This window comes from Novacetimonas sp. GS1, from assembly GCF_036686925.1.
GTDB classification, from domain to species: domain Bacteria; phylum Pseudomonadota; class Alphaproteobacteria; order Acetobacterales; family Acetobacteraceae; genus Novacetimonas; species Novacetimonas hansenii.
This window is the reverse complement of sequence record NZ_VSZP01000001.1, coordinates 994860-1110202: the sequence shown is the minus strand read 5'-3', so window position 1 is coordinate 1110202 and position 115343 is coordinate 994860. Positions and strand designations below refer to the sequence as shown.

General features: G+C 60.5%; 105 protein-coding genes, 4 tRNA genes, 3 pseudogenes and 1 riboswitch (2 of these 113 cut by a window edge). Of the genes and pseudogenes, 51 read left to right on the top strand and 61 right to left on the bottom strand.

The window, feature by feature from the left end:
* The 4 genes from FYB92_RS05145 to FYB92_RS05130 form a co-directional block, all read left to right on the top strand.
* Positions 1 to 535: the end of an ABC transporter permease gene (locus FYB92_RS05145; protein ID WP_080545543.1), read on the top strand. It extends 602 nt beyond the left edge of the window; the window shows 535 of its 1137 coding nt (coding positions 603–1137); the start codon falls outside the window, past its left edge; the stop codon is at positions 533 to 535.
* 91 nt (positions 536 to 626) lie between these two features.
* On the top strand, positions 627 to 1388 hold the full coding sequence (locus FYB92_RS05140) for an ABC transporter ATP-binding protein (RefSeq protein ID WP_040512927.1): 762 nt from the start codon (positions 627 to 629) through the stop codon (positions 1386 to 1388).
* Positions 1389 to 1393: 5 nt separating this feature from the next.
* Positions 1394 to 2350, top strand: coding sequence for an MlaD family protein (locus FYB92_RS05135; protein ID WP_003622074.1), 957 nt, complete (start codon positions 1394 to 1396; stop codon positions 2348 to 2350).
* The gene (locus tag FYB92_RS05130) at positions 2347 to 3018 is read left to right on the top strand and encodes a membrane integrity-associated transporter subunit PqiC (protein WP_175575131.1); all 672 of its coding nucleotides are present in this window, start codon (positions 2347 to 2349) and stop codon (positions 3016 to 3018) included. Before FYB92_RS05135 ends, FYB92_RS05130 begins: the two co-directional genes overlap by 4 nt.
* A gap of 525 nt (positions 3019 to 3543) precedes the next feature.
* On the opposite strand, the gene FYB92_RS05125 is transcribed toward FYB92_RS05130, so the two are convergent.
* A complete protein-coding gene (locus FYB92_RS05125; protein ID WP_332828312.1) occupies positions 3544 to 3786 on the bottom strand; it encodes a DUF1653 domain-containing protein in 243 nt (80 codons plus the stop codon).
* Between the two features lie 89 nt (positions 3787 to 3875).
* Here FYB92_RS05125 and FYB92_RS05120 point away from each other — a divergent pair, with 89 nt between their 5' ends.
* Entirely contained in the window at positions 3876 to 4427 is a 552-nt protein-coding gene (locus tag FYB92_RS05120; RefSeq protein ID WP_239015786.1) for a hypothetical protein, read from the top strand.
* 30 nt (positions 4428 to 4457) lie between these two features.
* Here the strand turns inward: FYB92_RS05120 and FYB92_RS05115 are convergent.
* A tRNA-Gly gene (locus FYB92_RS05115) sits at positions 4458 to 4531 on the bottom strand.
* A gap of 145 nt (positions 4532 to 4676) precedes the next feature.
* A riboswitch (SAM riboswitch) is annotated at positions 4677 to 4757 on the top strand.
* A gap of 143 nt (positions 4758 to 4900) precedes the next feature.
* On the opposite strand from FYB92_RS05115, the gene metZ reads away from it, so the two are divergent.
* The 3 genes from metZ to folE all read left to right on the top strand — a co-directional run bounded on the left by metZ (position 4901) and on the right by folE (position 7281).
* Positions 4901 to 6103, top strand: a complete 1203-nt coding sequence (gene metZ / locus FYB92_RS05110) for an O-succinylhomoserine sulfhydrylase (RefSeq protein ID WP_062809420.1) — start codon at positions 4901 to 4903, stop codon at positions 6101 to 6103.
* Between the two features lie 89 nt (positions 6104 to 6192).
* Complete coding sequence (apaG, locus tag FYB92_RS05105; RefSeq protein WP_040512924.1) at positions 6193 to 6603, top strand: Co2+/Mg2+ efflux protein ApaG; 411 nt, start codon at positions 6193 to 6195, stop codon at positions 6601 to 6603.
* Between the two features lie 63 nt (positions 6604 to 6666).
* Positions 6667 to 7281, top strand: a complete 615-nt coding sequence (gene folE, locus FYB92_RS05100; protein WP_003622062.1) for a GTP cyclohydrolase I FolE — start codon at positions 6667 to 6669, stop codon at positions 7279 to 7281.
* Between the two features lie 303 nt (positions 7282 to 7584).
* On the opposite strand, the gene FYB92_RS05095 is transcribed toward folE, so the two are convergent.
* Complete coding sequence (locus tag FYB92_RS05095) at positions 7585 to 8157, bottom strand: DJ-1/PfpI family protein (RefSeq protein ID WP_003622060.1); 573 nt, start codon at positions 8155 to 8157, stop codon at positions 7585 to 7587.
* A 218-nt stretch (positions 8158 to 8375) separates the two neighbouring features.
* Positions 8376 to 8924 carry a molybdenum cofactor biosynthesis protein B gene (gene moaB / locus FYB92_RS05090; protein WP_040512923.1) on the bottom strand — a complete coding sequence of 183 codons (549 nt, stop codon included), beginning with the start codon at positions 8922 to 8924 and terminating at the stop codon, positions 8376 to 8378.
* A 357-nt stretch (positions 8925 to 9281) separates the two neighbouring features.
* Between moaB and FYB92_RS05085 the strand changes: the two genes are divergently transcribed.
* Genes FYB92_RS05085 through FYB92_RS05075 form a run of 3 tightly spaced genes read left to right on the top strand, consistent with a single transcriptional unit; the run spans position 9282 to position 11824 of the window.
* On the top strand, positions 9282 to 10763 hold the full coding sequence (locus tag FYB92_RS05085) for a carbohydrate porin (RefSeq protein ID WP_062809423.1): 1482 nt from the start codon (positions 9282 to 9284) through the stop codon (positions 10761 to 10763).
* Between the two features lie 49 nt (positions 10764 to 10812).
* Positions 10813 to 11508: a phosphotransferase gene (locus tag FYB92_RS05080; protein WP_332828311.1), complete on the top strand. Its 696-nt coding sequence runs from the start codon at positions 10813 to 10815 to the stop codon at positions 11506 to 11508.
* A 28-nt stretch (positions 11509 to 11536) separates the two neighbouring features.
* A complete protein-coding gene (locus FYB92_RS05075; protein WP_332828310.1) occupies positions 11537 to 11824 on the top strand; it encodes a hypothetical protein in 288 nt (95 codons plus the stop codon).
* A gap of 221 nt (positions 11825 to 12045) precedes the next feature.
* Here FYB92_RS05075 and FYB92_RS05070 read toward each other — a convergent pair whose 3' ends face one another.
* Positions 12046 to 12219, bottom strand: a complete 174-nt coding sequence (locus FYB92_RS05070; protein ID WP_003622052.1) for a hypothetical protein — start codon at positions 12217 to 12219, stop codon at positions 12046 to 12048.
* Between the two features lie 217 nt (positions 12220 to 12436).
* Between FYB92_RS05070 and FYB92_RS05065 the strand changes: the two genes are divergently transcribed.
* Together FYB92_RS05065 and FYB92_RS05060 are read left to right on the top strand one after the other, a co-directional pair.
* Positions 12437 to 13570: a DNA repair exonuclease gene (locus FYB92_RS05065; RefSeq protein ID WP_075596328.1), complete on the top strand. Its 1134-nt coding sequence runs from the start codon at positions 12437 to 12439 to the stop codon at positions 13568 to 13570.
* Positions 13567 to 16230: a hypothetical protein gene (locus FYB92_RS05060; protein ID WP_332828309.1), complete on the top strand. Its 2664-nt coding sequence runs from the start codon at positions 13567 to 13569 to the stop codon at positions 16228 to 16230. Before FYB92_RS05065 ends, FYB92_RS05060 begins: the two co-directional genes overlap by 4 nt.
* A gap of 875 nt (positions 16231 to 17105) precedes the next feature.
* On the opposite strand, the gene FYB92_RS05055 is transcribed toward FYB92_RS05060, so the two are convergent.
* The 4 genes from FYB92_RS05055 to budA all read right to left on the bottom strand — a co-directional run bounded on the left by FYB92_RS05055 (position 17106) and on the right by budA (position 23583).
* Positions 17106 to 18800: an alpha-keto acid decarboxylase family protein gene (locus FYB92_RS05055; RefSeq protein WP_062809429.1), complete on the bottom strand. Its 1695-nt coding sequence runs from the start codon at positions 18798 to 18800 to the stop codon at positions 17106 to 17108.
* 322 nt (positions 18801 to 19122) lie between these two features.
* A complete protein-coding gene (gene dld / locus FYB92_RS05050; RefSeq protein WP_048858972.1) occupies positions 19123 to 20850 on the bottom strand; it encodes a D-lactate dehydrogenase in 1728 nt (575 codons plus the stop codon).
* A 159-nt stretch (positions 20851 to 21009) separates the two neighbouring features.
* Positions 21010 to 22701, bottom strand: a complete 1692-nt coding sequence (gene alsS, locus FYB92_RS05045; protein WP_332828308.1) for an acetolactate synthase AlsS — start codon at positions 22699 to 22701, stop codon at positions 21010 to 21012.
* Positions 22702 to 22794: 93 nt separating this feature from the next.
* Positions 22795 to 23583, bottom strand: a complete 789-nt coding sequence (gene budA, locus FYB92_RS05040) for an acetolactate decarboxylase (RefSeq protein ID WP_040511091.1) — start codon at positions 23581 to 23583, stop codon at positions 22795 to 22797.
* Positions 23584 to 23953: 370 nt separating this feature from the next.
* Here budA and FYB92_RS05035 point away from each other — a divergent pair, with 370 nt between their 5' ends.
* Complete coding sequence (locus FYB92_RS05035; RefSeq protein ID WP_040512916.1) at positions 23954 to 24385, top strand: hypothetical protein; 432 nt, start codon at positions 23954 to 23956, stop codon at positions 24383 to 24385.
* A gap of 175 nt (positions 24386 to 24560) precedes the next feature.
* Here FYB92_RS05035 and FYB92_RS05030 read toward each other — a convergent pair whose 3' ends face one another.
* Positions 24561 to 24890 (bottom strand): chaperone modulator CbpM, encoded by a 330-nt coding sequence (locus FYB92_RS05030; RefSeq protein WP_003622040.1) that lies wholly within the window; start codon positions 24888 to 24890, stop codon positions 24561 to 24563.
* Positions 24887 to 25807, bottom strand: coding sequence for a DnaJ C-terminal domain-containing protein (locus tag FYB92_RS05025; protein WP_003622039.1), 921 nt, complete (start codon positions 25805 to 25807; stop codon positions 24887 to 24889). Before FYB92_RS05025 ends, FYB92_RS05030 begins: the two co-directional genes overlap by 4 nt.
* Positions 25808 to 26110: 303 nt before the next feature.
* Here FYB92_RS05025 and FYB92_RS05020 point away from each other — a divergent pair, with 303 nt between their 5' ends.
* From FYB92_RS05020 to FYB92_RS05010, 3 genes are all read left to right on the top strand, one after another.
* Positions 26111 to 27832 carry a Na+/H+ antiporter gene (locus tag FYB92_RS05020; RefSeq protein WP_062809433.1) on the top strand — a complete coding sequence of 574 codons (1722 nt, stop codon included), beginning with the start codon at positions 26111 to 26113 and terminating at the stop codon, positions 27830 to 27832.
* Positions 27833 to 27860: 28 nt separating this feature from the next.
* Positions 27861 to 28259 (top strand): hypothetical protein, encoded by a 399-nt coding sequence (locus tag FYB92_RS05015; RefSeq protein ID WP_003622036.1) that lies wholly within the window; start codon positions 27861 to 27863, stop codon positions 28257 to 28259.
* Between the two features lie 69 nt (positions 28260 to 28328).
* Positions 28329 to 28529 carry a hypothetical protein gene (locus FYB92_RS05010; RefSeq protein ID WP_139313097.1) on the top strand — a complete coding sequence of 67 codons (201 nt, stop codon included), beginning with the start codon at positions 28329 to 28331 and terminating at the stop codon, positions 28527 to 28529.
* Here FYB92_RS05010 and FYB92_RS05005 read toward each other — a convergent pair.
* Positions 28507 to 29523 carry an aldo/keto reductase gene (locus FYB92_RS05005; protein WP_075625299.1) on the bottom strand — a complete coding sequence of 339 codons (1017 nt, stop codon included), beginning with the start codon at positions 29521 to 29523 and terminating at the stop codon, positions 28507 to 28509. The two genes, FYB92_RS05010 and FYB92_RS05005, sit on opposite strands and share 23 nt — an antisense overlap.
* Before the next feature lie 198 nt (positions 29524 to 29721).
* On the opposite strand from FYB92_RS05005, the gene FYB92_RS05000 reads away from it, so the two are divergent.
* Positions 29722 to 30663, top strand: coding sequence for a DUF2272 domain-containing protein (locus tag FYB92_RS05000; RefSeq protein ID WP_003622031.1), 942 nt, complete (start codon positions 29722 to 29724; stop codon positions 30661 to 30663).
* On the opposite strand, the gene FYB92_RS04995 is transcribed toward FYB92_RS05000, so the two are convergent.
* Positions 30627 to 31931 (bottom strand): Hint domain-containing protein, encoded by a 1305-nt coding sequence (locus tag FYB92_RS04995; protein WP_332828307.1) that lies wholly within the window; start codon positions 31929 to 31931, stop codon positions 30627 to 30629. The genes FYB92_RS05000 and FYB92_RS04995 overlap by 37 nt on opposite strands.
* Positions 31928 to 32086, bottom strand: coding sequence for a hypothetical protein (locus tag FYB92_RS04990; RefSeq protein ID WP_332828306.1), 159 nt, complete (start codon positions 32084 to 32086; stop codon positions 31928 to 31930). The genes FYB92_RS04995 and FYB92_RS04990 overlap by 4 nt, the downstream gene beginning before the upstream one ends.
* Before the next feature lie 86 nt (positions 32087 to 32172).
* Here FYB92_RS04990 and FYB92_RS04985 point away from each other — a divergent pair, with 86 nt between their 5' ends.
* From FYB92_RS04985 to FYB92_RS04965, 5 genes are all read left to right on the top strand, one after another.
* Complete coding sequence (locus tag FYB92_RS04985; protein WP_332828305.1) at positions 32173 to 33309, top strand: PAS domain-containing protein; 1137 nt, start codon at positions 32173 to 32175, stop codon at positions 33307 to 33309.
* 231 nt (positions 33310 to 33540) lie between these two features.
* Positions 33541 to 34569, top strand: coding sequence for a cysteine synthase A (locus FYB92_RS04980; protein WP_332828304.1), 1029 nt, complete (start codon positions 33541 to 33543; stop codon positions 34567 to 34569).
* 194 nt (positions 34570 to 34763) lie between these two features.
* On the top strand, positions 34764 to 35483 hold the full coding sequence (locus FYB92_RS04975) for a response regulator (protein WP_003622023.1): 720 nt from the start codon (positions 34764 to 34766) through the stop codon (positions 35481 to 35483).
* Positions 35452 to 37176, top strand: coding sequence for an ATP-binding protein (locus FYB92_RS04970; RefSeq protein ID WP_408902338.1), 1725 nt, complete (start codon positions 35452 to 35454; stop codon positions 37174 to 37176). Before FYB92_RS04975 ends, FYB92_RS04970 begins: the two co-directional genes overlap by 32 nt.
* Before the next feature lie 67 nt (positions 37177 to 37243).
* Positions 37244 to 37822 carry a YqaA family protein gene (locus FYB92_RS04965; RefSeq protein ID WP_003622021.1) on the top strand — a complete coding sequence of 193 codons (579 nt, stop codon included), beginning with the start codon at positions 37244 to 37246 and terminating at the stop codon, positions 37820 to 37822.
* On the opposite strand, the gene FYB92_RS04960 is transcribed toward FYB92_RS04965, so the two are convergent.
* A complete protein-coding gene (locus FYB92_RS04960) occupies positions 37800 to 38009 on the bottom strand; it encodes a hypothetical protein (RefSeq protein ID WP_143455987.1) in 210 nt (69 codons plus the stop codon). The genes FYB92_RS04965 and FYB92_RS04960 overlap by 23 nt on opposite strands.
* Here FYB92_RS04960 and FYB92_RS04955 point away from each other — a divergent pair.
* Positions 38008 to 39000 carry an SDR family oxidoreductase gene (locus tag FYB92_RS04955; protein ID WP_003622019.1) on the top strand — a complete coding sequence of 331 codons (993 nt, stop codon included), beginning with the start codon at positions 38008 to 38010 and terminating at the stop codon, positions 38998 to 39000. The two genes, FYB92_RS04960 and FYB92_RS04955, sit on opposite strands and share 2 nt — an antisense overlap.
* A 795-nt stretch (positions 39001 to 39795) precedes the next feature.
* Here FYB92_RS04955 and FYB92_RS04950 read toward each other — a convergent pair.
* Positions 39796 to 40695: a 4-(cytidine 5'-diphospho)-2-C-methyl-D-erythritol kinase gene (locus FYB92_RS04950; protein WP_192265646.1), complete on the bottom strand. Its 900-nt coding sequence runs from the start codon at positions 40693 to 40695 to the stop codon at positions 39796 to 39798.
* A complete protein-coding gene (locus FYB92_RS04945) occupies positions 40692 to 42854 on the bottom strand; it encodes a tetratricopeptide repeat protein (RefSeq protein WP_332828303.1) in 2163 nt (720 codons plus the stop codon). Before FYB92_RS04945 ends, FYB92_RS04950 begins: the two co-directional genes overlap by 4 nt.
* A 3-nt stretch (positions 42855 to 42857) precedes the next feature.
* Between FYB92_RS04945 and FYB92_RS15465 the strand changes: the two are divergent.
* Both FYB92_RS15465 and FYB92_RS04930 read left to right on the top strand, forming a co-directional pair.
* Positions 42858 to 43737 (top strand): annotated as a pseudogene (locus FYB92_RS15465) (uracil-DNA glycosylase).
* A 173-nt stretch (positions 43738 to 43910) separates the two neighbouring features.
* Positions 43911 to 45894: pseudogene (locus FYB92_RS04930) on the top strand (transglycosylase SLT domain-containing protein).
* 496 nt (positions 45895 to 46390) lie between these two features.
* Here FYB92_RS04930 and FYB92_RS04925 read toward each other — a convergent pair.
* The 3 genes from FYB92_RS04925 to FYB92_RS04915 all read right to left on the bottom strand — a co-directional run bounded on the left by FYB92_RS04925 (position 46391) and on the right by FYB92_RS04915 (position 49444).
* On the bottom strand, positions 46391 to 47680 hold the full coding sequence (locus tag FYB92_RS04925) for a hemolysin family protein (RefSeq protein ID WP_003622014.1): 1290 nt from the start codon (positions 47678 to 47680) through the stop codon (positions 46391 to 46393).
* Positions 47681 to 47866: 186 nt separating this feature from the next.
* Positions 47867 to 49048 (bottom strand): adenosyl-hopene transferase HpnH, encoded by a 1182-nt coding sequence (hpnH, locus tag FYB92_RS04920; protein ID WP_048858969.1) that lies wholly within the window; start codon positions 49046 to 49048, stop codon positions 47867 to 47869.
* A gap of 243 nt (positions 49049 to 49291) precedes the next feature.
* Positions 49292 to 49444, bottom strand: a complete 153-nt coding sequence (locus FYB92_RS04915) for a hypothetical protein (RefSeq protein WP_155734249.1) — start codon at positions 49442 to 49444, stop codon at positions 49292 to 49294.
* 306 nt (positions 49445 to 49750) lie between these two features.
* Between FYB92_RS04915 and dxs the strand changes: the two are divergent.
* The 5 genes and pseudogenes from dxs to hpnK all read left to right on the top strand — a co-directional run bounded on the left by dxs (position 49751) and on the right by hpnK (position 56060).
* Positions 49751 to 51692: pseudogene (dxs, locus tag FYB92_RS04910) on the top strand (1-deoxy-D-xylulose-5-phosphate synthase).
* On the top strand, positions 51689 to 52354 hold the full coding sequence (locus tag FYB92_RS04905; protein WP_003622008.1) for an ABC transporter substrate-binding protein: 666 nt from the start codon (positions 51689 to 51691) through the stop codon (positions 52352 to 52354). Before dxs ends, FYB92_RS04905 begins: the two are co-directional and overlap by 4 nt.
* A 69-nt stretch (positions 52355 to 52423) precedes the next feature.
* Complete coding sequence (hpnI, locus tag FYB92_RS04900) at positions 52424 to 53602, top strand: bacteriohopanetetrol glucosamine biosynthesis glycosyltransferase HpnI (RefSeq protein WP_040512900.1); 1179 nt, start codon at positions 52424 to 52426, stop codon at positions 53600 to 53602.
* A gap of 96 nt (positions 53603 to 53698) precedes the next feature.
* Entirely contained in the window at positions 53699 to 55123 is a 1425-nt protein-coding gene (gene hpnJ, locus FYB92_RS04895) for a hopanoid biosynthesis associated radical SAM protein HpnJ (RefSeq protein ID WP_003622006.1), read from the top strand.
* 82 nt (positions 55124 to 55205) lie between these two features.
* Positions 55206 to 56060, top strand: a complete 855-nt coding sequence (gene hpnK, locus FYB92_RS04890; protein WP_332828301.1) for a hopanoid biosynthesis-associated protein HpnK — start codon at positions 55206 to 55208, stop codon at positions 56058 to 56060.
* Between the two features lie 312 nt (positions 56061 to 56372).
* On the opposite strand, the gene trxA is transcribed toward hpnK, so the two are convergent.
* The 5 genes from trxA to FYB92_RS04865 form a co-directional block, all read right to left on the bottom strand.
* Positions 56373 to 56702: a thioredoxin TrxA gene (gene trxA / locus FYB92_RS04885; protein WP_003622004.1), complete on the bottom strand. Its 330-nt coding sequence runs from the start codon at positions 56700 to 56702 to the stop codon at positions 56373 to 56375.
* A gap of 84 nt (positions 56703 to 56786) precedes the next feature.
* Entirely contained in the window at positions 56787 to 60356 is a 3570-nt protein-coding gene (gene addA, locus FYB92_RS04880; protein WP_408902390.1) for a double-strand break repair helicase AddA, read from the bottom strand.
* A 68-nt stretch (positions 60357 to 60424) separates the two neighbouring features.
* Positions 60425 to 63526, bottom strand: coding sequence for a double-strand break repair protein AddB (gene addB, locus FYB92_RS04875; RefSeq protein ID WP_332828975.1), 3102 nt, complete (start codon positions 63524 to 63526; stop codon positions 60425 to 60427).
* 35 nt (positions 63527 to 63561) lie between these two features.
* Positions 63562 to 64332, bottom strand: a complete 771-nt coding sequence (locus tag FYB92_RS04870) for a nucleotidyltransferase family protein (protein ID WP_003622000.1) — start codon at positions 64330 to 64332, stop codon at positions 63562 to 63564.
* Positions 64329 to 64919: a tRNA (adenosine(37)-N6)-threonylcarbamoyltransferase complex ATPase subunit type 1 TsaE gene (locus FYB92_RS04865; RefSeq protein ID WP_408902389.1), complete on the bottom strand. Its 591-nt coding sequence runs from the start codon at positions 64917 to 64919 to the stop codon at positions 64329 to 64331. The genes FYB92_RS04870 and FYB92_RS04865 overlap by 4 nt, the downstream gene beginning before the upstream one ends.
* 339 nt (positions 64920 to 65258) lie before the next feature.
* Between FYB92_RS04865 and FYB92_RS04860 the strand changes: the two genes are divergently transcribed.
* Together FYB92_RS04860 and FYB92_RS04855 are read left to right on the top strand one after the other, a co-directional pair.
* Positions 65259 to 66281, top strand: coding sequence for an NAD(P)/FAD-dependent oxidoreductase (locus tag FYB92_RS04860; protein WP_332828973.1), 1023 nt, complete (start codon positions 65259 to 65261; stop codon positions 66279 to 66281).
* Between the two features lie 143 nt (positions 66282 to 66424).
* Complete coding sequence (locus FYB92_RS04855; RefSeq protein ID WP_075632740.1) at positions 66425 to 67681, top strand: D-amino acid dehydrogenase; 1257 nt, start codon at positions 66425 to 66427, stop codon at positions 67679 to 67681.
* Positions 67682 to 68181: 500 nt separating this feature from the next.
* Here FYB92_RS04855 and FYB92_RS04850 read toward each other — a convergent pair whose 3' ends face one another.
* From FYB92_RS04850 to FYB92_RS04840, 3 genes are all read right to left on the bottom strand, one after another.
* Positions 68182 to 68442: a hypothetical protein gene (locus tag FYB92_RS04850; RefSeq protein WP_003621995.1), complete on the bottom strand. Its 261-nt coding sequence runs from the start codon at positions 68440 to 68442 to the stop codon at positions 68182 to 68184.
* 230 nt (positions 68443 to 68672) lie between these two features.
* The gene (typA, locus tag FYB92_RS04845) at positions 68673 to 70496 is read right to left on the bottom strand and encodes a translational GTPase TypA (protein WP_003621994.1); all 1824 of its coding nucleotides are present in this window, start codon (positions 70494 to 70496) and stop codon (positions 68673 to 68675) included.
* Positions 70497 to 70685: 189 nt separating this feature from the next.
* Positions 70686 to 71708, bottom strand: coding sequence for an adenosine kinase (locus FYB92_RS04840; protein WP_003621993.1), 1023 nt, complete (start codon positions 71706 to 71708; stop codon positions 70686 to 70688).
* Positions 71709 to 72097: 389 nt separating this feature from the next.
* On the opposite strand from FYB92_RS04840, the gene FYB92_RS04835 reads away from it, so the two are divergent.
* Positions 72098 to 72574 carry a polymer-forming cytoskeletal protein gene (locus tag FYB92_RS04835; RefSeq protein WP_003621992.1) on the top strand — a complete coding sequence of 159 codons (477 nt, stop codon included), beginning with the start codon at positions 72098 to 72100 and terminating at the stop codon, positions 72572 to 72574.
* Positions 72575 to 72800: 226 nt separating this feature from the next.
* Here the strand turns inward: FYB92_RS04835 and FYB92_RS04830 are convergent, their stop codons facing one another.
* From FYB92_RS04830 to rnd, 4 genes are all read right to left on the bottom strand, one after another.
* Positions 72801 to 73133, bottom strand: coding sequence for a hypothetical protein (locus FYB92_RS04830; RefSeq protein ID WP_332828300.1), 333 nt, complete (start codon positions 73131 to 73133; stop codon positions 72801 to 72803).
* Positions 73134 to 73206: 73 nt separating this feature from the next.
* Positions 73207 to 73617: a GcrA family cell cycle regulator gene (locus tag FYB92_RS04825; protein ID WP_332828299.1), complete on the bottom strand. Its 411-nt coding sequence runs from the start codon at positions 73615 to 73617 to the stop codon at positions 73207 to 73209.
* Positions 73547 to 73972 (bottom strand): GcrA family cell cycle regulator, encoded by a 426-nt coding sequence (locus FYB92_RS04820; protein WP_332828298.1) that lies wholly within the window; start codon positions 73970 to 73972, stop codon positions 73547 to 73549. The genes FYB92_RS04825 and FYB92_RS04820 overlap by 71 nt, the downstream gene beginning before the upstream one ends.
* A 130-nt stretch (positions 73973 to 74102) precedes the next feature.
* Positions 74103 to 75305, bottom strand: coding sequence for a ribonuclease D (gene rnd / locus FYB92_RS04815; RefSeq protein WP_040512892.1), 1203 nt, complete (start codon positions 75303 to 75305; stop codon positions 74103 to 74105).
* 121 nt (positions 75306 to 75426) lie between these two features.
* Between rnd and queF the strand changes: the two genes are divergently transcribed.
* Entirely contained in the window at positions 75427 to 75924 is a 498-nt protein-coding gene (queF, locus tag FYB92_RS04810; RefSeq protein WP_003621988.1) for a preQ(1) synthase, read from the top strand.
* Positions 75925 to 76523: 599 nt separating this feature from the next.
* Here the strand turns inward: queF and atpC are convergent.
* The 7 genes from atpC to FYB92_RS04775 all read right to left on the bottom strand — a co-directional run bounded on the left by atpC (position 76524) and on the right by FYB92_RS04775 (position 83558).
* Positions 76524 to 76949 carry an ATP synthase F1 subunit epsilon gene (atpC, locus tag FYB92_RS04805; RefSeq protein ID WP_003621987.1) on the bottom strand — a complete coding sequence of 142 codons (426 nt, stop codon included), beginning with the start codon at positions 76947 to 76949 and terminating at the stop codon, positions 76524 to 76526.
* 31 nt (positions 76950 to 76980) lie between these two features.
* Positions 76981 to 78462, bottom strand: a complete 1482-nt coding sequence (atpD, locus tag FYB92_RS04800) for a F0F1 ATP synthase subunit beta (protein WP_003621986.1) — start codon at positions 78460 to 78462, stop codon at positions 76981 to 76983.
* 31 nt (positions 78463 to 78493) lie between these two features.
* Entirely contained in the window at positions 78494 to 79375 is an 882-nt protein-coding gene (locus FYB92_RS04795) for a F0F1 ATP synthase subunit gamma (RefSeq protein WP_003621985.1), read from the bottom strand.
* A 16-nt stretch (positions 79376 to 79391) separates the two neighbouring features.
* Positions 79392 to 80930 (bottom strand): F0F1 ATP synthase subunit alpha, encoded by a 1539-nt coding sequence (gene atpA / locus FYB92_RS04790; RefSeq protein WP_048859079.1) that lies wholly within the window; start codon positions 80928 to 80930, stop codon positions 79392 to 79394.
* Complete coding sequence (locus tag FYB92_RS04785; protein ID WP_003621980.1) at positions 80930 to 81526, bottom strand: F0F1 ATP synthase subunit delta; 597 nt, start codon at positions 81524 to 81526, stop codon at positions 80930 to 80932. The genes atpA and FYB92_RS04785 overlap by 1 nt, the downstream gene beginning before the upstream one ends.
* A gap of 310 nt (positions 81527 to 81836) precedes the next feature.
* The gene (locus tag FYB92_RS04780) at positions 81837 to 83357 is read right to left on the bottom strand and encodes an MFS transporter (RefSeq protein WP_332828297.1); all 1521 of its coding nucleotides are present in this window, start codon (positions 83355 to 83357) and stop codon (positions 81837 to 81839) included.
* Between the two features lie 127 nt (positions 83358 to 83484).
* A tRNA-Gly gene (locus FYB92_RS04775) sits at positions 83485 to 83558 on the bottom strand.
* 241 nt (positions 83559 to 83799) lie between these two features.
* Between FYB92_RS04775 and FYB92_RS04770 the strand changes: the two genes are divergently transcribed.
* The 4 genes from FYB92_RS04770 (at position 83800) to FYB92_RS04755 (ending at position 85318) form a co-directional block, all read left to right on the top strand.
* Positions 83800 to 83876, top strand: a tRNA-Trp gene (locus FYB92_RS04770).
* Positions 83877 to 84014: 138 nt separating this feature from the next.
* Complete coding sequence (secE, locus tag FYB92_RS04765) at positions 84015 to 84209, top strand: preprotein translocase subunit SecE (RefSeq protein WP_040512887.1); 195 nt, start codon at positions 84015 to 84017, stop codon at positions 84207 to 84209.
* 8 nt (positions 84210 to 84217) lie between these two features.
* Positions 84218 to 84748, top strand: coding sequence for a transcription termination/antitermination protein NusG (nusG, locus tag FYB92_RS04760; protein ID WP_003621974.1), 531 nt, complete (start codon positions 84218 to 84220; stop codon positions 84746 to 84748).
* Between the two features lie 180 nt (positions 84749 to 84928).
* A complete protein-coding gene (locus FYB92_RS04755) occupies positions 84929 to 85318 on the top strand; it encodes a cupin domain-containing protein (RefSeq protein WP_239016111.1) in 390 nt (129 codons plus the stop codon).
* Positions 85319 to 85731: 413 nt separating this feature from the next.
* On the opposite strand, the gene FYB92_RS04750 is transcribed toward FYB92_RS04755, so the two are convergent.
* Genes FYB92_RS04750 through FYB92_RS04740 form a run of 3 tightly spaced genes read right to left on the bottom strand, consistent with a single transcriptional unit; the run spans position 85732 to position 89550 of the window.
* Positions 85732 to 86367: a membrane integrity-associated transporter subunit PqiC gene (locus FYB92_RS04750; protein ID WP_062809445.1), complete on the bottom strand. Its 636-nt coding sequence runs from the start codon at positions 86365 to 86367 to the stop codon at positions 85732 to 85734.
* A gap of 4 nt (positions 86368 to 86371) precedes the next feature.
* Entirely contained in the window at positions 86372 to 87988 is a 1617-nt protein-coding gene (locus tag FYB92_RS04745; RefSeq protein WP_225578822.1) for an intermembrane transport protein PqiB, read from the bottom strand.
* 44 nt (positions 87989 to 88032) lie between these two features.
* Positions 88033 to 89550, bottom strand: a complete 1518-nt coding sequence (locus FYB92_RS04740; RefSeq protein WP_003621965.1) for a paraquat-inducible protein A — start codon at positions 89548 to 89550, stop codon at positions 88033 to 88035.
* A gap of 95 nt (positions 89551 to 89645) precedes the next feature.
* Between FYB92_RS04740 and FYB92_RS04735 the strand changes: the two genes are divergently transcribed.
* Positions 89646 to 89720, top strand: a tRNA-Thr gene (locus FYB92_RS04735).
* Between the two features lie 416 nt (positions 89721 to 90136).
* On the opposite strand, the gene FYB92_RS04730 is transcribed toward FYB92_RS04735, so the two are convergent.
* A complete protein-coding gene (locus FYB92_RS04730) occupies positions 90137 to 90592 on the bottom strand; it encodes a hypothetical protein (protein WP_040512882.1) in 456 nt (151 codons plus the stop codon).
* 202 nt (positions 90593 to 90794) lie between these two features.
* Between FYB92_RS04730 and FYB92_RS04725 the strand changes: the two genes are divergently transcribed.
* Positions 90795 to 91202 carry a hypothetical protein gene (locus FYB92_RS04725; protein ID WP_332828296.1) on the top strand — a complete coding sequence of 136 codons (408 nt, stop codon included), beginning with the start codon at positions 90795 to 90797 and terminating at the stop codon, positions 91200 to 91202.
* A 515-nt stretch (positions 91203 to 91717) separates the two neighbouring features.
* Here the strand turns inward: FYB92_RS04725 and FYB92_RS04720 are convergent.
* Complete coding sequence (locus tag FYB92_RS04720) at positions 91718 to 91909, bottom strand: hypothetical protein (protein WP_062810009.1); 192 nt, start codon at positions 91907 to 91909, stop codon at positions 91718 to 91720.
* Positions 91910 to 92751: 842 nt separating this feature from the next.
* Here FYB92_RS04720 and FYB92_RS04715 point away from each other — a divergent pair.
* The 4 genes from FYB92_RS04715 (at position 92752) to FYB92_RS04700 (ending at position 97569) form a co-directional block, all read left to right on the top strand.
* Positions 92752 to 94263, top strand: coding sequence for an aldehyde dehydrogenase family protein (locus FYB92_RS04715; RefSeq protein WP_003621955.1), 1512 nt, complete (start codon positions 92752 to 92754; stop codon positions 94261 to 94263).
* Between the two features lie 211 nt (positions 94264 to 94474).
* The gene (locus FYB92_RS04710; protein ID WP_332828295.1) at positions 94475 to 95755 is read left to right on the top strand and encodes an NAD(P)/FAD-dependent oxidoreductase; all 1281 of its coding nucleotides are present in this window, start codon (positions 94475 to 94477) and stop codon (positions 95753 to 95755) included.
* Positions 95756 to 96515: 760 nt separating this feature from the next.
* Complete coding sequence (locus FYB92_RS04705) at positions 96516 to 96914, top strand: hypothetical protein (RefSeq protein ID WP_332828294.1); 399 nt, start codon at positions 96516 to 96518, stop codon at positions 96912 to 96914.
* A gap of 295 nt (positions 96915 to 97209) precedes the next feature.
* On the top strand, positions 97210 to 97569 hold the full coding sequence (locus tag FYB92_RS04700) for a hypothetical protein (RefSeq protein WP_003621945.1): 360 nt from the start codon (positions 97210 to 97212) through the stop codon (positions 97567 to 97569).
* A 191-nt stretch (positions 97570 to 97760) separates the two neighbouring features.
* Here FYB92_RS04700 and FYB92_RS04695 read toward each other — a convergent pair whose 3' ends face one another.
* Entirely contained in the window at positions 97761 to 97922 is a 162-nt protein-coding gene (locus tag FYB92_RS04695; RefSeq protein ID WP_175575179.1) for a hypothetical protein, read from the bottom strand.
* 384 nt (positions 97923 to 98306) lie between these two features.
* On the opposite strand from FYB92_RS04695, the gene FYB92_RS04690 reads away from it, so the two are divergent.
* The 3 genes from FYB92_RS04690 to FYB92_RS04680 all read left to right on the top strand — a co-directional run bounded on the left by FYB92_RS04690 (position 98307) and on the right by FYB92_RS04680 (position 99524).
* Positions 98307 to 98516, top strand: coding sequence for a hypothetical protein (locus FYB92_RS04690; RefSeq protein ID WP_064305516.1), 210 nt, complete (start codon positions 98307 to 98309; stop codon positions 98514 to 98516).
* 149 nt (positions 98517 to 98665) lie between these two features.
* A complete protein-coding gene (locus tag FYB92_RS04685; RefSeq protein WP_175576277.1) occupies positions 98666 to 98830 on the top strand; it encodes a hypothetical protein in 165 nt (54 codons plus the stop codon).
* Positions 98831 to 99320: 490 nt separating this feature from the next.
* Positions 99321 to 99524 (top strand): hypothetical protein, encoded by a 204-nt coding sequence (locus tag FYB92_RS04680; RefSeq protein ID WP_075632731.1) that lies wholly within the window; start codon positions 99321 to 99323, stop codon positions 99522 to 99524.
* A 70-nt stretch (positions 99525 to 99594) separates the two neighbouring features.
* Here the strand turns inward: FYB92_RS04680 and FYB92_RS04675 are convergent, their stop codons facing one another.
* Positions 99595 to 100167 (bottom strand): recombinase family protein, encoded by a 573-nt coding sequence (locus FYB92_RS04675; protein WP_075632730.1) that lies wholly within the window; start codon positions 100165 to 100167, stop codon positions 99595 to 99597.
* A gap of 303 nt (positions 100168 to 100470) precedes the next feature.
* On the opposite strand from FYB92_RS04675, the gene FYB92_RS04670 reads away from it, so the two are divergent.
* Positions 100471 to 101211, top strand: a complete 741-nt coding sequence (locus tag FYB92_RS04670) for a DUF4145 domain-containing protein (RefSeq protein WP_332828293.1) — start codon at positions 100471 to 100473, stop codon at positions 101209 to 101211.
* An 86-nt stretch (positions 101212 to 101297) separates the two neighbouring features.
* Here FYB92_RS04670 and FYB92_RS04665 read toward each other — a convergent pair whose 3' ends face one another.
* The 5 genes from FYB92_RS04665 to FYB92_RS04645 form a co-directional block, all read right to left on the bottom strand.
* Positions 101298 to 103652 (bottom strand): hypothetical protein, encoded by a 2355-nt coding sequence (locus FYB92_RS04665; RefSeq protein WP_075632728.1) that lies wholly within the window; start codon positions 103650 to 103652, stop codon positions 101298 to 101300.
* A 474-nt stretch (positions 103653 to 104126) separates the two neighbouring features.
* Positions 104127 to 104372, bottom strand: a complete 246-nt coding sequence (locus FYB92_RS04660) for a hypothetical protein (RefSeq protein ID WP_143456115.1) — start codon at positions 104370 to 104372, stop codon at positions 104127 to 104129.
* 43 nt (positions 104373 to 104415) lie between these two features.
* A complete protein-coding gene (locus FYB92_RS04655; RefSeq protein WP_075632727.1) occupies positions 104416 to 105651 on the bottom strand; it encodes a site-specific integrase in 1236 nt (411 codons plus the stop codon).
* Positions 105652 to 106009: 358 nt separating this feature from the next.
* On the bottom strand, positions 106010 to 106231 hold the full coding sequence (locus FYB92_RS04650; RefSeq protein ID WP_332828292.1) for a hypothetical protein: 222 nt from the start codon (positions 106229 to 106231) through the stop codon (positions 106010 to 106012).
* A 206-nt stretch (positions 106232 to 106437) separates the two neighbouring features.
* On the bottom strand, positions 106438 to 107247 hold the full coding sequence (locus FYB92_RS04645; protein ID WP_332828291.1) for a hypothetical protein: 810 nt from the start codon (positions 107245 to 107247) through the stop codon (positions 106438 to 106440).
* A gap of 451 nt (positions 107248 to 107698) precedes the next feature.
* On the opposite strand from FYB92_RS04645, the gene FYB92_RS04640 reads away from it, so the two are divergent.
* A complete protein-coding gene (locus FYB92_RS04640) occupies positions 107699 to 109117 on the top strand; it encodes an ATP-binding protein (protein WP_332828290.1) in 1419 nt (472 codons plus the stop codon).
* Positions 109118 to 109501: 384 nt separating this feature from the next.
* Here the strand turns inward: FYB92_RS04640 and FYB92_RS04635 are convergent, their stop codons facing one another.
* A complete protein-coding gene (locus FYB92_RS04635) occupies positions 109502 to 110263 on the bottom strand; it encodes a hypothetical protein (protein WP_332828289.1) in 762 nt (253 codons plus the stop codon).
* A 259-nt stretch (positions 110264 to 110522) separates the two neighbouring features.
* Here FYB92_RS04635 and FYB92_RS04630 point away from each other — a divergent pair, with 259 nt between their 5' ends.
* Positions 110523 to 111596, top strand: coding sequence for an alkene reductase (locus FYB92_RS04630; protein WP_062247339.1), 1074 nt, complete (start codon positions 110523 to 110525; stop codon positions 111594 to 111596).
* 288 nt (positions 111597 to 111884) lie between these two features.
* Here the strand turns inward: FYB92_RS04630 and FYB92_RS04625 are convergent, their stop codons facing one another.
* From FYB92_RS04625 to FYB92_RS04585, 9 genes are all read right to left on the bottom strand, one after another.
* The gene (locus tag FYB92_RS04625; RefSeq protein ID WP_175575150.1) at positions 111885 to 112025 is read right to left on the bottom strand and encodes a hypothetical protein; all 141 of its coding nucleotides are present in this window, start codon (positions 112023 to 112025) and stop codon (positions 111885 to 111887) included.
* On the bottom strand, positions 112022 to 112222 hold the full coding sequence (locus tag FYB92_RS04620; RefSeq protein ID WP_003621791.1) for a hypothetical protein: 201 nt from the start codon (positions 112220 to 112222) through the stop codon (positions 112022 to 112024). Before FYB92_RS04620 ends, FYB92_RS04625 begins: the two co-directional genes overlap by 4 nt.
* A gap of 6 nt (positions 112223 to 112228) precedes the next feature.
* Positions 112229 to 112672: a hypothetical protein gene (locus FYB92_RS04615; protein WP_332828288.1), complete on the bottom strand. Its 444-nt coding sequence runs from the start codon at positions 112670 to 112672 to the stop codon at positions 112229 to 112231.
* 159 nt (positions 112673 to 112831) lie between these two features.
* The gene (locus FYB92_RS04610; protein WP_332828287.1) at positions 112832 to 113164 is read right to left on the bottom strand and encodes a hypothetical protein; all 333 of its coding nucleotides are present in this window, start codon (positions 113162 to 113164) and stop codon (positions 112832 to 112834) included.
* 57 nt (positions 113165 to 113221) lie between these two features.
* Positions 113222 to 113560: a hypothetical protein gene (locus FYB92_RS04605; RefSeq protein WP_075624753.1), complete on the bottom strand. Its 339-nt coding sequence runs from the start codon at positions 113558 to 113560 to the stop codon at positions 113222 to 113224.
* 2 nt (positions 113561 to 113562) lie between these two features.
* Positions 113563 to 114054 carry a hypothetical protein gene (locus tag FYB92_RS04600; protein WP_332828286.1) on the bottom strand — a complete coding sequence of 164 codons (492 nt, stop codon included), beginning with the start codon at positions 114052 to 114054 and terminating at the stop codon, positions 113563 to 113565.
* Positions 114051 to 114494, bottom strand: coding sequence for a hypothetical protein (locus FYB92_RS04595; protein WP_075624752.1), 444 nt, complete (start codon positions 114492 to 114494; stop codon positions 114051 to 114053). The genes FYB92_RS04600 and FYB92_RS04595 overlap by 4 nt, the downstream gene beginning before the upstream one ends.
* A gap of 96 nt (positions 114495 to 114590) precedes the next feature.
* Positions 114591 to 114935, bottom strand: coding sequence for a hypothetical protein (locus FYB92_RS04590; RefSeq protein ID WP_332828285.1), 345 nt, complete (start codon positions 114933 to 114935; stop codon positions 114591 to 114593).
* A gap of 186 nt (positions 114936 to 115121) precedes the next feature.
* On the bottom strand, positions 115122 to 115343 hold the end of the coding sequence (locus FYB92_RS04585; RefSeq protein ID WP_332828284.1) for a hypothetical protein. 687 nt of this gene lie beyond the right edge of the window; the window shows 222 of its 909 coding nt (coding positions 688–909); its start codon lies off the right edge, out of view; its stop codon occupies positions 115122 to 115124.

The window sequence follows — 115343 nt, the reverse complement described above, 5'->3', positions numbered from 1 at the left end:
CATCTATGTCGCAAGTCTGGTTGGAATCGCGATGGTGCGCGAAATGTCCGCCGTCATGACTGCGATCATCATGGCCGGGCGCACCGGCGGTGCCTATGCCGCGCGGATTTCAACCATGCAGGGGAACGAGGAAATCGACGCCCTGACGGTGTTCGGCATCCCGGTCGCAAGCTACCTTATCCTGCCATCCGTGCTTGCGCTCATACTGACGATGCCGCTGCTTTACCTGTATGGCTGCCTGATCGGCATGTTCGGCGGATTTTTCGTGTCGTACATCATGCTGAACGTCACGCCGTTGGGCTATTTTCACGAGACGCTTTATGCCGTCGCCCTGTCGCAGTTCGTGTTCGGTTTTATCAAAAGTATCGTATTCGGCGGGTTCATCGGCCTGACAAGCTGCCGTATCGGCCTGAAGGCCGGACGCAGCGCCGCCGACGTGGGCATCGCCGCGACGCGCGCGGTGGTCGTGGGCATCGTGGGCGTGATCGCCATCGACGCCATATTCGCCGTCATCGCCAACGTGCTGGATATCTGACCCGATGAATGCAGACACATCCCACCCCGGTACATCCCACCCCGGTACACCCCACCCTGCCGCAGCCCACGACGCCGACAGCGCGCAGGCGATGATGTCGGTGCGTGGCGTCACTCTGGCGTTCGGGCCAAAGGTGATCCAGCACGACATTTCCTTTGACGTGAAGCGCGGCAGCATTTTCGCCGTCATGGGCGGCTCTGGCTGTGGCAAGAGCACGCTGCTCAAGAGCATGATCGGCCTGCTGCGTCCCACGCAGGGGGAATATCTGGTCGGCACGGACAATTACTGGGCCGGCACGGATGAGGACAGGGTGCGCATCGGCCGCCGCTTTGGCGTCCTGTTCCAAAGCGGCGCGTTGTGGAGTTCGATGACGGTGGGGCAGAATGTGGCGCTGCCGATGCAGATGTTCACCTCGCTCAGACCCCATGTGATCCGACAGCTTGTCGAGCTCAAGCTCGGGCTGGTGGGGATGCTGCATGCCATTGACCAGTTCCCCTCCGAACTCAGTGGCGGGATGAAAAAGCGCGCGGGCCTGGCGCGCGCCATGTCGCTTGATCCTGATATCCTGTTCTTTGATGAACCCTCTGCCGGGCTGGACCCGATCACCTCCGCCCGGCTGGATGAACTGATCCTCAACCTGCGTGACGGGCTGGGGGCCACGATCGTGCTGGTCAGCCATGAACTGTCCAGCCTGTTTGCGATCGCGGATGACGGCATCTTCCTCGACCCCGAATCAAAGACGGCCATCGCCCACGGTTCGCCCACATGGATGCGCGATCATTGCGACAATCCGATGGTCCATGCCTTCATGCACCGTGAACGTACCGATTCCTCCAGCCACGGGGACAAATAGGGGCCATGCCCGCCAGACAGACAGTCATTGGCGCACTGGTGCTTGGCGCGGCCTTTGTCGGGGGGATAAGCCTGCTGGCGCGCGGGGATATCCCGTTTCTTCATCCCATGCGTGAAGCTGTGGTGGTGTTCGAGGATTCGACGGCGGGACTTGATGTCGGCTCCCCGGTCAATTTCCGTGGCATCCCCGTCGGGGCGGTGCAAAATATCGAAATCACCGTCAAACCGCAGATCAAACGTACCTATACCTTCGTAAAGATCGGATTTTCCCCCCGGCAGGTGCCCGGTGGCGCGGACCTGCCCGACATTCCCACGCTGGTGGCCGATGGCATGCGCGCGGATATGGTGCTGCACAGTTTCGTGACGGGACAGTCGGAAATCGACCTCGACTTCTCCCCCAACACGCCCGCGCGGCTGCATCAGGACATTCCCGCCTCCCTGCCTGAAATCCCGGTGGGCCAGACCACCTTGCAACAGCTCAAGGGGGAGCTGGGCGCGCCGACGATGGAAAAGCTCCAGCATGACATCCGTACGACGGTGGCAAGCATCCGGCAGCTTGCCACCGACCTGCACCGCGACGTGCCGCCAATGATCGACAGCATCCGTCAGACATCGGCACACAGCCATGTCGCGGTGGTCAGCATCCGCACGGCCCTTGCCGATGCCCAGGCGCGCGCGGCCGTCACCCTGACGGACATGGACCGGATGATGGCCACCGGTGGCCGCGAGATGGACGCCCGGCGCGAGGAACTGCGCCAGTTGATCGCACAGGCGCGACTGACGCTGACGCAGGCGCACGAGACCATGGTGGGGGTGCAGCAGTTGACATCGCCCCAATCCCCCGATCAGGTCCATCTTGCCGATATGACACGTGACGTGACCGCCGCCGCCTATGGGTTGCGCGGGTTCGCCAACGAAGTTGAAAGTAACCCGCAACTCCTGCTGATGGGACGCAGCCAATGATCTCGTGCCTGCCTGTTTTCCTTTCCCGCCATATGGCCACATGCCGCGCCATGGGCGGGCTGGTCATTTCGGCCTCGCTGCTTGCGGCGTGCTCCTCCGCCCCGGTGAAGTTCTATACGCTGGGCGCATCCGCCATCGCGACCGGCGCAACCTCGCCAAGCGGCAGCGTCTCTGCCGTGACCGACACCACCCCTGTCATTCAGGTGCAACAGGCACGTATCCCCGACTATCTTGACGGGCAGGACATTCTGGTGCGTGACGGCCATGAAATCGAACGCAGCCCGCTTGGCCGTTGGGCAAGCCGCCTGTCGGTGGGGGTGACGGACCTGGTCACAGCGCGGCTGGCGCAGAAATGGCCCGAACGTTTCGTAACCGACCAGCCACAGCCGACGCCCGCATCATGGCGTCTGGCGATCAATATCAGCCGCCTTGATGTCAGCCGTAACGGGGCCGCCGCGCTGAATGCGGACTGGGCCATCATCCCGCAGGACCTGCACCAGCCCATCACGCGCAACCGCACGCATATCGAGGTCGCAGGCGGCACCACCACCAATAACCACGTGGCCGAAATTACGGAATCACTGCTGAACCAGCTCAGTGACAGGATCGCGGCAAGCTGGCCGCAGGTCACGACGCCGGTGTCCCATGCGCCCCATACCCATCATTGATGGGGACTGTTTCAAAGGAAAGACCCGGCAACCCATTGGAATAATAATGGTTTTGGGCGAAATTATCCCAGATAAAGACAACGTCCCGAAACATGTGCCATTTCTTCCCAATGGGTTGCTTTCAAATCGCCTTCTGGAAAAGGTAAAAGTCCCGGGCGATGCTTTTCCCACTCAGCACTGCCCGTATGACGTTTCCAAAAAATCTTTGCCTGGAACACTATAATCCCGTGGGTTGTTAGAGACTGTTTGAAAAGTAAGTCTCAATAACATCCTGAAATCATAAAGGTTTTTTGTGAAGCTTTTTCCAAAAAGCTTCGAAAGACGCCGCCTTTTTAAAAAGGCGGCACCCAAAAACTTTTCGTGTTTTTTATCAGTGAGTTGTTTTCAAACGCTCTCTTAACCCTGCGTTGCAAACCGCGCCTCAGGGGGATGCGCCTTCCCCACCATGGCCTGGCGGCCATCATCGCAGGCGTTTCGAAGCAGCGCCTTTTGACGTTCTGCAGGACAGGATTTCCTGAGAAATATCTATTTCTCAATATTCTGGTGAAGATCAGCTTCCCCCAGAGGGGAAAAGCGCGGCGCGCCATCGACCTGTTCCATCCACATATCCAGCGGACGGACCCAGTAATCGCCCCGCGCCTCGCTGCGATAGGTGACGAGCCATTCTTCCGTCTCGCTGTGGCGACCGACACAGATGACGGTATAAAGCCCGCCCTTATAATGCCGGTAAGGCCCCGGCCGGGGATGGGAGGGTGCAACCATTTTCATCCTGTCTCCTTCATTGCATCATGAAACGGGCGGTCCATGCCCTTGGCCGGGCTGCCCCTTCATGACCTGAACACGGAGATATCCGCCGCATGTTCCGCCCGTCCAGCCCCTGCCTGCCCCCTTCCGCCCCACGCACCGGCCAGTGGCGTTGCGCATTGCGGGGCCTGCGGGCCGTAATGGTGGCGATGGCCGTGTGCCCATGGCCCATCATGGGCGCGCATGCCGGGCCGGATCGCGGGGCGACGGTCATACTGGCACAGCATCCGGGAACGGAACTCGACCGGCAGGCCCATCTGCTGCAGGCACAGGATCTCGGGGATGCACATGCCCGTGGCGAACATCCCGTCGTCCTGACGGCATCGGGCCCCCTGTCGGACCATCCGGGGGACATGGCCCTGTTCGTACAGTTACAATCACCCAGCCTGTGCGGGTCCGCCGGCTGTTCCACGTCCGTTTTCCTGCGCCGGGGCACGCGCTGGACGCAGGTTCTCGATTCGCTCAGCGGTCCGGTAAGGATCATGCCACAGGCACATGGCGGCATGCATGATCTGGTGGTCGATGACGGCGATCGCTGGATCTGGAACGGGACAACCTATGCCGACACGCAGGCGGCATCGGCCCCGTCCGCAACGGCGCAATAACGCATAAACAGATTTTATCGGAAGATATCATGGAGCGGGTGAAGGGAATCGAACCCTCGTATGCAGCTTGGGAAGCTGCCGTTCTACCATTGAACTACACCCGCTTGCTGCCCCTCCTATAGCGGAGGGGAAGGCCCAATGCAATCGTTCCCACGGACCCGCGTGCGACAGGGCCGCTGCCCACCCCCGACAGTTGACGAGCGTGGGTACAATCCGCAATAACCATGCCTGTTTCCGCACCCGGCCACGGGGCGGGGCCCTCGTGATTTGATTCGGCCGGCTTGCGGCGAGGTTAAACAGACGCGCTAAAGAGGCCTGATGCCGCCACAAGGCGCTGGTGTCATGGTTTCCACGGTCGGACGATTCATTGCCGAAGGAAGCTCTGTCCCGGATATTCCTGCCCTTTTCTTCCGGTCCGGGCCTTTGCCTTTCGGTGTTTCTGACGATTTTCTGGTTTGGGAATCCTGACGATCATGACTGAGAACTCCACCCCTTCAGAATGGCGCGCAGCCACCCGCCTGCTTCACGCGGGCGAGGAACGCACCCCCTATGGTGAAACGAGCGAGGCGCTGTTCCTGACGTCGGGCTTTGTCTATGACAACGCCGAACAGGCAGAGGCAACCTTTCTTGGGGATGTGGCGCATTACCAGTACAGCCGCATCACCAACCCCACCGTAACCGCGCTGGAACGCCGCCTTGCAGTGCTGGAAGGCGCAGAAGACTGCGTCACCACCTCCACCGGGATGGGGGCGGTCTCCTCCGCGCTGCTGGCACAGGTACGGGCGGGTGAACGGGTTGTCGCCTCACGCGCGCTGTTTGGGTCATGCCACTGGATCGTTGCCGAACTGCTGCCGCGTTACGGGGTGGAAACGGTATTTGTCGATGGCGCGGACCACGCCGCCTGGGCCGAAGCCCTGTCAAAGCCGACAAGTGCCGTACTGCTCGAAAGCCCGTCGAATCCGATGCTCGACATCGTGGATATCCGCGCCATCTGTGACCTTGCGCACAAGGCCGGGGCGCTGGTGGTGGTCGATAACGTCTTTGCCACCCCGCTCTATCAAAAGCCGCTGGAACTGGGTGCGGATATCGTTGTCTATTCATGCACCAAACATATCGACGGGCAGGGCCGCACCCTGGGTGGCGCGGTGCTGGGGCGCAAGGAATGGCTTGATGACGTGCTGCGCCCGTTCGTGCGCAATACCGGCAACACGCTGTCGCCGTTCAATGCGTGGGTCATGCTCAAGAGCATGGAGACATTGTCGCTGCGCGTTGACGCCATGACGGCAAATGCGGGCAAGGTCGCAGACTTCCTCGCCTCTGCCCCGCAGATCCTGCGGGTGTTCTATCCCGGTCGCACCGATCACCCGCAACACGCACTCGCCATGCAGCAGATGAGCGCGGGTTCCACCCTGGTCGCGTTCGAAGTCGCGGGCGGCAAGGAAGGCGCCTTTGCCTTCATGAACGCGCTGCGCCTGATCAGCATTTCCAACAACCTTGGCGATGCCCGTTCACTGGTGACACATCCCGCCACCACCACGCACATGAAAATCGGGCCAGAGGAACGCGCGCGTCTGGGCATTACCGATGGCGTGATCCGCTTTTCCGTCGGACTGGAAGATGCGGAGGACCTGATTGACGACCTGCGTCGCGGCCTGAGCGCCGTCGCCGCGCGCTGATCCACAGCCCGGAGCACCTTATGGCCAATAAGAACAAGCCGTACCCCCCGCCCCCTGGACATGACCCCGAATCCGCCCTTGCAAGCGCCATCGAGAACACCCCGTGTTACGAGGCACGCACCGGTGACGTGCGGGTGCTGGTGCAGACATTCTGGCTGGATGACCAGTCGGAACCGGAGGAGCGACGGTTTGTCTGGGCCTATCGCATCCGGGTGGAAAACCATGGCGACAGTGCGATCCAGCTTTTGCGGCGCAGCTGGCATATTACCGACGGGCAGGGCCGGGTGGAGCATGTGCAGGGCGACGGGGTCGTGGGGGAACAGCCCGTGATCGACGCGGATGGCTGTTTTGAGTACATGTCCGGCGCCGCGCTGGAAACGCCGACGGGGTTCATGGGGGGAACCTATCACATGGTTCAGCCCGGAACGCGGGAACATTTCGACGTCAGTATCCCTTCCTTCAGCCTCGACAGCCCGCACCACCCCGCCATCTTCCATTAATCCCGCGCCTTCCGTCGCCCGTGCGCGGACGGGCGTGGCCTGCAGAAACAAGACAGAACAGCAATGACCCCCACCGATTCCGCCCCATTGCCCCCCCCCACGCGAGAAGAGGCCGAAGACGCCGTGCGCACGCTCCTGCGCTGGGCGGGTGAAGATCCCCGGCGCGAAGGGCTGCATGACACGCCCTCACGCGTGGTGCGTTCGTATGAGGAATTCTTCTGCGGTTATGCCGAAGACCCGGTCGACCTCCTGACCCGTACTTTTTCCGAGGTCGAGGATTATGACGAGATGGTGTTGCTGCGCGACATCCGGTTCGAAAGCCATTGTGAACACCATATGGTGCCGATTATCGGGGTGGCGCATGTCGCCTACCTGCCACGCAAGCGTGTGGTCGGCATTTCAAAGCTGGCGCGCGTGGTCGATGCCTATGCCAAGCGGTTCCAGATCCAGGAACGCCTGACCGCACAGATCGCCAATACCATCAACGATGTCCTGCAACCCCGCGGCGTGGGCGTGGTGATCGAGGCCTCGCACCAGTGCATGACCACACGTGGTGTGCATCGTCCCGGTGTTTCGATGGTCACCAGCCGGATGCTGGGCACATTCCGCAGCAATTCCGATACACGGCGGGAATTCCTGTCAATCCTGAACCGTCCCGGCGTCACGGGCGGGGTATAACCCGCCCCCGGTCAAGGGGAGGTAAAAGAGATCGTTTGAAAACAAACCATTGATAAAAAACAGGAAAAGTTTTTGGGTGTCGCCTTTTTTCAAAAAGGCGACGTCTTCTGAAGCTTTTTGGAAAAAGCTTCACCAAAAAAACTTTATAATTTCAGGATGTTATTGAGCCTGACTTTTCAAACAGCCTCTAAGACGACACCGCCTTTCGCGGGAAAATGCGGTGTCCATCCTTGTTGATGTTGGCTGTCGACAGGCGACATGGGCACCGCCCTTGCCTGCCCCTGTGCCGGTGCCGGTGCCGGTTCAGACCTCGACCCGGGCGCCCAGCACGGCGATGAACTGCGCCAGCCATGCCGGATGTGCGGGCCATGCGGGGGCCGTCACCAGCAGTCCATCGGTAATGGCCGCGTCAATCGCAATATCGGCAAATATCGCATCCGCCAGTTCGACATCGGGACGACAGGCGGGATAGGCCGAAACCTTCCGGCCCGAAATGATCCGTGCCGCCGCCAGCAACTGCGCCGCATGGCAGATCGCGGCAATCGGGCGATCCGCGAATGCACGCACCAGGTCAATCACCCGCGCATCCAGACGCAAATATTCCGGCGCACGACCACCGGGAATAATCAACCCGGCATAATCGGCATGCCGCACCTCGCTGAACGTGGCGGTCAGGGCGAAACGATGGCCGGGCTTTTCGCTGTAGGTCTGCGCACCCTCAAAATCATGAATGGCGGTCAGGACATGGTCACCCTTTTCCTTGTCCGGGCAGACGGCATCGACCTGATAACCAAGCATGCCAAGCGCCTGATAGGGGACCATGACCTCATAGTCCTCTACATAATCACCAGCCAGAAGAAGGAGTTTTTTCGCCATTTCAGAAGCGTCTTTCCTTAAGAAACCGTTTCAAAACAATCTATTGGTGGCAAAGAACACAACTGTCCGGGCGCTGATTTTTCCCAAAAGGCGACACGTTATGTGCTGCGTTTTGAAAAAAGCGTCACCAAGGACGTTTGCGGGTTCGCAGCCATGCCATGGGCATCATGGGCTTCATGGTCCTGCCTGCGCCCACGCACACCATCAGCCGTGCGCCATCAATCGTGCGCAGGGGGCAGATGTTCACGCAGGCGCGGCATCAGTTCAACAAAATTGCAGGGCACATGGCGACTGTCGAGCTGCCAGACAAGGATATCGTCCCACCCGTCACGCACCGCCCCCGTGGAACCGGGCAGCGCGAACAGGTACGTCCCGCCCGCCACCCCCGCCAGGGCCCGCGACTGGATGGTGGAGGTTCCGATCTTTTGATAGGACAGCATGCGGAACAGTTCGCCAAACCCCTCGATCCGCTTGTCGATGACACGTTCGAACGCCTCTGGCGTTACGTCACGACCCGTGACACCGGTGCCGCCGGTGGAAATCACGGCATCGACCTGCGGATCGGCAATCCATTGCGACAGGCGCGCCGCGATCGCATCGGCGTCATCACGTTCGATCGCACGGTCGGCCACGTGATGGCCGGCAGCAGTGATCCGGTCGGCCAGGATCCCGCCGGAACGGTCATCCGCCAGCGTACGGGTGTCAGACACGGTCAGCACCGCAATGCGGACCGGCAGGAAGGGCTTGTTCATATCCAATCGAGACATGACGCGATCTTCGCCCCTGCGCATACCATTCGTCAACGTTGACCTGCCACCCTGACGGGGCGGACACGAAGGAATGACCACAGGAACGACCTGCAGGGAACGTCTTTCAGGGAACGACCATCAGGAGGCCTGCGTCATAACATCGCGAAAACATGAACGTGAAGGCCACCCTATAGAAAGGGTTAAAGTGGAAGTCTAAAATAACTTTATTCAATATTTGTGCATCGCACAAAAAAATTACCGCCTTTGTAACAGCGCAATATTTTTAAATTTCAGGAGTTGCGGAGAAATATGCGTCATATTATTGCATACTAAATAAATGTTCATAAAATCTATTGTCCAAGGTTCATCTTCAATATGAAATATGCTACGAATGCGCGGATGATCAGGATAATTCCACCCTTTCTTGCCCCTATCGTGCTGTCTTTTCTTGCGCTTATCGCCGTCCGGGACCCAGCCTTTGCACAGGCCATACCCGGTGACGCCATGGGTGGGATTGGCACCCAGCCGATGATGGCCGCCAACGCACGCCGCACGGACTCCGCCTGGGCGCAGGACCCGGGCCAGTTCTTCAGCGCCCCATATGGCGACCAGCACTTCTTCGGAAGCTGGCTGGGCCTGCAGCCATGGCTGGTGCGTCATGGCATCCATATCGCCGCGGACGAGCATGAAGAACTGGCCGGGAACTTTCGCGGGGGGGCAAAGCAGGGCGTGACCGACGCCGGGCAGACGGGCGTGGAAATCGACATCGACTGGAACCGGTTGGCGGGGGCAAAGAATTTCTGGACCCATACCATGATCGTCAACGGCCATGGGCAGAACCTCAGTACACAATATATCCACGATTCCCTTGGTGGCGTGCAGCAGATCTATGGCGCACGTGGTAATGTCGTGGCGCATCTTGTCTATATGTATGCGGAACAGTCATTGTTTCATAACCGCCTCGACATCAGTGCGGGGTGGATTCCGGTCGGCAGCTTCTTTGCTGCGTCACCGCTGTTCTGTAACTTCATGAACGTGTCGATCTGCGGCAATCCCGCGCCGGGCAAGTATGTTCCGGGTGGCCGCGACTGGCCTTCGGGCAACCTTGGCGTGGTGATGCGTGTCATGCCGACGGTCGATACCTATATCATGGCGTCGATGTTCGCCGTCTCGCCACATTCGTTCAATGGCGGCATCTCGGGCTGGGCCTGGGCGCAAAGCGGGCTTGGCCACTTCTCCACCCCGGTGGAAATCGGCTGGCTGCCGGAATTCGGCCGCCATCACCTCGCCGGTCATTACAAGGCGGGATATGGCTATGACAATTCGCAGTATAATGACCTGTTCGAGGACATCGACGGCAATTCGGCGGTCATCACGGGTCGCCCCTTCCGCAAGCAATCAGGGGTAAGCACCGCATGGTTCCAGGCGGACCAGATGTTCGTGCGCAATGGCAAGGGCCCGACGAATGGCCTGATCGGCATGGCGGGGTATATGTATACCTCCGGCAAGGTTTCGGCCATGAAGCAGCATGTGTGGGCGGGCATGATCGAAACCGGCGCGAAATGGGGCCGTCCGCTCGATACCGTGGGCGCGATGTTCCATTATTTCGAAATGAGCCGATCTTCGGTATTGCAGCAGGAAGCCTCCATGCTGACGGGACGGCCGCTGCTGTCGAACCAGTGGGGACAGGCCTGGGGCATCCAGACGCATGAGGATGTGTACGAACTGTTTTACAACATCCATGCGGCGCGCGGCATGAGCTTCCAGCCCGATTTCCAGTATATCAACCGTCCGGGCGGCACCACGACATATCACGATGCCGCCGTGATGGCGTTGCAGTTCAACTGCATCCTGTAAACGTCCCCCATCGCGGTTATGCGCACAAAGCTGTAGGAAAGGCGGCATCATGACCGATGCCGCCTTTCCCATATCCGACGCGGGCGATCACGACATGCTCGCCCATGCCGCCATGGCCCTGTATCCCCCGACTGAACGCGGGGTGCCACGGCTGTTGTGCCTGTCGGAAAATGCCACCTACCGCATTGACCTGCCGGACGGGGGACGACGTGTCCTGCGTATCCACCGCCCCGGCTACCACGATGCGACAGAAATCCGCAGCGAACTGGCATGGCTCGACAGTCTGCATGCCACCGGGCTGCCGGTGCCGCGTGTCGTGCAGGCGATGGATGGGGAACGGCTGCATCATATGACCCTGCCCGGCATGACGGGACGGCACGTGGTCATGTTCAACTGGATCGACGGTACGGAACCCACGCCAGATATCGCACCCGACAGCTTCGCACGCCTTGGCCGCATGACCGCGCACCTGCACCGCCACAGTCGCGCATGGCAACGACCCGCAGGTTTCCGGCGTAAATCATGGACGCATGCCACCATGGTCGGGCCACAGGCCCCATGGGGACAATGGCAGGCCGCGCACGGGCTGGATGATGCAGCGTGCGACATGATTACCCATGCGATGGGACGGGTTGGTGCTGAACTTGCGGCCTATGGCCATGGTGCGGCACGGTTTGGCCTGATCCATGCGGACCTGCGGCTGGCCAACCTGCTGATCGCGGGGGGGGAAGACACACATCATTGATTTCGATGATTGCGGCTTCAGCTGGTTCATGCAGGACCTTGCCGCGGCCCTCAGTTTTTTCGAGGACCATCCCCGCATGCCCCATTGGGTCGCGCACTGGTTGCGGGGATATAATACCATCGCCAGCGTGACGCCGGCCGACCTGTCGATCCTGCCCGCATTGATCGCGCAACGCCGGATTCAGCTTCTGGCATGGGGGGCGTCACACGCCCAGACGGCACAGGTGCAAGGCCTTGGCCCGCAATGGAACGCACGGTGCGTCACATTATGCCGCGATTACCTCGACGGGTGCCTTGCACGCCGCATCGGGGTGTAAAAACCGGCAGGGAAACGCCCCCTGCCCTGCCCCCTATGGGGGAAATGGCGCTATGCCGTATCGGAGAATGGCTGACCCGGTCATATCATGCGGGCATATCACCCGATCGTATCGTCAGGAACGCTTCGCCGGCAGTCATCACGCGCAACCATGATCCATGTCATTCCCCCGTGCCACCATGGATGATATCCACATGCCACAGGATATATGGCTGGGCGGGATCAGGCCTGTTCGGCAACACAATCCAGCGTGCGGGCATAATCAAGCAGCGCGCGGCGGTGGCTGAGGTGGATGGAGCGTACATTCTGCGAACGGGCCGTCGTGTCATCGGACGACAGGACGGGCGCTGCGGAATGGGACGCACCCTTTATAAGCGTATCAGTCACTGAAGGCATCGTTTCGTATTCCGTAAACTGTGCCGAAGCAGGGGCATCGCGACAGTGAGTCGTCGCAATCAATGAATTATTACCTAATCGTCATATATGACCAGATTGAGGCAGCAAGGCCATAGTTTGAATTTATATACAGCTTTCTGATCACTTTTTCGTTTACTCCCTCCCCCACCCTTCCCGCTACCTTGTGACATGACGAAGGTGGGTGATAATCGCGGCCATGCGCTTTGTTCACACATCCGACTGGCAGGTTGGCAAGGTCTTTCGCTTTGCCGATGACGACACGCAATCCGTCCTGCAGGACCAGCGGCTGGAGGTCATCGGCAGGATCGGCCGCCTTGCCCGCGACCAGGGCGCCAGCGCGATTGTCGTGGCAGGCGACATCTACGACCATGAAATCCCGGTGGACCGCACCCTGCGCCAGCCCATCGAACGGATGCGACAGTTCCCCGACCTGTGCTGGCATCTGATCGCGGGCAATCATGACCCCAACGTGCCCGGCGGCATCTGGGACCGGCTGCATGCCATCGGCCTGCCGGACAATGTGCGCGCCCACCTTGACGGCAGGCCCGCCGCCATGGACCCGCACGGCACGGCCTGGGTCATTCCTGGTGGCCTCAAACGCCGCCATGTCGCAACAGACCCGACGGCGGAAATGGATTCGGCCGAAACGCCGCCCGGGGTCATCCGCGTCGGTCTGGCGCATGGATCGGTGCGCGATTTCGGCGGTGACGAGGCACAGAACCGTATCGCCATCGACCGTGCCCGTCGCGCGGGGCTGTCCTACCTCGCCCTTGGGGACTGGCACGGGACGCAATGCATCGACGACCGCACATGGTATAGCGGCACCCCGGAAATCGACGGTTTCGACCGGGGGGGCGATGGCGGGGGGCATGCCCTTGTGGTGGACCTTGCCGGTCCCAACGCCCGGCCGGAGGTTACGTCCCATCGCGTGGGCCGCTTTGTCTGGCATCGCGATACGGCCACCCTGACGGGGGCGCAGGACATCACCGCACTGGAACATCGCCTGCGCAATATCGACCCGCAGGAGGCAGGTCGCGTACTTGTATGGCTGTCGGTGCGCGGTGCGCTCCCGCTGGAGGGGTTGCAGACCTATCAGGATATGCTCGACGCGCTGGGGTCGGCCCTGCGGCTGCTGCGTGTCGATGGGGAACCGACCCTGCTGGCGGATGCGGATGACCTGGACCTGTTCGGCACCGGGGCGGTACGCACTGCCGCCACCATCCTGTCGGAACGCGCGGGCCAGGGCGACCCGGCGCAACGTGACATCGCCACTGCCGCCCTGCGCCGCCTTGCGCTGATGGTGCATGGGCAGAAGGGGAACACGCCATGATCCTGCATGGGATGGAGGTCGCGCACCTGCGCAAATTCGTCACGCCGACGCGCCTGTGCGGTCTGGGGCCGGGGCTGAACGTGCTGGCCGCGCGCAATGAATTCGGCAAATCCACGCTGCTGGCGGCGCTGCGTGCGGCGTTCATGTGGCGTTATAACAGCACGAACAGGCTCATCAAGGAACTGCGCCCCTTGGCCGATCAGGGCGCGGGGCCCAGCGTGCATGTGGATTTCAGTATCAACGACATCCAGTGCCACCTTGAAAAACGCTTCCTGTCGCGCGCAGCCATGAGCCTGCGGGTCGGGGAAGCGACGTTCGCAAATGCAGATGCAGAAGAAAAGCTGCATGAAATCATGGGGCTGGAATCACAGGGGCGGGGCGAGGCCTGCGGCATCTGGAATGCGCTGTGGGTTGCACAGGGCGACAGCCTGAAACAGCCCGAACTGACGGGCCGGGCCGGCACATCCCTGACCGCCTGCCTTGAGGGGGAGCTTGGCAACATCACCGGCGGGGCGGAGGCGACGCGGTTTCTGGCGATGGTGCGTGATGAACGCGCCCTCCTGCTTGATGGGCGCGGCCATCCAAAAGGGCGGTATAAAACCGCCATCACGGAAGAAGACGCCGCCTGCGCGGAGATCACGCGCCTGCGCGAACGTCGCCGCATGCTCGAAGACGATATAGAAAGTCTGGCGGAACAGCGTCGGCTGCTGCACCATGCCGATGACGCCACCCGGCATGAACAGGAAACCACCGACCTGGCACAGGCCCGGCGCGAACGCGACCGCCTGCACCAGCACGCCGCGCGCCTGAAGGCCGCACAGGCAGAAGTACGGCTTGCGCAGGGGGGCGTGACCCTTGCGCAAGAAAATATCGCCAGCCGCGCGAAGATGGAGGCCGAACGCCAGCACCTGTGCACGGTCGTGGACGACCTGCGCACGGCGATGGACACCGCGCAGCAACGCCACGAACGCGCCGAACAGGCCACCACGGCACGTCAGCACGACCTTGAACACGCCATGGCGGCCCAACGCGCGGCACAGGATATGCACCGCCGTGTCAGCAGGCGCGAACAGGCCAGCATATGGCGACGCGAACATACCGACGCCACCACCCTTGTCACACGGCTGGAACATGCGGCGCAGCAGGTGGCGCAGGCCGAACTTCACCTTGCGACCTTGCATGTCGATGACGCCATGATGGACCGCCTGCGCCAGGCGGAGCGGGCAGCCGACCACGCCTGCGCGCGTTACAGCGAACAGGCGACCCGCATCGAATTCCACCTGCCCCCCGATACCGCACGCCAGATCAGCATCGACGGCGTCGCATTATCGGGCACGCACCTGGAAATCACGTCGGCCACCACCTTACGAATCGCGGGAATTGGCGATATCCGCATCACACCACCGGGCGATGGCGACCATGCACAGGCCCTGCATGCCCGTACACAAACGCGCGAGGCGCTGACCGCCCTGCTGACGCAGGCAGGATGCGTGGACATGGCCGGGGCGATGGACATCCATGCGGCCTGGCGGCAGGCCGGACGTGCTGTCAGCGAAGCCCGCACGATGCAGGCCCACCTGCTGCCAACCGATATGCCGGACCCGGCGGCGGCGCTGGCGGCGGCAAAGGCGCGGGTCATGGAACGCGACCGGCTGCTCGCCAGTATCGCGCAGGATCCCGATGCCGCCACACTCCCCCCCATGGCAGAGGTGCAGGAGGCCGTCAGCGCCGCCGAAACACGGGTGGAACGTGCGCGCGCCGCCCTGCTGGCCCCCGATGGCGAAGCCCGGCAGGCGCGCGACCTGCTGACGCGCCATCGCACGGAACTGGAACAGGCGCACCAGCAGCTTGAACGCCTGACGCTGGAACTGACACGCGACCGCGTGGCACGCCCTGATGCCGCCCTCGCCACCCAGCATCAGCAGGCACAGGCCACCCGTGATACCGCCGAAAGCGCCCTGCGCGCATGCGAGGCCGATCGCCCCGAAGAGGACGAAGCCATGGTGGATGCCCGCATCAGCCGCCTTGAACGCACGCTGGAGGAGCGGCGCACACGTGTGGGGGAACTGCGCCAGGCGATCGCCGCCCTGTCAAGCCGTATCGAAAGCGCAGAGGGCGACGGGCTGGACGAACGGATCGCGGGACATGAACGCCTGCGCGACGGGCATGCGCGTGAACGCGCCGAATGTGCGCGGCAGGTGGAGATCCTGACCCTGCTGGCCGATACGCTGGCAACGACGGCGCGCACTGCGACGGAACAGTACCTCGCCCCCCTGACGCGCGCGATGGAACCAGCCCTGCGCGGGCTGTTCCCCCGGGCGCAGGTAACATTGGGGGCCGATTTCTCGATCACCGGGATCACGCGTACCATGACAGAGGAATTTGCCGACCTGTCCGATGGCACCCGTGAACAGATCGCGGTGCTGGCACGTCTGGGCATGGCGGACCTGCTGCATACACGCGGGCAGCAGGCGATGGTGGTCCTGGATGATGCGCTGACATTTTCCGACAGCGGACGCATGGAACAGATGTTCGATATCCTGACCGAAATATCGCGCCGTGTGCAGATCATCATCCTGACATGCCGGTCCGAACAGTTCGCAGGGCTGGGCGCACGACGACTGAGCGTGGAAGCCGTAGAGCAGGCCTTGCCGCTGTAACCATACAGGACCATGCAGGCGTTTTTGCATTGCGAAGGTCCATGAAACGCCACCTTAGAGATTGTTTGAAAACAACCCATTGATAAAAAATAAAAGTTTTGGGTGCTGCCTTTTTGCAAAAAGGCAGCGTCTTCTGAAGCTTTTTGAAAAAAGCTTCACCAAAAACTTTTATAATTTCAGGATGTTGTTGATTCTGACTTTTCAAACAGTCCCTTGGAACCTGTTGAAAATATCCCACAGGTTCTATCGACAGGAAATGGGGAACGCTTTCAGCGTATAAACTTATTTTTGAAATTTTATTTCTGTATAAAGTTTTTTTCAAAAATCTTCATCATGCCAGCAGGTTCCTGCTCCTAACTTCTTGATGCAAGTCAGCCTGACAGATCAAACGGGACCTTGTAACCTTGTATATAAATAAGAGACTGTTTGAACAGTCAGGATCAATAACATCCTAAAATTATAAAGGTTTTTTGGTGAAGCTTTTTCCAAAAAGCTTCAAAAGACACCGCTTTTTTAAAAAAAGGCGACACCCAAAAACTTTTCTCTTTTATCAACGGCTTGTTTTCAAACAGTCTGCTAAAAGAAGAGGGGGCACATGCCCCCTCCCCCGGTTTTTTCAGCCTTGATGAACACTACTGTCCATGGACAGTGACGTTTCCAAAACGACGGCCCCTGTTAAATGGGGTGACACTATTTAGAGGCCGCCTGAACAGTCAGGATCAATAACATCCTGAAATTATAAAGGCTTTTGGGTGAAGATTTTTCCAAAAATCTTCAGAAGACGCCGCCTTTTTAAAAAAAGGCAGCACCCAAAAACTTTTCTTTTTTATCAATAATTTGTTTTCAAACACTCTCTTAACAAAAACTACCCTGAACTACCGATCTTCGGGTGGGCGGGCATTCGCGTTTGCGACGCGGCGTCCCCATGAAATCAGGTCGCTGGTGCAGTCATCACGATCAATGGTGCATTCAATCAGGGTCGGACCTTCACGATTGGCCAGCCCCTTTTCGATCGCCTGCGCAAGTTCGGCGCCTGTCGTCGCCTTCAGGCCAAGGCCCTTGCCGTCCTCGGCGTTAAAGACCTTCATCAGGCCCGCATAATCCCAGTTCTTGACGTTGTTATACGGACCATCATGGATCTGCACCTCGATGGTATAGCCACGATTATTGACCAAGAAAATCAGAACCGGCAGCTTCAGGCGCACCATCTGCGCCACTTCCTGCGCCGTTAGCTGGAACGACCCGTCACCAACCATCAGCACGATGCGACGTTCGGGCTCCGCCACGGCATAGCCGAACGTGGCGGGCACAGACCAGCCGATATGGCCCCACTGCATCTCCAGTTCCACGCGCGCACCATGCGGCAGCTTCATCTGAATGGCGTTGAACCAGGAATCCCCCGTCTCCGCGATCAGGCTGGTTTGCGGTGTCAGGACGCCGCTGATCTGGCGCGCCATTTCCGCGCGCACCAGCGGGGCGGCAGGATCGGCCGCCACAACCGGGGCTGCGGGCCTGTGGATGCGGCGGAATTCCGTGATCGTCGCATCCTTTTTCGGGCGCGTTCCCCACGCTTTCGTCACACCATCCAGCACATCGCGCAGGTGGATGTCGTCATAGGCCACGCCTTCGACACTTACATGCCGCCCATCCGCCACCACGACATTTTCGCCACGCGGCCATGCGGTCCAGCCCACGGTGGAATAATCATTAAAGACCGGGGCCAGCGCGATGATACCATCCGACCAGTCAAAGATCTGCCGCACGCCGGGGCTGCTGACATCGCCCCAGAACGTGCCGACATAGCCGGGATGATCTTCGGGGAAGAAGCTCTTGGCCGCAGCCATCGTCGCCACGGCACAGCCCAGCGCATCGGCAAGGCGGATGGCCGCGGCCTCTGCGCCAGCGGCACGCACGCGACTGCCGATCAGCAGCACGGGCTTCTTGCGGCTGTCGATGAAGCGGGTCAGTGCGTCCACCGCCTGCGCCACACTGGTGGCGTCGGACGGTACCTCGGCCAGTACCGCACTCGCCGGACCTGGCCGGGCGCAGGGCTGGGCGGCGACATTGCATGCGATTTCGATATAGGCGGGCTTCTTCTCCCGCAGGGCCGTGCGGATCGCATGGTCGATCAGGGCCGGCGCCTCCGTCGCGGAGGTGATGGACACCGCAGCACAGGTCAGGCGTTTTGCAATTTCGATCTGATAGGAATAATCCGGCGTGCCGATCGTATGGTGCAGGATATGCCCGCTGCCATGATCGTTCGAATTGGGTGCCCCCGAAATCAGGATGACCGGCAGGTTTTCGGCATATGCCCCGCCAATCGCATTCAGCGCCGACAATGCACCGACGCTGAAGGTCACGACGGCGGCACCCGCGCCATTTGCACGGGCATAGCCTTCGGCGCTGAACCCGCAATTGAGTTCGTTGCAGCAATAAACCTGCCGCAGCCCGTCAATTTCCAAAAGCTGGTCAAGCAGGACAAGGTTGTAATCCCCCGCGACCGCGAAATGATCCTTCAACCCGATCTGGGCAAGGCGCTCGCCAAGGTAATGTCCGACAGTATAGGCCATGTTCGTATCCCTCCGTATTTTTATTGCGGATGGCCCCATGATAGGTCATGCGGCCATGAGGAAGAATGTTCCAGGACAAACATTCACCAGAAAACCATAGGATTTTCTGGTGAATGCTTTTTAAAAATCCACAAAGGACATCATTTTTTTAAAAATGCAATGCCCGGAAACACCCCCCCGACATACCGCTGTGAACGAACCTCTGGCCCGGCGGGGCGCTAGGGCGGATCCTGTTTGAATGCGCGCCTTCAAACAGGTAAAAATGCCCGTAAAAACAGTAAACCGGAGCATTTTCACCGAACCGGTTTTCGGGGGAAATGCTCTAGACGCTTTCGGCGACCCAGTTCCTGCGCTTGGTCGCCTGTCCGATGCCGGGGTTGAAACAGTTGCACGGGTCAAGCTGCTGGTAATGGGCGCGCACGTCGTCGGGTGCGGCATACAGATGACCGAAATTATGTTCCGCCGGGTAACGCGCCCCACGACGGTCCAGCAACGGCAGCATGCGGTGTTCAAGGTCCATGCAGTCATTGCCTTTGCGCACCACGTAATCCTGATGCATCACGTGGCACAGGAAATGCCCGTAATACAGCTTTACGATGATTTCGCGGTCGATCTCCTCAGGCAGGACCTCGAACCATTCGCGGTCGTTACGGCGCAATGCGACGTCAAGGGCGACGATATCCTCTGTCGTGCGGGGATGGACCGCACGATACCGCACGGCCGCACCTGCCGCGGCAAAGCGGTGCAGGAACGCCTTTGCCCCTTCGTCAGGGGTGCATTCGAAAAATTCGCCCTCATGCTGCGCGAAATGACTGTTCAGGAAGTCACGGGCCTCCTGCGCGCCGGATGCACTGACCTTGAGCATCAGGTGATGGGCAAAGCGGTCGCGGTAATCACGCATCCGACGGGGCAGATGGTTGGGGAAAAAATGGCTCATGAACTGCATGAACCGGTCGGTAAAGTGCGACGGCATGAACCCCATGCGGTCAAACAGGCGATCGAACCTGGCCTTCATCGCAAACAGCGCGGGCAGCCGCCGCGTGCCCAGCATGCGAATGACAAGGAACGTGTCCTTGCCGTATTTTTCCGCGATGTTGAACGCATCACGATGCAGGTATTCCCCCGCGATCGGCAGTTCGGAAAACGCACCCAGCACATGGCGGCGCACATCCTCAAGCACGTCGGTCTGGTTCGTGCCGATATAGAAGACGACGGGATTCTTTTCCGCCTCGAACGTATCAAGGCGCACGGCGAACAGGCCCAGATGCCCGGCACAGCCCGACCCTTCGTGCAGGCGACGCAGATCGGCATTATAACGCGCGGGGGTATCGGCATCGATATCGCGCACATGACGCGCATAATCATCGTCATGCCCACGCCCGGCGTTCCAGTTGATGCTGGCGTCGGGGAATGCGCCCTGTTCGGCGCGGGCCAGGATGTCTTCCGCATCGGTGCCAAGGTCGATGCCAAGATGGTTGACCAGGTGCAGGTCCCCAGCCGCATCGACCTGCGCATACAGCGCCATGTCGGTATAGGCGGGGCCACGGCGCACCAGCGCGCCACCGGAATTGTTGCTGACCCCGCCAAAGACGGAGGCGCCGATGCATGACGAACCGATCACCGAATGCGGCTCCCGCCCCAATGGCTGGAGCATGCCTTCGAGTTGATCGAGGGTCGCACCCGGCAGGCAGACGACCTGCTTTCCCCCACCAATCAGGTGGATGGTGCGCATGCGCATGCTGTTGACGATGACGACGTCACGGTCATATTTGTCGCCATCCGGGGTCGATCCCCCCGTCAGGCCGGTATTGGCGGCCTGCATGATGACGATCACGCCCGCCTTTACACAGGCCTGCAACACGCGCCATTGTTCCACCAGCGTGCCGGGACGCACCACGGCAAGGGCGCGCCCCTGCCCAAAGCGGAACCCCCGGCGAAAGGCCAGCGTGGCGCCGGGATCGGTCAGGACATGCGCGTCGCCCACAATCGTGCGGAACGTGTCGATCAACTGCCCTGTGGGTGCGGATGTATCATGCGCCATTGTCAGCATTCTTCTTGAAATCTCCCATCCTGTACATGCGCCACGCACACGCCCCCCCGATATCGAAAGGCCGGTGCGCGAGCGCAGGCACATCATGCAGTGTGCCACGTCCGACACATGCGCGGACAGGTATAAAACACCGGTTTTCCATGTCCATGGAAACCGGCATCAGGCGGCGGCCGATGTTTCGCCCAGGCGCGCCAATGGCTGCATCAGCAGGTGGTTGTGCGAATAATCAACCGGAATGGAAATGACGACCGGCCCTTCCGCCTCCATCGCCGTGCGCAGCGCACCTGCGATTTCATCGGCACTGCGGATCGTAATGCCCCGCGCGCCGCATGAACGCGCGAACATCGCAAAATCGACCGGCCCGAAATCCACGCCCGACCCACGGCCATATTTCTTGCGTTCCTGCATTTCGACCATATTGTACTGCTGATCAACCCAGACCAGATGGACAAGGTTGCATTTCAGCCGCACCGCCGTTTCCAGTTCCATGCACGACATCATGAACCCGCCATCACCGGATACGGAAATGACCTTCTGCGCCGGGTTAAGCAGGCTTGCTGCGATCGCCCATGGCAGGCCGACGCCCATCGTCTGCTGCCCATTGCTGATCAGCATCTGACGCGCACGGAACGACAGCAGGTAACGCGCCAGCCAGATGTGGAACGTCCCCATGTCAAGGCACATCGTCACGTCCGGCGTCACGACTTTTTCAAGTTCACGCACGATCTGCAACGGATGGACCGCCGTGTTGCTGGTGCTGCGGGCTTCCAGCAGGTCGCCACGACGCTTGGCATGGTAATCGCCGAGGATTTCCTCAAGCGTGGTCGCGCGCGCCAGCCTGCCCACCTTTGCCGTCAGCGCCGCCACACTGGCTGCGACATTACCGATCAGTTCAACCGCAGGCACGTAATGGGTGTCGAGTTCGGCCGCCACCACATCAACATGGACGATACGGCGCGCGTCATCGACATTCCACAACCACGGGTCATATTCGATCGGGTTGTAACCGATGGAGATGACGACATCGGCCTCATGCAGCAACCGATCGCCCGGCTGGTTGCGAAACAGGCCGACACGACCGCCGAAACGGTCGGCAAGATCGTGCGAGACCGCGCCCGCCGCCTGATAGGTGCCGATGACCGGCACACCCGCCCGTGCGATCAGGCCCCGCACGGCCTGCGCCACATCGGGACGGCTGGCAAGCAGGCCAAGCAGGATGACCGGGCGCTGGGCCTTTTCAATCAGGGCGGCGGCCTCTGTCACGGCATCGTCGGCGGCGGCCCCCGCATCGGGCAGTGGACGCCCCGCCAGCACCGGGCCGGAAGCCGGCATCGACAGGATGTCCATGGGCGTGCTGACGAACGAGGCCCCGGGGCGCCCCTGCTCTGCAAAGCGCAGGGCGTTGGCCACCACTTCGGACACCGCGTTGGGCGATGTGATTTCCGCGCTGTATTTCGTGATCGGCTGGAACAGGGCGACGGTGTCCATGCTCTGGTGCGTCAGCTTCAGCCGATCCGCCAGCTTTACCGCGCCACCGATCGCCAGCACCGGGTCGCCTTCCGAATTGGCGGTGGCAAGGCCGGTCACGAAATTCGACGCCCCCGGCCCCGATGTCGCGATGGCGATACCCGCACGGCCCGTAATGCGCCCGATGCCCCCCGCGATGAAGGCCGCGTTCTGTTCATGGCGGGTTACAACCGTCTCGATCGGGGAATCCACCAGCGCATCAAACAGGCGGTCAACCTTTGCCCCGGGGATGCCGAATACATGGGTCACGCCATGTTCAACCAGGTTGCGCACAATCATGTCGGCCCCACACTGCGTGGTGGCCGATCCTGCCTTGTCTGTCATATGACCGTTATTCCTGTAACGGGTGCGCCCGGCCCAAGCATGGTGGGGCGCAATTTACGGGTAATACAGTAAAAGGTGGGGTAAAACCCTGCCTTAACCGCCTTCTGCCACGCGAATGGCCTCATGGATATTTTCAGGCGTCAGGTTCGCCTTTGCGAACTGTTCGGTACGCGGAAGCTGGATTTCAACGTCGGAAATGATCCCGACCTCCAGCCGCCCCTGACGGACACGGTAATCGGTCACATGGCCACCACGCTTTCCGTCCTCGGTCAGGAAATGCAGGTGATAACCCGCGACATTGACCCCCTGCATATAGGGCGGCGTGCGAAAGCCGAGCATCGTGCCGGATGATGAGCCAAGCTGCATCGTGGGCTGGCGGCTGACCACATCCAGCATCGGGGGATAGGGATGGCACTGGCAGAAGACGGTGCGTGTCTCCACCTTTTCAAACAGGCCGGTAAAGCGCACGGCGGCGAACAGGTTGGGATTGTCCACCAGGCGGTTGACGATCTCCTCGAACGCGTCCTTGTCGCACGGCGTGTCGATCACATATTCCTTTTCCGGTTGGAAAAAGGTGACGCAGGCGAACGGTGTCTTGAGCGAACCCGGCACGCGCCCGGCCTGCCCGTCGGCACGGAACTGGTGGACGACGCTGTCATTGACGATCATCTCGCCATCAAGGGCGTTGAAGGTGCCAAGGCCGAAATTGCCATGCACCAGAAGTTCATCAAGCGTGGTTTCACCGTCATAGACCGCATCAAGCAGCGCCGCCATGGTGGACGTCTGGTACAGCCTGTTGCGACGGGGGCCGAGACCGGCGCCACCACCCAGCGCGCCGGACCGGGACTCGATCTCGCCGACCGATTGGCATCTGAATTTCAAACCATGTCTCCCGCATCAGATCACGGCGGCCGCCTGCGGGCCGGACACCGGATAATTCCTTATGTGCGCAGATGGTGAGGCAGCCCGACCCAATCGTCCAATATATATTTATGCCATTTTCCATATATGAAACATATGGCACATCGCCCCCTATCTTTGCCGTCCCGGCATCGGGATATGCACGACGCGCAGGCATAACCCATGTAAAAACAAAATATTCGCGATATTTTTCCTATCATGAATGACGGCATGCGAAATATTCACGCCATGGGCCGTGCGGCCATTCCCGCCGGGGCGGACATCCCGCCTTGCCCGATGGCCGCGCGCCCGCCATTGTTGGGGCATAACGTTATTGGAAACTGGATACCTGATGACAAAGCCACTTCGCATTGCCGCCTCCGCCCTCGTACTTTCGGGCCTGCTGGCGACCGGGACGCAGGCCCTCGCTGCCCCCGCCGCCGCCACTGCCCCCGCGCCGGAGGCCACGCAGGCGGCCCATCCCGTGGCCGACTTTCTTGGGCCATGGTCATCCCTGGGGCTTGCGCCGCTGACGATCACGGCGGGCAAGGCATCCGGGGGCGTCACGCCGCTGGAACTGAAACTGCCCGCACCGCTGGAGAAACTGACAGGCCTTGTCGGGCGCACATTCATCCTGCGCCAGGTTGATGGCACGACACTGCATTCCGTCAATGACGACCCGGAAGTCAGCTTCACCCTGACCTCCCAGAACAGCGCGCTCCTCAAGATGAAGGGCAAGAAAGCTGGACAGGTCATGAACCTGCCACTCAGCCGCGCGGACTGAACATCGCGGACATTTCCGCAACCGGGTGGGGACGGCATATGGGAATGCCCCATGCCACACAGCCCGGCCCCACCATGAAAAAACCCCGGCCATGCATCGCACGGCCGGGGTTTTTTCATATATCCGCGCGGCAATATATCCACGCGACCGGGCTTTCGCCTTCAGTCTGGCATCTTCAGTCTGGCATCATGCCCATAAGGCCACGCAACTTGCTGCGCAGCTCATTTTCACGCGGGATGCTCAATGCCTCACGCAGGCGCAGCATCTGGCGGCGTGAAGCATAAAGCTGATCGAGCAGCGACAGCACGATGGGCACCCCTTCCTCGTTCACGCCAAGGTCATGGCGCAGTTCGCGGATCAGGATGGCCCGGGCCTCGTCAATCTCACGGAACAGGTAATGGCCGGGCGCACCTTCGGGACGCAGCCATTCACTGTCGATCCAGTGCTGGATCTCGTCCGCGGGAACGCCACCCACCCTGATGCACAGGGTTTCAAAATTGATCATGACGCACCATCCCCCTTCCTGTCATCCTGCCCCCCTTCGGGGTTCCATGATTTCAAGAAGGTCTCGAACGCCGTATCGACCTTGCCGATCATGACCTGCAATTTGACATACAGGTTTCCCGCTTCCTGCCCGCCATGCGCCTTTACCCCACGCCCACGCAGGCGCAGCACGCTGCCGGTATCGGAATGGGGGGGGACGTTCATCTTGACCGGGCCTGCGGGGGTGGGCACCGTGATGCTGCCGCCAAGGACGGCGGTTTTCACGTCGATCGGCAAGGTGGAACGGACATCGTTGCCATCGCGGGTATATACGGCATCGGGCATCACCGAAATGGTGATCAGCGCATCGCCCGCGGGACCGCCCTGGAACCCTTCGTCGCCCTTGCCACGCAGGCGCAGAACCTGCCCGTCATTGATACCCGGCGGGATCTTTACATCCAGCGTCGCCCCACCAGGCAACGTCACGCGCGATGTACCGCCATTGACGGAATCAATAAAACTGACGGTCAGGGCATATTGCCGGTCCTCGCCCTTCATCGGGCCTTGCGGGCGACGGCGGAAGCCACCGCGCTGACCGAACATGCCGCCGAATATGTCGCCAAGGTCGTCTTCGGAAAACTGTCCGCCGCCATAGAAATGGCCCTGCCCGCCTTCGGCATGGTTGCGGTATCCACCGCCGCCGAAACCGCGTTCCTGCCCTTCCGCGTCGATTTCACCACGGTCAAAGCGCGCACGCTTTTCCTCGTCAGACAGCAGGTCATTGGCCGCCCCCACCGCCTTGAACTGCTCTTCCGCGGCCTTGTCGCCGGGGTTGAGGTCAGGGTGGTGCTTTCTGGCCAGCTTGCGATAGGCCTTGCGGATTTCGTCCTGGCTGGCGGTACGCGCCACGCCAAGTACCTCGTATGGATCTTTACTCACGGTTGGGTGTCATTCCTCCGGGTCGGGCCGAACATGTCCATTGCGGGCCACATGGCAGGCCGACCCGCGCTGCCTGCCTGATGACCGCTTGTATCATGATAATGGGAAGCCCGCGCGCCATGGTCAATGAAGGGCACAGGCAAAAGCGCATGTCGATGGTGCAGAATATTGCGGGCTGCATATCAGGTAGATCAAAATAACACCTCAGGTCGGGTGGAAAATAAATCTTTTGTTGTTTTACTCCACACAGGTATTATTTTATTGTATCAATAAAAATATCAATACAGAAGATATCCCCCCAATATGCATGTTGTCTTCCTCACGCTGGCATTACTGACGGTCAGTGGCATCAGCAGCCTGATTTCACGCATCGGGCGCATTCCTGTCCCGCTTCCACTGATCCAGATCGCGATCGGGGCGGTTGCGGCCCTTGCGGGACTGAAGATCGGGTTCGATCCCGACATGTTCCTGCTGCTGTTCATCCCGCCGCTGCTCTATGCCGATGCCTATCGCATGCCAATGCGTGAATTCGGGGAGCTGCGGAATGTCATCATCATGCTTGCACTCGGGCTGGTGGTGTTCACGACGCTGGGATGCGGGTATTTCATCCACTGGATGATCCCCCCCATCGCCCTGCCTGCCGCCTTTGCGCTGGCGGCGGTGATGTCACCCACCGACGCGGTGTCGGTCGGCAGCATGATCGAGGGCGGGCGCGCCCCGGCGCGCGTGGTCCATATCCTGCATGGTGAGGCGCTGCTTAACGATGCCTCGGGGCTTGTATGCTTCAAATTCGCGGTGGCGGCGGCGATGACGGGCATCTTCTCGTTCCAGCAGGCACTGGGCAGTTTCATGTTCATGTCGGCGGGGGGCATCATCATGGGGGTGCTGATCGCATGGGCGGCATGCCGGGCGGAACATGTGCTGCTGGTGCGCGGATATGACGACCCGCCGACGCACATCACGCTGGCGATGATGCTGCCGTTTGCGATCTATCTGATGGCGGACGCGATGGACTGTTCAGGCATCCTCGCCGCCGTGGCGGGGGGCATGACGGTCAAGTTCACCGGCGTGATGAACGAGGCACGGACCGAAACCCGCCTGAAGGCCACGACCGTGTGGGACATGGTCAACTTCACCTTCAACGCGGTGATTTTCCTGCTGCTGGGGCTACAGCTTCCCGACCTTGTGACCGAGGGCGCGCGCATCGCACGCCAGGGCGGGGTGTCGCCATGGTTCCTGATCCTTGCCATCATTGCGATCCAGCTTTCGATGAGCATGATGCGCTTTGTATGGATCTGGGTTTCCATCACCGCGCGCCGCCTGTTCGCGCATGTGCGCCACCGCCAGACGGTCATTCCCTCTGCCCGCACGGTGTTGATCATGACGGTGGCGGGCACGCGCGGGGCGATCACGCTGGCGGCGATCCTGTCGCTGCCGATCGCGACCGCGACGTCCGCGGGCTTTCCGGGGCGCGACCTGCTTGTGACACTGGCGGCGGGGGTCATCATCTGCTCGCTTGTGCTGGCAAGTGTGACGATGCCACCGCTGATGGCGGGAATGCAGACGGACGAGGACGACCCCGCCCTGCGTGAACTGGACGCCATGCGCATCGAACTGGCGCAGACGGCGGTGCAGACGCTGCATGCCGAACAGGCGGCGCTGGCGCATCATGAAATCGACCATGACGCGGACGAGGAAACGGTGGACCTGAAGCAGGAGGCGATTTCACGCCTGCTGCATGAATATCAGGACAGCCTGAAACGGCTGGACAATACCGCCGCCGCGCAAAGCGGCATCCGCGCGACGGCCATCCGTGAAAAGCGCGCAGAACTTGCCCTGCGCTTCCATGTCATCCGTCACATGCGTGAGCGCCTGCACCTGCGTGTGATGCAACGTCGCATCAATGACGAAACGGAGGCGACCATCAACCAGGAACTTGATTTTATCGAACAGGAACTCCAGATCGAGGCACACTCCCTTCCCCGGCAGGCCGCCGGGGATCATGCGGATACCGCCGCGCACTGACGCGCCCCGATACCAAGGAGACCCGTGGATGACGACCGCCCTGTGCCTGCCCTTCCGCCACCGCGCGCGTGCGCTGGCCGCCGCCATGGCGGTGCTGGTGATGTTCCCCCTGCTTGCCGGTGCGGCGGATGCGCGCGACCACAGTTTCCATATCCCCCACCGTTCGCACGCGCCCTCCCCCTATGGCAACGTGACGGGGTATGAACCCGCGCTGGACAAGAAAAGCCCCGAATATATCAAGACCGCGCAGGTGTGCGAAACCACGTCCGCCATGGGGATGTATGCCACCACCACGGCCAAGCAGATGTCCATGAACCGCACCGATCACCGGCGTTTTTATGCACAGTGCATGGTATCGCACGGGGCGTGGCATTCACTTGCGCAATCGGCCGGGGGCGACATGGGCGGGGATGACAGCATCCGGTAGGGCCGCGCCCATCAGGTGGGGAACACCCCAAGCCCCCACCCCAGCAATAACAATCCCAGCCGATAACGCATGAAGGTTTTTGGTGAAGATTTTTCTAAAAAGCTTCAGAAGACGCCGCCTTTTTTGAAAAAAGGCGGCACCCGGAAACCCTTCACGACCCTGAAAGGGGGCGCATTCTGGAAACAGGACGCCCCCCGTGACACTTTTACTTTTTATCAGTGGGTTGGGCTCGGCCTTTGCTCCCGGCTCACCGCCCCGGCGGGGCCATGAATTCCGGTCCCACCGGATCGCGCACCGTGCGCACCAGGATCGCGTCGATATCCTTGCGGTCCTGTTCCGACAGGCTCCAGCCCAGCGCATCGCGGACACCTGCGATCTGTTCCGGCTTGCGCGCGCCCCACAGGGCGATGGTCGGTCCCTGGTCCAGCACCCAGCGGATCGCCAGCGCCAGCAGCGATTTGCCATGGCGTTCGCGCGCGAAATCACGCAACGCCGCCACCGCCGCCAGATATTGCGCAAAACGCGGGGGCTGGAATTTGGGATCGCTGCCACGCAGGTCATCACTGCCGAACTTTGTCTCTGGCGTCATGCGCCCCGACAGCAATCCCCGGCACAGCGGGCCATAGGCCAGCACCGCAAGGCGGTTTTCGATGGCATAGGGCAGGATGTCGCGTTCGATTTCACGTTCGAACAGGTTATAGGGCGGCTGAATGGCCGACAGGGGGGCGAATTTGCGGAATTCCTCGATCTGCGGGATGGAGAAATTGCTGACACCCAACGCCAGCACCTTGCCCTGCGTCACCAGTTTTTCCAGCGCGCGTGCCGTCTCCTCCATCGGTACGGCGGTATCGGGCCAGTGGACCTGATACAGGTCGATATGGTCCGTGCGCAGCCGACGCAGGGACTCTTCTATTTCCTTGTTGATGCGGGTGGCCGACGTATTGCGGAACGGTTTGTGATCGTCATGCCAGTCAAGGCCAACCTTGGTCGCGATCGCAACCTTGTCACGCCGACCGCCCGACAGGGCCTCGCCCACCACTTCCTCCGAATGACCAAAGCCATAGACGGGGGCGGTGTCGATCAGGTCGATCCCCACGTCGAGTGCTTCGTGGATTGTGGCGATGGCCTGACGGTCATCAGGGCCACCCCACATCCATCCGCCAATCGCCCATGTGCCCAGCGCGATGCGCGCCACGGGCCGTTTCAGGCCGGGAACGATAAGGGTATCCGCCGTTGTCGATGCCCCTGCTGTTGCGCCTGTCATGCGGTTTTCCTTTGCCATGTGAATGGAATGGGCTGAATGTTCCAAAATAACCCATTGATAAAGATAACAATGGACGGATCACACCAACACCCCCTGATACAGGATTGGGCCTTTTGGGCATGATCGCAAGGCAGGGGGAATGCCACCGGCCGGGGCGCTTTCCCCTTTTCGCATCGGGCGCCGCACCGTATGGATGGAATGGGACTGACGACGCCATCGCGCCGTAACCTGATGGAGGAGACCCCCCGCGTGCTGCGCAAGATTGCCTTTCTGCTGCCCCTCGCGACCCTTGGGGCGTGTGCCCACGGCACGCTGCACCATCCCGCGCGCACGCCGGTGGCGCAATATCCGGCCGGGGCGGGACCGCTGGCGGTGGATACGCATGTCCCCGATTTCGCCACACGGAATTTTGAACCCTTCACACGGCAGAACACGATCGCCATTGCCCTGCGCGAATGGCGCATGTTCGGACAGCCCGTCAGCGATGACGACCCGGAACAGCGTCCCGAACCCACCATCGCCGCCGTCAAGCCCGAACGCACCGCCGGGATGTGGCAACGCGTGGGGGAATATTGGTGGATCGGCCAGGACCCGGGGGAGAAGGAAAGCGCATGGACCGGCAAGCATGATGAAAACGGGCGGGTCACGGACTTTGTCCATGACGGGACATATGCGTGGTCGGCGGCGTTCATTTCCTATGTGATGCGGGTTGCGGGGGCGAATGACCGCTTTGCCTACTCCCCCAACCACGCCACCTATATCAATGCCGCCGCCGCACATACGGAAAAAGGCGTACGGGCCCGCAACCCCGATACCTATGCCCCGCGCCTGGGCGACCTGATCTGTGTCGGGCGCGGGGCCAGCCGGGCCGTGCGCTTTGCCAACCTGCCCACGGCCCAGCCCTTTCCCGCGCATTGCGGGCTTGTGGTGGCGATGGACGACAATGCCCCGCCCTTTGGCCATCAGATCAGCATCATCGGCGGCAATGTGGATGACGCGGTCTCCATGACCCATGTGCCAGTGGACCGGCACGGGCGACTGTCCAGCCATCGCGGCGGCAGTGTTGACCCGCGTTATCCATGGTGCGTCGTGCTACAGGTCCTTTATGACGCGGACGCAGCCGCACCCGATACGCAGTGACGCACGCCGCCACCCCCGCGCACATGGCGGGCGGCGGCGGTTTCAGGCCGGAAGATACGCAGAGGCGGCGCGGGCAGGACCCAGCACTGGCTGACGGCGGGATCATATTCAACGCACACCACGATATCGTGCCCGCGCGTAGCCCGCCGCTTTTCCCCTGCCGTGGTGGCGGTATCCTGCATGAGGATGTCGCGCCACAGGTCGCATGGCAGGGACAGCACGCCCTTTGTCCATCGCCATGAGACGCCCTCCCCCCCGGCACCTTCGCCATGCACATCAGGCAGGGGCGGGATGTGAAAGCCTGCGGCGATACGCGGGTCCGAAAGGTCCACCGCCGTCATACGCACACCATCGCCAAGCGTGATGCGCTGCACCGCAAGGCCCAGCGCACGCCGGTCATCGCAGGTGGCCCAATCCGCCGGGACGAAAGTGCGCGACACCATGCGCACATGCCGCGCGGTGGGCGCAAAAGTGAAACGCGCCACACCATCCCTGACCGCCACCCTGTGGCGGCGGCCGTCAATCATCGCATGCACGTCCATGCAGGTGGTGACACGCCACCCCATGTCCTGCGCCCGCCCCACCAGCCCCGCGCGCCGCGCCGCGACAAGCGGGCCGCGCGTCGTCAGGACCGGCGGCAGCCCCTCCGTGGGAGTCTGCGTCATGCCCACACCCACCGGTAACCCGTTGGCAAGCACCACGTCAGCATGATCCAGCACGATCCCCCAACATTCCATCACACCACCGGGAACGGTGGCGATGGTCGCACCATTGGTCAGTTCGCGTGCGGGGACCAGTACCTCGTCATGCATGCAGTATCCCACTGCCATATCCGGCAGCACGATCAGGTCGCGTGCGGGCCGTCCGCGCGCGCAGGCATGGGCGGCGATATGGACAAGGTACGCCCCCTCCCGCCCGGCAGGGGGACGATGCGCCGCGATCAGGCCGATCCAGCAGATGCGTCGCACCTGCCCTGACACCGCCAGGACGCAATCCCCCGGACCAAGGCTTTCCACCGGCACATCGCCCGATGGCGTGCGCAGCAGCGTGCCGGGAATGAACCCGCAGGCCCGCGACGCCATGCGCGCCGCGCCGCGTGGCCACGTGGCGGGGGATGGGGAGGGTACGTCCATGCCGCCGGGAATGCCGCCGGGGATACCTCTGGACACGTCATCAGGCCCACCCTCGGGCCGGTCGCGGTCCCGACATGGCATGCCGCCGGTGGCCATCTGCACGGACTGGCCCATTGCCGGAACGAAAAGCGTCATGAATTCCCCACATGCCTGCATGCCATCACGGTGGCGGAAATGGCGGCAGGCATGGCGCCCCGACCGTAACATGGCCATGACGCCCCGTACCGCAATGTGACACCGCCCGGATCGGCGCGCAGGATGCAGGCCGCCCGCCGCACAGAATAGTCCATGGATGTGGCTGGACATGAAAATCAAAAGCTGTATTACATATATGTTTATCTTTTTCGTATAAGATCACCCTGCGAAGGTTTCGCCAATGCTGTCCGATGCCGTCAACACGGTCATAGGAGACATCTACCGCTGCGCACTGGATGACAGCCTGTGGCAGCCCACCCTGCTTGCCCTGTCACGCGTAACGGGGGGCGTGGGGGCGGCAATCATGCCGCAGGAAATCCAATCCCCCCTGCGGTTCGGTTCCTCGCGCATTCCCGAGGCGGATCACATATATTACAGCCATATGTGGCAGCATGATCCCTATCGCATCCACCTGTCACGACAACCCTCACCACAGGGGGAGCTTTCGGACACGTCCTTCGTCAGTGACGCGGACATGGCCCACAGCCCGTATTATCAGGACTTCCTGAGAAAATTCGACGCCAGCCGGACCAACCGGTTCTATTTCGACACGCCCGGCCTTCCACGGTTCGCCCTGTCGATTCAACGCCCCCTTGGCCATCCGCATGAAACGCCCGACGAACGCAGGCTGCGCCTGATGCTGGGGCAACATGTCTGCCGTGCCCTTGCGATGTCCGTGGCACAGGGCCGCACCCGTGCCTTCGCCCACGGCTTTCGCGAAATCTGTCATCGCATGCCAACGGCCGCCGCCGTACTCGACCATGACGGGCGCGTCCTATTCATGAACGACGCCATGGAACGCGTGCTGGGCGACGGGGTGTCATATATCGACGGGCACATCATCTGTTCGCATCGCGCAAGCCAGCGCCAGCTTGACAGGTTGCTGCATGACACGCTGCATGCCGCCACCGGCCCCGAACATATCACCGGACACATCACCGGACATACTGCCGGGCATGCATCTGAATATTTCGTGTCCGTACACTGCCCCTCCGGCCGGCCACTCCTTGCACGAGCAATCCCGCTCATGCCGGAACATACGGGCCAGCCTGCATACCCGATGGCCCTGCTGGCGTTCCACATGCCGGGCGCTGACATCGCCGACATGACGCAGGCCCTGCGGCTGCTGGGCCTCAACAGCAGCGAGGCACGACTGGTGCAGCAGATGTCCAACGGCCTTTCGATCAAGGAAGCGGCACGCGCACTGGGCATTTCAGACCATTATGCCCGGTCCATGCTGCGCCATGTCTATGAAAAGCTGGAGGTGAACAGTCAGGGCAAGCTCGCGGCTTTTGTGCGCGACCTGCCCACACAGTAATCCCACACAGTAATATCCACGATAAATACCCTACCCCGGCATGCCGCGCGCGCCTGACGCCCATGGCGGCACACAGCGTCAGGCGGAGGAGGCCGGAAAAAACCGGGCATCTTGGTTTCAGGCGTGCATTGGGGCACATTGGGGCACTGCACGCGCGCCCCATCCCATGACAGATGGAGATGGCGGGGCGCGCACCCTGTCGCACCCAACAGATCCGAAGGTTCAGTCCCGATGACCGAAAGTCCCGCCCCCATCCACCCCACCACCAGCGCGGGCATGACCGACGCGATCGGTCACACGCCGCTGATCCGCCTGCATCGCGCGTCCGAGGCCACAGGATGCGAAATCTTTGGCAAGGCGGAGTTCATGAATCCCGGCGGATCGGTCAAGGACCGCGCGGCCCTTGCCATCATCAACGACGCGGAACGGCGCGGTGTCCTGAAACCTGGCGGCACGGTGGTCGAAGGCACGGCGGGCAATACCGGCATCGGCCTGACGCTGGTGGCGAATGCGCGCGGCTACCGCTCCATCATCGTCATGCCAGAGACGCAGAGCCAGGAGAAAATCGACTTCCTGCGCATGATCGGCGCGGACCTGCGCCTTGTCCCGGCCAAGCCGTTTCGTGATCCCGGCAACTATGTCCATGTCTCGCGTCGTCTGGCGGAAGAAACGGGCGCGGTCTGGGCCAACCAGTTCGACAACCTTGCCAACCGCGACGGCCACCGCCACACCACCGGCCCCGAAATCTGGGACCAGATGGGCGGGCATATTGACGCCTTCACCTGTTCATGCGGGACGGGCGGCACGCTGGCGGGCGTCACGCTGGGGCTGGAGGACCGGGCCCGTGCGGCAGGTGTCGCGCGCCCGCGCATCGTGCTGGCTGATCCCGAAGGTTCCGGCCTGTATGGGTGGGTCAAATCGGGGGACCTTTCGATCTCCGGCTCGTCCATCACCGAAGGGATCGGGCAGTCACGCGTGACGGGCAATCTGGAGGGGCTGCATTTCGACGACGCCGAACGCATTCCCGATGCCGAAGCCCTGGCGCAGATCTATGAACTGCTGATCCATGAGGGGCTGTCGGTTGGCGGGTCCGCGGGCATCAATGTCGCCGCCGCCATCCGCGTCGCGCGCGCCATGGGGCCGGGCCATCGCATCGCCACCATCCTGTGCGATGGGGGCGCGCGATATCAGTCCAAGCTGTTCAACCCGGAATTCCTGCGCACCAAGCAATTGCCGGTGCCGTCATGGCTTGACAAATAAAAGGCAGGACGAAAATAACATACTGATATATAACAATAAAAATACCATTCCGCCGCATTTTCGGGCTTGTCTGAAAAAACATTGGCAGACATTTCCATGGTTTCAGGCAGCCCCCGCCGGGGCTGCCTTTCTTTATTGCAACGGAGTGAAACAGCAGGTGTGAAACGGGTCGGTTTCGTCTAGGATACGGTCCCATGGACCTATTGCCGCATATCCTGATTGTCGATGATGATCGCGAGATAAGGGAACTGCTCGCCCGTTTCCTCGAACGCAATGAACTGCGCGTCACCACTGCGCGCGACGGGCAGGAAACGCGCCGCAAATGGACCGGCGGGCATTACCAGCTCGTGATCCTTGATCTTATGCTGCCGGGGGAAAGCGGGCTGGACGTCGCACGCTGGCTGCGTACGCAGGCAGATGTGCCGATCATCATGCTGACCGCGATGAGTGATGATACCGACCGGATCATCGGGCTGGAACTGGGCGCGGATGATTACGTGCCCAAACCCTTCAACCCGCGTGAACTGCTGGCGCGCGTCCGCGCGGTGTTGCGCCGGGTGAACGACAACCCAGACCCACGCAGCGTGCCCGCACGCAGGCTCATGCGCTTTGCGGGATGGGAACTTGACACCGTGCGCCGCCGCCTGCTGAACCCGACCGGGACGGAGGTGCCGTTGACGGGCGGGGAATATGACCTGCTGCTGGCCCTGCTTGAACGCGCCAACCGGGTGCTGACGCGCGACATGCTGTTCGACATGTTGCGTGGACGGCAGGCGGGGCCGTTCGACCGCGCCATCGACGTGGCCATCAGTCGCCTGCGGCGCAAGCTGGAGGATAACGGCCGTAATGCGCAACTGATCAAGACGGTACGGGGCGGCGGCTATGTCCTGGCGGCGGAAATCGAACGGACCTGACCTGTTGCATGGCGCTGCCCCACCGCCCCTGATCCATCCTGATGACATCGTGCCCGTGCCCGAAACACCACCGGGGCGCATGGGGCGTCTGCGCGCGCTGCTGGGCCGGCTGCGCCCTCCCTCCCTCGCCGCACGGACCAGCCTGCTGCTGATCTGCGGGCTGGGCGTGATCCAGGCGGGTGGCCTTGCGATCCATGCGCTGGACCGGCTGGATTTCGACCGCCGCATGCTGGAGGAGCAATACCATACCGAAGTAATCACCCTGTATCGCGGGATTGTGGAAACCGCGATGGACCATCGTGATGCGGAACTGGCGTCGCTGCACATGCCGCCCAGTTTCCATGCCGAACTGACACCGGGGCCGGAATCGGACATGATTGACGGCCTGATGCTGTCACAACATGGCGAACGCCGCATGGCCCGGATGGACAGCCCATGGGGTGGCGCCCCCCCTGAACAGGCCCCCGGCGGCGGTCCGGCACCGCCGCCGGGCGGCGCGATGGAGGAAGGGGACGACCGCCATGGGGGCGCACCCGCATCGCGATGGCGCGGACACGGTGGCGAAGGGGGGGGCGGTGGCCCACAGGCCTTTGGTGGCGGCCGCAGCCCATGGGGTGGACCGCCATGGGGGATGGGGCCGCAATGGGGCGGGGGACCACCGCTGCCACCGAACCTGCGCCCGCAACAGGTCATGGTCTCCCCCTCCAACCGGGAGGGACGGCAACGCGCGATCGCCTTTCTGCTGCCGGATGAACATCGCTGGCTGACGATCCATTACACCCTGCGCCGGCCCAGCATATTCCGCTCCCCCACATTTCCGATCGCCTTCATCCTGATGACGGTGACGGGTGACATCCTGATCCTGTGGGGGGTGCGCCGCCTGATCGCACCGGTCGGCACGCTGGCGGCGGCGGCAGAGGCGCTGGGCCGTGACGTCAATGCCCCCCCCATGGCAGAAGACGGCCCGCAGGAGGTCGCGCGCGCGGCGATGGCGTTCAACACCATGGCCCGGCGCATCCGCCGGTTCCTGTCGGATCGCACGCTGATGCTGACGGCCATCGGCCATGACCTGCGCACCCCGATCACGCGCCTGAAACTGCGTGCGGAGTTCATCGAGGACGAGGACATGCAGCACCGATTCCTGGCCGACCTTGACGAGCTGGAAGCCATGGTGTCGGCCACCCTGTCCTTTGGCCGTGATGCGGAACAGCGCGAACCGATGCATGCGCTGAACCTGACGATCCTGTTGCAGACCATCCTTGACGAAGCGGCGGAAACCCATCCCGACCTGGCCGACGGGATCGGTTTCAGCGCCGACCCGCCCGACGTGACGATCCATGCCCGCCCCGTTGCACTGAAACGTGCGCTCAACAACCTTGTGATAAATGCCATCAAATATGGCGGCAACGTGCGCGTGACCCTGTTCCCGCCCGAACCCGGCGACCGCCATGACCCGGACGAAATGGTGACGCGCCTGTGGATCGAAGATGATGGGCCCGGCCTGCCGCCAGAGGATCTTGAGCGCATGTTCGACCCCTTTGTCCGCGCGGAAGACAGCCGTAACCGCGAAACCGGCGGGACCGGACTGGGCCTGTCGATTTCACGCAACATCATCTGGGGGCTGGGCGGTGACATACGCCTTGGCAACTGCATCCCGCATGGATTGCGTGTGACCGTCACACTTGTCTGCTAGGGTGGTCGGCCACGGCGCGCCATCCCCACTCCCGTCCCGGCGGCCATAAGTTGCGGGCACCTGATCCATGCTTGACCGGCTTTACGCACGCACGCTCCACCTGTCCGCCAGCCGGCATGCGCCGCTGTGGCTGGCGCTTGTCGCCTTTGCCGAGGCCAGCGTCTTTCCCCTGCCGCCGGACCTGCTGCTGATCCCCATGGTTCTGGCACGACGCGATCAGGCATGGCGGCTGGCGGCGTTGTGTACCGCCGCCAGCATCTGTGGCGCGGTGGCGGGATGGTATATCGGGGCCTTCCTGCTGGATTATATCGCAATGCCGGTCGTGCGCTTCTATCACGCGCAGGCGACACTTGCGGGGTTGCAGGCGCGGTTTCGCGAATGGGGGGTATGGATCATCCTCATCAAGGGCCTGACCCCGATTCCCTTTAAATTCGTGACCATCGCCAGCGGCGCCTCCCACCTGGCACTTGGGCCGTTCCTTGTGGCGTGTGCGATCACGCGCGGGGTGCGGTTTTTCGCGGTTGCCGCCCTGCTGCGGCGGTTCGGCGCACCGGTGCAGGCCTTTATCGAACACCGCCTGCCGCTGGTGGCCGGTGCGTTCGCGGTGCTGGTCGTGGGGGGATTCATTGCGTTGAAATATGTATGATGCCCCCCACCGTCACGATATCGCAGCCGCCATGCCATCCGCCGGATATGCTTTGGGCGCGCACGCATGATACCATGCCCGCAACGGATACCATCAACCGGACCATCCCGCGCCGCCGCCCCGCCTGATACGGGTCCGGCCACCGGGGGCCATCCACCATCATTACCATTACGGAGCCATTTTTCATGCCGCAACAGGTTGCTGTCATTACCGGAGCCGGGGCCGGCATCGGTCGCGCCACCGCACGCACCCTTGCACGCGCCGGATGCGATATCGCCCTGATCGGGCGCAACCGGGACCGGCTGAGTGATGCGGCGGCGGAATTGCAGGCACTGAACGTGCGTACCCACATCGCCTGTGCCGACGTATCGGACGCAGCCGCACTCGACACCGCAGCGGAGGAGATCGAAAACGCCCTTGGCCCCATCACCATATGGGTCAACTGCGCCGGGGCGGGTGTGCGCGGGCAACTTGCCGAGATCACACCCGATGAAATCCGCCGCGCGACCGAGGTGACATATCTTGGCACCGTCAATGGCACACGTTCGGCCCTGCTGCGGATGCGCAGGCGTTCTTATGGCACGATCGTCAACCTTGTGGCGCTGGCGGGCCTGCGGCCGCCGCCGCTGCAATCTATCGAAAATGGCGCGCGCGCCGCGATCCGCACATTTTCCGAAAGCCTGCGCCCCGAACTTCTGCATGATGGGGACCGCATCCACATCGCGCTGGTGCATCTGCCGTCGATCAACACGCCGCATTTTTCATGGACGCGCAACCATACCGGCAAACGGCTGAAACCGATGGGCCCGGTATATGAACCCGAAATCGCGGCAGAGGCGATCTGCCGCGCCGCGTTCGGAAAATATCGCGATATCTGGGTTGGTACATCAGGCGTCAAATCGTGGGTGATTTCCACCTTCCTGCCCGGCCTGTCGGACCGGTGGCTGTCCAAGGGCGGATATGCGAAACAGATGGAAAAGGTCGCGGTGGAAGGCAACGAACCCGATGACCTGTTTGGCACCGTCGCCGGGGCCTATGCCGCGCATGGCCGGTTCGACATGATAACGCGCAAGGGCGTGCCGCCACTGCTGACATCACGCCATGCACAGGTGGGCACGGCCATTGCCGCCGCAGGCTTCGCGCTGATGCTGGCGGTGCGCTGCCGTCGCCGGGGATAAACCCGTAACAACGCCATAAGCCTCTGATAATATAGCCCATAAAATGGCCCCCTGATAAACCGGATCTGGGGCTGGGATACCCCCCAACCAGATCCGGGCAGCCGCCCCGAGCAGTACCAAGGGCCGCAGCCGCGTGCATGCTGGCACCTACAGGCCCCATCGCGCGTGTCCCCTGTGGTGGGGACCGTGACCTTCAGTCATTGCCTGATTACATCCGGCCACGCGCCCTCATGCACTCATCAAGAAGGTCTGGTGAAGCGGTTTTGGGGAACACGGCGATGGCGCAAGGGAGTGTTGGGCAACACTCCCCTTGGTAAACATGACACGATTCCGGGTGCTACCCTTTTTCAAAAAGGCAGCCCTGCCATGAAGATTGTTGAAAAAAGCCTCACCCAAACACGTTTGTTATTTGGGTTGGGCCATTTCCCCTGTTCTTTTCAGAGCCTGTTTGAAAAGTCAGGATCGATAACATCATGAAATTATAAAGGTTTTTTGGTGAAGCTTTTTCCAAAAAGCTTCACAAGACGCCGCCTTTTTCGATCAAAAGGCGGCATCCAAAAACTTTTATTTTTATCAATGAGTTATTTCCAAATACTCTTTTAGGGACTTCTTGAAAACAAACCGTTGATGAATAATAGAAAAATATTTTCGGTGTTGCCTTTCGATTAAAAAAGGCGACATCTTTCGAAGCTTTTTGGAAAAAAGCTTCACCAAAAACTTTTATTATTTCACGCTTTTATCGGACCTGGCTTTTCAAACAGTCTTTTAAATACTCCTATTGGATCGGCCTGATTTTCAGGCGGCGCGCCCGCCACGATACAGATCCCCCGCCCAGACCCACCATCCCGGGCGTTCCACCACATCGCGCGCATGTTCGGCGGCCTGTGGCGTATCGAACAGGGCAAAGCAGGTGGCGCCAGATCCGCTCATCCGGGCAAAGCGGCAACCGGGGGCGGCGCGCATGGCCGACAGGACCTCGCGAATCGTGGGACAGACCGCACACGCCGCATCCTCCAGATCATTGCTCAGTTCCGACAATGTCCCCACCATCTGCGACAATGTCTCCCACCGTGCGGGCAGGTCCGGGGCGGGACGGAATCCCCCCTGCCGCGCACGGAACACGGCCGGGGTGGAAACGCTCATCCCGCAATTGACCAGCATCATCCCGCATTGCGGCAATGCAGGCGCGGGACGCAGGATTTCACCAATCCCACTCATACGCGTGGGCACCTGGTCAAGGCAGACCGGAACATCCGCGCCCAGGGCGGTTGCAATCCGCACCAGTTCATCGCGCGGCACCGTCATCCCCCATGCCCGCATCACAGTGCGCAGCGCGGCTGCGGCATCAGCCGACCCACCACCGATTCCCGACGCCACCGGCAGATCCTTGTGCAGCACGGCGTCAAGCGATGGCAGGCCATCCGCCGCAGCCCCTGCGCGCGTGCGCAGCGCGTCGGCGGCGCGGATGACAAGGTTGGTGGCGTCATCGCCGCACAATCCCGCACCGAACATCCCGTCGATCCGCAGCCCGAGCGCACCGCCACGTGCCTGCGCGACCTCCACATCCAGCACATCCGCCGCCCCGGCAAAGACCGCCACACTGTCAAGCAGGTGATATCCGTCCGCGCGGCGTCCGGTCACATGCAGGTAGAGATTGATTTTCGCATGCGCCGATTCGCTCTGGGTTGCCGTCACTTGTGTGCTCCGTCCTTCTTGTCACCTGCTGGCCCGCTGCCATCAGGGGCCGTGGCCTTGGTATCTGGATTTGGTCTGGGATTGGGGGATGCCGCCTCTCCCACCGCCGGAACAGACCCGGAAGCCGGAGGGGACGCCACGCGCGATGTCGTGGCACTGACACCGGCACTGGCGGCGGGCGATGGCGATGGCGTGATGCGCAGGTCCGCTGGCGCCACCGCATGGGCAGGCGGGTGCGCCGCCGCCTGTGACGTGGCATAGGCAAGGGCGGCCGCAATCTTGCGCTGGTCTGGCGGGTCAGGATGGAACTGCGCCGCGTCCTGCCACGCATTCACCGCCTCCAGCCTGCGGCCCGACACCCAGTAGGCCACGCCAAGATGGTAATTGATCGCCGGGTCCTGGGGTAACTGCTCCGCCGCGCGCTCCAGCAACACCAGCCCCTCGCCCACATGGCCAAGGCGCAGTTCGACCCAGCCCACGCTGTCGCGGATCTGCCCGTCATCGGGCGACAGGGCAAGTGCGCGGCGCAGGTAATCTTGCGCCGTCGCCGGGTCGTCGCCATGTTCCACCATGGAATAGCCAAGGTCGTTAAGGAGTTCCGCCTCATTCGGGGCCATGCGCAGCGCCTGCATCAGCCCGGCCTTTGCATGTTTCCAGTCCCCAACGCGGTCATAGGCAATCGACTGTCCGAACAGGACACGCCAGTCATCCCCCTCCAGCGTGCCGGACAGCGCCAGCGCACGGGTATAGGCCGACAGGGCCTCGCGCCATTTACCCTGCCCCAGCAGGATATCCCCCATGTCGCACCACAGGGTCCGGTCAGCAGGCGCATCACGCAGCAGGCCGCGAATGATCCGTTCCGCCTCCGCCCGGTGGCCAAGCGCCATGTCGAGTTCGCCTTCCTCCGCACGGATGACAACGGCCATCGGGTCATTGGGCGAAACCTCCGCCAGGACGTCGATCGCCTGCTGGTTCTCGTCCTCCGCATGGAACAGGGCGGACAGGAGTATCCGCGCCTCCGTATTCGCGGGGTCCAGCATCAGCGACAGGCGCAGCATCATCTGCTCCGTACTGCGCAGGGTGGTGATGTCATGGTCATGGGCGGGATGGTCCTCGCCCGGTTTGGGCGGCGGGGTCTCCGCATTGTTCTGCTGGTCCATCAGCAACGCGAGGAGGCCATACGCCTGCGCCATCCCCTGCTGCGGGCTGGTAACGACCGGCCGGCCCAGTGCGGCAACCAGCGCGGGCCGCGCGGGTTCCAGCGCCGCCATGGCCGCGATCTTCGCCGCGATCATGTCACGCGCCTGCGCTGCCTTCCCCTGCCGGTAAAGCCAGTGGGTCAGTACCCGCGTGGTGAACAGATCCCCACCCGACATGTCCAGCGCGCGGCGATACAGCGTATCGGCACGCATGACCTGACCGCCCATTTCCGCAATCAGGGCGGCATGCAGCGTGTAATACCCCCCCAGCAGATGATCCGCCTGCGCAGCCGCCAACGCCACAAGCGCATCGTCCGTGCGGCCCATCCCCTGCAACGCCCATGCCCGCAACAGGGGACGGACGATGCGCATGATGGGGTCGTCGGGGGCCTTTTCATAATGCGACAGCGCCCCGGCCCAGTCCGACGCGACCGCCGCCGCGTTGCCCATCACCAGTTCGGGCACCACGCCGGACGGCTGCTGGCGTGCCAGGCGGGCGGCGTCCGGGCTGCCGGCCAGGATGGAATACAGGAACGCACGTTCGACAAAGGGGCGATAAGATGGGGCAAGCTGCGCCGCGCGGGTAAAGGTGCGCGCGGCCTCTGCATTGTCACCTTCGCTGGCCGCGACGGTGGCGACCAGTACATTTGTCGCAAGGCTCTGCGTCACGGTGGGGGTGCCTGCCGGGCCGTGGGGTATGCTCACGGGGGCGGCGGCACGCGTTTCCCGGTTGGGAATAATGCCAAGCAGCGGTACAACAGCGCCAAGCAGTGCGAGACGCCAGAAACGGGAGGACAGCATGAAACCAGAATCTAGCGTGTGTGCGGCGCGATGCCAAATCCCGCGCGGCCGCACCGTGCCTGTCACCACTCCTGCCGCCACTTCTGTCGCGATGTCTGCCGCGATGCCCGTTGCCGTGCCTGTCGCCGCGAATGCCCTGCCTGTCCGGGATGTATCCATCCGATGACCGATTCCCTGTCCCTGTTGCAACTCTATGTGGAATGGGGCGCGGACGAAGCGCTGTCCCCTGTTCCCGTGGACCGGCTGGCCCAGCCCCAGGCCAAGCCACCCCCCCCCATACAGCGTGCGCGGGATGAGGAACATCACTTTTCACGCTCCCCCCCCTCCGCCCCCGCTGTCCGGCCATCACGCCCTGCCCCGCCGCCATCGGCGGCGACCACCGCCGAACTGGCCGCAGCCGACGCGCGCGATCGCGCCGCGCGCGCCACCACGGTGGAGGAACTGCACATCGCCATGGCGACGTTCGGGCAATGCGCCCTGCGTGATACCGCAACCCATACCGTCACCCCACAGGGCAGGCCCGGCGCGCATGTCATGGTGGTGGGCGAGGCCCCCGACGCGGACGAGGACCGCGGCGGCATGGCGTTCTGTGGGGAAACGGGAAAGCTGACAGACCGGATGTTCGGCTCCATCGGGTTGTCGCGCGATGACCTGTTCCTGGCCCCGGTCATCGCATGGCGGCCACCGGGGGGGGCGTCCCCCCTCGGCCATGGAGCTGAAGTCATGCCTGCCATTCCTGCAACGCCTGATTGTGCTGGCGCGGCCACGTCGTCTGATCCTGATGGGCAACATCCCCGTCGCGCTGCTGACGGGGGAGCGCATAACGGCGGCGCGGGCACGCGGTCGATGGCGCGATATCACCGTGCCTGAAAACCTGTCCGCCACAGGCAACAATTCGGCGGTTCCCCACGTTATCCCCGCGCTTCCGATGCGCCATGCACAGCAGTTGCGCGCCAGTCCGACAGCACGTCGCGACGCATGGAAAGACATGCTGGAGTTACGCAAAACGTTACAGGAGGACGGTTACAATCATGACGCGTAATCATGATATATTAACAGAACGCAATCCATTAACAGCAGGTATATCAACCTGCATTTCATCGCATGTTTTCAAGGATATATTTCGGGTTCCATAACTGTTGTGAAATCTTATTGATAAGCACCCGACGTAATTGGGTTGCTTTCTTGGGCGCAAGGCCCTAAACCCCGCGGGCCATGCGAGGGATAAATCATACCCCCCCCACCGCGGTAACCGCTTTTCTGGCGGGTGCCGCATTCCTGGCAGGAGCAGCCTTCGCGCCGCTTCGTGCCCAATCGGTGGACCCCAGGGCGCTGGATCCGGATGGATCAGCCCATAGCGGCCACAACGAGGAAACAGCGCTTGCGCTCCCACGCTTCCCAACCAGGGGCGGGGGCAGTGTCAGCCTGCCACGCCTGCTTGCGCCTGATGATGCGGCGCGTATCCGCAAGGTTTTCGCCCTGCAGCGCGAAGGCCGCTTCGACGCCGCCATCAGCCAGACCGCCGGTATCCATGACGACCTGCTGCTTGGCGACCTGCTGGCCGCGCGTTATCTGAACCCTGCCTATCACCCCACCACGGGGCAGTTGCGCATGTGGCTGCGGACGTTTTCCTCCCTGTCGGATTCCCCGGCCATCTATGGCCTGCTGGCGGCACAGACGCCGCGCGGGGCAACACTGCCCCCCGCACCGCCCAACATCGCACTGGGCAGCATGCACACACCCGCGCATGTCCACCTGCCAGAGGAGGACGACCCCTCCTTGCGGGTATTCACGCGCAACAGCCTGCTGGACCATACGGTGCGCGAACGTGCGTCACAGGGCGTCAAGGGTGCGCGCAGCGCCCTGCACCTGATCCAGATCACGCCCGGCCTGAACGACCTGTATGCGGCCCATCTGCGGACCGAGGTCGCGATGACCCTGTTCAGCGCGGGTGAAAACCGCCTGGCGCTGAGCATCGCGCGCGAAGCGTTCGAAACCTCTTCGGGGCGGCTCGGGCTGGCCGGATATGTCGCGGGGCTTGCCGCATGGCGGCAGGGACGCCCTGACGAGGCGGAACCCCTGTTCGAGGCGGCGTCACGCGCGCCCCTGACACCGGGCAGCATCCGTGCAGGCGCAGCCTTCTGGGCCGCGCGGTCGCACCGGGCGGTGGGCGATGTCGCGGCATATGAACCGTGGCTGCACCGCGCCGCCGCCGCCCCACACACATTCTATGGCCTGCTCGCCAGTCAGGCGCTGGGCCTGCACCATGCCCCCCCCACCCGCCATGGCGGCCCGATCGGCGATGCGGCGTCCATGACACTGGCCGATGACCGGCAGGCCCTGCATGCAGGCACACCGGTTCTGGGTGAAATCGACGTGGAAGCCGTCGCCGCGACCCCCGCCGGACGCAGGGCCTTCGCCCTTGCACAGGTGGGCGAGAACGCACGCGCCGAAGCCACCCTGCGCCGCCTGTGGCCCGATGTACAGAACGACGCCGCCCTGTGCCGCTCGCTCCAGCTTGTGGCGGACGCCATGGGCATGAAGGAACTGGCCTCGCAGATGGCGCTGCTGATCCAGTCGCAGGATGGGGACCAGTCGGCCCACCAGACACGCTTTCCCCTGCCGCCGCTGCATCCAGACCACGGGTTCCGCATGGACCCGGCGCTGGTTTATGCGCTGACGCGGCTGGAATCGAATTTTGACGCCAACGCGGTTTCCGGCTCCGGGGCGCATGGGCTGATGCAGGTAATGCCGGTGACGGCGGGCTTTGTCACCCACAGCACGGGCACGGATAACGCCACACGGGCGGCCGGACTACATGATCCGGGGCATAACCTGGAGATCGGGCAGCTTTACGTCCTGTACCTGGCGCAGCTTTCGACCCAGCATCCGGGACCACATGCCCCGCCGGGGGGGGGACCTGATCCGCATGCTTGCCAGTTACAATGCAGGACCATCCGCCATCGCCCGCCGCGCCGCCAATGGCACGGACGAAGCCGATGATCCGCTGCTGTATATCGAGCAGCTTCCCAATAACGAAACCCGCGACTATGTACGTCGCGCCTTTACCTATCTGTGGATCTATGCCGACCGGCTCGGCCTGCCTTCTCCCTCCCTTGAAACGCTGGCCCGCAATGAATGGCCCGCCTTCAGCGCCGAACAGGGCCTTACCGGCCGGGGATCGCATACGATCCACTAACGCTGCCTGGAACACCCCGCTGATGGGGAATGATAAAAGCTTCTGGATGGCGCCTGCTTTCGGGTCGGCGCCATCTCTTTGCAAAGCCCTTTGAAAAAGCTGCACCAAAAGCTTTTATTATTCCGCGCCATACCAGCCTATCCAGAGTGTCCTGCCCCCGATCAGGGTGGCGGGATACTCTTTGCAGGAGCGTTCTTGAAGACAACCCATTGATAAAAAACACGAAAAGTTTCTGGGGGCCGCCTTTCGATCGAAAAAGGCGGCGTCTTCTGAAGCTTTTTGGGAAAAGCTTCACCAAAAACCTTTATGATTTCAGGGTGCTATCGCGCCTGACTTTTCAAACACTCTCTGAACGGGGCCATCGAATAATGGCATTCCCGATGCGTCGCCTTCTTTTCCAAAGGATGGCGCATTGAGTGGATGTGGTGCAGGAAAAGCATCATCCGGATTTTGCGTTGCTGTCGCGACGTTGCGGGATTGGGGTGCCGGGCCTGCCTTAATTTTCCGCCAGCACCTGACGGCTGGCGCGGACACGCACCACGCGCCGCCCCTCCATCTCCAGCACCTCGAACAGCCAGCCTGAAAACACGACCTTGTCCCCCCCGGCGGGCACACGCCGCAACAGGGCAAGGATCAGGCCGCCAAGTGTATGGTAGCTGCCCTCTGCCGGAAGGTCGGACAGGTCCAGCCTGTGCTTGACCTCATCGGCGGGCATCGACCCATCAAGCACCAGCACATTGTCATGGGCAATCCGCTGTGGCGGGGTACTGCCGGGTTCGTGCTGCTCCCCCACGATGGCGCCAAACAGGTCAGAGGATGTCACGATCCCCTCGAACGAACCATATTCATCCAGCACCAGCGCCAGCCCAAGCGGCGATGACCGCATCCGGTCCAGCATGTCGAATGCCGACAGCGTATCCGGCACGGAAATGGGACGTCGCAAGCCAGCCTCGACCGACGGGCTTTTACCATCAAGGAAGCGGTCCAGCATGTCCTTGGCAAGGATGACACCCACCGGGTTGTCCACACCACCATCACAGACAACAATGCGCGAATAGGTGGTGGAGCGCAGGATACGCAGCAGCTCTGCACGTGGGACATGCCGTTCGATCCAGCACAGTTCCGTGCGTGGCGTCATGATCGCACGGACCGGCCGGTCCGCCATGCGCAACAGGCGCTCGATCATGTCGCGCTCCTCCTGCTCCAGCACACCGGCCTGCGCACCTTCGGCGATATAGGCGCGCAGTTCCTCTTCCGTCAGGGCCGTGCCAGCGTTCGCACTGACACGCATCAGACGCAGCACCAGCCCCGATGCCCGCCCCAGCAGCCAGACCACCGGCCGCGATATCCATGCCAGCCCTTCCAGCGGCAGCGCAAGGCGGGTGGCGATCTGTTCCGGCTGGCGCAGGGCGATCTGCTTTGGCACCAGTTCCCCGCCCACCAACATGATGGCGGTGATGCTGCTGACGACCACGGTCATTGAAATTTCGCTGGCGAATGGGGCAAGCCGCGGGAAATGCAGCAGCCAGTGCGTCATCCGTGCCTCGATACTGGTGCCGCCGAACGTGCCCTCCAGAATCGAGACAAGGGTCATCCCGACCTGCACCGTCGGCAGGAACCCCTGCGGGTCATTCGCCAGCTTCAGGGCACGGTCGGCCCCCTTGACCCCGGCCTTTGACATGACCGCAAGGCGTGCGCGCCGTGCGGAAATCAGCGCCAGTTCCCCCATCGCAAAGACACCGTTGAGGAGGACAAGGCAGAATATGATAATCAGGGAGACAAGCATGATGCCGCGATCCTAGAGCATATCGCGCGCGACGATGACACCCGAAATTACGCATATGCCCAACCCGGACCGCAACAGTCCCGATTCGCAGGGCATGCCATCAGGAGGTGGATACAGAAATGGCGGGGACATGCCCCGCCATTTCCGGTACCTTATATCCTGTCCATGCCCGCATGGGGCGTGGGATCAGTCTGCGGCGGCGGCCGTTTCCGGCTGCGCGGACACCTTGTTCACGCGCGGCGGGGCGGCAGGCTTCTTACGGGCCGCCAGCTCTTCCATCTTTGCATCGACATGCTGCGTAAAGACGTATTCCGCCGGACGCTGGTTCGCCAGCGAGATTTCCGGCACCATCGGCTTTTCGGTTTCCGGCCCGAACAGCGCGACCTTGGCGATGTGCCACGGACGGCGCACCGCATCCATCACCGCCGTCGATTCGTAGCCCGAATGGACCATGCAGTCGGCGCACTTTTCATAGTTGCCGGTGCCGTACGAATCCCAGTTGGTGTCGGCCATCAGCTCTTCAAAGCTCTTGGCGTAACCTTCACCCAGCAGGTAGCACGGGCGCTGCCAGCCAAAGACGTTGCGCAGCGGCTTGCCCCACGGGGTGCAGTGATACTGCTCGTTCCCGGCAAGGAAGTTCAGGAACAGAGGCGACTGCGTAAAGCGCCACTTCTTGCCCTTGCCCAGGCGGAAGATGTCGCGGAAAAGCTGCTTCGTCTTCTGACGGTTCAGGAAGTGTTCCTGATCCGGCGCACGCTCATACGCATAACCCGGCGCGGTCATGATGCCGTCCACGCCCATCGCCATCACTTCATCAAAGAAGGTGGCGACGCGCTTGGGATCGGCGCCATCGAACAGGGTGCAGTTGATGGACACCCGGAAACCGCGTGCCTTCGCCTTCTTGATCGCCGCGACGGCACGTTCGTACACGCCTTCCTGACAGACGGAGGCATCATGCATCGCCGGGTCGCCATCAAGATGCACGTCCCATGAGAAGAAGGGGCTGGGCTCGTAATCGTCGAGCTTCTTTTCCAGCAGCAGCGCATTGGTGCAGAGATAGACGTATTTCTTGCGCGCGATCAGTTGCCGGATGATTTCCGGCATTTCCTTGTGCAACAGCGGTTCGCCACCGGCGACGGCGATGACGGGGGCGCCCGCCTCCGTATCCGCATCAAGGCATTCCTGCACGGTCATGCGCTGGTTCAGGATCTGCGCGGGGTAGTCAATCTTGCCGCAGCCCGCGCATGCAAGGTTGCACCGGAACAACGGTTCGAGCATCAGCACAAGCGGATAGCGCTGGCGGCGCGTCAGATGCTGTTTGACGACGTAGGCGCCCACCCGGACGGCCTGCATAATAGGAACGGCCATGAAACCTCTGCTCCTGCACCGGCGGCGTGACGCCGGTCTTGATTCCAAATCATGTAGTCCGGACTATGGACACGTCCGATCGCAAGAAAACAACCCCGATAACTGTCAGCCGTGCATCAAGAACATGGCGAGGTTGCGGAGTTGTTACGACACATGAACACTTTGGCGACTGTATAGGACGAAAAACATCCTGTATTCAATTGCAATCATGTACGGTGTGGCGAATTCACCACACATGCCGATTTAGTATTTATCCACTCTTGCCATAACGTGCGCAAGGCGCGAACACCTTGCGGTCGTCATGAATGACCATGACCATGCCGCAAGATACCCGATCGCCACCACCGCCCCCAGATCCGGGCGGCGCATGGTGCCGGGCATAAGGCGGCCGACCAAGAAACCGGTTCAGGGTCTGACCCGTTTCCCCGGACAGACCCCGACAAAACATAAATGGACGCGACCATCATGGACCAGCCGAAGGCAGCCCCCCAGCACGACGCCCCCCCGTCTGCGGTCTCCCCTGCGGCCTCCCCTACGGCGTCCGTGGGTGCCGCACCAACGTCCCCCGACACCACCCCACAGGTTCCCCCCCAGTCGGACACCCGGTCGGGCACCCAGGCGGACACCCGGTCTGACGCGTGGGGATCGATCCCGACGCTGGGCCGTTTTGCGCAGCTTGACCGTGTGCGTTACCCGCATGACATGCGCAACCTTTCGGTGGAGCAGCTCAGGGCGCTTGCGGACGAACTGCGGGCGGAGACGATCGACACGGTGTCAACCACCAGCGGGCACCTTGGCGCGTCGCTTGGGGTTGTGGAACTGACGGTTGCGCTGCATGCCGTGTTCGACACGCCCGATGACCGCGTGATCTGGGATGTCGGCCACCAGACCTATCCGCACAAGATCCTGACCGGGCGGCGCGACCGCATCCGCACCCTGCGCCAGCCGGGCGGCCTGTCGGGCTTCACCCGCCGCAGCGAAAGCGAATATGACCCGTTCGGCGCGGCGCATTCCTCCACCTCCATTTCCGCCGGGCTGGGCATGGCGGTGGCGCACCACCTGCGCGCCGAACACGACCCGTCCTATCGCGAACGCAACGTCATCGCGGTGATCGGCGATGGCTCCATCTCCGCAGGCATGGCGTATGAGGCGATGAACAACGCCTCGCACTGCGGGCCTGGCGCGGAACGGCTGATCGTCATCCTCAACGACAATGAAATGTCGATCGCCCCCCCCCGTCGGCGCGATGTCGAGCTACCTGTCGCGACTGATGTCCTCGCGCAAGTTCCTCAGCCTGCGTGACCTTGCCGCCAAGATGGCAAGGCGCCTGCCCGACCGGCTGGAGCGCACGGCGAAGAAGGCCGACGAATATGCGCGCGGCATCATCACCGGCGGCACCCTGTTCGAGGAACTCGGCTTCTACTATGTCGGCCCGGTCGATGGGCATGACATGACGCAGCTGGTCCAGATCCTGCGCAACCTGCGCGACGCGGATGACCTCGGCCCCGTACTGCTGCATGTCATCACCGAAAAGGGTCGCGGCTATACCCCGGCCGAATCGGCGGGTGACAAATACCATGCCGTCGCCAAGTTCAATGTCGTCACGGGCGAGCAGAAGAAAGGCCCCGCCGGGCCGCCGTCCTATACATCCGTCTTCTCACGCGAGCTGCTGCGGGTTGCGGAAGCGGACGACCGGATCGTGGCGATCACGGCGGCGATGCCCTCGGGCACGGGACTGGACAAGTTCGCCAAAGCCTTCCCGGAGCGTTTCTTTGACGTCGGCATCGCCGAACAGCATGCCGTGACCTTTGCCGCCGGCCTTGCGACCGAGGGGATGCGCCCGTTCTGCGCGATCTATTCCACCTTCCTGCAGCGCGCCTATGACCAGGTGATGCATGACGTGGTGCTGCAGAACCTGCCGGTGCGTTTCGCCATCGACCGCGCGGGTCTGGTCGGCGCCGATGGCGCGACGCATGCGGGCGCGTTCGACCTGAACTATCTCGGCTGCCTGCCGGGCATCACCATCATGGCGCCGAGCGACGAGCTCGAACTGCTCAACATGACCACCACATCGGCGGCGTTCGACGAAGGGCCGATCGCGCTCCGCTACCCGCGTGGCGGGGGGCTTGGCCTCGACCTGCCGGCGGTGGGACAGGTGATGGAAATCGGGCGCGGGCGCATCGTGCGCGAGATGACGCGCCAGTCCGGGCCGGAACGTGGCGGGATCGCGATCCTGTCGCTTGGCCCGCGCCTGGCCGAGGCGCTGAAGGCCGCCGACATGCTGGCCGCCCACGGGCTTGCCCCCACGGTGGCCGATGCGCGCTTCGTCAAGCCGCTCGACACCGCCCTGATCGAGCAGCTTGCCCGCAACCATGCCGTGCTGATCACCGTCGAGGAAGGCGCACCAGGGGGCTTTGGCGCCTTCGTCATGATGCACCTCGCCAGAACCGGGCTGCTCGACCGTGTCCGGTTCCGGCCCATGGCCCTGCCTGACCGCTTCATCGACCATAACACCCAGACCGCCCAATATCACGAGGCCGGCCTCGATGCGCAGGCGATCACCAATACCGCGCTGGAAGCGCTGGGTGTCGGAATCAGCATGACCCAGCCCTTGCTAAAGACGGCAATCGGACCGAAATCATGATCATTATGAAACATGTCCTGAAAACAACGTCCCTGGCGCTGTGCGCCGGGCTGGTGGCAGCGTCGGCGCTCCCGGCCCTGCCCTCCTTCATTCCTTCGGCGCATGCGGCCGCGGCCGCATCCGACCCGCAGGCCCCCATCAAGGCGCTTTATGCCGAACTGACCCGCATCGAGGCCAAGAACAGCGGCACGTTCGACCAGCGTGCGCAGGAACTCGGCCCGGTCATCGACCGCGTCTATGACCTGGAGGCGATCCTGTCTTCCTCCATCGGTCCGCACTACGCCACGCTGTCGCCTGACCAGAAGCAGGTGCTGCTGTCCACGTTCCGCCAGTTCACGATCGCCCGCAACCTTTCCAGCTTCAAGCCCGGCACTGACGCCCGTTTCACCATCAATCCCGCGATACGTGACGCGCCGGTGGGCGGAAACAAGATTGTCGATACCCAGATCGGGTCATCGGACGACCCGTCGGGCACCGCCGTCAATTACGTCATGCACATGAATGGCGCCAAGGGATATCAGGTGGTTGACGTCCTGCTGAATGGCAATATCAGCCAGGTCGGCATGCAGCATTCCGATTTCCGTTCCGCCCTGTCCGGCGGCAATGTGCAAAACCTGATCGATCTGTTACAGAAGAAGATCAAGGTCTTTTCGGAAGGATGATCCGCCCTTCGGGTTACGGACCGGATTACCGATGTTATATCATGCACGCGCGACCCAGCCGGAAAGATGATGTCTGTTCTTAACGCCCTTGTCTCACCATCCGGTCTGGCTGCGGCTGTCGCGGTGGCCGGGTGCGTACAGGCGACGCTAGGCACTTTTCTGGTCTCACGCTTTCGCGTGCAGGAAAAACGCGCCGACCAGGCCGTACCCTTGCCCCCGGTGACGGTGCTCAAGCCCCTGCATGGCGATGAACCCCTGCTTGAAGAAGCGCTGGAAAGCTTCTGCACGCAGGATTATCCCGCAATGCAGATCATCTTTGGCGTTCAGGCCGAAGATGACGCCGCCATTCCCATCGTGCGGCGCCTGTGCGAACGCCATCCCGCGCTGGATATCGAACTGGTCATCGACCCGACCTTTCACGGCATCAACCGCAAGATCGGGAACCTGATCAACATGATGGCGCGCGCGCGTCACGACGTGCTGGTCATTTCCGATTCGGATATCCATGTGGCGCCCGATTACCTGCGCCACGTGGTTGGCGCGCTGGTTCCCGCCAATGTCGGGCTGGTGACGACGCTTTACGCGGGGCTGCCGGCGTCGCCCACGCTGCCACGGTTGCTGGCGGCGGGGCAGATCAACCATAATTTCCTGCCCGGCGTCATGCTGTCACGCTATCTCGGGCGGCAGGACTGCCTTGGCGCGACGATGGCGCTGCGGCGGTCGATGCTCCAGGCCATCGGCGGGCTGGAAGCGCTGGTTCCGCATGTCGCCGATGATGCGATGCTGGGCCGGTATGTGCGCGAACAGGGCAAGGACATCGCCATTGCCGCGTGCATGACATGGACCACCGTGGGGGAACGTTCCCTGCGCGAAGTACTGGCCCATGAACTTCGCTGGGGTCGGACGGTCAAGACGCTGGAACCGCTGGGTTATGCCGCGTCGGCCATCCAGCTTCCGCTGTTCTGGGCCACGATGGCGGTCGTGCTGGCACCGCATGCGACATGGACATGGATGTTCTTTATGTCCATATGGGGCGTTCGCGCCGTCTGTGCGTTTGTCATGGACCGCGCATTGGCACAACGCAGCCTTGTTCCGCTGTTCCTGCTGCCGCTGCGCGACTGGTTGTCGGCTGGCATCATGGTCGGCAGCGTGACAGGCACGCGCGTGGCATGGCGCGGACAGACTATGCATATTTCGCCACATTCCGCTATGACACCCCGATCACAACCTGCTTCCCCCGGCGACTGACCACGCCGGGGGCCGGGCAGGCCGAACCAAACCAGTCAAGGCAACTGCGGTCGCGCGGGGGAGTGAGCCCCTTTCAGACCCGAGGATTCGCGTAACATGATGAAGACCCTGTTTCTCCAGCCGCCTTCCTTCGACGGATTCGATGGCGGGGCCGGCTCCCGTTATCAGGCAAAGCGGGAAATCAAGTCGTTCTGGTATCCGACATGGCTGGCGCAGCCTGCCGCCATGGTCGAAGGCAGCCGCCTGATCGACGCCCCCCCGGCCCGCATGGGCATGGAACCGATCCTTGAGGATGTGCGTAACCGCGACCTTGTCATCATGCACACCTCCACCCCGTCCTTCGCGTCTGACGTGCGGGTGGCGCAGATGCTCAAGGACGCGAATCCGGCGGTCAAGATCGGCATGGTCGGCGCAAAGGTTGCCGTGCAGCCGGAAGAAAGCCTGCTGAACGCGCCGCCGGTCGATTTCGTGGCACGCAACGAATTCGACTACACCATCAAGGAAATCGCCGAAGGCCGCGACTGGAAGGATGTCGATGGCATCACCTGGCGCGACCCGGATGGCAAGATCATCTCCAACCGCGACCGTGCGATGATCGAGGACATGGACAGCCTGCCGTTCGTGACCGAAGTGTACAAGCGCGACCTGAAGATCGAAGATTACTTCATCGGCTATCTGATGCACCCCTACATCTCGATCTATACCGGTCGTGGGTGCAAGTCGCGCTGCACGTTCTGCCTGTGGCCGCAGACGGTTGGCGGCCATCATTACCGCACCCGCAGCCCCGAACATGTGGCCGCTGAAATCCGTCTGGCGAAGCAGTATTTCCCGCAGGTGAAGGAATTCTTCTTCGACGACGACACCTTCACCGACGACCTGCCCCGTGCAGAGGCGATTGCCAAGGAACTTGGCAAGCTGGGTGTGACGTGGTCGTGCAATGCAAAGGCGAACGTCCCGCGCAAGACGCTTGAAGTGCTCAAGGCCAATGGCCTGCGCCTCCTGCTTGTCGGGTATGAGAGCGGCAACCAGCAGATCCTTCACAACATCAAGAAGGGCATGCGGGTCGAAGTCGCGCGTGAGTTCACCAAGAACTGCCACGAACTTGGCATCAAGATCCATGGCACCTTCATCCTCGGCCTGCCGGGCGAAACGAAGGAAACCATCCAGGAAACCATCAAGTTCGCGACCGAGATCAACCCGCACACATTGCAGGTTTCGCTGGCGGCCCCCTATCCCGGCACGTTCCTGCACAAGCAGGCGACCGAGAATGGCTGGCTTGATGCAAGCAACGCGGAACTGATTGATGAAAACGGCGTGCAGATCGCACCGCTGCATTACCCGCACCTGTCGCACACCGAAATCTTCAACAGTGTCGAGGATTTCTACCGGAAGTTCTATTTCCGCGCGCCCAAGATCGCCTCGATCCTGAACGAGATGGTCCGCAGCCCGCAGATGATGAAGCGTCGCCTGCGCGAAGGCGTCGAATTCTTCCAGTTCCTGCGCGAACGTCGCGCGGCCTGATCGCCATCAGGCCATTCCATGCGCCGGAACCCACAGGTTCCGGCGTTTTTTCTGATATCGTTACATCCGGTTCCCTGCTGTCATGAAACGCGTCATCATATCCGCCGATGATTTCGGCCTGTCGGAAGAGGTGAATGAAGCCATCGAGATCGCGCATCGCGATGGCCTGCTATCCACCGCAAGCCTGATGGTCGCCGGTCCCGCGGCAGAAGATGCGATCCGGCGCGCCAGACGCCTGCCGGACCTGCGCGTGGGGTTGCACCTTGTCGCGATCGAGGGACCGGCCACCCTGCCGCCTGCGGATATTCCGCTGCTGGTGCCACAGGATGGTCAGTTCCCGTCCGATCAGTTGAAGCTGGGTGTGGAATATTTTTTCCGTCCCGCCGTGCGCCGCGAACTCGCCGCCGAGATCGAGGCCCAGTTCCGCGCCTTTGCCCTTACGGGGCTGGCGCTGGACCATGCCAACGCGCACAAGCACATGCACCTGCATCCCACGGTCGGGCGTTACCTGATCGAAAGCGGCCTGCGCCATGGCCTGCGGGCGGTGCGCGTGCCGCTGGAGCCGCCACAGCCGCTGTTCGCGGCGGGTACCTATGCCGATACACTTGGCGATGCGGCGTTGCGGCGCTGGACGCGCCTGTTGCGGCATCAGGCCCACAAGGCGGGGCTGGTGACAAATGACTGGTGCTTTGGCCTGGCATGGAGCGGCCACATGACGACCGAACGTGTCTCCGCGCTGGCTGCGCACCTGCCTGACGGGCTGTCGGAAATCTATTTCCATCCCGCCACGGCAAAAAACAGGCTGCTTGAACGCCTGATGCCGACCTATGAACATATGGCGGAATTCGAAACGCTATGCAGTCCCGGCCTGCGTGCGGGGCTGCGCCATGCGGGGGCAACCCCGACCACATGGACCGATATCGCACGCGCGCGATAGGGTCTTCAGAGCGGCCCCACCAAAGGGCGCGGCCCTTTGGAAACCATTATTTTAGTAAGAGACTGTTTGAAAAAGTCAGTCTGGATAACATACTGAAATTATAAAGGTTTTTGGTGAAGCTTTTTTCAAAAAGCTTCGAAAGACGCCGCCTTTTTGAAAAAAGGCAGCACCCAAAAACTTTTCTTTTTTATCAACTGCTTGTTTTCAAACACAGATCAAGGGGCAGGGAGCAGGCCCCCTGCCGGGGATAGGTAATCTCCGGGGCCGCGCAGGGATGGCGCCGCCCCATTCCCCATGTCAGGCCGCTGGCCTTCAGGCGAGGCTAGCCTTCACCCATTCCTTAAGCTGCGTCTTGGGGGCCGCACCGACCTTGTCCGCGACGACCTTGCCATCCTTGAAGATCAGCATGGTCGGAATCCCGCGCACGCCATAGGTGTTGGGGGTATCAGGGTTTTCGTCGATATTGACCTTGACCACCTTGAGCTGCCCCTTGAACTCCGCGCCGATTTCCTCCAGCGCCGGTGCGACCATCTTGCACGGTCCGCACCATTCGGCCCAGAAATCAACCAGCACGGGTTCGCTGGATTCCAGCACCTGTTTCTGGAATTCGGCGTCTTTTACGGCGACGGTGTTCTCGCTCATTATCTCACTCCTTTTCGTCGCGGCATGGGCCACGACATGATCGGTATCACCGACATGGCGACCCTTGGGCGCGGGGTCAAGACATCACTGCGCTGCAATCCGCGCTGGCGCATTGGCCGCAACCAGCGCATCGGGCAGGACACTGACACGCACACCCTCGGTCCAGACAAGGATGCATGTCACGCGCCGCCCCGGATACAACATGCATAACAACGCACGGTACGACGCCATCTGCCGCAGATACAGCACCGGCGTATCCTCAACACGGGCGGGGGGCTGGCGGTTGGTCTTGAAATCACACAGCAGCACTTCATCATCGGTCACGGCCATGCGATCGACCTGCCCCACCACCACCGTATCACCCACCACACCGGCCAATGGCTGCTCCGCACGGCTGTTGGATGCGAACAGGGGCACCATCGCGGGGGTTTCCATCACCGCCATCACCTGATCGGCGATCCGTGCGCAATCGGCCGTGGACAGGCCACTGCCCCGGCGTGACAGCCAGCGCCGCGCCACCTGCGCACGTTCGGCAGGCACACAGTCGGGCAGGTACTGCAACAGCGCATGCACCATCTGCCCGCGTCGCAATGCATTCATCCGGCGCGTTCCCGCACTCTGCCCCCCCATACCAGCGCGCGCGATCTCCAACGGGGAACGCACGGCGGGCTGCGGCCCAAGGGCCACGTCATCGGGGCGACTTGGTGCCAGCGGGCGCGCCAGCGGTCCTTCCACCACAGGCGGGACGGGAATCCAGTCGGGGGCGGTCCCCATCCAGTGGGGCGGGGGGGCATCGGGACGCGACACGGGCGGTGACGGCGGTGCGGCGGAACGCGGGGCATATGCCTCCTCGATCACCAGCACATCACCGGGCCAGCCCAGCGCGAACGGCTCCGCCCGGGCGTCCTGGGCCACGAACGCCTGGCGGCACAAATCGTACCAGCTATTTTCGGGCACACCACGGCGTGGCTCCCACCCGCAGACCACCAGACGCTCGCTCGCCCGGGTCAGGGCGACATACAGCAGGCGGTTATATTCCTCCGCCGCGGCAAGCTTCAGCCGGTCCTGAAGCGCCTGCGTCACACCGGTGCCCAGTTCGCGCCGTGGCACCCACAGCGGCAGGTCAAGGCCGCTTTGAGCGTCATGCACCCATAAAAGACCGCTGTCGAAACGCGGCGTGCCCACCGTGTCGGGCAGGATGACAAGACGCGCCTGCAACCCCTTGGCCCCATGCGCGGTCATGACGCGCACCATGTCGGCGGCGGCATCGGGCTCGTGTTTGACCGTCTCCTCCGACGCGTGAAGCCAGTGCAGGAACCCCTGCAACGAAACGGCATGCGCCTCTTCGAAACGCAGGGCGGCAGAGAGCAGTTCATCCACCGGTTCCACCGCCTCCGGCCCCAGCCGCGCCAGCAGCCGCGCGCGACCACCCAGCGGGCCGAGCGCCTCCGACAGCAGGGCATAGGGGGAGGCATAGTCCACCTTGCCAAACAGGGTATCGAGCATCCGCCACGCCGCCGCCCATTCGGGACGTTCCCCATGCCGCGCGCGCAGCACCGCCCATAACGGCCGCCCCTGCCGCGCGGTGGACAGGTGCATCAGGCTGTCATCATCCAACCCGCCCAACGGCGATGTCAGGACACAGGCCAGCGTCAGGTCATCCTGCGGCAACAGCAGCGCGGCACACAGCGCCATGAGGTCACGCACCGCAAGCTGGTCCGTCAGCACCGTGCGCACCAGCGTCGCCACCGGCACATCCTGTGTCTTCAACGCGCGGATCAACGCGCGGGCAAAGGCCGACCGGCGCGGCACGAGGATCAGTACGTCACCGGGCGCAAGCGGCGCCTGCCCCGGCGCGGGCGCACGACGCAGTTCCCCTGCGATCCAGGCCGCAAGCGTATCGGCAAGCTGCTGCTGCGCCGTGGATTGTCCCGCGTTGCGGGTGGGGGCATCCCACGGGTCGGCCTGCGTCGCGTCATCGCCCCCAGGCGTAATGGGCCACAATTCGACACGCCCCCCGCCACCGGGACGCGCGGTGACATGGGCGGGGATGCCGCTGTCGGGTTCGGCCACGCCGCGCGCGGCGGCGGGAATGGAAAACACCCGGTCCACCAGCGCCAGCACCGGCGTGGTGGACCGAAACGACACCGTCAGCGCCGGTTCACGCCAACGCGCCTGTGCATTGCGCGCCTTGCGACGGAAATGTTCGCGCCAGCGGCGAAAGGCCTCCGGGTCCGCGCCCTGAAAGGAATAGATCGACTGTTTGTAATCCCCCACGGCAAAGACCGTGCGCGGCAGGCCATCATGTTCGCGCGTGCCCTCCCCGGCAAAGAACTCCGCCGTCAGTCCACCGGCGATGGCCCACTGTTCGGGGGAGGTGTCCTGCACCTCGTCCAGCAGCAGATGGTCGATCCCGCCATCGAGCTTGTACAGAACCCACGCCGCCCCCGGATCACGCAGCAGTTCGAGCGTGCGCTCGATCAGGTCATCATAATCGACCAGGCCCTGCCCCGTCTTGCGCGTGGCATATCCCTCCAGCACCGGAACCGCGACCGACAGCAGCGCGCGGCTGAGGTCACGGACCATGATCGCACGCAACTGCGCCTCCACGTCGAGGACGCGCTGCGCCTCCGCCATCAGGGCATCGCCAATTTCGGGATATTTCTTATCCAGCGTCGCGTTGACCCCGCCACGCTTGCGCGGTTCGCCGTCCTGCTTCACCAACGCCTGGCGCCAGTCGTCCCAGCACGCCACGCGCCCGTTCGTATCCTGCCCCAGCCACGCCAGCATGCCCGCGGCTGTCACGCGCACCTTGGGCGACCCATCCTGTGCAACCCTGCGCAGGCCATCGCGCAGGGCGTCCTCGGCAGGAATGTCGGTGCAGGCGTCACGCATGATGGCGGCCGCATCATCCCCCTGCACGCCCAGCACCCGGCGCAACGCCGCGTCCACCCCCGCCGGGTCGGTGCGCCAGCGTTGGGCGACGGCGCGGAACGCACGCAACTGTCCCTGCAACCGCGTGACCAGCGTGGTGAAATCACCGATCCCGACCTGCCCCGCCAGGGCGGCGATGGCGGGACCACCGCGTCCGACCACGTCCTCCACCGCACCACGCAGCGCAAGGCGCGCGTCGGTTTCCTCCACCAGGGTGAAATGCGGGCTGATCGCCGCCTCCACCGGGAAACGCCGCAGCAACGACTGACAGAAGGCGTGGATGGTGCCGATACGCATGCCGCCGGGCAGGTCCAGCACACGGGCAAACAGTTCGCGCGCCACCTGCCGGGTCCGGGGTTCTGGCGGGACGAACAGGTCACGCAGTTCCGTGTCGAGTGCCGCATCAGGCAGCGTCACCCACCGGCCAAGCCGGTTCTGCAGGCGGATGGCCATTTCCGCTGCGGCCGCCTTGGTAAAGGTCAGGCACAGGATGCGCGACGGGTCAGACCCCGGCACCAGCACGGCCTGTCCGTGCGCGTCATGGGTCGGGCGCGGCAGCATCAGGCGCAGCAGCCGGTCGATCAGCAGCTTTGTCTTGCCACTCCCGGCGGAGGCGGAGACAAAGACCGAAGCCTGCGGGTCGGATGCCTGCGCCTGACTTTCATTCGCCAGCGCGATGGCGTCGGGCATCGTGGCGTCGGGCATCGTGGCCCCGGGCATCGTGACATCAGGCATCGTAACATCAGGCATTGTGACATCAGGCGTCGGCGTGGCGGATGGGGGTGTCGTCATGCCATGTCCTCCTCACGCGCGGCACTCCATTCCGCAACACGCGCAAGATGGGCGTAATCGGCAAAGCGCGGCTCCTCCCCCGGATGGGGATGCGACAGATAGGGCATGTTCGGATTGTCGTAATCCGCCACCCGTTTATACAGCCCGGCGCGGCATTTGGCGATCAGGTCGGACAGTTCCTCCCCCCGTGCGATATCGAGCACCCGCGCCGGCACATGCCCGCCCGTCAGCCGCCAGTACACCAGTTCCGTCACACGTCCCGCCACCGTGGGGGCAAAGCCGCCCGCCTCGATCATCGCCGCCTCCAGCACAAGCTGCGACTGCCATCCTGCAAGCACACTTGCACGTGTGGGCAGGGTGCCGGTCTTGTAATCAAACAGGCTCAGCCCCCCTTCGCCGTCACGGTCGATCCGGTCGGCACGGCCACGCAGCACGAACGTGCCAAAGGAAAAGCCCGACAGCTCCATCTTCCCCGACAGTTCGGTCATGACCGAACATGACGCACCACCGGCGCGACGGGCTTCCTCCGTCATGGCGCACCAGCGCGCGATACGGCCAAGGCGTGGCGCCCACCATGCCGCCAGCGCCGGGCGCAGGCGCGCATCATGCAACACCTGTTCGAACACCCGCACCATCTCCTCCTCCCCATCACGGGGCCAATAGTCGGGATAGCGCGTGAACCACCGGTCCAGCGCCTCATGCACGATTTCGCCGTAATCGGCGGCGTCGGCCATTTCCTCCAGCCCCGCAAGGGGCTTCAGCCCAAGAATGCGCCGTGCATAGATGGCATACGGGTCGCGCATCCATATCTCGATTTCCGTCACGGACAGGCTGCGCGGACGCAGGGCGACAGGCGGGCATGGACGTGGGGGGGCCACGGGGGCGGGCGCACCGGACGGACGGTCCAGACGTTCCAGCCATGACAGCGCCGGATGTGTCGCAAGTGCCTGCCCCCGCCCCGAAAGATAGGCGTCAAGCCGCACCAGCCACCGTGCGGCGACGGCGGGCGCGCCCTGCCTGCGGCCCGGCACCGACAGCACGACCTCAGGCGCGGCGCAGGCGCAGGCGATGAAATCGTGCGCCGCCTGCCCGATGGCGCATTCGGGCGACGGCAGGCAGATGCGCGTGCGCATAGGGCGGCTCATCCACGGTCCCGGATCGGTCGCGGGGGGCCAGACGGTTTCGACCAACCCGCCCAGGACGATGGTTCCCGCCGTCTGCAACCGTGCCTCCAGCAGGCCCCAGATAAAGACACGCGGATGCACCGCCGCCTGTTCGCGCCCGCGCAACGCACGGCGGCCATGCACCGTCACCCCCGCCAGCGATGACGCCAAAAGCCCGTCCAGCGCGCCAACCCGCTGCGCGGGCAGCACATCGCACCATGTCAGCAGTTCCGCCAGATGCGCGCCCAGCGCGTTGCCTTCCTCCCCCGACCACAGGCGCGACGCGCCATCACCGCCGCCCTCGGTATCAGCGTGGGCATCGGTCGTGGCCAGTGCCTGAGCCACCTCCACCAGTGCGGATAGCAGGTCCACCACCTCCGCCATGCCGGACGCGCGCGACAGCAGCGGATCAAGCGCACGTTCCAGCCGGTCGAGGAAGGCGGACAGTTCCTGCGGCGCGTCCGGCGCATCGGCCAGGGCGCCATGTTCGTCCTGCGTCGCGCGCGACAGGGCGGCGCGCAGGCCTGCAATACCCGGTGGCGGGGCAGGACCGCGCAGGATCGCACGTTCCAGAAGCCGGGCCGACGCGCGGCAGTTCCCCGGCGAAAGCCCGCACGCCGCCAGCGGATGCTTGAGCAGGGACAACAACGCAACCGGCGACAGCCCGCCATCGACGGCCTGCACGATCAGGCGCAGGAACGTGGCCTGCGGCGTGGTTGCCAGCCCCTCGCCCGCGCTGTCATCGGCCACCACGCCCCAGCGCGCCAGTTCGGTTGCAACCCGTCCCGCCAGCGCGCGGTCCGGCGTAACCAGGGCGGCGGGCCGTCCGGGCTGTTCAATCGCCTGGCGCAGGATCAGGGCGATGGCGGCGGCTTCCTCCTGCTGGTCCGCCGTATGCAGCACCGACAGCCCGTCAAGCTGCGGCGCGGGCGCGGGGTCCAGCCATTGCCCCAGCGCCGATGCGGGCAGCAATGCATGCGACAGCAGCGCCGCGCGCCCCGGTGGCGCCCCGACCATGCCGCCGGCCATGTCCCCGGCCTTGCTCCCGGCGGGCAGGTCGTCCCAGACCTCCAGCCCGTCGCGCCCCACCCCAAGGTCGGCCAACATGCGTGCTGTGCCCGCCTGTGGATGACCGGGCGGCAGGTCAGACCATGTGCGCGCGTCCATATCCATGTCCACCGGTGTCAGCACCAGCCGCCCGCCCGGCAGGTCCAGCACCGTGCGCAATACCGCCACGGTGGAGGGCACGGCATCCGAAAACCCTGCCGCCCATAACCGATGCCCGGCGGGCGGCGGACTTTCGCGCCAATGCGCCGCCTGCGCATGCAACAGCGCGACCTGGCGGGCGACGGGGTTCATCACGCCCTGCTCCTCCAGCCAAGCGGGCCACACGCCGGTCACGATCGACAGGAATTTCAGCGTCAGGTGCCAGTGCTGCGCAAAATCGCCATCGGCGGCATCCGGCAGGCGTTCGCGCAGGTCGCATTCCGCCCATTCCGCCTCATCCATCAGATCGGCAAGCGCGCGCGCCAGCGGCCATGCCTGATCGACCGTGCGCACATCGCCAAATGCTTCGCCCGCCTGCAACACCAGCCGCGTCAGCGTCGCAAGGCGGCGCATCGGCTCAACCGCGGGGGGCAGATCCAACGCCGCCTCCCCCGACAGGGCAAGCGCGGCCTCGTCCAGCGCCGCAATGGGCGCGATCCGTGGCAACAGCAGCGCACGGCCATCGGCCCGGCGCAAGAACGCCTCCGTCAGGGCACGCGCGGCGCGGCGACTGGGCAACAGGATCAGGCCCGCGCCAGTGCGCTGCGGATCGTCCCCCACCTCCGCCATCCAGCGCGCCGCAAGCTGATCGAGGAAGGGCACATGATGGGCGACCGTGACAACCCGGGCATTGGGCGCGCCGGGCGGGGCACCGCCGGCCGGAAACATGCCGGGCCGGGGCTCACAAGCCGGGACGGACGCCATCAGCCATGCACCCCGCCATCGTCATGATCGGGATCAAGCATGGTGCGCAGCGTCGTTTCCGCCGCGGCGATGTCCTGCGGGCGCGACAGGTGGAACCACAGCGAATCGTGGACGATCATCCCCAGCCGCCCGCGCGCCATCGCCCGGTCCCACAGCAGGTTCAGGCTGAACGCCCCCGTCGGCGCCGCGTCAAACAGGGCGGGCGAGACGATCTGCACCCCGGTATAGACATAGGGCGTCACTTCCCCGTCCTTTGGCCTGCGCGGCCTGCCATGGGCATCAACCGCGAAATCGCCACGCCCCACCTCCCCCACCGCACGCGTCATCGCGCCAAGCAGCAGCATCGCATCCATCGTCGCCGGATCGAATGCCGCCGCCAGCCGCCGCAGGGCCGCCTGCGGGCCGTTAAGCCACATCGCATCGCCATTGAGCAGGAAGAACGGACCCGGCCCGACCTGTCCCGCGCGCAGGGCGGCTGCCGCGCTGCCGCCTGTCTCCAGCAATGCGTCCTCGCGCCGCAACACGGTGCGCGGCCCGTCGCCTGCGCCACGCCGGGCCTCCAGCGCGGCGGCCACCATGTCGGCATGCCAGTGGGCATTGACCACCACACGCGCCACCCCGGCACGGTCCAGCCGGTCAAGCGCATGGCACAGGATCGCCTGCCCCCCCACCTTCAGCAGGGGCTTGGGGGTGGTTTCGCTCAACGGGCGCATCCGCCGCCCCATCCCGGCGGCAAAAATCATCGCCGTTTCGGGCATGTCCACACTCATGCGTGCTCTCCTGCCTGTTTCGTGTCATCACCCAGCACGCACGCCACCGCCCGGCCATCCGCACCCCATCCGCGCAGGATGGCGTCGCGCCCGCCATCGGCACGCACCACCAGGTCGATATGCCGTGCGTGCGGCGGTGTCAGTGCGCCCAGACGTTCGGGCCATTCCACCAGCACGATCCCCTCGCACGCATCATCCCAGCCAAGTTCGACCAGCGCGCCGGGACCATCCAGCCGCCACAGGTCAAAATGCGAGACCTCAACCCCCTGGCCGCGTTCCACCTGCCCGCCTGCCACCTGCCCGCCTTGCACCTGCCCGCCTTCGCCCGGCACATCCTTGCCCGGCACGTCATAGGTCTGCACAAGGGTATAGGACGGGCTTGGCACCTCCATCGCCGGGTCATCGCACATTGCCCGCAACAGCGCGCGCGCCAGCGTCGTCTTTCCCGCGCCGAGGTCACCGCGCAGCAGCACCGCATCCCCCACCCGCACGACAGGGGCCAGCGCCCGGCCCAACGCCATGGTTGCGGCGTCATCGGGCAGGCATATGCGCACCACGTCCGGCGCGCGCGAAGGGGTCGTGTCCATCTGCGTCATCAGGGTATTGTGCGCCCATGACGCGTGCGCAGACAAGACGGAGCCGCATGCCCGCGCGCTTGTTCCGCACACGTACCATCCACAAGGCTTATCCACGGGGATCTTCCCCAAAGGCCATCCACAGGGATCATTCACAGAGCCCATCCACGGGAACCATCCGCGAATGGCCATACAGGAGGGCCATATACAGGGGCCATCCCCGCGCGACACATCCCCGCGATGGGGTGTTTACGCAGGGTTTGCGCCATATTTTGTGGGTTGCGCTGTTGCGCCATGCAACGCACAACGCAGCACGAACCCGAACAGACACGGATTGCAGGACATACAGCAATGACCGACACCGCCAGCCTTTCCACCGATGTCGCCATTATCGGCGCGGGGCCTGCCGGCCTGTTCGCCGCGTTCGAATGCGCGATGCTCAAGCTGGGCTGCGTCATGATTGATGCGCTGGATGAAATCGGCGGCCAATGCACGGCGCTGTATCCCGAAAAGCCGATTTATGACATTCCCGCCCATCCGGCCATCGCGGGGGGCGACCTGATTGCCGCACTCGACCGGCAGATCGCGCCGTTCGATATCCCGCGCCTGCTTGGCCGCCGGGTGGAGGAACTGTCGGGCACGCGCGGGGCGTTCACCCTGCGCACCAGCACGGGTGACACGATTCGCGCCCACGCCGTCATCATCGCCGCCGGCGCCGGGGCGTTCGGCCCCAACCGCCCGCCTCTCGACGGGCTGGAGGGGTTCGAAAAAAGCGGCGCGGTGCGGTATTATGTCCGTCGCCGCGCCGATTTCGCGGGCCAGCATGTCCTGATCGCCGGGGGTGGGGATTCGGCCGTGGACTGGGCGCTGTCGCTGCGTGACGTGGCGGCGCGCGTTTCCATCGTCCATCGCCGCAACCGCTTCCGCGCCGCCCCCGAAAGCCTGCGCCAGCTGGACGAAGCCGTGGAACGCGGCGAGATCGAGAAACTTGTCGGTTATCAGCTTCACGGCCTGCGCGGCGCTGACTGCGTGCTTGAGGGGGTTGACCTCATCACCCTTGATGGGGAGATGCTGCATGTCCCGTGCCAGACGCTCCTGCCATTCTTTGGCCTGGCGACAGACCTTGGCCCCATCGCACAATGGGGGCTTGATACCATTCGCGGCACCATCCCGGTCACGCCTTCCACCTGCGAAAGCAGCATGCCCGGCATCTTTGCCGTGGGGGATGTCGCATCCTATCCGGGGAAGCTGAAGCTGATCCTGCAGGGATTCAGCGAATGCGCCATGGCCGCGCACGCCATCCATCCCATCGTCCATCCCGACACGGCGCTGCATTTCGAATATTCCACCAGCAAGGGCGTACCCTCTGCCTGAATTCCGCCCGCATCAGGCGATACATATTCCGACACATAATGTTATGACACCATGTGCCGGATCGGGCGCGCCACGCTTGACCCCATCGGGTCGGGCGATAGCATCGCGCCCGGATTCCATGATGTGACACGAAGGGGCAGCGGGTGAAGGTTATTATTCTGGGCGCGGGCGTGGTGGGCGTGACCACGGCATGGTACCTGGCCCGACAGGGGCACGAGGTCGAGGTGATCGACCGCCAGCCCGCCGCCGCGATGGAAACGTCATTCGCCAATGCGGGGCAGGTTTCCCCCGGATATTCCGCACCATGGGCCGGGCCGGGCCTGCCGTTGCAGGTCCTGAAATGGATGTGCAGCAGCGCCAGCCCCATGATCGTCCGCCCACGCATTGATTTCGCAATGTTCGGCTGGATGATGGAGGTCCTGCGCAACTGCAACGCCCATGCCTATGACATCAACAAGTCACGCATGCTGCGTATCGCAACCTACAGCCGCGACTGCCTTGATGCGCTGCGTGCGGAAACCGGCATCACCTATGACGATGCACAGCGCGGGCTGATCCAGTTGTTCCGTACTGACCGCGATGTTGCAAAAGCGCACAAGGACATGCAGGTGCTGCGCCAGCATGGCGTGGAACACGAACTCCTCAACCCGGACCAGATCGCGGCATACGAACCCGGCCTGTCGGGATCGCGCCACCTGCTGCGCGCGGGGCTGCGCCTGCCGGGGGATGAAACCGGCGATGCGCACATGTTCACACAGCGCCTGGCGCAAAAGGCGGCAGAGCTGGGCGTGACGTTCCGATATGAAACAACGGTGCGGGCGCTTGATGCCTCGGCCGACGAAATCCTGGGCGTGCGGACATCTGCCGGGCGCATCACGGGCGATGCCTATGTCATCGCCCTCGGCAGTTATGCGACGCGCCTTGTCCGCCCACTGGGGCTGCGGCTGCCGATCTATCCGGTTAAGGGATATTCCCTGACGCTGCCGGTAACGGATGAAACCCGCGCGCCGACCTCCACCGTCAATGATGACAGGTACAAGGTTGCCATCACGCGGCTTGGCGATCGCATCCGCATTGGCGGGACGGCGGAACTGACGGGATATAATACACGGTTGAGCCGGGACCGCCGCGCGGGGCTGGAGGAATGTTTTTCCGAACTGTTTGGCGGCGGCGATCTGTCACAGGCGGTGTACTGGACGGGCCTGCGCCCCAATACGCCCGATGGCACGCCCGTCATTGGCGGATCAAAGCGGTTTGGCAACCTGTGGTTCAATACCGGCCACGGAACGTTGGGATGGACGATGGCGTGCGGGTCAGGAAAACTGGTGGCCGACATGATAAGCCACAAGCCAACCGATATTCCCAGCCTTGACCTGTCGCTTGATCGGTACGCACGCTGAAAGGCCGTGTCAAAACACACTTATTAATCGGAAATGATGGACGTTTCCCGGCATTGCCTTGTTTCAAAAAGGCAATGTCTTTCAAGGCTTCCTGACAACAGCTTTGCAAAAACCTGTATCGTCTCAGAGGCTGCTTGAAAAGTCAGGCCCGATAACTTCCTGAAATCATAAAGGTTTTTGGTGAAGTTTTTTCCAAAAAGCTTCAGAAGACGCCGCCCTTTTGAAACAAGGCAGCACCCCAAAACTTTTCTTTTTTATCAATGGGTTGTTTTCAAACACTTACTCAGGCTGTTTGGCGGTTCTGCCTTTCCAAACTGCCCTTATGACCGCGACCTGTTACGGCCATGAAGGACGCAGGCCACACTATTCGCCACTAATTCGCCATTGGCGCGTGCATTGCGTTGCGGGCAATAAAAAACGGGGCCCGGATGACCCGGACCCCGTTTTCGTGCGTCATGCACGCATGGCGCGCCGACCGTCAGGCCGACGCACCCGCGACATTACTGCGCAGCGGCAGGAGCTTCGGCCTCGGCGGCCTTCTTCTTGCCGTGATGCTTGCCACCATGGTGATGGCCATGATGCGTGGCCTTCTTTTCGCCAGTGGCGGCTGCGTCACCCGCGGCGTCAGGCGCATGTTCCGGTGCGGAAACGGCCGGGGCGGTGGGTTCGGCGGGCGTGGTCTGCGCCATCAGGGGGGAAGCAACCCCCATCACGGCAACTGCGGACAGGGCGGCCAGGAAACGACGGGTCGAAACGATCATGAACTCTTATCTCCAACACTCGGGATAAAATCCCAATGCCTCCGCCGGACCGGCAACGACACCAGCCCGATTCGACACACTAACGGTGTAACACGCGTCAGCAGTTCAAGTCTCGGATTAAAAAAATTAAATTTTCCGACCAAGCCTCATAACTGCCGCATTCCCACCGCAATCACAACCGTTAAAACATTACGAATGATTGCGGGGGGACTGGCGGACAGGGGATGGTATCAGTCCACCGTGCCTGAACGCTCACGCTTCTTGCGCTCATGCGGGTCGAGGTAACGCTTGCGGATACGCACGGCCGAGGGCGTAACCTCCACCAGTTCGTCATCCTCGATATACGCGATGGCCTGTTCCAGGTTCATCTTGCGCGGCGGAATCAGCAGCAGGGCCTCGTCCTTGCCTGCGGCACGGATGTTGGTCAGCTTCTTTTCACGGATCGGGTTCACCTCAAGGTCATTCTCACGCGAATGCTCCCCGATGATCATGCCGACATAGACCTTTTCACCCGCGTCAACGAACAGCGTGCCGCGATCCTGGAGCGAGAACAGCGAATACTGTGTCGTGGCCCCGTCCTCGGACGAGATCAGCGAACCGTTACGCCGCCCCGCAATCGGCCCGACATAGGGCTGATAGCCGGAGAACAGGCGGTTCATGATGCCCGAACCACGCGTATCGGTCAGGAATTCACCGTGATAGCCGATCAGCCCGCGTGACGGGATCTGGAACGTCAGGCGCACCTTGCCGCCGCCCGACGGCTGCATGTCCTGCATCAGCCCCTTGCGCAGCGCCATCTTTTCGACCACGACGCCGGAATACGGCTCGTCCACGTCGATCAGGACTTCTTCGAACGGCTCTTCACGCTCGCCGGTTTCCTCGTTCGTGCGGAACAGCACGCGGGGACGGCCGATCGTCAGCTCGAAGCCTTCGCGGCGCATCTGCTCGATCAGGACGCCAAGCTGCAGTTCGCCACGGCCCGCAACCTCGAAAGCCTCGCTCTCGGGGCTTTCGGATACGCGGATGGCGATGTTGCCTTCGGTTTCCTTGAACAGGCGGTCACGGATCTGGCGTGATGTGACCTTCTTGCCTTCGCGACCACCAAGCGGGCCGTCATTGAGGCGGAAGGTCATCGACAGCGTCGGCGGGTCAACCGGGGTGGAGGCCAGCGGTTCCTTCACCTCAAGGGCTGCGATGGTTTCGGGAATCGTCGCTTCCGACAGGCCGGCCACGGCCACGATGTCACCAGCCTCGACTTCCTCCACCGGCACGCGGTCCAGCCCACGGAACGACAGCAGCTTTGTCAGGCGACCGGTTTCCACGACCGAACCATCGGGGCGCAGGACATGCACCGGCATGTTCATCTTTGCAGAGCCCTGCTCCACCCGGCCTGTCAGCACGCGGCCAAGGAAGTTGTCGTTTTCCAGGATGGTGGCGACCATCGCGAACGGCGCGTCCTTGTTCACCTTCGGCGCCGGGACATGGCGCAGGATCAGGTCGAACAGCGGGGAAAGGTCCTTGCGCGGGCCGTCGATTTCCAGATCGGCCCAGCCCTGACGGCCAGAGGCATAGAGCATCGGGAAATCAAGCTGCTCATCATTCGCGCCAAGGGCGGCGAACAGGTCGAAAATCTCGTTATGCACTTCGTCGGGACGGGCATCGCCGCGGTCGATCTTGTTGACCACCACGATCGGACGCAGGCCACGGGCCAGCGCCTTGCCCACGACGAACTTCGTCTGCGGCAGTGCGCCTTCGGCGGAATCGACCAACACGACCGCGCCGTCCACCATGCTCAGGATGCGTTCCACCTCACCACCGAAATCCGCATGGCCCGGGGTGTCGATGATGTTGATGCGTGTGTCCTTCCACACGACGGACGTGCATTTCGCCAGGATGGTGATGCCGCGCTCACGCTCCAGGTCATTGCTGTCCATCGCGCGTTCGGCGACGTGCTGGTTGTCACGGAACGAGCCGGACTGTTTCAGAAGCTGGTCAACCAGCGTGGTCTTGCCATGATCGACGTGCGCGATGATGGCGATATTACGGATATCCATAACGGTTGTAACCTGACTTTCCTTGCGGGGGCGCCAAAGAGGGCGCGCCGCCCGTGCGGGCAGTTCAGGCCCGAGCGACATGGCGGCATTGTTTGGTGCTGTGGCGTAGATAGAGGGGACTGGCGCGGATTGCACGTGAAACTTCACGTCATCCGCGCATGTCGGTGATGAATTCTGTCCTGTGCGCGATCAGAACCCCATATCCTGGCGCATATTGATCAGCGGACGCGCGCCATAGTGGGAGATCACTTCGGACGCCGCGACACTGCCAAGGCGACCGCATTCGGACAGTTGCCGCCCCGACGTCCATCCCGCCAGGAAGCCCGCGGCATAGGCATCGCCCGCCCCGGTGGTATCCACGACCTGCGTGCGCACGCTGTCGATGGTGATCTGCTGCTTGTCCTGCACGATCACGCTGCCTTTCTCGCTGCGGGTCAGGACGGCGAAATGCGTATCAGCCGCGACATGGCGCAGGGCATCGTCGAATTCCGTGACCTGATAAAGCGAGAGGATCTCCACCTCATTGGCGAACAGGATATCGACATGCCCACGCACGAGGTCAAGGAACGCGTCGCGGTGGCGGTCCACACAGAACGCATCCGACAGCGACAGCGCAACCCGGCGGCCCGCCGCGTGGGCGATTTCGGCCGCACGGCGGAATGCGGCCTGTGCCTCCGGCCGGTCAAACAGGTAGCCTTCCATATAAGTCACCTTGGAGGAGGCCACCACATCGGGCAGCACGTCGTCGGGGCCGAACGACACGCAGGCGCCAAGATAGGTGTTCATCGTGCGCTGTCCGTCAGGGGTGACAAGGATCAGGCAGCTTGCGGTTGGCTGCTGCTCCGCCTCATGCCCCTTGAGCGGGGAAGACGGGAAATACACGCCCGCCGCCTGCATGTCGGCGGCAAAGGCCCGGCCCGTCGCATCGTCCGCGACCTTGCCCAGATAGGCGACGCGCGCGCCCATGTTCGACGCCACGACGCAGGTATTGGCGGCCGACCCGCCGCCCATTTCCTTTTCACGGCGGATCGCGCGGCCAAGTTCCTGCGCACGCACGGCATCAACCAGCATCATGCCGCCGGGCGTCATGTCATTGGCGGCCAGGAAGGAAGGTTCCACGGGGGCGAGGATATCAACAATCGCATTGCCGATCCCAAGGATGTCAAACCTGCATTCAGAGGCCTGCCCCGAATTTTCCGTGTTCTTTTCCACCTGTCCGTCCCCTCTTTAGCGCATTGCATGGCGTCATCGTGCGCACATCGCCATGAAATGACCAATATTGCGTATGACTAAGTTGCGCATTCGCTATCACCGGGGCAGGAAAACCGCAATGGCGGCATGCTTTTCACCATTGCCGCGCGACGTATGCCCTTGTCGCAGGGACATGCACGCGTATAACCAAAACAAGAGCAGGAACCTGCCCGAGCGAAGAGTGATCCAGACTATTCCCAGCACCGGATACAGCCAGATGAAGCGGGGTAATATTGTTCAGACGTCGTAAGCCAGAAGAGGCCAAGCCGCCCGCGCAGCCTCAGGCAGCCACTCCGCAAGCCGCGCGCCCAGCGCCTTCTTCCACACCAGCCAACAAGGAAAACGCGCCGATGGCCCGTCCGCCCTTCAACCAGACCCCCAATGCCACGCCCGCCAGCGCCACACGTCCGGGCATGCCCGCGACCGGTGCGAAAAAGGACAATGACCGCCGCACGCTGGTCGTTGGCCGTGGCATCAGCGTCCAGGGCACCATCAAGGACGCCGAACGCCTGGTCGTGGAAGGCATGGTCGAGTCTTCCATGATCAACGCCACCGAACTGCAGATCGCGGACGGCGGCGTGTTCAAGGGCGAGGTCGAGGTCGAGGACGCGGAACTTGCAGGGACCATCGACGGTACGCTGACGGTACGTGGCGGGCTGACGATCCGGTCCACCGGACGCCTGCTGGGCACGGCGAAATGCCGCCGCCTGAAGGTCGAAGATGGTGGCCAGGTTTCGGGACAGTTGGAAATGATCACCGCGCCCGCGGCCCCTGCCGCCCCCGCACCGGCCCCCGCCGCCCCGGTGGAAAAGCCGCCGACCCCCTGATCGACAAGACAGGGCTGCTCCCCCGACCATGATGCCCGCTGGCCCGTGCGCCGCACATCACGGGTGTCATGGCCGGGTGGGGCGATGCCCCATGCAGGGGCATGATACAGAAATGTCCCATGAAAAAAGCCGCCGGGAACATGATGTTCCGGCGGCTTTTTCATGCCGTGTCCCACTTCCACAGGATGTGGCCACATGGGAACGGTCTGGAACGACAGGCCCGATCCTATCGGATGGCAGGATTTATGGTGAAGCCCGCGACCAGAATCTTCTTGTGAACAGCATGTCCGGGCAAAGCTTTTGAAAAAAGCCTTCCCAAAAACATGTGTTGCTTCAGGCGGCACGCTTTAATGCGCCAAGAGACTGCTTGAAAAGTCAGGCTTGATAACATCCTGAAATTATAAAGGTTTTTTGGTGAAGCTTTTTCCAAAAGCTTCAGAAGACACCGCCTTTTTCGATCAAAAGGCGGCACCCAAAAACTTTTCCTGTTTTTTATCAATGATGAAAACGCTCGGGCGCTGTCTTTTTTCAAAGACAGCGTTCTTGCACGACGTTTCACCAAAATATTTATAATTGCAGTGGATTACTGCGCCCGCCGTTTCAAACAGTGCCCCACAGGGGCCTGGGTCACATCAGGCCACGTTGTCACGACGATCACGCAGCTTCACATACGCAAGCTGCGCATGTTCGGCGCAATAGGGCTTACCCGGCAGCGGCGGCGCGCCACAGAAATGGAAGCCCGGCGTGCCCGGATCACCCAGCGGCCAGCAGCAGGACTGGCTGCTGCGGCGGCGCGGCGGGGCCACGGCGGCGCGGGCGGCGGCGGCACGTTCGGCACGCGTGGGTGTGGCCTTGCGCGGGGCCTTGGCCGCAGGCGTCACGGGTTCCTCTGCCGCGACAGCCGGGGCTGCGGCAGGCGCAGGGGCAGGGGCAGGCTTGGGGGCCTGTTCGACGGGTTTGGGCGCGGCAACATCAACACTGGCCGCCGGGGGGGGCGACTGCGGCTGGGGGGGGGGCGACCGGGGCTGCGGGGATGACGGCACTCGCCACGGCGGGGGCCTCCTCCACCTTCACCGTAGGGGCAGGCGGTGCGACGGGAACTGCCTTTGCCGTGATGGTGGCGGGGTCTGCCGAAGGTACGGCCACAGCAGGGGCTGGGGCCGGGGTTGGGGGCACGGCGGTCGCCACGGCGGCATCAGGCGCCTTATCCGCGGGCTTGTCCGCCTTCGTCCCCCTGCGGATGGGTGACGGGCGCGGCTTGAGGCCCAGCCGATGCGCCTTTCCAACGACCGCGTTCTTGGTCACTGACAACTGGCGGCCAATTTCCGCCGTTGACAATCCCTGCTGCCACAGGTCGCGAAGACGCGCGATCGTCTCCTCGGTCCATTCCATCGCCATCGCTCACACTCCATTACGCGGAATTGGGGGCAAAATAGGCTTATATTGTAGGTGACTCAACCTGCATGCCACAAAATCTTGTGGACAAGGGTGGAGATAACCTGTTCGCAACCATGGTAAAACCTGCGGACTATGCGCCCTGCCCCTTGGCGCGGATCAGTTGGACCGCCCCATCGGCCACCCCAAGCGTCAGTTCACCCGCCTTCAGCGCCATTGCCTGCGCGCCAAAAACCTCCCGCCGCCAGCCTTGCAGGGCCGGGATTTCGGGCGCGTCCTCCAGCGCAAGGCGGTCGATATCCTCTGCCGAGGCCACAAGCTTTGGCGCGACACGATGGCGTTCGCAGCACGCCGCAAGCAATACCTTGAGCATCGCCACAAGGGCGGCCGACGGACGTGCCGCATCCTTGCCACGTCCCTTTGGCGGGCGCGGCAGGCTAGCGTCAGGTTCGTGCCGCGCCTTTGCGATGACCTCCAGCAAGGCCTGCCCGCTGCGCCCCTCGGCAAAGCCGCGTGAAATGCCGCGCACACGCGCCAGCGCATCGACGTCACCGGGGCTGGTGGCGGCGATTTCCATCAGGCTTTCATCCTTCATCAAGCGCTGGCGCGGGACATTGACGCGCTGCGCCTCGTGCTCGCGCCAGGCCGTGATCGCACGCAGCATACCCAACATGCGGCGATTATTCGTGCGCGGGCGCATACGCTCCCACAATGTCTGCGGATCAGGCCGGAAGGTCGCGGGGGAGTTCAGGACATCCATCTCCGCCGTCATCCAGTCCTTGCGCCCTTCCCTGTCCAGTTGTGCCACCAGCCGCTGATAAACTTCGCGCAGGTAGGTGACATCAGCGGCGGCATACTCAATCTGCGCCGCCGACAAAGGACGCGCGGCCCAGTCGGAAAAACGGTGTGATTTGTCAATCTGCGCCCCCACAACGGACGCAACCAGACTGTCATACCCGACCTGATCGCCATATCCGGCCACCATCGCCGCAACCTGTGTATCAAACAGCGGCTGTGGCAGGCGATCGAACAGATGCAGGAAAATTTCCAGATCCTGACGGGCCGCATGGAACACCTTGATAACCCCTTCATCCGCAAGGAGTTCACCAAGCGGGGCGAGATCCATGCCGGGGGCCAGTGCATCGACCACCACGACCTCGTCCGCGCTGGCAAGCTGCACCAGACACAATTCCGGCCAATAGGTGCGTTCGCGCACGAATTCCGTGTCGATGGTAATGAAGGGTTCGCGACGCAGCCGCGCGCTGACCGCGCCCAGCTCTGCCGTTGTGGTCACAAGGACCGGATCAGGGAATTCGGTTCGGGATGCAGGTGCCATGACTGCTGTGTTATCATGACGCGCACAGGTTGCAACAGCAGGCAAAATCGCATGGCCATCCATTGACGGTGCCATATCCCGTCCGGCATCACCCGCCCATCAGGCAAACCGTGGAAAGAAAATGCCCATGACCTCCTCCCCCCCTCCCGCCGGCACGCCGGATGATGGCAGCCAGTTACTGACACAGTTGGGCCGCAACACGACCCAGCCCGCCAGCCCCGAAGACGCCATATTGGAACGTGTGCCCGCCCCCGATGCCGACAGGCGCTATGTCGTGCGCTTCACCGCACCGGAATTCACCTCCCTGTGTCCCGTAACAGGACAACCGGATTTCGCACATATCGTCATCGATTATATCCCGCGCGCATGGATCGTGGAGAGCAAGTCGCTCAAGCTGTTCCTGACCAGCTTTCGCAACCATGGCTCTTTCCACGAAAAATGCTCCATGCAGATCGCAACCACGCTGGTGGACCTGCTTGATCCCGTATGGCTGCGGATCGGGGCATACTGGTATCCGCGCGGCGGCATGCCGATTGATGTGTTCTGGCAGACCGGCGCCCCGCCCGAAGGCACGTGGATACCGGCACAGGACGTACCCGGATATCGTGGACGCGGCTGATACCGGTCATCCATGAAAACGCCCGGAAAGCACATATCGACAAAAAGAAACGTCATAAAGGCTTTTTGAAAATATCCCATCAATGCCGGAAGGATGAAATGATCCGGGCATTTCCTTTTCCAAAAAGGAAATGCCTTTCAAAGCTTTGGGGGAAAATATTCAACAGGAACCTGCATTGTTTCAGTCGGTTGCTGACTTTAAATTCCAAACACTCTCCCAGACACCATTTCTTCAAAAGAATAGCGATATTCTTCGAGTTTTCTGTAATTTACCAAGAACTTCAAGGGATATAAGAAATTATTTTAAAAACAAACCATTGATAAAAATAAGAAAGTTTTTGGGTGCCGCCTTTTGATCGAAAAAGGCGGCGTCTTCTGAAGCTTTTTGGAAAAAGCTTCACCAAAAAACCTTTATGATTTCAGTATGTGATCAAGCCTGACTTTTCAAACAGTCTCTCACACGCCAAAATCCCGATCCGTTACAAATACCCCTGAAACATAAGGATAGTCCTGAATACTCCCCGGGACTTCCTGCCATAAAAAAACGGCACCCCCTGCGGGATGCCGTTTTTCATGATGGGTCGTGCAAAAACCGCGTCGTCAGATGGACATCTCTGGCGTGGCGCTTTTTGCTGCATCGATTTCCGCACGGGCGGACTGCATCTTGTCCATCAGGATATCCAGAGCCGGGACATTCATCTTGTCCGCCTCGTCATAGGATTTTTCCAGTGCGGTCAGGCGGGACTGCGCATCGGTTGCGGAAAGGTCCGCAACCGGCGTCGCATGGTCCGCCAGAATGGTGCAGTGGTCCGGCGTCATGTCGGCAAAACCACCAGACACGAAGAAACGATGGGCAATGGCGTCGCCCTCGTAAATCTCGACAACGCCACCGCGCAGCATCAGCATCAGCGGCGCATGCTCCGGCATCGCGGCGATATCGCCCTCGGAACCGGGCATGACCACCATGTCAGCCGTGTGGGAGAAGAGGGTCTTCTCCGGGCTGACAATCTCGACCTTAATCGGCATGGTCTGTCTTCCTTGCGTCAGGGGCCAGTAATCAGGCCGATTCCTTCATCTTCTCGGCCTTGGCCACCGCTTCCTCGATCGCGCCAACCATATAGAACGCGCTTTCGGGCAGGTGGTCATATTCGCCCGCGACAATCGCCTTGAACGAACGCACCGTATCAGCCAGCGAAACCAGCTTGCCCGGCGCACCGGTAAAGACTTCGGCCACATGGAACGGCTGCGACAGGAAGCGCTGGATACGACGCGCACGCGCCACCACCAGCTTGTCGTCTTCCGACAGTTCATCCATGCCAAGGATGGCAATGATGTCCTGCAGCGACTTGTAGGTCTGCAAGATACGCTGCACGTCGCGCGCCACCTGGTAATGTTCGTCGCCCACGATCTTGGGGTCGAGCGAGCGGGAGGTGGAATCCAGCGGGTCAACAGCAGGATAGATGCCCATTTCCGCGATGGAACGGTTCAGCACCGTCGTCGCATCAAGATGGGCAAAGGTTGCAGCAGGCGCCGGATCGGTCAGGTCATCGGCGGGAACATACACAGCCTGCACCGAGGTGATCGACCCCTTCTTGGTGGAGGTGATGCGTTCCTGCAGGGCGCCCATTTCCGTCGCCAGCGTCGGCTGATAGCCCACGGCGGACGGGATACGGCCCAGAAGCGCGGACACTTCGGCACCGGCCTGCGTGAAGCGGAAGATGTTGTCCACAAAGAACAGCACGTCCTGACCTTCGACATCGCGGAAATATTCCGCAACCGTGACGCCCGACAGGGCCACACGGGCACGCGCGCCCGGCGGCTCGTTCATCTGGCCATAGACCAGTGCGACCTTTGACCCTTCGGTGGAGTCGCCATCAAGCTTGATGACGCCCGCGTCCTGCATTTCGTAATACAGGTCGTTACCTTCACGGGTACGTTCACCCACACCCGCGAACACGGACACGCCGCCATGCGCCTTGGCGATGTTGTTGATCAGTTCCTGGATGATAACCGTCTTGCCGACGCCCGCACCACCGAACAGGCCAACCTTGCCCCCCTTCAGGTAGGGGCACAGCAGGTCAACGACCTTGATGCCCGTGGGCAGGATTTCGGTCGCGGCCGCCTGTTCGTCGAATGCGGGGGCGGAACGGTGGATCGGCGAACGACCCTTTGCCAGAACCGGGCCACGATCATCAATCGGTTCACCGATGACGTTGAGGATACGGCCAAGCGTGCCCGGCCCGACCGGCACCGTGATCTGCGACCCGGTGGCGACGACTTCGGTGCCGCGGCTCAGGCCATCGGTCGTGTCCATCGCGATGCAGCGGACTTCGTGTTCGCCGATTTCCTGCGCGACTTCGAGGACCAGCGTCTGGCCGTTGAGAGAGACATGCAGCGCATCGAGGATATGCGGCAGCGTGCCTTCGAACTGGACATCGACGACGGCGCCGCGGATCTGCGTCACACGGCCGACGACGTTGCTTTTCTGCGACTGCCCCTGTGTGGAGACAGGAGCCTCGTGAGTTGTGGTTTCCGACATGGGACAGCTCCTGGAGCGTGGAGACCGATCTTCAGACTGCCTGGGCGCCCGAAATGATCTCGATCAGTTCATTGGTGATATTGGTCTGGCGGGTGCGGTTATAGGTCAGCGTCAGGCGGTCAATGGCCTTGCCCGCGTTACGCGTGGCACTGTCCATCGCCGTCATCCGCGCACCGTTTTCACCCGCGGCGGTTTCAAGCATGGTCGCATAGATCTGGACCTGCAGGTTGCGCGGCAGCAGGCGCGACAGCAGCGCGCCTTCATCCGGCTCGAACTCATAGGCCGCGGTTTCGCCCGCTGCCTCGTTGTCGTTACCCGCAAGCGCCAGCGGAATCAGCTGCATTTCCGTCGGGACCTGCGACATGACATTCTGGAAGCGGTTATAGACCAGCGTGCAGACATCGAATTCGTCGCGGTCCAGCATGCCGGAAATCTTCTCGCCAAGGTCGGCGGCGACCTTGAACGACACGTCCTTGCCCGACGCCATATGGATATGGCCGACGATCAGGTCCGAAAAGTCGCGCGACAGATATTCGAACGTCTTGCGCCCCACCGGCAGCAGACGCACGGTCTTGCCTTCCGCCTGAAGCTTCAGGATCATGTCGCGCGTCTTGCGGTTGATGTTGGAGTTGAAGGCCCCCGCGAGACCGCGGTCACTCGACATCGGCACCAGCAGGTGGGTGGCGCTGCCCCCCGTCCCCACGAGCAGCTTGGGCTGTCCGCCCTCACCGCCCATGCTGCGGGCAACCTCGGCGAGCATGCGGCGCATCGCGTCGGCATAGGGGCGCGCCGCCGCTGCGCGGGTTTCCGCCCGACGCAGCTTGGCCGCAGCGACCATTTTCATCGCGCTGGTGATCTTTCGCGTCGATTTGACGCTGCCGATCCGTGCGCGCAGTTCCTTCAGGGAAGCCATGGATGCGCGTTCTTCCTCAGTTGACGAACTGACGGCCGAACGTCGTCAGGAAATCGTTCAGTCGGCTTTCGATATCCTTGGTCAGCTGACGCTGGGTACGGATGGATTCAAGGATGTCCTTGCCTGCCGAACGCGTTTCCTCAAGCAGACGCTTTTCATACGTCGTGACCTGGTTCACCGGCACGGCATCGATATAGCCACGGGTGCCTGCATACAGCACGACCACCTGTTCCTCGACCGAGAGCGGGGAGGTTTCGGGCTGCTTGAGCAGTTCGACAAGGCGTGCGCCACGGGCAAGCTGCTTCTGCGTCGCGGGATCAAGATCCGACGCGAACTGCGAGAACGCAGCCATTTCGCGATACTGCGCCAGTTCCAGCTTGATCTTGCCGGCCACCTGCTTCATCGCCTTGATCTGCGCGGCGGACCCGACGCGCGACACGGAACCACCAACATTCACCGCCGGGCGGATGCCGCGATAGAACAGGTCGGTTTCAAGGAACACCTGACCGTCGGTGATGGAAATCACGTTGGTCGGGATATAGGCGGACACGTCACCTGCCTGCGTCTCGATCACCGGCAGGGCCGTCAGCGAACCGGCGCCGAACTTGTCGGACATCTTCGCCGCGCGTTCCAGCAGGCGCGAATGCAGATAGAACACGTCACCCGGATAGGCTTCGCGTCCCGGCGGACGACGCAGCAGCAGCGACATCTGGCGATAGGCGACGGCCTGCTTCGACAGGTCATCATACACGATCAGGGCATGCATGCCGTTATCGCGGAAATATTCCCCCATGGAGCACGCGGCATACGGCGCCAGATACTGCATCGGGGCCGGGTCGGACGCGGTGGCCGCCACGACGATGGAATATTCCATCGCGCCGGTTTCCTCCAGCGTGCGGACCAGCTGCGCCACGGTGGAACGCTTCTGCCCGATGGCGACATAGATGCAATAGAGCGACTTGGACTCGTCACCCAGGGCATTGACGCCCTTCTGGTTGACGATGGTGTCGATCAGGATTGCGGTCTTGCCGGTCTGGCGATCACCGATGATCAGTTCGCGCTGGCCACGCCCGATGGGCACAAGCGCGTCGATCGCCTTGATGCCGGTCTGCATCGGCTCGCTCACGGACTGGCGGGGCATGATGCCCGGGGCCTTGATTTCCGCGCGCTTGCTGATGACATCACCAACCAGCGGCCCCTTGCCGTCGATCGGGTTGCCAAGGCCATCGACCACACGGCCGAGCAGGGCCTTGCCGGTCGGAACCTCGACCACCTTGCCGGTGCGCGCGACGGTGTCGCCTTCACGCATCGCCGTATCATCACCGAAGATGACGACGCCGACATTGTCGTTTTCAAGGTTCAGCGCCATGCCGTGCTGGCCGGTGGCGGGGAAGACCAGCATTTCGCCGGCTTCCACATTCTGCAGCCCGTAAACACGGGCGATGCCGTCACCAACCGACAGGATGGTGCCGGTTTCGGCAACATCGACGGACTGGTCGAACGTGGCGATCTGCTGCTTGAGGATATCCGAAATCTCGGAGGGGCGGATTTCCATCACGCGGCTCCCTTCATGGCATGATGCAGGCGGGTAAGGCGGGATCTGAGGCTGGTATCATACAGGCGGGCGCCTACGCGCACGACCAGACCGCCCAGCAGCGCCGCGTCAACACGCTCCTGGATATTGACTTTGGAATAGCCGGCCTCGGCGAGGCGGCCGCGAAGCTGTGCGCGCTGCACATCGTTGAGGGGGTGGGCGGAGACAACGTCCGCCACCACCTCGCCCCGGCGGGCAGCGGCAATTGCCGCCAGGGCGGCAAGAATTTCACGAAGGTGCGGCAGGCGGCGGTTTGTCGCCACCACGCCGACGAAATCACGGATCAGCGGGTCGAACCCTTCCTTGTCCAGCACGGCGAGCAGCGCACGCGTGGCCTGACGGATATCAAGGGTGCGATCGACCAGCACGGAGGACAGGTCCGCGCTCTGCTCCAGCATGGAGGACAGGGCCTTCGCCTGGTCCAGCACAAGGTCGAGCTTCTGCTTGTCGGAGGCAAGGTCATAGAGCGCCGTCGCGTAACGGCCCGCAAGGCCATTGGCAATGGAGGCGATTGGTATTGAGGTCGTTCCAGTCGAATCCACTGTCCGCTTTTCCAATCCAGAATCGTGGGTCACACAAACAAGCTGCAGGCCCCGGAACACGACAGGCCCCAAGCTCTGCTGGCGCGGCTCTAGCACGCTGTACCGACCCACGCAACCGACACGGCCCTGCCCCGCCGCAGATTGTTTCACCGCGTGCCGTGGCATGGTCGTTCCGGCGGATCAGGCCACCGTCCCATAGCGGGGCGTAGCATACATACCTGCCCCCCGTTCGGGAATAGAGTTCATGAACGATTCGTCATGATATGGCCGACAGGGCGCGCGCACTGCGCATGCCCATCATGCGAAAACCGCATCACCAGACATGTCACGCCTGCCGCCCACCACCGCCCGAAGCGCGCGCGGCTTCCTCCCCGGCCATCAGCGCCGCCACCGCCTGCGTGCTGGCGCGGGCGCGGGCGCTGGTCACGACGATCCCGATGATCGCGATCAGCACCGCCGCCGCAAACATCCCCCACCACATGCGATGCGTCGCCTGTGCGAACAGCGCCCAGTCGATCCTGCCCGCCTGCCCCGCAGCGCCCCCCGTCAGCGTGCCACACAGCGCAATGCCCAGCAGCACCCCGATCTGGCGGCTGGTGGAGGCCAGGGCCGCGGCGACCCCGGCCTGGCTGCGGGGCATGCCTGCAACGGCCGCGTTGGTGATGGGCGCATTGCACAGCCCGAACCCACACCCGCACAGCCCATAGGCCGCAAGCAGCACCCCAAGTGGCGTTGCGGCGGACAATTGCGTCAGCAGCAGCGCACTGACCGCAAATCCCAACGCGGATAGCAGCAGCGGCACCCGCGCGCCAATCCGCCCGACCAGACGCCCCGACAGCGGTGCGCAGATACTGCTGCATACGGCAAAGGGCAGGGTACACAGCCCCGCATGCAGGGCCGACATCGCGCGCGCGCCCTGAAGATAGAGGGTATTGAGGAACAGGAACGCACTGAACACCGCAAAGGCAAGGATGGCGGTCACGATCGCCCCCGAAAACGGCAGGGCATGGAAAAAGCGCAGATCCACCAACGGGGCCGTGCTGCGCTGTTCCACGATCACAAAGCCGACCATCGCCAGCACACCCAGCGACAGGAAACCGGAAATAACCGAGTCACCCCAGCCGAAATCGCGCACTTCAATCAGGGCCGCGGTCAGCATCGCCAGCGTCACCATCACCAGCAATTGCCCCGGCGCATCGAACGGGCGGATATGCGGGGCGCGGGATTCGGGAATAAAACGCAGGCTGAGGAAAATCGCCATAGCCCCGATCGGCACGTTCACCCAGAACACGGCCTGCCAGTTGACCCAATGGACCAGCACGCCGCCCACCACAGGCCCCAGCGCCAACGCCACACCCGACGCACCACCCCAGACCCCGATGGCCTGCGCCCGCGCGCGCGGTTCGGTAAAGACATTGGCAATGATCGACAGCGCCACGGGATTGAGCATCGCGCCACCGATTCCCTGCAACATGCGCGCGCCCACCAGCATCGTGATCGATCCCGACAGCGCACAGAGCATCGACCCGAGGCAGAACACCGAAATCCCGGCGACAAAAACCCGCCGCCGCCCCAGCCGGTCCGCAATCGCGCCCATCAGGACCAGCAGGCTGGCGACCATCAGGGTATAGCCGTCCACCACCCATTGCAGGGTGGAAAAACTGCCATGCAATGCGGTACGGATGGACGGCAGCGCCACATTGACGATGGTAACATCCATCATCACCAGCAGCAGGCTGAGACAGCATGTGACCAGCACGATGGTCGAATGGACCGGGGCGGGCGGACGTGCGGTCGAACGGGCGGGGGCCACGTCGGGGCCGGATGGCCGGATTGGGGCGGTCATGGCGTTCTGGTTCCCGTCAGTCGGAAGCACCCGCAGCCGCGACGCCCTGATGGCCCGCTGGACATGTCCGGCACGAAAACCAGTCCCGTGCGAAGCGGGGCCACAATCATCATGAAATGGGGGGGAATGGAGCGGGCGAAGGGAATCGAACCCTCCTCAGAAGCTTGGAAGGCTACTGCATTACCACTATGCTACGCCCGCCCATTTCGGCGCATGTATAATGCGGGGCGGGGCGGCGTTGCAAGCCCCCATGGCCATGCCTTTGCCACTTTACATCCGGCGGGCATGTTTTTTGTGCCCATGTGCATGAAATCGCACACGCCCCCTTGACTTTCACCTCCAGACGTATTCTTTTCCGCCTCACTGTGCCGGGTACGCATGGGCATGCCACAGGATGGGACATATCGTCGCATCCCCGCTGGCAGGTCGATAGCGGCTTTGCAGGGGTGTAGCTCAATTGGCTAGAGCGCCGGTCTCCAAAACCGGAGGTTGCGGGTTCGAGACCCTCCACCCCTGCCATTCTCCGGTCGGGATAATTTCCTCCCTTCCGGCTTGGCATATTTTGGTCAGGGCGACGCCGTGCTGACCGGATTTCAGGCCCCCGCGCCCGCCGGGCATCCCGGTCAGGCGCGTCGGGTGTTGCAGGAAGGATGTTTCGTGTCGGTCAGTCCCGCGAAATTTGTAGAAGAAGTCCGCGCAGAGGCGAAAAAGGTCACATGGCCCACACGCCGCGCGACACTGATGACGACGGGCGCGGTCCTGGCGATGGCCGGGCTGGCATCGGTATTTTTCTTCCTCGTCGACGAGGTGATCGGCCTTGGCGTGCGTAAATTATTTGGACTGGGAGGCTGAGTTCAGCCATGGCCAAGCGGTGGTATGTCATCCACGTCTATTCGGGCTTTGAAAAGAAGATCGCCCAGCACATCACGGAACAGGCCGCCCAGAAGGGACTGGCCGACCATTTCGGGGAAATCCTGGTCCCGTCCGAGGAAGTGACCGAGGTGCGTCGCGGACAGAAGGTCAATTCCGAACGCAAGTTCTTCCCCGGCTATGTGCTGGTCAACATGGAACTGACGGACGAGGCATGGCACCTTGTCAAGGACACCCCCAAAGTGACCGGGTTCCTGGGAAGCAAGACCAAGCCGTCGCCCATTCCCAAGGCCGAGGCCGAGCGGATCATGAAGCAGGCGCAGGAAGGCGTCGAGCGCGTGCGTCCCTCTGTCACGTTCGAAGTGGGGGAACAGATCCGCGTGGCCGATGGTCCGTTCACGTCCTTCAACGGCACGATCGAGGAAGTGGACGAGGAAAAGGGTCGCCTGACCGTCAGCGTCTCCATCTTTGGCCGCTCCACACCGGTCGATCTCGAATACAATCAGGTCGAGAAAGTCTGATATCGCGCATTTCTGGCGGATCACGGCAAAGGCACCCCGACGGGTGCCTTTTTTCGTTGGTGCGCCATGGGCCGTACAGGCCATCCCGCGCTAGACTTCCCCATATATCTGGACTTCCCCGGACATATGGAAGGACGCGCAATGAACGAGCGATACAGATTCGCGGATTTCGATGAGATCATGAAGCAGTTCCCAGATCAGGCCGATACGCTGATCGTGGATGCCTATCTGAGCGATTCGGTGGAAGCGAGCATGCGGCTGTTCCGCATCTATCACCCCCTGCCCCGCCATTATCATACGCAGTGTGACGAACACCTGCTGCTGTTACGCGGCAAGCTGGAGTTTTTGATCGAGGACGAACCGCCCCGCACGTTACAGGCGGGCCAGATGGTATCCTTCCTGCGCAATGTCGTACATGGCGTCAGGCCGATCGGCACGGCCCCTGTCATCTTCTTCGCCGCCGATACCCCACGCCGCGCCCCCGATGACGTCCATTTCATAGACCCCGAAGCCGCAAAGGGTCTGAAATTCGTCAGTCATCTGAAGGACTATGCCAACACGATTGACTGAATTCAGCGGCGTTGCCCCCCATGACCCTTTGGAAATTGTGGCTTCATCAGACAGATCCGGGGGGGTAAGGAATGCGCGGCTGCCGGGGGGCGGGCGGCACGCGCATCGCCCAATGCAGGCTGCCGCAATGTATGCGGGGGCGTTGCCCCCGAACCCCCACCAAAGGGTATTACCCTTTGGAAACCGCGACTTCATCAAACAGGTCAGGGGGGGGAAGGAGTACGCGATTGCCGGGGGATGGGCTGCGCGCGCATCGCCCATACAGGCTGCCGCAATGCAGGCGGGGGCGTTGCCCCCGAACCCCCACCAAAGGGTATTACCCTTTGGAAACCATGACTTCATCAAACAGGTCAGGGGGGGGAAGGAATGCGCACTGCCGGGGGCGGGCAGCGCGCGGATGGCATAACATGCCTTCACCTGGCGTGATGCGGTGCTTCTTCGGGGGGCAATGTCTGAAGACGCTGCGCCGCACTGTCGGCCACCTGCCCCAGAAGCTGGCTTAGCCCCGCAACCATGGCCACCGCCCCGCCGCCCGATGGTGTCGTCAGGGTAAAGGCCTGTGCGGTGCCGCCTTGCGCATCGCCGGCGCGGTGGACAGACAGGGTGCCTGACAGGCGCACCTGCCCCGACGCATCGCGGGCGAACTGCGTCACGTCAAGTTCGACAAAAGCCTTTGCCGGCATGCTTGTCGCATTATTCTGCGCAAAAATGCTGCTGCCGGGCAGGCGCTGTTGCAGGTCGGCGGTCAGGGTTTCGCCAATCATCTGCGACAGGGGTTCGCTCCACGCCGCACCGGACAGGGTGGTCAGGCTGTAATTCGCCTGCTGGCCCACGATATGATCGCGGTCCAGCGTGGGCGGCACGCCGGGGGTGCGAACCTCGATCACGGCCGGGGCCTGTCCCACGGTGCTGCCCTGCGTGGGGGCAAGGCTGTAGAGCGTCGGGTCCGACGAACCGCAACCCGCCAGCAGCGGGGTCGCAGCCGCCAGCGCCAGTGCCGCGCGGCGCAGTGCAGGCGCAAAGGGCAGGATGCTCAAGGGCTGGGTCATCGCATTATCGTCCAGTAATCAGCGCCGAGGGATGGCGGGTAAGGAAATCGGACAGGAACCGCAGCGAACGCGCCGCTTCGTTAAGCTGTACGACCATCTGTTGCAGGTTGCGGTGGAAATCCGTATCGCCACCATAGCTCGACAGTAGCGAGTTCGCGTTCTTCAGCGTGGTGTCCAGCCCTGCCAGAAGCTGGGGCATCTGTGCGCGTGCATCGTGGGAAATCACCTGCAGGTTTTCCATGGACGCCCGCAACGACGAAAGCCCCTGCCGCATGTCCGCGCTGTTGATGCGCGCATCCGCGTGGGCCAGCAGGTTGTTCAGGTTTTCGCCCACCTGCGTCAACGGCATCGCCGCGACCTTATCCGTGATGGTGGACACCGAATCCATGATGCCCGCCATGCCGCCCGCCTGCCCCGGCAGGACCAGCGCGTCGCCTTCCTGTGTCATGGTGGCGGCCCGCGCGTTCTTGACAAAGGTCAGCGCGATTTCGGATTCGCCGGTCAGGAAGCTCGCACTCTGTACCGAGGCACGCAGCCCGTTGGCCACCTGCATATGCAGCAGGCTGCGCAGGGCATCGGCGGGAACCTCCTGATCGTTCAGCACGCGTTCGGGTTGCAGCTCCATCGCCACGCGCACGCGCGCCTGTCCTGTATGGGGGTCAACCAGCAGCTTCACATCATCGATCATGCCGACCTGAATGCCGAACATGGTCATCCGCCCGCCCTTCGTCAGGCCCGCGACAGGACTGGTAAGATAGGTGACAAGCGGGATGCGTTCGCGATAACCGGCGGCATCGGCCTCTTCCTGACTGTCATACAGGCGAAAGACGCTGTCCGAACTGGCCTGCACCAGATGTTCGTCCCGCGCATCGGGTGGCGCGAACGCGATGCCACCCGACAGCAGCGCCTGAAGCGACTGGAGCTTCACCTTCAGGCCACCAGCGCCCAATCCGACCTGCACGCCCGATACGTTCCAGAAACGCGTATCGGTCCGCAGATACTGGTCATAGGGGGCATGCACGAAAATCTGCACCTTGATCGGCCCGCGCCCGCCCGGCGGCAGGGTATAGCCCAGCACCTCGCCCGCGACGACATCACGAAAGAAAATCGGTGCGCCCTGCCCGATGGAACCAAGGGTGGGCGTCATCAGGGTATAGGTATGGCCCGGCTGGTCCGACCGCACACCGGGCGGGGATTCCAGCCCCTTGAAGAACGTGGTGTGGCGTCCCCCCGGCTCACCGGGGTCCATGGCGATATAGGCCCCGGACATGACGGTTTCCAGGCCGGTGATGCTGGCGCCATTGATGCGGGGACGCACCACCCAGAACCGCGCGTTACTGGTCATCATGCGCGATGCGGCGGACGTCATGCGCACGCCCACCTCCACATGATGCAGGTCATCACTCAACCGGATCGATTCGACCGTGCCGAGAGAGACAGACTTGCTCTTCACCTCCGTCTGGCCGCTGGTCAGGCCATCGGCGGTGTCGAAGGTGATGGTGATCACCGGGCCGCGCGTCGTCAGCCCCCGCCAGCCAAGATAGCCCGCAATCAGCAGGGCGACGAGGGGCACCAGCCATATGACGGAAAACCGGTATGTGCGCGTATCGGACTGCGCGATGGGGGTGGGCGAGCGCCCGTTGCGGGGATCGTTCGGGGTATCGTTCACGCCTGGTTCGGCTCCATGTTGGCAGCGGGGCGGGGGGCCGCCGCGGATGTTTGTGCGGGACGCGACGGCCCCTGCGCGGTGTCGGTGTCTGTGTCATGCATCTTCAGCACGGCACGGGGAAGGCCATCGACCAGCCTGCCGTTCATGCCGGCCGCGTCCCACATGATGCGGGGGTCAAAGCTCCATGCCGCAAACAGCGTCAGCACCACGACGGCGGCGAATGCGACCATTCCGGCATTGGCGGTCACGGTGGCCATCGCGTTGAAACGGACCACCGCCACAAGGATGGAAATCATGAAAACGTCGATCATCGACCACCGCCCCACCATATCAACCACGCGGAACAGGCGCGTACGCTGCGCCAGCCCGCGCCGTGACCCGCGCCATGTCATGATGACCATGGTGGCCAGACTGGCGATCTTGAGCATCGGGACCGTGATGCTGGCGAAAAAGACCAGCAGCGACAGGGGGATCATTCCATCGCTCCAGAGTTCGAGCGCCCCTTCGATGATGGTATGCCCGCTCCCGCCGCCCATGCGCATGAAGGTCATGACCGGATACAGGTTGGCCGGGATGTAAAAGACGACCGCCGCGATCAGATAGGCCGTCGTGCGCGTCAGCGATTCCGGCGCGCGCCGCCAGACACTGTGGCCACAGCGCGGGCACGCCCCGACACAGCGCAGGTTGCTGACGGGGTGTTCCATCTCCCCCACCAGCCCGCATGACGGGCACGCGACAAGGCGTTCGACAGGCGGCATGCCGACATCATCCACATGGACATGCGCGATTTCCACCACCGCCCCGTCATCCATGCGCGTCAGTGAATCCACCGGGCGATGTTTCCAGATCCGTTCGGTATCCAGTGTCGAATCGCTGACCGCCATCGTCAGCATCAGGCCACCGATCAGGTACACCGCCGGGCCGACATCGACATGCGCCATATCCGTCAGCTTGGTATAGGCGACGAAGATGCCAAGGATATAAACCTCCACCATCGACCATGGCCGCAGCTTTTCATACCAGATCAGGATGCCCGGCGCCCAGTTCGGCAGGGTCGGGCGTGTGCCCGCATACAGGATGGCGAACATCAGGCCGATGGCCACGGCGGGCGCCATGATCGTCACCGCCCCCACCAGCAACCCGGCCTCCCCCCACCCTTCGTGCATCAGCTCCATCGGTCCTGTCAGAAGGTCCACCGTGCGTTCGCGCCCATAGACATTGAGTGTCATGAGCGAGGACGCCAGCGCCGCAAGATAGAACGCAGCCGAGCTGATGCAGAACGCCAGCGGCGCCGCCAGGGGGGCGGTGCGCCTGCGCCGTTGCAGGTGCTGCCCACAGCGCGGGCAGGTTGCAAGCTGCCCCGGCTGTAATTCGGGCACATGCTGGTACAGTCCGCAACCGGGGCATTCCGCCAGGCCGCCAATGACACGCAGGTGCCGCACCACAGGATTATGGGCGGTCCCGGACGAATGACAGCCCAGCCGGGCGGGAAGGGTCTTGATGAATGTTCTCATGCCGGACACAGCATACAACGCGAATTAAATTGAGGAATGGCGCATTTGGCATATTGCATCCGCGTTAAACGTCGGATATCAAGCGCTCAACTTTCGCCGACATAGCTCAGGGGTAGAGCAACTGATTCGTAATCAGTAGGCCCTCGGTTCAATTCCGAGTGTCGGCACCATTTTCCCATATAATTTCAAGCAGTTAGAGTTTATGCCCTAAATTGCACAATAGCTGTGGCGGCATCGTGGAACTGTTGTTTCCCGGTATCTGTGCCTGTGCCGCAGGCTATGCGCCACCGGGATTTATCCCGTGGAATCAAGATTATATGCGACATGCCGCCACTGCCCCCACCCCCCGGCGGGGTACTGGTCACGATGACGCGACATCTTTCGCATCCGCTGGCATGTCGTCCTGTGCTGAAACATTGCAGCCATGACACGGGTGCGGGGGCGGCACCGCCAGAATGGGCCGAGCGCAATCTTATGTCATCAATTTTGAAGGCGGGTCCACACCGGGACTCCGCCAATATGGATGACGCACGCAGCCCCGACGCACGCAGCCCCCATGCCCCGTGGGCCGTCCGGGATGTGCAGGTCAGATGCCCGAATGCCTGCGCAGGAGTGCTATGGCATGCGGCCCGTCCTCAATCGCGGCGCCCAGCAGGTCACGACCAAGCGCCGTCAGCGTCAGCGGGTGCATCGAATCCAGTGCGGCATGCAGGTCGCGCCGCTTTTCTTCCGACAAAGCGGGATCATTCAGGATGCGTTGCCGCAGGGCCGCAACCATGTCAGGCCCCTTCATCGTAATCTGCACATTTTCCGGTCGGGCCAGAAACTGGCGTCCTGCATCGGTGATGGTGCTTTCGCCCATGATGCGAAATCCCTGTGCCGTTGCGGACACGCCACCAGTACAGAATCCCTGCAATTCAAGGTCGAGCAGGTTGCGCGCGCATTTCTGTTCATCCGCCCCCGGCGGGGTCTGTACCGCAACCGTCCCGCCTGCCGCCTGCATGGACATCAGCATTTCAACCTGCAGATCACGATCAATCACATTCCCGCCCCCCATGCGCACCTGTTTTTTAAATAACTGATTGACAGAAATAACAAGATTTTCTGACGCGGGCATTTTTTACCAACAACGCCCCTGTGACGCCTGCTGAAAAACGTTCCCACACGCCTTCTGATGACGTGGCGGATATGGGGTGGGGGGATGCATATTACAATTCGGCCCGCAGGGGCATGATGGTCCTGTCATGCCGGATTTCCTTCCTTCACACCCTGGCCCAGTGACTGTCCGGTTCGCGCAAAATCACCTCCACACACCGGCGCAACATACGCATGCCGCCGGTAAGAGACTGTTTGAAAACACCTCATTGATAAAAAACAGGAAAAATTTTTGGGTGCCGCCTTTCGATCGAAAAAGGCGGCGTCTTCTGAAGCTTTTTGGAAAAAGCTTCACCAAAAACCTTTATCATTTCAGTACGTTATCGCGCCTGACGTTTCAAACGGTCTCTAAGCACCTGCTGCAACTTGCACATTTCATAACCCGACAGGTCGAACCGGCCGGGTTACAGGTTCCGTTCGACCTCGATATCGCGAATGATGGTCCACGACAGGGCAGGCACATGATCGGCCGTTGGCGCGGGCACATGCCGGGATAGCGGGATACCGGGCGGCACTGCGGCGATATTATGTAGTCATGTTGGGAAAGGACGGACAAACCAGTGGCGCACTGGTCGCCTGATGGCAAAAGCGACCAGAAGAATCTGTCCGGGGGAATATTCTGTGCGCGCTCCCCTGCCCACAATCACAACGGACAGGTCTTTATTTCAAGGCAGATCAGGCCGCCGGAACAGTAAAGACACGCCCGGCACCACAGAAGGCGACACCCCCGAAGGAGTGCCGCCAACCTGAGAACAGTCACAACCGTTTGGGAAAACAGCGGTTACTGTTCGTTATTAATGACACATCTGAATAACCATACAACACGGATGTGGTAACAACGTGATGAAGTCACATCAATGTAATCCGCGCACGTGACACAATGCACGTGACACAATGACGACGGGCATAAGGGTATTTTTTTCAAAACCCCTTTGGATCATCATCCATTTTCTGGAAACAACCCCACGATACATCCGTCGTCTTCCACCCCGAAAAAACCGGGAACCGCGCGTCATGCCTGATCTAGCGGATCTTCATCACCGTCATTTTCGCGCACGCTCCACCATCCCGCCGACCATTGTGCGAATTCGGGGGTGTCTTCCTTGAACGGATTTTCAATCAACGGCTCCCCCCGCACGGCGGCGGCCTTCCCCTGTGCGGTGGGGTCTTCTGCGATGGCGGGGGTCGGGATCTGCTGGGTCATTGCCTGCTTCCTTGTAATCTGGTCGGTCCTGCGCGTGATACCGCATGCCCCCGCCAGCGTCAGCCCCATCCATATGCCCGTGCGCCCCGTGTCCCATGCATGCCACGCCCCTGCACCGATTTTGCACGAAACGCCGCCCTGAAACCCGTCTGTTCCAGAATCCGGCTGGATATTGCACAATTCCGGCCAAGCTTTCCCTCCCCCTTTCTGACACGCCCTGCATGCGCCCGGCGGGGGGAAGGCCGCCTTTATCGGGGATGGCACCCTGTCAACCACGCAAAGACCATCCACCCCGGGCCTGTGGCGCCAGGACGCGTGATCCCCCACCCTGTCACGGCTGCTCTTTTATGCAACTGCTCTTTCATCATGTTTCATTTATTGAAAATACGGAAAACAATTAATTTATAACATATTGTTATATATAGATTTTTACAGGTTTCATTATGACATTCGGTGTCTGGATCACGAATACGTGATATTTGTCGCGCTTGCGGATCACAATTTATCTATATACGGATGGATATAGACATTCCGCTGTATCCGGCGGTTTTGTTCTTTCCTCGCCGATCCCTGATACCGGCAGACCGGGGTGGAAAATGCGCGAATATTTCATCCCGGTACAGAAGTCCAAGCAACCAATGCCATAACAGAAATAAAACAGGGTTCCGCACATGAATGCCCCCATCGCGTTCCCTTGTCGCGATACGGGTTCGGGATACGGGTATCAGGTGCCCCTGCGCCGGGATCGGCAACGCCGGACGATTGGTTCGCCACGGAACTGTATTTCATACTCCCATGGAATACATGCCGGGCGACAATAAAACCACAAGGGAACATGACAAATGTCTTCCGATTACACGACCGAGAAGCCGCCGTTCAAGGCTCGTTATGAAAACTATATCGGTGGCAAGTGGCTGCCGCCGATCGAAGGCCATTACCTGACGAACACCTCGCCGGTCGATGGTCGCGTGCTTTGCGAAGTTCCCGCCTCCACCGCCGCTGACGTGGAACTCGCCCTTGATGCCGCGCACAAGGCAAAGACCGCGTGGGCCCATACCTCCCCCGCCGATCGTGCGCTGATCCTGCTCAAGGCTGCTGATCGCATGGAGCAGAACCTCGACCTGCTCGCCCGGGCCGAGACATGGGACAATGGCAAGCCCATCCGTGAAACGCTGACCGCCGACATCCCGCTGGCGATCGACCATTTCCGTTACTTCGCAGGCTGCATCCGCGCGCAGGAAGGCACCCTGAGCGAGATCACGGAAACGACCATTGCCTACCACTTCCACGAACCGCTGGGCGTTGTTGCGCAGATCATCCCGTGGAACTTCCCGCTGCTGATGGGGTCGTGGAAGCTCGCCCCCGCGCTGGTGGCCGGCAACTGCGTCGTGATGAAGCCCGCCGAAAGCACCCCCGCCAGCATACTCGTGCTGATGGAACTGATCGGGGACCTGTTCCCGCCCGGCACGCTGAACATCGTCAACGGCCTGGGCAAGGACGTGGGCGCCGCCCTGTCCAACAGCGACCGCATCGCCAAGATCGCGTTCACCGGTTCCACCCCCACGGGCAAGATGATCGCCCATGCGGCGGCCGAACACCTGATCCCCGCGACGCTGGAACTGGGTGGCAAGTCACCGAACATCTTCTTTGCCGACGTCATGGACCATGACGATGATTACCTGGACAAGGCGATCGAGGGCTTTACGATGTTCGCCCTGAACCAGGGCCAGATCTGTTCATGCCCCAGCCGTGCGCTGGTCCATGAATCGATCTATGAGAAGTTCATCGAACGCGCCCTGCCGCGCATCAAGGCGATCCGCCAGGGCAACCCGCTTGATCCGAACACTATGATGGGCGCGCAGAATTCGCACGGCCACCAGGAAAAGATCCTGTCCTACATCGACATCGGCAAGGACGAGGGCGCAGAACTGCTGACCGGTGGCGCGCGTCCCGACCTGGGCGGCGACCTGAACAAGGGGTGCTATGTGCAGCCGACCGTGTTCAAGGGCAACAACAAGATGCGCATCTTCCAGGAGGAAATCTTTGGCCCGGTTCTGGCCGTGACGACCTTCAAGACGGAAGAAGAAGCGCTGGCCATCGCCAACGACACCCCGTTCGGCCTGGGTTCAGGCGTATGGAGCCGTGACGCCAACACCTGCTATCGCGTGGGTCGTGGGCTGGAGGCCGGTCGCGTGTGGGTCAACTGCTATCACGTCTATCCCGCGCATGCGGCGTTCGGCGGTTACAAGAAGTCCGGCATCGGACGCGAGACCCACAAGATGGTGCTCGAACATTACCAGCAGACCAAGAACCTTCTGGTCAGCTACAGCGAAAAGAAGCTCGGCTTCTTCTGATCGCGGGTCGTGGCGGTGAAGGCCGCCACGGCATGATGCGCAGGCGGTGCGGCCGGGCCGGTTGTTTTTCCGGGTCGGCCGTTGCCGTCTTGTGCCCCCCTGCACCGGCATGGAGGGCGCATGACATGAACAGTTTTGATATATCAGGAATGCGACAGGGTTTTTCCCACGGGGCCGGGACACTGTGCGGCAGGGGTGAAAGAGGCAGAGGATGGCACAAAAGTTTCGGGTGGTGATTGTCGGCGGTGGTATCGCGGGCCTGGCGCTGGCAACGCGTCTGGGCGATTCCATCGGCAGGTCGGGGCGCGCGGAAATCACGCTGGTCGACAAGAGCTTTGCCCATGTGTGGAAGCCGATGCTGCATTGTTTTGCCGCAGGCACGGCCGCCAACGAAAATGACCGCATCAGTTTCCTGTCGCAGGCCAGCCGCCATCATTTCGATTTCTGGCCGGGCGAGATTTCTGACCTGGACCGCGCGGCCAAATCCATCACGCTTGCCCCCGTGGTCGAACCCTCGGGCGAGGTCATCCTGGAGGAACGCACGCTCGAATACGACGCGCTGGTGCTGTCGATCGGCAGCCGCGCCAATGATTTCGGCACCCCCGGCGTGGCGCAGCACTGCCTGTTCATCGACAACCTTGTCGAGGCCAACGGCTTTAACGAACGCTTCCGCATGGAACTGCTCAAGGCGTTTGGCAATAACGAGGAACTTGACATCGCCATCGTCGGCGGCGGGGCGACCGGCACGCAGTTGGCGGCCGAACTGCACAAGGCGCTGGACCTCGCCTCGCTCTACAGCTTTGGCAAGAAGCCGCCCACGCTGAAGATCACGCTGCTGGAGGCGGGGCCACGCATCCTGCCTGCTTTCCCTGAATCCGTATCCGCCGCCGCGCAAAAGCAGCTTGAGGCGATCGGTGTGACGGTCCAGACCTCTGCCATGGTCAGCGGCGCGGATGAAAAGGGCTTCCTGCTCAAGGATGGCACGCGCATTCCCGCCACCCTGCGTGTATGGGCGGCAGGTGTGAAGGCACCGGACGTGACGCGCAGGTTCGCCGGGCTGAAACTGTCGCGCTCTGGACAGTTGGAGGTGCGGCCCACGTTGCAGCTTCTCGAAGATGACAACATCTTCGCCATGGGCGACTGCGCCTTCATCGCGGAAAAGCCGGTGGCCCCGACCGCACAGGTCGCCCGCCAGCAGGCGCACCACCTTGCGCGCTACATGCCGCGCTGGATCAATGGCGGGCAGTTGCGGCCCTTTGCCTTCAATAACAAGGGCGCGGTCGTCGCCCTGGGCGATTACAATGGCTGGGGCACCTTCCCCGGTGGCAAGGTGTTCGGTGGCGGATGGCTCAAGGGCATCAGCGCACGCATGGTTCACCTGATGCTGTATCGCCAGCACCAGTTCGAACTTTACGGCACATTCCGGGGCCTCGTTTCGTGCCTTGTAGACTGGCTGGATGTATTCGTGCGACCCTCGATCCGGCTGGATTAAGGGCAGATGCCGCGGCACTCTGCGCCACGCAAGATGCGCAGAGTGCCTGCCCTGCCGTTCAGGAAACATCCTGTGCGGGTTTCTGAAAGACTGTTTGAAAAGTCAGTCTTAATAATATCCTGAAATTATAAAGGTTTTTGGTGAATCCTTTTTCCAAAAAGCTTCAAAAGACGCCGCCTTTTTCGATCAAGAGGCAGCACCCAAAAACTTTCCTTGTTTTTTTATCAACAAGTTATTTTCAAACACTCTCTGAAAAAATCCTTACCCGGCATTTTGCATGTTCCAGAACAGTGCCGGGAAAATCAGGGGCAGACTCCCAGAGGCATAGGAAAGGTTTTTGGTGAATGTGTTTCCCGTAATTTTCTAAATACATCGGATTTTCAAAACACATTAAAAAACCTGAAGATTTTTTCCATTCCCTGCAAATGGGGTGATTCAAGAGGCTGTCTGAACACCCCTCCCTGATAGGGAATGGGAAATATTGATTGATTGTTTTTCCATTTGAAATGCGATGTCTTTCAAAGCTTTTTGAAAAAAGCTTTCCCAAAAACTTTTATTATTTCAGTCCGGTGATGTTGCGAATTTTTTAAATAATTACTTTAATTTTTACCATATATTCCAGAACATGGATTTCATCCATGCCAGATCGCCGGGTTCCCATTTCCCATGGGCCCGGCGATTTTTTTTGGGCGCACAGCCCATCGGGAACCCGCCACAGGGGGCTTCGTTGCCACCCTTGTCCCCCCAAGGGAGAACAGACATGTGCCCTGCCCGTGCCCCACACCGCCTGAAACGGCTTGAACAGCCCCCATGCCCCGCGCCGGTGCCACCGATGCCGCCCGGCGTCCCCATGCCCCCGACATCCCCACCGGGACCGGACGAAGACCCGCCGCCAATAGATGACCCGCACCCCACGCCGCTGCCGCTGCAAATCTGTTGGACGATGCCATCTGCCCGGAACTCCGGCACGGACGCATTGTTGAGGGAGTCCGCATTAGGAAAAGGAAACATCCCCATGCCGGACACGAAATACGATTCCGAAAAACCCGTCCCCAAACCGGACAGCGAAAAAGACCATGACCGGGACGAGGCGCTGGAAGACAGCTTTCCCGCCAGCGACCCACCCTCCAAGGGGGAGACAACCGGACCGGACGAATGAATACAACCGCATGAACGCAACCACATGAACATATCCCTGCCCCGGCATGACCCCTGCATGCCGGGGCCTGTGACATTCAGGCAGGGCGTTCAGGTTGCCCCCTGTTCACCATGCCCCATGGGATGCGGTGGTTCTGCCCGTGGGGGTTTGTACCGAACGGTCAAACCGGCGCATCCTGTTCCCGCCCCGCCATGACACGTGACATCGTGTGGCGCAGACAGACAGGCACGCAACCTTTTTGCACGCGGCCTGTTGGAATTGATACCGATCGGCATTACGCAAAAAAGGAAACATCATGAAAATCCACTTCCGTTCCATCTGCGTGCTGGCCACCCTGGCTGGTGTTCCCGCACTGGCCCTTGCGCAACCCGCCACCCCACCCGCGCCCACGGCGAATTCGGCGGCATCGGAAGTCGGACGGAACCCGCCCTCCGCCACGGACAGCAGTGGCAACCGCGTCAATCCATCGGACAAGCTGTGGAATAATCCACGCACCGTGACCGAACAGCCCGGGACACAGCCACCACCCAATTCAGGCAACGCGGAAACAGGGGCCACGCCATCATCGGGCAAGATCCATAACGGTCAGACATGGCATGGCCATACACGCCAGAAATACCATTCCGCGACGCCCGGCACGACGCAGCAGCAATAACCACAAGGCCGATCCGGCTGCGACCTGATGGGGACGACCCCACGCAGCACGAACGCCAGCAAGTGGCGCATGACAGGGCGCATGACAGGGGCATGACCGGGCGGAGTGGCGGAAAACGCCCCCGCCCCCATGACACGCCCTGCGGATCACATCCCTGCCGTCAGGACACGGACATCCCCAACCCGCGCGGGTCAGAATTCGTCGAGGATGAAATCCTCATCAAACACACGATATGCCGCATCGGTCGGACGGGTGTAGCCGCGCCTGTTCTTCCATGCGTGGATCAGGGCAAGTCGCCATTCTTCATGGGGATCGCAGGCAGGTTTCGGGGGGCAATCGGATTTCGTTTTCATGATCCGGACACCTCTGACTATGGCCTGCAACAGTGCGGGCACCGGTTCCATAGCAGTCCCCCCATGGGGGTGGTGTGACGATTGCATGAAGCTTTTTATGCACATGCTCCTATGCCTGACCCGCAATCGATCCACACAGGTCAGGATCGTGGGACGTCTTGCTAAATTCGAGGAGTGGACGCAGCATCCGATGACCACCAGCACTCCGACAGGCCCCGGACCGCACGCACGCGCCCCTGAAAAAATTGGCCAGGAACAACCATGTGTCCACAATTATGGAACGCCCTGTTATGGAATGCACTGTGATTCGAAACGGCTGTCAGGAACAGACTCGGGAAGGGACAGCAAGCAGCCTCCCCGATGACCCATCACCAAGGACATAAAATGAAAAAGCTTGCCCTGCTCACCACCGTCATTGCCCTTGGCGCGTGCGCCCACGACCCGCATCAGACACCACCGGACAGTGTCACTGCGCGTCAGGGCATTGAGCCGCAGCCCGTCCATACGGCACAATTTGGCGCAATGTCACGGACGGCATCCTATGCGGCGCACCATGCCAATCAGGTTGCCGCCTCAACAGATGAGAAGAAATAACAAAGGCCGCCAAGGGGGATAGCCATGAACCGCCCATGATTATCCCCCCTCTTTCGACGCAATCCATTGATATGGAATGATAAAAATCGCCAGTTCGGCATCCCGTTCCCAAAATGTGACGTCTTTCAGGGCGTGTATGGTGTAGCGCAATGCCACACAAGTCACCCGCCGTGCTGACGCACCAAGCGGCGGGACGGTGTGATGAGGCGGTGCGGGTCAATGTGTGGGGGGCAGAAATCGCGATCACTCCCCATCGCTGGCGCGCCACGAATGGCGGGCGCAGCGACCCGCGAAGGGGTCGCCTGTCTGACTGATCCATATGTCGGGATGGCGATCAGGCTGCTACAGCCATGTTTTCCCCAGACATTTCGCCGGGAACGGTGCGGCTGTGCCAATGCGCTCACCGCCGTTTTCCGCCTTGCCCCCGCATCATTTGGGGGATCGATATCACGATACCGGACGGCAGTATGGCGGCCAGATAAAATCAGGCTGGTCCGGCGCATGTCATCGCGCTGGACTACCGGGTCATGTGCGGGAATAGGTTCCGCGCGGGCAGAAAACCGCACGCCGTTTTTTCGTGCCTGACCATACGCCGCACAGCCTTCGCCACACATGGGCGATCTGGCATTACTGCGCTTACAGGGATCTATTAAAACTGCAACTGGACGGAGACTGGAGCGAGATCAGGACCGGTCACCGGCTATGCCAAACTGACGCCTGACGCCTATAGGGATGAGATCATAGGTGGTGGACATATGTCCCACCCTACCCGGCATGGCCTGAAACCGCTCTATCGACTTTGCCATGGCAATCAGGGAACTGGCATCGAATCAGGCGGCACGCACGCAAACGCCCGGACCGGCACCTGAGATGCAAGAAGCCGGAAACACACCAGAAATGGCTGTTTTTTATTATTTTTACTGGAAAATCGTGGTGCTGCTGGACAGGATTGAACTGTCGACCTCTCCCTTACCAAATGGACAAAACACACTTAATATACTGTTATAACGCATAAAAAATTTGGATGTGCTTAAACTGTGCTAGCTACAGGTAGTTGCTAGATTACAATATTGTAATATTAAACATTCTTAATCTTCGTTTTTAAGACGCGGTAAACTGTCATGCGGCTTATTGCCAACTCACTGGCTATCGCTGTTACCCCTAATCCCTCGGCATGTAGTTTTATAACCTGTTTACGGGTGGATTCGTTCAAGGGTTTGCGTCCCTTATAGCGCCCATCTGCCTTGGCTTTTGCGATTCCCTCTGCTTGCCTTTCCTTCATGAGATCACGCTCAAACTCCGCTATAGCGGCAAGCATGGTTAGCATTAGCTTGCTTGTGGGGTTGCTCGTGTCCAAGCGTTGGCCACCCATCGACAAAATGACCAATTCACAGCCTTTGCCCTTTATGGTTTCCACTAGGGTAAGCAAATCGGCGGTGGAACGCGCGAGGCGATCAGGCTTTGTGACCATGAGCGTATCACCTGCACGCATATGATCCAGTGCCCGAGACAGTTCTGGACGTGAGTGTGCCGTAGCGCTGATTTGTTCCGCATATATGCGTGCGCAACCATTCCCCTCCAGGTCACGGCATTGGGCTTGCAGCCCTGCTTCTTGCTCCGTGGTGCTGGTGCGTGCGTATCCAAAGATCATGCGCTGTAACCTCAATGTGTAACTTTAGCCTCTAAGACCTTTCCCTATGTAATGTCACAAAAACTAACAAACAACTCTAAAGTGACAAAAAGGTGTAACATCGCTTCCGTCACATTAGGGCTTGCCTTAAAGTTACATATGCGGAGGCAAGAGGATGAGTTTGGCGCCTACATCGGCGCCCCCTTGCTTATGTTGGGCGTCTGTAGCTTGGCATTCCTGCTGCCCAAGAAATGACATATTTCCAATGGGCCATGCTTTACGTAAAATATGCTTCTCGTTCTATTTTAGCGAAGGCGTAAAGCGTTGGACACGGACCCGAGATTTGGACAGCAATCGTTTCCTTGCCCTTATTGCGGCGTTACAGCTTACCAAAGATGGCATAATGGTGCGGTTTTTGATCCCAGTACTCCGATAACGGAATACTCAGAAGAGTGGGCAGACTTTCAGAAAGAAATTCTTATAAGTCGATCTCATAGAACACAAGCAGCACGAGTTACAAATATTTCTTTTTCATTTTGTGATAATTGTTACGAAGGTAGCATATGGTTAAGAGGGCACTTACTTTATCCAAAAGATTTAAATTGGCCTATGCCAAAGGATTTACCTGAAATATGTCATGAAGATTTTCATGAGGCATGTAAGTTAGGCGTTATATCGCCAAAAGCAGGTTTGGCGTTTTTACGGGCTTGTATGGAAAAGCTCATTTATAGCGTTACAGAAGTAAAGCATCTTGATACTGCAATTCAAACACTTGTTGATGAACATAAAGTCTCTCCAACAGTACAAAAGGCGTGCGATTTTATAAGGATTAAAGGAAACGAAGTTCTTCACCCTGACATTGCTAAAAATAGCAGTGAAACATTGATAATGTACGAGGACGATAATGAAGCTACTTTCTTAGCCGCATTAAAATTGCTTAACAAAATCGTCCATGACTTGATTACAAGTCCACAGGAAGTGGACGATTTGTATGATACATTGCCAGAAGATAAACGTGACGGCATCGAAAGGCGCGCACAAAGAGTTCGTAAAAAGAAGGGATAACCCTTCTTTGGGCAGGCATGAGAGGACAAAAGTTTACCGAAACCCTGTATATTATAATAGGTTTCGGTAAGAAATTGTCCTCCGAGTTAAATTAAGCCCTTCCCCCTAAGGGATTTGATAATACTTTTGATTTTCCTATCTTTGTCCCTCTGCGTAAGCCCTTGATACGGGACTGCCGCTAAAGCGCCTCGTATGCCTGCTTCATCAAAGCCATGATTCGCCAACGTAACACCAAGCCCAAAAAACTTGCCATGTCTGCCCATGCCATCACTTAAAGCACCAAAACCATCTAACTTCTCTTGAATGAATTGCTGTTGCCCTTGCCCATGAGCAGACAGCGTATCTTGCAGCTTTTTTTGTGCTTCACGTCTTTGCTCCGGCGTCATGGGTTGCGCTTTTATGGCAGGGTCCACGTATGCTTGGTTTAAAGCCTTAATGGGATCAAAGATTTTGCCATCGTACTTCCTGAAATCCATCTCCGTGCCTGGGGCATGGTTGGGAAGGTAAAATTTGCTGGCACAGTTGAATTTGCTACGGTCAAAAGGCAAGCTGTTAGCTTTATCTCTATACCCTGCATTAAAGCATTTCATGGCTATGCTACGGGTCAAGATTTCAAAAGCTTCGCCAGTTATGGGCTGTGTCAAAGGAATCACAACGCGGTAATTTCCCGCGCCGCTATATGTTTGATAAATCGCCATCTTTGTATCAGGGAACAGCTTACGGAAATCATCTGCCGTCATATCATGCTGGGGATGACCTTCATCTTTATCCAGCATCAAAAAGCAACTTGCTATGACATTGTTTTTCCCGAACCTAGTGCCACCTTCCCCCATAGGGTCAGTATCAACTACAGCAGGCCACAATAGACGATTAACTGTATGCTTGTTATTTGAGGTAAATTGACTTTCTTTTTCAAAATATTTTATCAACTCATCAGCGTCTTCGAAGTCTAGTTTTGCAACTACTTTTGTTGTTTCCTTTTTGTCGATAATTTCAGCATACGATTTTTTGATATCTTCCCACTCCTCACACTCTTTTATTATGCGTTTACGCTCTTTCTTTTGCTCATTACGTTCCGCTTGGGTCATGGCTTTATCGCCTAATGCAGGTCTCCCCGACTCTTTTGCCTCGGGCAACTGCATTTTGTTTTCATGAGATTCCAACGTTACGTGAGGCAACATCTTTTCGAGGTAAAGGGCACTGCGAGAATCGGGCACACATATATGTCTTTCGCTGTTATCCGCTGGATTTCTAATTGAGATGCGGCAAACAGCTTGATACGTGCTGGCAAAAAGGAAGGCTTCTTCAACCTCTTTGGGTTTAAGATTAAAGCGATTCTGCAAATAACTTTCGTATGTTGGGCGCATATTCAACGATGCCAAGAACGAAATATTATGCAAGTTTTGGTACTGGTTGAGTCCGTGAACGTAACTCGATATAACTGTTGTGTTATCAGGAATCCTTATATTTCTTTCAACTTCACGAACAGGGACGCCATCAACATCTGTGTTAATGGAGTTGTTTAAAACCGTTAAAGAACTTTGACCTTTTAAAATATCTTTGTTGATAATATCCACCATTTGGTTATGAATGGCGTAGTCGTCACTATGACCTAGCCTCTTTGAATAATCACGGTCCATGAAGAAGTGGATTTTTGTATTACTGACGTTTGTATGACTTTTGTATCTTAGAGTTATATCTTTCTTTACAAAAGAAAATCCATAATGTTTTGACCATATTTTGTATATCAACGACTCACAAAAGCATGCCGACATGAAATAAACTTCACGCCATGAAGTAAACTTGTCAGGCTTTATGTGATAGTAAAAATGAAATCCATCCCTTTTTGTATTCTTATAAGCTTCCGATTCCACTTCAACAACAGTATCTTCATCGAGTATCATTTCTGATACTTTTCCAAATATGTCATTAACAGCATCTTTACCTTCTGCTGTTTTCGCGTAGTTGTTTAAAGCTGTGGTATTTTTCGCTACCACCTCTGTAAATTTCTGAGTGGGGTCTTTTAAAGAGATATTATCTGAAAGCATTTTACGCTGCGCTGTTACCCTTAATGGCAACTCGCCCGTTACATTCGTAACCTCATCAAAAAACAGAACGTATTTTTTCTTCTGATCCTCGGATATTCTTGAGTATGCCGTTAATATTCCTGTATGGGTTACTAACAGGACATCGTCAAATTCATGATTGTTGCTGTTAATGTAGGCGATAATGTCTCTTACTACCTCACCTTCATTACAGTGATCAATGTCTTTTACGTATGGATTTAATCCATTACTTTTTAAAAGCTTTTCTGTTTCTAGGAGATTCGCATTTTTGGGCTGGGCAATAATGAATCTCGCCTTGTGCTTGTTTTGGGCGATGAAATTCGCAATCGCGTATGTTTTTCCTGATCCACAAGGACCATCTATATAATTGAGCATATGAAAACATCTTTCTGAGTAAAAATAATTTTTGATACAAAAAAACCCCACGAGCAGGCAAGTCCGTGGGGTTTCCAAATAATCTTTACTGAGAATATGTCTCATAGCTATTTAGCGTTCACTCTTTTGCTTGCCTGCTCGTGAACATTTTTATGTGTTTTTATTTAGCGGTCATAAAAGAAAAATCCTTACATGAGAGGACAAAAGTTTACCGAAACCTATTATAATATACAGGGTTTCGGTAAGAAATTGTCTTCCATACCCCCTACAGGGGTAAAAACGTTAAGTGTATGCCCACTAGCGCGTGAACCCTTATTTTTCCCTGCGGGGTATCTCAAAATAACTTTTTACGTAAGTGCCGCATAATATGCCCATGAGAGCCTCTAGGATGCACGCACAGAAGACTTGCAGATATGGGCAATCCCAACCACGCAAAAATTTTAATGGCATTGTATGAGCTTTAAAATGCCCATCCTATACATCAAGGATTTTATCCATTGAAACCCTTGTTATTTCACCAGGGTTTGCCATTACCCTGTAGGCTTCTGACAACAACTCTTTATCTTCATCAGACAAAGGCTCTTTAATAACGGGAAGGTTCCCGTTTATTAGAATGTACTCCAAAGCATCCCTACACACTTCTTGAACCGTCATCCCCTTTGCAGCCAAAATAGGCTGTACTTTCTCTAGTAATTCTTTATCTACGAAGATAAAAGCCACGATCCCCTCCAACGTTGTTTAGGTGATATATGCTTTGTATACCTCAAAACGAAGTTACTTTAGGGCGAAGTCTATCACGAATGGATTCAAGTGTGACATGGGAATAAAAACGCTCAATCATGTCGACGGATGTGCCACAGTTCCGCGCCACATCATATATGTTTACCTTTTGGTTAAGCATATGTGTGATGTAATAATGGCGAAACGAATAACTTGAGCGCACCACCCCGCGAAAATCCTTTTTGAGGTTACAAGCCTCAAGCAGCGCGTTTAGGCCCGCATTATACGATTTCACCATGTTTCCAACTTCATCGGCAAAAATGAAATCCTCTGGCGTCGGCTTCCTATTCCATGATGTTTTTTGCACAGTCCATATCATGTCGAGGTTGGGTAAAACTGTATCTTGCGGGATAAACTCACGAGACCTGTTTTTTCCGTAAACTCTGAGCGTGACATTTTGCCCATCAAGCTTTTTGGTGACATCAAACCCCAGCACATCGCCCCATTTCATCTTTTGCGCTTCTGTGGGCCGCATGCCAGTGCCAACCATTATCCCAATGTAAGCACAGAGCATGGTTCTATCGAACATCACTCGTGGATGGTGTTGGGCCTCAATGATTCGCTGGAATGCTGTGCTTTGTAACAGTTGGATTTCGTCAGTCGAAAAGGAAGGGCGTGCGTTATCTTGCGCTCTCACCCTTTCCAGTGATGGCAGCACTGCCACATATCCATGATCCCTACAGTAAGTGACGAACTTGCTCAGGATACCCATTTCCCATGCTAGGGTGGAGTTGCTTGGCTGGATACGTTGGGGTGCGCGGGAAATCGTTTTTCCCGCCCTCGTGTAAGTGATGAGGGAAATATCTTTGCCTGGGCCTGTGATCCAATACGTTTTGCGCCAAGGCACAAACCCACTCAATGTTCTGGTGGTGAGGTGCGAAGCTTCTTTACGACCACAAAAATCCACCACGTAACGATGCAGGAACGCTTTATGCGTTTCCTTTAACGGCTTGGCCTTCACGTATTCCTCAACCACCTGTGCGACAGTCTTGGCACGAGCATCAAGCCCCGCTTCCGCGCGTGTTAATGCCGCATAATAAGTTTTGGCTGCGAGTTTGTTGGCTTCGCTTTCATCGCGGGTTTTGAGTGAGGCACGAATCTGCCCCTGTCCCGGCAAGGAAAACCTCACAGACCAATTTTGGGTGCCTGGGCGTCGGAAAATTGCCCACTCTTTTTGTGGGAGTGCTATGTCGCTGTGCTTGGGACTGTGCTTTTCCATCTGCTAACTCGTTGATTTCACTAGGGCCAGCTTTTATGTGCTGGGACTGTGCTAGTGTATGTTCATACGAGTTTGCGAAAAAGGCTCACCACTAACCCATTGGAAAACAATGGTAAAATGGTGCTGCTGGACAGGATTGAACTGTCGACCTCTCCCTTACCAAAACAGAGGCCCCCGGCAAAAATAGCGGTTCCCCGTCACATAAACCGCCAATAATCTCAAAAACCATACGATTCGGATATGCGAGTCTGGTCCAGTGGACCAGAGGCGATGCTATCGATTCGTTTGTGGGGTTGAGGCATGTGTGTTGCAGAATGGCTGGAAAAAATGCTGCAACGAGAATAGCCAGTTCTGCAGGTCACCTTCGACCGTCCACAAACGGAACGTCAGGCCTGCGCCTAACACACTCACTGGCTACCCACGTACCAATCAGCACGTGCCCCCTCCCCCGCAGCGCCTCACGGTCGGCAAGCAACCGGGCAGCCTCAGCATGCCGCGCATCATCGTTCTGTGCCAGCATCTCCGCCTCGTAACCGACCTGCCGCGACAGCTCCACGTCCGGCAGGGAGGACCAAAGCACGGCAAGATTAGCAGAGAGGTCCGCTTCCGATCAGGTACTTAGCAAAACAAAGCTTTCGCTTTCCCTTCAGTAATGCCTGTCCGCTCAAAGAATATGAAGCAGACTGGCGGCTTCCGCCTCATTCCAGACGTTATGCCCTCTTTCAGTATTATTAAAGCGGACGTTTGCATCTCCATGCAACTCTTCAACCCATCTCATTATAGTTTTTATACTGGTAGAGGCCCAATCGGTCTGGCAGATGCAGGAGGTATGGTTGCGCCGAATGCCTGCATTTTTTTTACAAATTCTTCATAGTCTGGCTGTGCCATATAATTGGCAACTGCAGTTTCGACAGAATTCGGTTGCTCAGCCGTGCAAAGACATAAGAATGTTGGCATCGCCATAGTTGATATATTTACACCTTTTTTTCGTTCTGCATTGGAACGGTTAAAAATACTTTCCATGGTGATTTCTTGTAATGCAGATGAATACGATTCAGATTTTAATCGTTGCAAAATCGGCACAGCGCAATCCAGAACTGACTGTCCAAATTTAATGGTCTCATCTCTTTCAGGAAATTTACCTTTATGAATAACGGCGTTCCGAAATTTTATTTGCTCCCGATGAAGTAGCTGCGGTGACTGACCGGTTTCTACGAGATAAATTCCAATAAAAGCTCCCAATTGACGTTCCGACTGATTGGACATCTCCTTCCAAGCAGGAGCAAACGTCGAGGTATTAATACCGTTTTTCCGGCATGTGACGCGAACAAAAAACTCGTACAGTCGTTCAAGAGAACCGGCGAACGAAGCTATTGCATCACGATAATAACCATCTACGATGGCCTTGATTGCCATAGCAGAAAGAATTTCAAATTTTTCCTGCTGAATAATAATAGCCGTTTTATGTCCGCGATTACACGTTAATTTAATTACGCCATCGTCCGGTATCCGAGACATAGTTATTGAAGAAAAATCTGGCATTCCGCTTTTTAATGCTTCTTGCGTGCAAGTCATACATGAAGAGATGGTTTTCAATTGCAGACACCATTTTTTATATTTGATATCAACGATAGAGTATTCTAATTTTTACGTAATGTCTAATTGCAACAGCGTGATTGGTTGCTCGCCTTTTCAAACTTAAGCTGACAGTCCGCTGTCCCCCCCCCGATCTGCCTGTCTGCTTAGTGATGCAGGAGCAGACAGGCAGCAGTCGCCTTATCTCGGACGTCTTGACGATTTTTGCAGTTTCCCGAAAGCTGACGTTGCTTCACTCACGTCAATAGGCCGTGTTGGGACAAACCCCGCCATTCAGGACTCGAGAGTCAAATGGCAGATTCCATGCGACACTGGCCAAAAGCGGAATAGCAGCTTTATAATGAAAGACCTAAGTTGGCAGCCATTTCCGTTCACAGCTGCAATGGTTGGATTAGATCGTTGTGCGCTCTACAGTTCACGATAAGATTGCCGCCAGCGAACGGAATATACCATGGGGCAAAAAATGAAAATTCTAACGAAGGCGATTTCGGCGGACAATGTTGGGGAATTGCTTTCTATCTCAGAAACTCATTTTCTCGATCTTAAGAGCGCTGACATAAAGCCTGCCAAGCTCTCGAAAACTATTTCCGCTTTCGCGAATACAAGCGGTGGCGAAATTTATGTTGGCATCAATGAACAAGCAACTATGGATGGCAAAGAGCGCGTGTGGTCCGGCTTTCCCGACGAGGAGGCTGCTAACGGGATTTTCCAGGTAATCCAAGAATTGGATCCTCTTGGGGGTAATGTTTCGAGTCAGTTTATTTCCGCAGACGGATACCCCGGCCTAGTTCTTGTTCTGACCGTTTTTAAGTCGCAGAGCATCATCGCCGCTTCAGACGGAAGTGTCTATATACGTCGTAGTGCGCAAAGTTTGAAAGTCTCAGATGCGTCGCTGGAAGCTCTTCGGTTTGATAAAGGCGTGAAATCCTTCGAGGATGAAATAGCGGACGTTGAACAAGATGCTGTTACCAACTCAGAGACAATAATTGAATTTCTCCTAAGCGCGATACCTGCCGGAGAACCCAAGGTTTGGCTAGAAAAGCAACGTGTGATGGCAGGCGACCGCCCCACGGTTGCGGCTGTTTTGCTTTATTCGGACACACCGCAGGCAATTATACCTAAGCGTTCTGCCATCAAGATATTGCGATACCAAACTAAATCAGACGCAGAACGTGATTTTTTGGCGAGTGACCCTGAGACTATAGAGGGGCCAGTTTACTCCCTTATATATGATGCAGTTGATCGAACCAAAGAGATCATTGAAGGAATAGAGAAAGCTGGGCCGGGAGGTCTTGAGAGGATCGCCTATCCGCAAGAAGCTTTACACGAGATACTTACTAATGCTGTTCTGCACCGTGATTACAGCATCGTTATGGATATTCAGGTGCGTATTTTCGACAATCGGGTTGAGATTGAAAGTCCTGGACGGCTTCCCGGTCACGTGACTTTAGAAAATATTCAAAACACGCAGTTCGCTCGCAACCCTAAAATTGTTCGTTTAATCAATAAGTTTAAGAATCCGCCCAACAAAGACGTAGGCGAAGGCATCAATACAGCGTTCGAAGCTATGGAAAAGCTACGGCTTAAGCGGCCATTGCTTGAAGAACGCGAGGGTTCTGTAGTTGTAATTCTTAAGCACGAGAGTCTCGATTCGCCAGCGCAAATAGTGATGGAGTATCTAAAAAAAGAAGAAGAAATCACTAATGCGATAGCGCGCGATCTCACCGGTATTAAATCAGAGAATTCGATGAAGCAGGTATTCTACAAGTTGCGGGAGGCCGGTCAGCTCGAGCAAACTCCAAAGGTTAAAGGGAAAAAGCATTCATGGAGGAAGCCGACAGTTGAAACAGATGGGGTAGGCACAGCTTAAATTGTTATCTTCGGGAGTGAACTGTCACCGGGCAGCCAAACTCAATCATAATTTGAGTGTCGGCTTTCAGGCGAGATAAAATTGCAGTTTAATGGCGAAATAGGGCGCGTAGCCTACCGGCAACCATCCAACGGACTAAGGGCCGGTTCTGGCTATAGCTTCCCTATAGCCGACATTCCGCTTCCTGCCATTCGCCGATCGTGAGCTGACCGGCAGGAAGCCCGCCTAAACTGCCTGTCCGCTCAAGGAACATGAAGCGGACAGGCGGCAGACGCCTTCATTTCGGACAGTTAGCCGGGACTAATGGATTCTCGAAACCGGACGTAGCCTGCCAGCGTCATCCTGGAACCTGAAGGCGGTCGACATGCAAATATAATATTAATTTTACTCTGAATTGCCATGTCTGCCCATCGGAAAGGGGTCAATAACTGTTCCCCGCAACATTTCACGTAATTTCCGGAAAGCCTCTAACGCTTCACTAAAAGAGGCCTTTTGGTCTTTATGACACAAAGGAAAAACACCTGCCTCGCCAACCGTTGCGACACGCATTCCGTTTGGTATATTTTTTCGACGACTAACCATTATTTCCATAGTGGCTTCTTGTAGGCAAAAATTATCGCCTTTATCTAACATTCTTTGGTAAACTTTATTTATCTCGTCGTATATCCAAGAGCAGAATTCAGTAGCTTTATCATTTTTTGGTATCTCTCCTTTGTGTATAATTTTTTTTCTAAATGTTTTTATCTTTGGGTTTTCTTTATAGGGCTCGTTAAACTCCAAGAGATATAGCATCAGAAAAGCTCCAAACTGTCTTTCTGGTTGCTGCGCCATAGTCTTGAACATCTCATCGAATAGATCAGTCGAAATTTCTCTGCTTCTTGCAGAACTTCTGATAAAGAATTCATAGAAGCGTTCGAGGGCCGCTGAAAAGCTGGCGCATGCCTCAAGCGTGAACCCTTCTAGGAGCGCCGCACCTCCTGAATTTAAAAGTATTTCAAATTTTTGAGCCTGCACTATGACAGCAAATTTGTGCCCTACAGAACATGTTACGAATGCAACCCCATCGTCGAAATAATCGACCAATTGGGATTCAAAGCGAGGGGTAGGAGAAAACGTACATTCAAAACACGGCGCAAGAACTTTCATGAATACACCTCAAGGTGATTAAAATTTGATCAATTGTTTTATATCGAGCCATATATCACACGACTGTCTACTTCTTTATTTTTCGAACCTAAAAGCAGACATTCCGTCCCCCCCCCCAAAAAAATCTGCCTGTCGGCTTCACCAATTAAGCAGACAGGCAGTGCTCACCTCAAGTCAGACGAGGTGGTAAGCCTTCTGTTGTATTCCTCGTGAGGCTTCCCAAATTCATAGGAACTGCGTCTTTTAAGAAGGATCTGTCATGACCAGCCTGTTTGAGCCGATTGAACTGGGAAGCATTTACGCCAAAAACAGAATTCTCATGGCGCCGCTGACACGCGGTCGGAGCACCCGTGATCATGTGCCCACCCCCATCATGGCCGAATATTACGCGCAACGGGCCGGAGCCGGTCTGATTATCTCAGAAGCGACCGGGATCAGCCGCGAAGGTCTTGGCTGGCCGTATGCGCCGGGCCTGTGGTCGCAGGAACAGGTGGAAGCCTGGAAGCCCATCACCGCCGCAGTTCACGCCAAGGGCGGAAAGATTGTGGCCCAGCTCTGGCATATGGGTCGGATGGTTCATTCCAGCGTGACGGGCCAGCAACCTGTGTCCTGCTCGGCGACAAAAGCGCCTGAAGCCCTCCATACGTACGATGGCAAGCAGGCTCCCGAAGTCGCCCGCCCTCTCACCAAGGAGGACATTGCCCGCATCCTGAACGACTACGAAAATGCTGCTCGCAATGCCCTTCAGGCAGGCTTTGACGGTGTGCAGATTCATGCCGCCAACGGTTATCTGATCGACGAATTTCTGCGGGACGGCACCAATCATCGTTCCGACGAATATGGCGGTTCGCCGGAAAACCGCATCCGCTTCCTGCGTGAAGTCACCGAACGCGTGATCGCAACGATTGGCGCGCACAAAACGTCAGTAAGGCTGTCCCCCAATGGCGATACGCAGGGCTGCATCGACAGTCATCCAGGGCAGGTTTTTGTGCCGGCCGCAAAGCTGCTGAATGACCTCGATATCGCTTTCCTTGAACTGCGCGAGCCCGGACCGAACGGCACGTTCGGCAAGACCGACCAGCCCAAGCTGCATGGTCCGATCCGCGAAGTCTTCAGGAAGCCGCTGGTTCTGAATCAGGACTACACACGGGAAGAAGCGATCGAGACAGTCGCTACCGGTGTTGCGGACGCCATTGCGTTTGGTCGGCCTTTCCTCGCCAATCCGGACCTCGTGCGTCGTCTGGAAGACAATCTGCCCCAGAACAAGGACGATATCCGCACCTGGTACTCGCAGGGTGCAGAAGGCTATACGGATTATCCGCTTGCTCGCTGATACCCTATTTTTCCCGCAAGTTCCTTCCAATGGAAGGAACTTGCATTTGAACTATAGAAAATATTTAGCCGCCGACGTGATACTTGTCGTGAAGTAGGCGAAATCACCTGAATAACTCTACTCCCTGCCATGAATGTGAACACTGCGAAAGGCTGTTTTCGGTAACTCTATCCCGATAGCCGACTGTCTGTTTCCCCCCCCCATAACTGCCTATCTGCTTTATGGATTACGGCAGACAGGCAGCGGCATTGGGTGTGGCCCTGCTGTTTTTGGCACAGCCACAGCGGGTCAGTGATCCGGGCTTCCCAACGCCATGCGCACCGCCAGTGCGCGCCTTTGCTGACGCCACAGGAACAGCCCCATCCCGGCACCTGCCGAGATGAGGCCGCCGGCGAACCCGACCAGCAGGCCCGCGACAAAAAGGCTCACGATGCCTGAATCGCGGCGTTGTCGGCCTTGCACCTGGCATAGATCGCCTCGATCTCCGCCAGGGTGGGGCCGGTGGTGCTTTTGGTGGTTTCCACCGCTTCCTTGATGGTGGCCCATGCCTCGGGGCCGTATTTTTCAATCAGGGCCAGTACTGCGCTGGCCGCGCTGGCGATCGCGCCGATTTCCGTTACGTCCATGATGTGTCAGTTCCCCGCAATGGTGGTGGTGGTCGTCGTCGTGGCGTTGGTTGTGGTGGCCGTGGTGGCGATGTCGGCGCAGGCCGAAGGCTGCTGCCCGGCCTTCACGCCGGTCCAGCAGGTCTCGAACGAAGCGAAGTCGGTCTCCAGCGCGGAAACGGCGGTGGCGGTGATCGACTTCCCGCCCTCGATCGAGGTTTCAAGCGACGTGATTTCGTTGAACACGGTCTGACTGGCGGACTTCACCAGCGTCTTTTCCGCGTTGGTCAGGGTGACGCCGGGCAGCTTGCCTGCCATTACGTCGGGCATCGGTTCAGCCACAACGTGATAGGCGCTGTCGATGTCATACACCGACTGCTTTAGCTTCCCCTGTCCACTACTGGCACAGGCGGCGAGGCTCGCAAGGGCGGCCAGGGCAGCATATCGGGCATGGGGTTTACATTTGGTCATGGGCTAGTTTTCCAGTCTGGAAACGAAAATAGTCCACCCATCCATACAGACCGCAAAAAACGGCCATTTCTGCGTGGAAACGGGTGGGCTATTTTTCAGGTGTTCGGGCACAGGCCGTCCGGTGGCCGGTTTACAGATCGCCCGGATCAGGTTGACAGATCAGCGTGCGGGCTGACCGGGCACGATCGGGTGCGGGGTCGCTACCGTGGCGGGCGCAACCGTGGCGGCCGTCGTGGCGGGCTTCGTCGCGATCGCGTCCTTCAGATCCGTGATGCCGGTCAGGATATTGGTCAGGGCCGCATCGATGCCGGACAGGTCCAGATTCGGCGCCGCCTTTTCGACAACAACCGGAATCAGCGTCTGCAGCAGGTTGCCCGCCAGGGCGATATCGGCCCGCGTGGTGGTCGTGTCGCGTTGGCCCAGTGCGGTTTCGATCAGGCGCTCAAGGGCGGGAATGGTGGTGTCGGTGTCGGCCATGTCTGGCGTCTCCATATGAAAAAACCGCCTCTCGGGCGGTTGGGGATGGGTGATTGAGCCGGGACCGGCCAGTCAGCCGGGCGGGGATGCCCGCGCCGGGGGCTTGCCCGGACGGGTCGAGCCCGGCGGGACGTCGAGCAGTTGCTCGACCGTCTGGCGCGGCACCGTCGTCGGGACCATCGCGGCCTTTTTCCCTGGCTGGTAGGCGGGCAGATTCCATCCGCGCGCCTGGGCGATGGCGGTCACGATTGTCCAGACCACGACCCAGCGGGATGCGGGATCCGGCGGGCGCCAGAACCGTGCGATCAGGGCGCAGGTGGAGATCAGGAACGACACGATCACGGCGACATCTCCGGCATATTGCGTCGGGAGCATCGACAGGACGTCTTGCAGAAGTGTGGGTGGATCCATGGTCACGCCTCGATCGCGCGCTGGAACAGGGCGATGTGCGGCCCATCCGCCGCCCCCGCGCCCAGCGATGTGTTGTAATTGGATTTCCAGTACCGGCACTGCGCCGCCGCATCATCGGCCGCAGGCAGCGGCCCCGGCGCACGGTAATATTTCAGCCGCGCCATGGCGCAGGCATAGGGCAGGTTGCCCGGAAGCTGGGACACCCGCGCGGGCCATTGGGAGGCAAGGTCCAGCACCGCCCCGCGCAGGGAGGCAAGGCGCGCATCCGACAGGAACGTGGCCCAGATATCGTCATGGGTGAAAGGTTCCATCTGCCACAGGCCGCGTGCGGGGCCGGTGCCCCCTGATACGACCTGCACCACATAGGTCAGGCCGCTTTCCGCCAGCGCCGTACCGGTCAGCAGATTGACTGCCGCATCCCCGCCCAGCCCGATATGCGCCAGGGCGGGCATGATGATTTGGCGCTTGAACTGCGCGATACACAGGCCGGTCATTGGGGGGCGCCGATGATATGGGGACGATGCAGGAACGGGACATTGGCGAAGAAATAGTCATCCCATGTCTGGCTCGACAGCAGGGTGCCCCCGACCATGGCCAGCAGCGTGAAGATGATCCCCAGGACGGCGGATCGCTTTTTCCAGCGGCTTTCGGCAATCCGCGCCTTTGTCAGCGCGTCCTGGTCCAGCCGGTTCCGCTCCTTCTGCGCGCCGGTATGTTCGGCAAGCTGGTGGGTCAGGCCCTGCATATCGCGTGACTGCCGATCCAGCGCCGATGACATGGCCGTATATTGGGCCTGCATTTCGGCCCGGAGGGCCCCGACCTCCCGACGGGTGTCGTCAATCTTGCCGTCGGCACTGTTGCGCCAGCGTTCGAGGAAGCCAATACGTTCCCCATGGTCATCAAGGATGTCTTGCACATCCGGATCTTCGGTCATCTTTGTTCCAGGCAATAAAAAACCGCCCCAAGGGACGGTGATGGCAGGCGCATATGGCGGGCGTATATGACAGGACATGATCCGTGCAGTGCGCCGTCAGGTCGTGGGGGTGCTCGCCGCAGCCGTGGTCGCCGCCTGTGTCGCGGTGGCTGTCGTGGCCGTTGTGTCCGTGGCCGTTGTTGTTGTCGTGGGCGTGGCCGTTGTCGTTGTCGTTGTGGACGTGGGCGTTGTGGTGGCCGCTGTCGTGGTGGCTGTGGACGCGCCATAGGTGCTGCCGATCGGGTATTTGCGATCGGGGTCAGCGATGGCGGTGGTCCCGGTTGGGGGCGTCCATGCGGATGCGCCGTCCCATTCGACGTTATCGACCACGTATCCGGTCGGATGCGCGCTGGTCGCGGCCGTCAGGTAAACGGCATAAGTCTGCACTGTTGTGGTTGTCATGAATGTTCCCCATCACGGCGGAAATGCGCCGGTGCTGTTGAGTTTGATTTTGCAGGCGATCCCGGATCACCCCCATCGCCGCCGCCAATCCTGTGCATCCGCACATCACCCGGCCGCATGATGTGGATCGCGCGCGGTGGGACACCCCACACCCGCGCCCGGACAGGTCCGCGCCATGACATGCCGTTACGGCAGCCATTTGTAATAAAACTGGCCTGATGCACCGTTACCGCCCGCATACGAATTCCCGGTGAAGCCGGAGTCATACGCGCCCCCGCCACCCGCACCGGGGGCGGAACCGGATACACCGCCCAGATCCCCCGACCGTGCGCCGCCCACGCCCCCCGGCCCGACACCCCCGGAACCGGAGAGTTGCAGCGCCCCCGATTGCCCGTCCAGTCCGCAATT

Excerpts from the sequence above, each read along its gene's own strand:
- FYB92_RS05140 (WP_040512927.1), top strand. The coding sequence starts at position 627 with ATGATGTCGGTGCGTGGCGTCACTCTGGCGTTCGGGCCAAAGGTGATC.
- FYB92_RS05135 (WP_003622074.1), top strand. The coding sequence starts at position 1,394 with ATGCCCGCCAGACAGACAGTCATTGGCGCACTGGTGCTTGGCGCGGCC.
- FYB92_RS05130 (WP_175575131.1), top strand. The coding sequence starts at position 2,347 with ATGATCTCGTGCCTGCCTGTTTTCCTTTCCCGCCATATGGCCACATGC.
- FYB92_RS05125 (WP_332828312.1), bottom strand. The coding sequence starts at position 3,786 with ATGAAAATGGTTGCACCCTCCCATCCCCGGCCGGGGCCTTACCGGCAT.
- FYB92_RS05120 (WP_239015786.1), top strand. The coding sequence starts at position 3,876 with ATGTTCCGCCCGTCCAGCCCCTGCCTGCCCCCTTCCGCCCCACGCACC.
- metZ (WP_062809420.1), top strand. The coding sequence starts at position 4,901 with ATGACTGAGAACTCCACCCCTTCAGAATGGCGCGCAGCCACCCGCCTG.
- folE (WP_003622062.1), top strand. The coding sequence starts at position 6,667 with ATGACCCCCACCGATTCCGCCCCATTGCCCCCCCCCACGCGAGAAGAG.
- FYB92_RS05095 (WP_003622060.1), bottom strand. The coding sequence starts at position 8,157 with ATGGCGAAAAAACTCCTTCTTCTGGCTGGTGATTATGTAGAGGACTAT.
- moaB (WP_040512923.1), bottom strand. The coding sequence starts at position 8,924 with ATGTCTCGATTGGATATGAACAAGCCCTTCCTGCCGGTCCGCATTGCG.
- FYB92_RS05085 (WP_062809423.1), top strand. The coding sequence starts at position 9,282 with ATGAAATATGCTACGAATGCGCGGATGATCAGGATAATTCCACCCTTT.
- FYB92_RS05080 (WP_332828311.1), top strand. The coding sequence starts at position 10,813 with ATGACCGATGCCGCCTTTCCCATATCCGACGCGGGCGATCACGACATG.
- FYB92_RS05075 (WP_332828310.1), top strand. The coding sequence starts at position 11,537 with ATGCAGGACCTTGCCGCGGCCCTCAGTTTTTTCGAGGACCATCCCCGC.
- FYB92_RS05070 (WP_003622052.1), bottom strand. The coding sequence starts at position 12,219 with ATGCCTTCAGTGACTGATACGCTTATAAAGGGTGCGTCCCATTCCGCA.
- FYB92_RS05065 (WP_075596328.1), top strand. The coding sequence starts at position 12,437 with ATGCGCTTTGTTCACACATCCGACTGGCAGGTTGGCAAGGTCTTTCGC.
- FYB92_RS05060 (WP_332828309.1), top strand. The coding sequence starts at position 13,567 with ATGATCCTGCATGGGATGGAGGTCGCGCACCTGCGCAAATTCGTCACG.
- FYB92_RS05055 (WP_062809429.1), bottom strand. The coding sequence starts at position 18,800 with ATGGCCTATACTGTCGGACATTACCTTGGCGAGCGCCTTGCCCAGATC.
- dld (WP_048858972.1), bottom strand. The coding sequence starts at position 20,850 with ATGCTGACAATGGCGCATGATACATCCGCACCCACAGGGCAGTTGATC.
- alsS (WP_332828308.1), bottom strand. The coding sequence starts at position 22,701 with ATGACAGACAAGGCAGGATCGGCCACCACGCAGTGTGGGGCCGACATG.
- FYB92_RS05035 (WP_040512916.1), top strand. The coding sequence starts at position 23,954 with ATGACAAAGCCACTTCGCATTGCCGCCTCCGCCCTCGTACTTTCGGGC.
- FYB92_RS05030 (WP_003622040.1), bottom strand. The coding sequence starts at position 24,890 with ATGATCAATTTTGAAACCCTGTGCATCAGGGTGGGTGGCGTTCCCGCG.
- FYB92_RS05020 (WP_062809433.1), top strand. The coding sequence starts at position 26,111 with ATGCATGTTGTCTTCCTCACGCTGGCATTACTGACGGTCAGTGGCATC.
- FYB92_RS05015 (WP_003622036.1), top strand. The coding sequence starts at position 27,861 with ATGACGACCGCCCTGTGCCTGCCCTTCCGCCACCGCGCGCGTGCGCTG.
- FYB92_RS05010 (WP_139313097.1), top strand. The coding sequence starts at position 28,329 with ATGAAGGTTTTTGGTGAAGATTTTTCTAAAAAGCTTCAGAAGACGCCG.
- FYB92_RS05005 (WP_075625299.1), bottom strand. The coding sequence starts at position 29,523 with ATGACAGGCGCAACAGCAGGGGCATCGACAACGGCGGATACCCTTATC.
- FYB92_RS05000 (WP_003622031.1), top strand. The coding sequence starts at position 29,722 with ATGGGACTGACGACGCCATCGCGCCGTAACCTGATGGAGGAGACCCCC.
- FYB92_RS04995 (WP_332828307.1), bottom strand. The coding sequence starts at position 31,931 with ATGACGCTTTTCGTTCCGGCAATGGGCCAGTCCGTGCAGATGGCCACC.
- FYB92_RS04990 (WP_332828306.1), bottom strand. The coding sequence starts at position 32,086 with ATGGACTATTCTGTGCGGCGGGCGGCCTGCATCCTGCGCGCCGATCCG.
- FYB92_RS04985 (WP_332828305.1), top strand. The coding sequence starts at position 32,173 with ATGCTGTCCGATGCCGTCAACACGGTCATAGGAGACATCTACCGCTGC.
- FYB92_RS04980 (WP_332828304.1), top strand. The coding sequence starts at position 33,541 with ATGACCGAAAGTCCCGCCCCCATCCACCCCACCACCAGCGCGGGCATG.
- FYB92_RS04975 (WP_003622023.1), top strand. The coding sequence starts at position 34,764 with ATGGACCTATTGCCGCATATCCTGATTGTCGATGATGATCGCGAGATA.
- FYB92_RS04970 (WP_408902338.1), top strand. The coding sequence starts at position 35,452 with ATGTCCTGGCGGCGGAAATCGAACGGACCTGACCTGTTGCATGGCGCT.
- FYB92_RS04965 (WP_003622021.1), top strand. The coding sequence starts at position 37,244 with ATGCTTGACCGGCTTTACGCACGCACGCTCCACCTGTCCGCCAGCCGG.
- FYB92_RS04955 (WP_003622019.1), top strand. The coding sequence starts at position 38,008 with ATGCCGCAACAGGTTGCTGTCATTACCGGAGCCGGGGCCGGCATCGGT.
- FYB92_RS04960 (WP_143455987.1), bottom strand. The coding sequence starts at position 38,009 with ATGAAAAATGGCTCCGTAATGGTAATGATGGTGGATGGCCCCCGGTGG.
- FYB92_RS04945 (WP_332828303.1), bottom strand. The coding sequence starts at position 42,854 with ATGGATACATCCCGGACAGGCAGGGCATTCGCGGCGACAGGCACGGCA.
- FYB92_RS04925 (WP_003622014.1), bottom strand. The coding sequence starts at position 47,680 with ATGCTTGTCTCCCTGATTATCATATTCTGCCTTGTCCTCCTCAACGGT.
- hpnH (WP_048858969.1), bottom strand. The coding sequence starts at position 49,048 with ATGGCCGTTCCTATTATGCAGGCCGTCCGGGTGGGCGCCTACGTCGTC.
- FYB92_RS04905 (WP_003622008.1), top strand. The coding sequence starts at position 51,689 with ATGATCATTATGAAACATGTCCTGAAAACAACGTCCCTGGCGCTGTGC.
- hpnI (WP_040512900.1), top strand. The coding sequence starts at position 52,424 with ATGTCTGTTCTTAACGCCCTTGTCTCACCATCCGGTCTGGCTGCGGCT.
- hpnJ (WP_003622006.1), top strand. The coding sequence starts at position 53,699 with ATGATGAAGACCCTGTTTCTCCAGCCGCCTTCCTTCGACGGATTCGAT.
- hpnK (WP_332828301.1), top strand. The coding sequence starts at position 55,206 with ATGAAACGCGTCATCATATCCGCCGATGATTTCGGCCTGTCGGAAGAG.
- trxA (WP_003622004.1), bottom strand. The coding sequence starts at position 56,702 with ATGAGCGAGAACACCGTCGCCGTAAAAGACGCCGAATTCCAGAAACAG.
- addA (WP_408902390.1), bottom strand. The coding sequence starts at position 60,356 with ATGCCCGGGGCCACGATGCCCGACGCCACGATGCCCGACGCCATCGCG.
- addB (WP_332828975.1), bottom strand. The coding sequence starts at position 63,526 with ATGTTTCCGGCCGGCGGTGCCCCGCCCGGCGCGCCCAATGCCCGGGTT.
- FYB92_RS04870 (WP_003622000.1), bottom strand. The coding sequence starts at position 64,332 with ATGAGTGTGGACATGCCCGAAACGGCGATGATTTTTGCCGCCGGGATG.
- FYB92_RS04865 (WP_408902389.1), bottom strand. The coding sequence starts at position 64,919 with ATGGACACGACCCCTTCGCGCGCGCCGGACGTGGTGCGCATATGCCTG.
- FYB92_RS04860 (WP_332828973.1), top strand. The coding sequence starts at position 65,259 with ATGACCGACACCGCCAGCCTTTCCACCGATGTCGCCATTATCGGCGCG.
- FYB92_RS04850 (WP_003621995.1), bottom strand. The coding sequence starts at position 68,442 with ATGATCGTTTCGACCCGTCGTTTCCTGGCCGCCCTGTCCGCAGTTGCC.
- typA (WP_003621994.1), bottom strand. The coding sequence starts at position 70,496 with ATGGATATCCGTAATATCGCCATCATCGCGCACGTCGATCATGGCAAG.
- FYB92_RS04835 (WP_003621992.1), top strand. The coding sequence starts at position 72,098 with ATGGCCCGTCCGCCCTTCAACCAGACCCCCAATGCCACGCCCGCCAGC.
- FYB92_RS04820 (WP_332828298.1), bottom strand. The coding sequence starts at position 73,972 with ATGGCGATGGAATGGACCGAGGAGACGATCGCGCGTCTTCGCGACCTG.
- rnd (WP_040512892.1), bottom strand. The coding sequence starts at position 75,305 with ATGGCACCTGCATCCCGAACCGAATTCCCTGATCCGGTCCTTGTGACC.
- queF (WP_003621988.1), top strand. The coding sequence starts at position 75,427 with ATGCCCATGACCTCCTCCCCCCCTCCCGCCGGCACGCCGGATGATGGC.
- atpC (WP_003621987.1), bottom strand. The coding sequence starts at position 76,949 with ATGCCGATTAAGGTCGAGATTGTCAGCCCGGAGAAGACCCTCTTCTCC.
- atpD (WP_003621986.1), bottom strand. The coding sequence starts at position 78,462 with ATGTCGGAAACCACAACTCACGAGGCTCCTGTCTCCACACAGGGGCAG.
- FYB92_RS04795 (WP_003621985.1), bottom strand. The coding sequence starts at position 79,375 with ATGGCTTCCCTGAAGGAACTGCGCGCACGGATCGGCAGCGTCAAATCG.
- atpA (WP_048859079.1), bottom strand. The coding sequence starts at position 80,930 with ATGGAAATCCGCCCCTCCGAGATTTCGGATATCCTCAAGCAGCAGATC.
- FYB92_RS04780 (WP_332828297.1), bottom strand. The coding sequence starts at position 83,357 with ATGACCGCCCCAATCCGGCCATCCGGCCCCGACGTGGCCCCCGCCCGT.
- nusG (WP_003621974.1), top strand. The coding sequence starts at position 84,218 with ATGGCCAAGCGGTGGTATGTCATCCACGTCTATTCGGGCTTTGAAAAG.
- FYB92_RS04755 (WP_239016111.1), top strand. The coding sequence starts at position 84,929 with ATGAAGCAGTTCCCAGATCAGGCCGATACGCTGATCGTGGATGCCTAT.
- FYB92_RS04750 (WP_062809445.1), bottom strand. The coding sequence starts at position 86,367 with ATGACCCAGCCCTTGAGCATCCTGCCCTTTGCGCCTGCACTGCGCCGC.
- FYB92_RS04740 (WP_003621965.1), bottom strand. The coding sequence starts at position 89,550 with ATGAGAACATTCATCAAGACCCTTCCCGCCCGGCTGGGCTGTCATTCG.
- FYB92_RS04725 (WP_332828296.1), top strand. The coding sequence starts at position 90,795 with ATGCCGGATTTCCTTCCTTCACACCCTGGCCCAGTGACTGTCCGGTTC.
- FYB92_RS04720 (WP_062810009.1), bottom strand. The coding sequence starts at position 91,909 with ATGACCCAGCAGATCCCGACCCCCGCCATCGCAGAAGACCCCACCGCA.
- FYB92_RS04715 (WP_003621955.1), top strand. The coding sequence starts at position 92,752 with ATGTCTTCCGATTACACGACCGAGAAGCCGCCGTTCAAGGCTCGTTAT.
- FYB92_RS04710 (WP_332828295.1), top strand. The coding sequence starts at position 94,475 with ATGGCACAAAAGTTTCGGGTGGTGATTGTCGGCGGTGGTATCGCGGGC.
- FYB92_RS04705 (WP_332828294.1), top strand. The coding sequence starts at position 96,516 with ATGTGCCCTGCCCGTGCCCCACACCGCCTGAAACGGCTTGAACAGCCC.
- FYB92_RS04700 (WP_003621945.1), top strand. The coding sequence starts at position 97,210 with ATGAAAATCCACTTCCGTTCCATCTGCGTGCTGGCCACCCTGGCTGGT.
- FYB92_RS04695 (WP_175575179.1), bottom strand. The coding sequence starts at position 97,922 with ATGAAAACGAAATCCGATTGCCCCCCGAAACCTGCCTGCGATCCCCAT.
- FYB92_RS04690 (WP_064305516.1), top strand. The coding sequence starts at position 98,307 with ATGAAAAAGCTTGCCCTGCTCACCACCGTCATTGCCCTTGGCGCGTGC.
- FYB92_RS04685 (WP_175576277.1), top strand. The coding sequence starts at position 98,666 with ATGCCACACAAGTCACCCGCCGTGCTGACGCACCAAGCGGCGGGACGG.
- FYB92_RS04680 (WP_075632731.1), top strand. The coding sequence starts at position 99,321 with ATGGCAATCAGGGAACTGGCATCGAATCAGGCGGCACGCACGCAAACG.
- FYB92_RS04675 (WP_075632730.1), bottom strand. The coding sequence starts at position 100,167 with ATGATCTTTGGATACGCACGCACCAGCACCACGGAGCAAGAAGCAGGG.
- FYB92_RS04665 (WP_075632728.1), bottom strand. The coding sequence starts at position 103,652 with ATGCTCAATTATATAGATGGTCCTTGTGGATCAGGAAAAACATACGCG.
- FYB92_RS04655 (WP_075632727.1), bottom strand. The coding sequence starts at position 105,651 with ATGGAAAAGCACAGTCCCAAGCACAGCGACATAGCACTCCCACAAAAA.
- FYB92_RS04640 (WP_332828290.1), top strand. The coding sequence starts at position 107,699 with ATGGGGCAAAAAATGAAAATTCTAACGAAGGCGATTTCGGCGGACAAT.
- FYB92_RS04635 (WP_332828289.1), bottom strand. The coding sequence starts at position 110,263 with ATGAAAGTTCTTGCGCCGTGTTTTGAATGTACGTTTTCTCCTACCCCT.
- FYB92_RS04630 (WP_062247339.1), top strand. The coding sequence starts at position 110,523 with ATGACCAGCCTGTTTGAGCCGATTGAACTGGGAAGCATTTACGCCAAA.
- FYB92_RS04620 (WP_003621791.1), bottom strand. The coding sequence starts at position 112,222 with ATGGACGTAACGGAAATCGGCGCGATCGCCAGCGCGGCCAGCGCAGTA.
- FYB92_RS04615 (WP_332828288.1), bottom strand. The coding sequence starts at position 112,672 with ATGACCAAATGTAAACCCCATGCCCGATATGCTGCCCTGGCCGCCCTT.
- FYB92_RS04610 (WP_332828287.1), bottom strand. The coding sequence starts at position 113,164 with ATGGAGACGCCAGACATGGCCGACACCGACACCACCATTCCCGCCCTT.
- FYB92_RS04605 (WP_075624753.1), bottom strand. The coding sequence starts at position 113,560 with ATGGATCCACCCACACTTCTGCAAGACGTCCTGTCGATGCTCCCGACG.
- FYB92_RS04600 (WP_332828286.1), bottom strand. The coding sequence starts at position 114,054 with ATGACCGGCCTGTGTATCGCGCAGTTCAAGCGCCAAATCATCATGCCC.
- FYB92_RS04595 (WP_075624752.1), bottom strand. The coding sequence starts at position 114,494 with ATGACCGAAGATCCGGATGTGCAAGACATCCTTGATGACCATGGGGAA.
- FYB92_RS04590 (WP_332828285.1), bottom strand. The coding sequence starts at position 114,935 with ATGACAACCACAACAGTGCAGACTTATGCCGTTTACCTGACGGCCGCG.